This is a genomic window from Streptomyces sp. NPDC053069 (assembly GCF_044546895.1).
GTDB lineage: Bacteria > Actinomycetota > Actinomycetes > Streptomycetales > Streptomycetaceae > Streptomyces.
Map to the genome: position 1 here is coordinate 1 of NZ_JBITZN010000017.1, position 110,373 is coordinate 110,373.

Here is a 110,373-nt window from a genome sequence, read left to right on the forward strand (position 1 = left end):
TCCTGCACACCTACAACCACCACCGCTGCCACACCGCACTCGGCGGCCAACCGCCGATCAGCCGCGTCAACAACGCTTCAGGTCAATACATCTAGCGGCTGCGGCCGGGCTGCGGCCACGACGACGAAGGGCGCCCGGTGCACACCGGGCGCCCTTCCTCATGTGACGGGTGGCCCCGGTCTCATGTGACGGGTGGCCTCGGCCTGTGCCAAGTGGCCTCAGCCCCGCAGCTCCGTCAGGAACTCGATCAGCGCGGCGTTCACTTCCTCGGGCCGCTCCTGCTGCGTCCAGTGGCCGCAGCCCGGCAGCAGGATCGGCTCCCGGCGCAGATCCGGCATCAACTCCGGCAGCTTCGCGATGAGTTCGGGCGTGTCCGGGAAGGCCGGGACCAAGTCGCGGTCGCCATACATGTAGAGCGCAGGCGCAGTGACGACCGCGCCCTGCCAGGCCGCGGTCAGCTCCCAGTTGCGGTCCAGGTTGCGGTACCAGTTCAGGGCGCCGGTGAAGCCCTTGGCGTAGCTCTCGACGAGCTCGTCCAGGTCCTCCTCGGTGAGCCAGTCCGGCAGCACCTCCGGGTCGGTCATGTCCGCGAGCCAGCCCCGCTCCGGGTCGGCCACCAGGGCCTGGTCCGGGCGGCCGGCGCCGGGGGCGTCACCGGAAGCGGAGTAGAACAGCTTCCGCAGGGCGGTACGGGTGTCCGCGGCGAACTCGGCGTCGGCGACCCCGGGCCGGTTGAAGTAGTTCCAGTAGAACCGCCCGCCGAAGCGCTCCTGCATGGCGACGAGCGGCGGCCGCTCCCCGCGGAACGGCGGGGGCACGCTCAGCCCGGCGACCCCGCGCACCACGTCGGGCCGCAGCAGCGCGGTGTGCCAGGCCACCGGTGCGCCCCAGTCGTGGCCGACGACGAACGCCTCCTTCTCGCCCAGGGCGTGGATCAGCCCGATCACGTCCCCGACGAGATGGAGGATGCTGTACGCGTCCACGTCCTCGGGGTGATCACTACGGCCGTATCCGCGCTGGTCGGGCGCGACCACCCGGAACCCGGCGGCGGCCAGCGGACCGAACTGGTGACGCCAGGAGTGCCAGGACTCCGGGAAGCCGTGCAGCAGCACGACGAGCGGACCCTCACCCTGCTCCGCGATGTGCAGCCGGATACCGTTCACGTCGATCACACGGTGCTCAACCATGCGGCGAGCATACGCCTGCACCATACAAGAAATTGCTGGCGCAACGCGCAGCTCTCATCGAAGAAAATTCACTGCGAATCCCCGCGTGAGCGAATGCAGCGCCATCCGAAATACAGCACCCCGAGCGCTCCCATGCCCGAACCTGCCGCACACAGCGCGGTCGCCCACGCGGCCATGTCCTGAGTGATCCACAGCAGGCTCACCACAACCAGCGCCACGCGGCTGCACTTCCTTCGCCACCGGAGCCGCATTGGCGGCCTGCGCGCCGATTCCGCACATCACACCGGCCACGGTAAAGGCGATTGCAGCAGAAATCCCCGGCGAATTGCGCTCGAAACAAGGCCTCCTCAGCGAGGTCGACTTTGTGAACATCGGACCAATCTCGCACAACGGAGATCAGGGTTCCGTTTCCTGTCGGTTTTCCGTGACAATTCCGGCACAGGAATACGCCATTCCGGCACATATCGTCGCATCGTCGCCACCCCACGTCTCGCCGGACCCGGTGTCCGGCCGTCGTCACCAGGAGCACTTCATGCACACCGTGTCCGCACGCCGCCGGCGCTCACTGCTGACCGCCTCGGTACTGCTGAGCGCCGTCGGCGCCACCGCCCTCCTGCCGGCGGCATCCGCCTCGGCCGCCACCACCGCCCACGCCGCCGCTCCGTCCGCACGCTTCGCGGGCAAGGCGGTCGCCATCGGCCAGGACATGGTCGCCGTCCTGCGCAACGACCCCCGCGCCGGTGGCCCCGAGGCGTGGATCCGCGCCGTGCCGCCGCACTGGCAGCAGGGCGACGCCTACATGTACCGCGTCCTGACCGGGCTCGACCGAGGCCACCGCACGGCCCGCGAACGCGGCCTCGCCCTGCGCCTGGTGGGTGCCGACGGCTCCGCTCCCGCGCTGCGGGTGACCGACGCCGAGGGCGGCACCCGCACCTTCACGCTCCCGAAGGCCGGAACCCCTGACGCACGGGGCTGCACCCTCATCCAGGAGCAGTTCATCGGCGGTGGGACCGTCGCCGTCCTGAGCAACGGCCCCAAGGGACCGGAGGCGTTCTTCAAGGACGCCGGTGACGGCACGCGCGTCGGCGGTGTCGTCAACCGCGCGCACCCGGCGCTGCCGAAGAGCGCCGGCTTCGTCGCCCGCATCGTGGACCCCTACGGGCCCGCGCCCGAGCTCCTCACCAACATGGAGGGCGGCGGTCACCCCGCGAGCACGACGGACTTCCCGGCGCCCGGGTGCGTGAAGTGACGCCGTAGCCAAGGGGTTCCGGGCCTCAGGGTCCGGTGGACGGGACCGCGGCCGTCGCACGCGCCCCGGTCCCGTCCGCCCCAGGCCCTCACCCGCGCCGCCGCCCCCGCACCCCGAGGAGGGCGAGCGCTGCGAGCGCGACGACGACGGCACCGACCGCCAGGCCCCCGCCGCCCCCGATCCCGAACCCGAACCCGCCGCCGATCCCGGCCCCGGCCCCGGCCGTGCCGGAACGTCCGCTCCCGGAAGGTGACTTGGCGGCAGGCCGACCCGGCGCGTCCTTCGCCACCACCGCGCTGTCCGCCCCCTCGCTGCTGTACAGCAGCGTGCTCCCGTCGGCGGAGTACGTGACGCCTTCCCCCTGTCCCTGCAGCGGTACGTCGAGCTGGCCCGCGCGCTTGATCCGGCCGCCGTCCCAGTCGTAGTAGATCCCGCCCAGGTACCCGCGCACGGCAAGCTGCCGCCCGTCCGGGGAGAAGGCCGCGTCCGTGGCCCAGAGGTCGACGGGGGCGATCGGCCTGAAGATGTTCGCTCCGGAGGCGGTCAGGGTGGCCGGGCCCTCGTACAGGTGCCCGCCGTCCTCCTTCTTGTCGATGATGTAGACCCGCCCGGTCTTCGGGTGGACGATCAGCGACTCGGCGTCCCGCGGCCCGTTCGCGTACTTCACGACGTACTGCGTCGCGGTGACCGTCTGGTCCTTCAGCTCCTTCGGCTCGGACAGCCGGTAGATCCACACGTACGGCCACTTGCCGCCGAGGTTGTCACCGATGTCGCCCAGGTAGATCTCGTTGTGCGGCCCGATGGAAATGGCCTCGACGTCACGAGGGGAGCCGATGCCCCGGAGCGTGACGCGGGCGACGGTCCTGCCGGTCCGGCTGTCCACGGCGTACAGGTACGGCCCGTCGTCGCTGTCGTTGTGCGTCCAGTAGACACCGGGGTGGAGGTGCGAGGCGGCGAGCCCGCTGGACTCGGTGATCCGCGGGTCCTTGAGGGTGAACCCGTGGTCACCGTCCCCGTCGGCGGCGGAAGCGGGCAGCGCGCAGGCGCCGGCGAGCAGCACCCCGGCGAGAACGGCGAACGATCGACGCATGCCCCAAGCCTGCCATTCCCTCCGGGGGTCACGGGGCGGGTGCCCGCGGGGTCCGTCCTACGTGGTGGGCCTCACACCCCACTGGTGCGCGTGATCGTCCATCATGAGCGGATGCTCAGGTTCATGCCCGTAGGTGACTCCATGACGATCGGGAGCGCCGGCGAGCACACATGGCGTTACCGCCTGTGGCGCCATCTGCGTGACGCGTACGACGGCCCGTTCACCTTCGTCGGCCCGCGCGAGGAGCTCTACGACAAGGCGGCCGACGCCCCGGCGTCCCTCGCCTACGCCGATCCCGACTTCCCGTGCCGCCACCTGGCGGGCTGGGGCGAGGGCTGGCTGCACATGGCCCCGCTGATCGGCGAGGCGGTGCGCGCACACGGGGCGGACGTGCTGCTGGTCTCGCTGGGCCTGATCGACCTGGGCTTCTACACGAACGCCGAGCAGACGGCGGAGAACGTACGCGCCTTCATAGCGGGGGCCCGTGAGGCCGAGCCGCGCATCCGCATGGTCCTGCTGCCGGTCATCCCGAACATCCGCGCCGAGGTGGACGAGCCGTTCGCCGCGCAGGTGGACCTCTTCAACGACCTGCTGGCGAAGACGGTCGCCGACCTGGACGAGCCCCGCTCACCGATCCTGCTGGCCTCGCGGCCGGAGGGCTACGACATCCACACCGACACCTACGACGGCACGCATCCCAACGCGAGGGGGGAGCACCGGATCGCGGGGGCCTTCGCGGGGGCGATGTGGGAGGCGTGGGGGGTCGGACAGGCGTACGCGGCCGGAACAGGTTGACCGATTTCCGGCGTCTCCCGGTCACCGTGCGTATCGTTGAACCGCGCGGCTGCACTCGTCCGTGGGCAGCCGGGGAGGAGCGCGACCGTGACCATCCTTGAAGACAGGATCGAGATGGCCGACGCCGATGCCAACACCAAGCGTTTGGACGAGTGGTTCGAGCGGCTTGAGCGCATGCCCGTCCCCGAGGGATACAGGGTCGAGATCGTCGGGGGCAACGTCCATATGACGCCGCAGCGAGACACTCACTGGGTCATCATCCGCCGAATCGTGCGGGCGTTGGAGGACAGGTTCGGGATGCAGGTCAAAGCGTTCTCGGACGTCCGCATCGACTTCCCGGGCCACGAGAACGGCTTCTGCCCGGACGTCGCCCTGCTCAAGGACTCGGCGAAAAAGGACGACACGGGCCACTGGCGCTACCAGGACGTCGTGTTCGTCGCCGAGGTCATCTCCGAGGGCACAGCCGCCAACGACTACGGTCCGAAGAGGTTCGCCTACGCGGAGGCCGAGGTCCCCCTGTACGTCATCGCCGATCCCTACCAGGGACGGTGCCACGTCTACACCGATCCCAAGCGCGGCGACTACGACGAGCCGACGAAGGTGGACTTCGGTACCGACCTCGATCTCACCGGCACCGTGATCGACCTCGTCCTCAAGACCGACGACTTCCCCCGCGACTGAAGCGCCCCTTGCTTGGAGCGCACTTCAACCCGTTGGCTTGAGGACCATGGAGTACACGCAGCTAGGACGCACGGGACTCAAGGTCGGCCGACTCGTCCTCGGGACGATGAACTTCGGGCCGCAGACGGACGAAGCCGACAGCCACGCCATCATGGACGCGGCGCTGGACGCGGGCATCAACTTCTTCGACACCGCCAACGTGTACGGGTGGGGTGAGAACAAGGGCCGCACCGAGCGCATCATCGGCAACTGGTTCGCCAAGGGCGGCGACCGCCGCGACAAGGTCGTCCTCGCCACCAAGGTCTACGGCAACATGGCCCTCGACGCCCAGCCCGGCCGGCCCGCCTGGCCCAACCACGACAGGCTCTCCGCGCTGAACATCCGCCGGGCCGTGGACGCCAGCCTGAAGCGGCTGCAGACCGACCACATCGACCTCTACCAGTTCCACCACATCGACCGGAACACGCCGTTCGAGGAGATCTGGCAGGCGATCGACACCCTGGTCCAGCAGGGCAAGATCCTCTACGTCGGCTCCTCCAACTTCCCCGGCTACAAGATCGCCCAGGCCAACGAGGCCGCCGCCCGCCGAGGCTCGTACGGCCTCGTCAGCGAGCAGTGCCTGTACAACCTCGCCGAGCGGCGCGCCGAGATGGAGGTCATCCCGGCCGCGCAGGACTACGGCCTCGGGGTCATCCCGTGGTCGCCGCTGCACGGCGGTCTGCTCGGCGGAATCCTCAGGAAGGAGGTCGAGGGCGGTCGCCGTGCGTCCGGCCGGGCCGCCGACACCCTCAAGAACCCCGCCGCCCGCGCCCAGGTCCAGGCGTACGAGGATCTGGTCGACAAGCACGGCCTGCAGCCCGGCGAGGTGGCCCTGGCCTGGCTGCTGACCCGCCCGGGTGTGACGGGGCCCATCGTCGGCCCGCGTACGGCAGAACAGCTGGACTCGGCGATCAGGGCCTCGGAGCTGGAGCTGAGCGAGGAGCTGCTGGCCGGCCTGGACGAGATCTTCCCGGGTCCGGGCCCGTCCCCGGAGGCCTTCGCCTGGTAGCAGCGGAAGGGCAGCCGACCCAGGGCGCGGGGCAGTGTCGATGTGCGGCTACCGCCGCGCGGGCGCGACACGCCTCAGACGGCTCGCAGTCGCCGGACAACGCGCACTCCCCGCCCCTCGGGCAGCCGAGCCAACGGCTACTTGACGGCCGCCGCCAAGGCCACCACCACGAACATCAGCACAAGCACACCGGCCATGATCCGGTTCCGGGTTTTCGGGTCCACGTGACCGAGCCTAACCGGCCCCGCCCAGTGCCCAGCGGGCAACCGCCTCGTACCGCGGCTGCTCCCCCGCCACCCCGGACCTCGGCAGGTGGCTGCGGACCAGGACCAGCTCGTCCACGGTCCAGGTACGGCTGCCGAAGGTGCGCAGCGCCTCCACGTACGGCCGTACGTCCACCGAGTCCCGGCTCCGCGCCACCGTCAGGTGGGCCTTGTACCGCCGGTGCTCCCCCATCGGCACGCCCGCCTTCCGCGCCGCCGACTCCGCCCGGTCGGCCAGCAGCCGCAGCGCCTCCACCTCGCCGGAGGCGCCCGTCCACAGGGCCTTGCCGTGCCCGAACTGTCCGCCGCCGGAGAGCGCCAGGGCGAAGGGGGCCGTGCGGCGGGCCGCGCGGGCCAGGCGGTCCGACAGGTCCGGTACGAGATCGTCGGCGACCTCGCCGTAGAAGGCGAGGGTGAAGTGCCAGCCCGGGCGGTCCGTCCAGCGCAGCCGCTCCGCGCCGGGCAGCCTCTTCAACTGGGCGACCTCGACGGCCAGTTCATGGACGACACGCTCCGGAGGGAGCACCGCGGCGAAGAGTCTCATGTCTTCACCTTCGCAGACACGGGTCGGCATGATGAGCACATGACGATCACCATGCGCACCGGCGGGCCCGGCGACGCTCCCCTGATCCTCGGCATGCTCGACAGCGCGGTGGAGTGGCTGGTCTCACAGGGCCGTACCGGGCAGTGGGGCACCGAGCCGTGGTCGACGAACGAGCGAGCCGTGGAACTGGTGCACCAGATCACCTCCGCGGGCACGCCGTACCTGGCCGAGGTCGACGGGGTCCCGGCGGCCACGCTCACCCTCAGCCGGGCCCCCGGTCCGTATCTGGAGCCCGCCGACGAGCCCGAGCGGTACATCCACCTGTTCGTCACCGACCGCCGCTTCAAGGGCGTCGGCGCCGGTGCCGCGCTGCTCGCGCACGCGGCCGAGCAGACACGGCGGGCCGGGATATCGCTGCTGCGGGTGGACTGCTACGCGGGCGACGACGGCAAGCTGGTCGCGTACTACGAGAGCCAGGGTTTCACCCGGGTCGCCCCCTTCACCGTCGGCGAGGACAAGTGGCCGGGGATGCTGCTGGCCCGCAGGGTGCTGTAGCGGGGTCCCCTTGCCCGTGCCGCGGCGGCGGCACTCGCCCGGCGACGACCCGCACCCCTCCGGGTGCTACGCCGCCGTCGCCAGGTCCTCCCGCTCCTTCGGCACGAAGCGGAGCCGCGGATGGCCGCGGTGCCAGCGCAGCGTCACCCGCAGGCCGCCGATGCGGGCCAGGACCAGGCCGATCACCGAGGCCGCCGCGGCGGAGACGACGCCGCCGAGGGCGAAGCCGACCCTTGCGCCGTACGTGTCGGTGATCCAGCCGACGACCGGCGCTCCCAGCGGCGTGCCGCCCATGAAGACCATCATGAACAGGGCCATCACCCGGCCGCGCATGGCCGGGTCGGTGGCCATCTGGACCGCCGTGTTCGCCGTGACGTTGACCGTCAGACCGAAGGCCCCGATGGGGACCATGAGCAGTGCGAACAGCCAGTACGACGGTGCCAGCGCGGCCACCACCTCCAGCGTGCCGAAGGCCAGCGCGGCGGCGATCAGGATGCGCAGGCGGGCCGTGCCGCGCCGGGCGGCCAGCAGGGCGCCGCCCAGGGAGCCGACGGCCATCAGGGTGTTGAAGAGGCTGTAGGAGCCGGCGCCGGAGTGGAAGACGTCGTCCGCGTAGGCCGACAGCCACACCGGGAAGTTGAAGCCGAAGGTGCCGATGAAGCCGACCAGGACGATCGGCCAGACCAGCTCCGGCCGCCTGGCCACGTAGTGCAGGCCCTCGCGCAGCTGGCCCTTGCCCCGCGGCGCACGCTCGACCACGTGCAGTTCCCGGGCGCGCATCAGCAGCAGGCCGGTGAGGGGCGCGGCGAAGGACAGGCCGTTGGCGAGGAACGCCCAGCCGGTGCCCACCCCGGTGATCATGAGGCCGGCGACGGCGGGGCCCACCAGGCGGGCGGACTGGAAGTTCGCGGAGTTCAGGCTGACCGCGTTCTGCAGCTGCCCGGGGCCGACCATCTCGGCGACGAAGGACTGCCGGGCCGGGTTGTCGACGACCGTGGCGAGACCGACGGCGAAGGCGGCGACATAGACGTGCCAGACCTGGACGTGGCCGGAGAGGGTGAGGAAGGCGAGCGCGAGGCCGGTCACCGCCATCGACGACTGGGTGGCCAGCAGCGTGGGGCGCTTGGGCAGACGGTCCACCAGGACGCCGCCGTAGAGGCCGAAGAGCAGCATCGGCAGGAACTGCAGGGCCGTCGTGATGCCTACGGCCGCGGAGGAGCCGGTGAGGCTGAGGACGAGCCAGTCCTGGGCGATGCGCTGCATCCAGGTGCCGGTGTTGGAGACGACCTGGCCGATGAAGAAGAGGCGGTAGTTCCTGATCTTCAGCGAGCTGAACATCGAGGACTTGCGGGAGGTGGGGGTAGAAGTGGTTGGTGCGGGGGCGGAATCTTTTCCGGGTCCCGTACTCAAAAGGGTTCGCCTCCTTGCGATACGTCGTTACAGATGGGCGAGCTTCTCCAGCACGGGGGCGGCGGCGCGCAGGGCGGCCCACTCGTCCTCGTCGAGGCCCTCGACCAGGCCGGCCAGGAACGCGTTGCGCTTGCGGCGGCTCTCCTCAAGCATCGCCTCGGCCTGCTCGGTCTGGGTGACGACCTTCTGGCGCCGGTCCTCGGGGTGCGGCTCCAGCCGGACCAGCCCCTTGGCTTCGAGCAGCGCCACGATGCGGGTCATCGACGGCGGCTGGACGTGCTCCTTGCGGGCCAGCTCGCCCGGTGTGGCCGAGCCGCAGCGGGAGAGGGTGCCGAGCACCGACATCTCGGTGGGGCTCAGCGACTCGTCGACCCGCTGGTGCTTGAGCCGACGGGACAACCGCATCACGGCGGAGCGGAGGGAGTTCACGGCGGCTGCGTCGTCGCCATGGGAGAGGTCCGGCATGTTCCTTAGCGTAACTCATTACTCTCGCTAAAGACCACCGTGACGCGCGCGATACCGCGTGATACCCGCCACTGACTCCGACGATCACCCATATGAGTGAGTCGGTTCAGGAAAGTGACGCACCGGGTGGCCGGATATGGCGACCCTCGTACCCATGGGGACCAGTGTGCTCAGCCTGCGGATGGACCGGGAGCTGCTCGAAAGGCTCCGGCACCATGCGGCGAAAAGAGGAATGAGCGTGCAGGACTATGTGGTCCGCACGCTCATCCGGGACGACTTCGACGAGCGGTTCCAGGCCGCCGTCGAGGAGACCGAGAAGTTCTACGGGGTCACCTGACGCCGCAGAAGGCCATGGCTCAGGTCAGACCCAGGGCCGGCATCAGGTAGTAGAAGGCGAACACCGCCGAGACCACGTACATCGCGACCGGGATGTCCCGGAACCGGCCGGCGGCCAGGCGCAGCACCGTGAAGGTGATGAAGCCCATGCCGATGCCGTTGGTGATCGAGTAGGTGAACGGCATCATCAGCATCGTCACGAACGCCGGGATCGCGATGGTGTAGTCGGCCCAGTCGATCTCCTTGATCGAGTTCGACAGGATCAGGAAGCCGACCGCGACCAGCGCCGGAGTGGCCGCCTGGGACGGGACCATCGTGGCGATCGGGGTGAGGAACAGCGCGACGGCGAAGAGGCCGCCGGTGACGACGTTCGCGAGGCCCGTACGGGCGCCCTCGCCGACCCCGGCCGTGGACTCCACGAACGCGGTGGTGGCCGAGGAGGAGCTGGCACCGCCCGCCGCGACCGCGAGGCCGTCGACGAAGAGCACCTTGTTGATGCCCGGCATGTAGCCCTCGGCGTCGGTCAGCTTGGCCTCGTCGCTGACGCCCATGATCGTGCCCATCGCGTCGAAGAAGCACGACAGCAGGACCGTGAAGACGAACAGGATGCCGGTCAGCACTCCGACCTTGGAGAACCCGCCGAACAGGCTCACCTGGCCGACCAGGCCGAAGTCGGGGGTGGAGACCGGGTTGCCCGGCCACTTCGGGACCGTCAGACCCCAGGTGGGGATCGTGGTGACCGCGTTGAGGATCACCGCCAGGACGGTCATGCCGACGATCGAGATCAGGATCGCGCCCGGCGTCCTGCGGACGATCAGCGCGAAGGTCAGCAGCGCGCCCAGGATGAAGACCAGCACCGGCCAGCCGTGCAGATGACCGCCCGTGCCGAGCTGCAGCGGGACGGTGGTCTGGGCGGCGTCCGGCATACGGGTGACGAAGCCGGAGTCGACCAGGCCGATCAGCATGATGAACAGGCCGATGCCGATCGAGATGGCCTTGCGCAGGCCGAACGGCACGGCGTTCATCACGCGCTCGCGCAGCCCCGTGGCGACCAGCAGCATGACCACGATGCCCGCGAGGACGACCATGCCCATGGCGTCCGGCCAGGACATCCGGGGCGCCAGCTGGAGGGCGACGACCGAGTTCACGCCGAGGCCGGCGGCGAGCGCGATCGGGACGTTGCCGATGACGCCCATCAGCAGGGTGGTGAACGCGGCCGTGAGCGCGGTCGCCGTCACCAGCTGACCGTTGTCCAGGTGGTGGCCGTACATGTCCTTCGCGCTGCCGAGGATGATCGGGTTCAGCACGATGATGTACGCCATCGCGAAGAAGGTGGCGAAACCGCCGCGGATCTCGCGGGCGACGGAGCTGCCGCGCTCGGAGATCCGGAAGTAGCGGTCGAGGGCGCCGAAGGCGGGCGCGCCGCCCGGCTTCTCGGGGGTGGGCGCCTTGGCAGGTGCCGAGGTGGACATGCGAGACCTCATCTCCGACAGGGTTCCCCCGAGCCCCGTTGGAGTTTCATACGAGCAGAAGTGGTCAAAGGCAAACGGTTTCAGTATGAACGTATGACTGCGTTATCGCTATCTCCGCGCGTAGACAAGCCGGGGGCGAGCGGGGACGAGCGGGGACGAGCGGGGACGAGGCAGCGAAGGGGCGCCGCTTAAGCTGTGCGCATGGCCAAGTGGACCCCCAAGCACGAGGCGCCGGAGCCCCTGGAGGGGCCCGTGGTCGCCACCATCACCGGCGGCACGATCGTGTGGTTCGTGCTCTTCCTGGTCCAGCTGCCGTTCTACGGCTGGTTCGAGGACCACGGGCATCTGTGGTGGCTGTGGACCTGCCTGGCCGGGGGCGGTCTGGGGCTGATCGGCATCTGGTACGTGCGCAGGCGGGACGCGGCGATCAAGAGGGCGGCCGGGCCGAAGGCGACGCCGGCCGAGTAACCCCCAAAGCGGGCAGGGCGGCACATCCGCACGTACCGTCGATGTCATGAGCCACATAGACGCGGGCGCCGAACTCGACCCTGTGCACCCCGTGGCCCTGCCGAAGAGACCCGCGGCCGGACTGACCGGTGCCGAGGTCGCGGACCGCGTCCACCGCGGCCTCGTCAACGACGTTCCGGTCCGCAGCAGCCGGTCGCTGGGCGAGATCGTCCGGGGCAACGTCTTCACCCGGTTCAACGCGATCATCGGCGTGCTCTGGCTGATCATGCTGTTCGTCGCGCCGATCCAGGACAGTCTGTTCGGCTTCGTGATCCTCGCCAACACCGGCATCGGCATCGTCCAGGAGTGGCGGGCCAAGCAGACGCTCGACTCGCTCGCGGTGATCGGGGAGGCCCGGCCCACCGTACGCCGGGACGGCACAGCCACCGAGGTCGCCACCCACCAGATCGTGCTGGACGATCTGATCGAGATCGGGCCCGGGGACAAGGTCGTGGTCGACGGCGTGTGCGCGGAGGCCGACGGGCTGGAGATCGACGAGTCGCTGCTCACCGGCGAGGCCGACCCCGTCGTCAAACACCCCGGCGACCCCGTCCTGTCCGGCAGCTTCGTGGTCGCGGGCGGCGGCGCCTTCCAGGCCACCAGGGTGGGCCGCGAGGCCTACGCCGCCCAGCTCGCCGAGGAGGCCTCCCGCTTCACCCTGGTCCACTCCGAGCTGCGCACCGGCATCTCCACGATCCTCAAGTACGTCACCTGGATGATGGTCCCGGCCGCCGTCGGACTCGTCATCACCCAGCTCGTCGTCAAGAGCAATGGACTCAAGGACGCGGTGGCGCGGACCGTCGGCGGCATCGTCCCGATGGTCCCCGAGGGGCTGGTGCTGCTCACCTCCGTCGCCTTCGCGATCGGCGTCATCCGGCTCGGGCGCAAGCAGTGCCTGGTGCAGGAGCTGCCGGCGATCGAGGGACTGGCCCGAGTCGACACCGTCTGCCTGGACAAGACCGGCACGCTCACCGAGGGCGGCATGGACGTCACCGAGCTACGGCCGCTGGACGGGGCCGACGAGGAGTACGTACGCAAGGTGCTCGGCGCGCTCGGCGAGTCCGATCCGCGTCCCAACGCCTCCCTCCAGGCGATCATCGACGCCTACCCGGACAGCGAGGACTGGCGGTGCGTGGAGTCACTGCCCTTCTCCTCGGCCCGCAAGTACAGCGGGGCCGCGTTCAGCGAGGCCGACGGCGACACCAGCACCTGGCTGCTCGGCGCACCGGACGTCCTGCTCGCCGACGGCGACCCCGCGCTGGCGGCCACCGCGCGCCTGAACGAGCAGGGGCTGCGGGTGCTGCTGCTGGCGCGCGCCGGCCGTGACCTGGACGATCCCGAGCCGGCCCGCGGCGCCCGCCCCACCGCCCTGGTCGTCCTGGAACAGCGGCTGCGGCCCGACGCGGCCGACACGCTGCGCTACTTCGCGGACCAGGACGTCCGCGCCAAGGTCATCTCCGGGGACAACGCGGTGTCGGTCGGCGCGGTCGCCGCCAAGCTGGGGCTGGCGGGTACGGCGGTGGACGCGCGGCACCTGCCCGCCGACCGGCCCGGCATGGCCGAGGCGCTGGACGAGGGGACCGTCTTCGGGCGGGTCACCCCGCAGCAGAAGCGGGACATGGTGGGAGCGCTCCAGTCGCACGGGCGCACCGTCGCGATGACCGGCGACGGCGTGAACGACGTGCTCGCGCTGAAGGACGCCGACATCGGGGTCGCCATGGGCTCCGGCTCGGAGGCGACGCGGGCGGTCGCGCAGATCGTGCTGCTCGACAACAGCTTCGCGAGCCTGCCGTCGGTGGTGGGCGAGGGCCGCCGGGTGATCGGCAACATCACGCGCGTGGCGACGCTGTTCCTGGTGAAGACCGTCTACTCGGTGCTGCTGGCGGTCCTGGTGGTGTGCTGGCAGGTGGAGTATCCGTTCCTGCCCCGGCATCTGACCCTGCTGTCCACCCTCACCATCGGCGTCCCGGCGTTCTTCCTGGCCCTGGCGCCCAACAAGGAGCGGGCGAAACCGCATTTCGTACGGCAGGTGATGCGGTACTCGGTCCCGGCCGGCGTGGTGGCCGGGGTGGCGACCTTCGGGATGTATCTGATCGCCCGCCACTCCTACACCGGGCCGGGCCGGCTGGACGCCGAGACGAGTGCGGCCACCCTGACGCTGTTCCTCGTCTCGATGTGGATCCTGGCGATCGTCGCCCGTCCCTACACCTGGTGGCGGGTGACCCTGGTGGCCGCGATGGGCGTGGCGTTCCTGCTGGTCCTGGCCGTCCCGGGGCTGCAGGCCTTCTTCGCGCTGAAGCTGGTCGGCCTGGAGATGCCGTGGACCGCCGTCGGCATCGCGGTGGTGGCGGCGGCCGCCCTGGAGTTCCTGTGGAAGTGGGTCGACCGCCGGTTCCCGGACTGAGGGTCACTTCACGCCGACGTACACACCAGTGGCGCTGACCGACGGGGTGGTGGTGGTACCGGCGAAGCTGTAACGCCAGTAGCCGCTGTAGTTCGCGGTCGCGCTGGTCTTCAGGTTGCCGTACGCGTCCGTGTACACCGTCTTGACCGTGGTGTACGTGCTCGTGCCCGACTTGCGGAACTGGAGCTTGACCGGCTGGTTGGCGTAGCCGTGGTACAGGTTGTCGTCCCAGTCGGCGCGGGAGAGCTTGCCGGACGCCGTGAAGGTCTTGCCCTTGTAGACGGACGTCGAGCTCACGGTGGTCGTCAGCTTCGAGTAGCGCTGCACCAGGGTCGTGCCCAGGCCGCTCTGGTCCTTGTAGCCGACCTTGCTCATGTCGGGGTTCTGCTGGTCCTGGCCGTTGAAGGCGACGGCCTCGGCGGCGACGTTCCAGGTGCCTGCGTCCGCGATCTTCGGGTCGGCGTCGGTCGGGTAGATGTCGACCGTGCCCGTGCAGGTGGCCGTGGTGGACGAGGTGGGGGTGCAGCTCGCCTCGTTGTCGCCGTACAGCTCGGGGGACGAGTCGCTGTAGGTGCCGTGGTAGAGGAAGGCGTCCGTGACGAAGTCGCTCGCGGTGATGTCCACGTCCGAGCCGTGGGTCAGCGTGTACGAGTACGTCGCACTGACCTTGTTGGTGCTGCCGACCTTGATCGCCTTGGCGATCGTGACGTTCGAGAAGCTGACGTTCAGGGTGTACGGCGTGCCCGAGTCGGTGACGGCCTGCGCGGCCGGGACTGCGAGGGCGGTGAGGGCCAGGGCGCCGGAGACGGCGGCCACGGTGGCACGTATGCGCATGTGCGTTCCCCTGGAGGGAGAAGTGATCGGGGAGTCGGTTGACTCACGCGATCAGATCCTTGCCCCCCGGTGCTGGTTGTACGGCAAGAGCGCAATCCGGCCAGATTTTATGGCCGGATTGCGCTTCCATGACGAGATGTTTACTACAGCGAATTCCCGTGGCCGTGAATGGCGGTGTCAGTCGAACCAGCGGTCCCTGGCCAGCTCCTCCGTCCGGGACGGGTCCTCCAGCAGGGCCGCCACCTCGAAGCGCCGCGGCCACTGCCCCGCCGCCCAGGCCAGGCCCGCCGCGACGCCCTCCAGCGTGGCCGCGTGCAGCACCCCGTCGCCGGTGAGCCGCCAGTCGATCTCCACGCCGTCCACGACCAGTTCCCCGTGCTCGACGTACGTCCGCGGCGTCCGCGCCCCGAGCAGTACCCGCACCGGCTCCGGCACCTCGTGCTCGGTGCCCTCGGAGTGCACCTCGCCGGTGACGGACTCGCTCAGCCGCCGCACCTGGAACAGCTCCGCCAGCTCCGCGGCCAGCGCCGGCCGGACGGGCAGCAGCGGCACCCCGGAGGTGAAGGGCAGCAGGTCCGGCGAGTCGACCACGACGGCCTCGGTGGCGTCCACGACCTCCACACGCCCGTCGGTCACCGCCCGCAGCTCGTCCGGCAGGGTCACCTGCTCCGGATCCAGCTCCGCCAACGCCCCGTACAGGCCGTGCAGTTGGGCCGGCGTGACCGGCCGCTGCGGGTCGGCCAGCCGGTCCAGCAGCTCGGCGGCGCCGCCGGGCTCGTCCAGCAGGGCCGCCACGGACGTGCGCACGCCCAGCGCCCGCAGCACCTGCTCGTCCTCGAACCCGGTGGCGTCGGCCTCGTCGTACAGCCCGCGCAGCAGCGGATCCCCGCCGGCCGCGAGCAGACCGGCCGGGCGCCGGCCGTCCAGCACGGGGTGCCCGCGCAGCCACCACGCGGTGTACGGCCGTACGGTGTCGTGCGTGCCGTCGTGCAGCAGGATGCGGACCGGCTGGGTGAGGGCGTCCCGCAGCGGCGGCTGGGCGAGCAGCGCGAGGGCCTGAGGCCAGTGCGCGTCGTCCACCAGGTCCAGATCGCGCACGGCGACCAGCTCGGTGGCGACCGGGGGCACCGGGCTGTCCGGGAAACGGTCGAGGATGTCCTCGCACCACACGTCGACGGCGTCCAGCAGACCGGCGTCGTCGGGCTCGGCGAAGTCGCTCTCCCGGGGCTCCAGCTCATCCGGGTCGAGGACGACGTCGGTGGCGCGGACCAGTGCGAAGTTCGCGAGCACCCCACAGGCGGCCAGCGGCTGCTCGCCCCACTTCTCCGCCAGGTCATGGTCCACGGCGGCCAGTTCGCCCTCGCGGATCACCCGGGCGAACGGGCTGCCGGGCAGGACGAGTTCACCGGCGGGGGCGAGCTCCCCGTCCTCGTCGGGCAGCGCCAGCGCGCCCAGCCAGGGCTCGTCCCCGGGCTCCAGGCCCGCGTCGCGCACCAGTCCGAGCACGGTGTCGGCCAGCTCCTCGGCATCCGGAGCGTCCTCTTCCCAGCCTCCGATCCCGCCCTCGTCGTCCAGCGAGGCGGCGACGGCGGCCCGCACCTGCGGGGTGGTGAGCACCGCGCGTGCCGTGGCGGGCAGCGCGCCCAGCTTCTCCAGCAGCGGGTGCACGGCGTCCTCGTGGGCGACCTTCAGCCCGAGCCGCCCGAGGACGTCCGCGTCGATCCGGGCGCCGTCCGGGGTGGGCAGCAGCACCTGCCGGGGCCCGATCGTGGTCCTCCTGTCGGCAAGCGGCACAGGGAGCCCGGACAGCCGGTCGGGGTCGACCCCGGCGAGGCTGTCGTAGAGCCGCCACCACCAGTCGGGGTCCTTCTCCAGCCCGGCGAGCCGGTCGATGGCGTCGGCGAGCGGCAGCCGGGCGACGCCGAGGGTGCGCAGCTCCACCCGCCGCTCAAGACCGGCGGGCAGCAGCGTGGGCAGCACCTCGGCGAGCACCCGCACGGTGTCCGCCCCGCCGCCTTCCACGATCTCCGCGTCACGGGGCCGCAGCGCCTCCGGAAGCTCGTCGTCCTCCTCCTTCGCCCGAGCGGCGGGCGGCAGGAAGGCGGTCTGGGGCAGCCGCTCCAGGACGGCCTGCCGCAGCGCCCCGTCCAGCGCGCCCTTGCCGAGCGGCCCGGGCACGAGGTCGATGATCCCGTCCGTCACCGGGCGCCAGTCGGCGAGCAGTTCGGTGTAGACGTCGGCCGCGCGCTGCACCAGGAAGTCGGTGAGCGGGCCGGGCGCGGTGTGCCGGCGGGTGGTGTCGAGGGGGAAGGAGGCGATGAGCAGGCCGGGGACGCCGAGGGGTTCGTCGCTGGGGGTGGGCGCGTGCACGACGGCAGTCGTACGAGGACGCACCGGACGCCCGGCCGCGTCCTCGGGCACGGCCCAGGTCACCGACCAGTGGGGCCGCAGCCGCTCCTCCACGGGCCGGTCGGCGAGCAGGTCGGGGGTGAGCGGCCCATGGGCGGCAGCGGTACGCCACCGCGTGGCTCCCTCCCGCGAGTCCTCCACGACGGTGACGGCGCCCTCGGTACGACGCCTCAGCGTGCGCGGCTGATCGCCGTCGACCTCGATCACCACCTCCGCCAGCCCCGGCAGGGCGAGGAGCAGGGCATCGTCGACGGCGTTCAGCAGCCGCTCGGCGAGATCGAAGGCGGCCGCGTCCCGCAGCGGCAGGATCACGGCGGTGTCGTACGGCTCCGGAGCGGTGCCCTCGGCGGCGAAGGGCAGCCGGAGCAGCGGTACGTGGCCGTCACGGCGCCGGACTTCGTCGCCGAGCCCCGGACTGTGCCGGGCGATGTCACCGGCCAGCTCGCGCGCCTCGGCCAGGGACCAGCGGACCCCGCCGTGCCGTCCGACGATCGCGGGCTCGTCGGTCACCGACAGCACGGCCGCGAACCCGACCCCGAACCGGCCGACGGCACCGTGGGTGACCTCGGCGTCCCGCTTCGCCGAGGCGCGCAGCGTGGACAGCGACTCGACACCGGCCGCGTCCAGCGGGGCACCGGTGTTGGCGGCGACGAGGACCCCGTCCCGGAGCGTGAGCCGCAGCCGGCCGGGAGTGCGCGCCCGGGCGGCGGCGTCGGCGGCGTTCTGCGCCAGCTCGACCACGAGGCGGTCCCGGTAGCCGCCCAGGACCAGGTCCTCCTCGGCGTTGGCGTCCTCGCGGAAGCGGGCGGGGCTGGTCGCCCAGGCGTCGAGAACACCACGGCGCAGCCGGGCCGTCCCGAACGGGTCGGCCCCCTCGGCTGCCGGCCGCACGTACTTGCTGCTCACGTTCACCCTCTCCTCGTCGGCGTGAGCACGAAGGTACAGCGCGCGCGGGGCGGCCGGGGTCCGGGTGCGGTCAGCCGCCGAGTACGGGCAGGGCGAGGCCGCAGCCGACGGGCTGGGCGTGGGCGGGGTCGAGGGCGTTGCGGACGAGTTGCGCGGCGTTGGAGTCGTACACGATCGAGAGGTGCTCGGAGAGGTCCCGGGGGCAGATGTCCTGGATCGTGATGTTCTTGACGGTCGCGCCCGGTCCCGCGGTCAGGAACTGATGCGTGTAAGGGGTGACGACCTCGTCGAGCCTGGTGGCGATGACGGTGTAGTCGACCCCTGGCTGCGTGTCCCCGCCCCGGTCCAGCTCCGTGTTCACCTCGGAGCCGACCATCTGGTCCGAGTACGCCTGCCCGACGACGGCGGACACGGCCGGGTCGAGCCCCAGCCTGGTGGTCAGGGTGCCGAGGCCGGAGGCGGTCGTGCCGTGGTTGGACGGCGCCAGGCCGATGAGGCTGTGCACCTTGTTCCGTTCCGGGTGCGCGGAATCCGTGCCGCCGTCGAACCGCAGATACCAGCGGGGCGTCACACCGCCGCCCTGGGAATGCCCCACCAGGTCGACCTGGTGGGCGCCGGTGGCCCTCAGTACGCGGTCGACGTAGCCGGCGATCTCCCGGGCGGAGTCCGGAACGTGTGCGGTGGCCTTGATCCGAGAACCGGGCGGCGCACCGTAGTTGGGCGCGAAGACGCAGTAACCCAGCTGCTTCAGGTACGGGGACAGCACTCCCCAGTCGTCATAGGCGTTCGCGAAGGTCCCGTGCAGCAGGACGACCGGACGCGGATGCTCGTGCGAGGGCCTGCAGTTCCAGTCGTCGGCACCGGCCGGTGGCGCGTCCGGGTGGACCGTGCCCCCGACCAACGCCACCGGGGCGGAGAGGATGTTGCCCCGCGGTACCGGAGGCACGGGGGCGCCCGCCGCAACTCCCGTCCCCTGCCCCACGCCCAGCGCGAGGGCGAACCCCGCGCAGACCGCGGCCCACCTGCCGCGCCGCCGGTTCGACCGCCCCCGGGACACACTCCGATCCGCCATCGGACCACTCCTCGCCTCGGTGCCGGCCGAGCGCCGACGCGGCGATGATCAAGGAGCGGTGTCCCTGCGGGGCTCAACGACTGCGCGGCCCACCCCCTATGGAGCAGCCCCTTTCACCCAGCCGGCCCGTCCTGGCGGGACGATCGGCGGATCCGCTGCGAACGCAGCCGGCCAGCGGGAACGGCGTGGCTGAGCATGTCCGGGCGGCGGGGAGACGGCACCTACGAGTGACCCAGTTCCGCCGTTTCCTCGTCGCCCGTCTCCGGGACCGAACCCGAGTCGCGGGCGGGGCGCAGGGGGAAGGGGTCGACCCGCGTCTCGTCGATGACCGGCGGAGCCGGCTGCGGGGGCTTCGGCATGACCGCGGCCTCCGAGTGGCCGCCGCAGCCGTAGGCGAGGGAGACCACGCGGCCGTCCGCCGGGGAGAACTCGTTGGCGCAGACGCCGAAGGCCTGGCCGAGGGAGCCGCCGATGGGGGTCAGGAAGCCGCAGCTCATACAGGTGGCCGGGGCCGCCTGAGCCATCGCGGTCTTCGGGCCGTACGACTCCTCCCAGCGGTCGGCGGCGACGTGCAGGCCGTAGCGCGAGAGGACTCGGGCGCGGCGCATGCCCAGTTCCTCGGCCACCGCGGCGATCGAGCCCCGGGAGGGCGTCGTCGGCTGGACGGCGGGGGCACCCGGCGCGACGTCGGCGTCCTCGGCCTCCGCCAGCTCCGCCATCTCCTCGGACACCGCGGCGCTCGGCAGCGGCTCGTCCTCGCCCGTGTAACCCGGCTCCAGGCGCAGGTCGTCCTGGTCGGTGGGGAGCAGGTCGCCGGGGCCGAGGTCGCCGGGGCGCAGGCGCTCGCTCCACGGGACCCACTCGGGGGCGAGCAGGGCGTCGGGGCCGGGGAGGAGGACCACCTCGTCGAGGGTGACGATCTTGGCGCGGGAGGCCCGGGCCACGGTCACGGCCCAGCGCCAGCCGCGGTACCCCAGCTCCTTGCACTCGAAGAAGTGCGTGACCACGCGGTCGCCCTCGGACACCAGTCCGGCGTGCTCGCCGACCACGCCGGGCGCGGCGGCCTCCTCGGCGGCGCCGCGGGCGAGGTCGACGGCCTCGGCGCACAAGCGGTCGGGGGTGCGGCTTCGCGTGGTCGCTGCGCTCACAGGTATCGCTTCTCTCCTACGCCGTCTCGTCGAGTGCGGCTGCCTCCGGCGGGCCTGCCGACGGAGCGGACCGGGGGACCGCATCGACGTCTGCATCCGCGCGCTCGGGCGCACCTCTGCCATCCATTCTGCGTTATGGCTGAGATACGCACGCTACACCGAACAGGATTGGTCGCCGCCACGCGGCAGGTTTTCCACCCGGCCACCCCGGCCGCCGCGGCCGCTCCCGGCCGCTCGGCCCGTACCGTCGTGCCCGGAAGTCGCCGGATCAGCGGCCGGGTTGGCCGCCGTGCGCGCCGTACCGCACTATCCGCCGCCTTCTCGGGGCACTATGAAGCACGTGGCGACCGCGGACAGGCGTGGTGTTCGGGGTGGCGGCGCGAGCCGGGTCGGTGGCGCCGTCCGCTCTGTCGGGCGTGCCCTGCACTTCCCGGTCACCGGTGCCGCGCGGGGCATCCGCAAGGCCACGCACGCGCACGGCGCGGGCGAGTCGGGGCTGGGCAAGCTGATCGAGCTGCACGCGGTGAACGGCGCCGGCGATGTCATGGTCACCGTGGCGCTCGCCTCCACCGTGTTCTTCTCCGTGCCGACCGACGAGGCGCGGGGGCGGGTCGCGCTGTACCTCGCCATCACGATGGCGCCCTTCACCGTCCTCGCCCCGGTCATCGGGCCCCTGCTCGACCGGCTGCCGCACGGGCGGCGCGCCGCGATGGCCGGGGCCATGCTGGCCCGTGCACTGCTCGCGCTGGTCATCTCGGGGGCGGTGGCCAGCGGCAGCCTGGAGCTGTATCCCGCGGCGCTGGGCGTGCTGGTCGCGTCGAAGGCGTACGGGGTGGTGCGCAGCGCGGTCGTACCGCGGCTGCTGCCGCCCCGGTTCTCGCTGGTGAAGGCCAATTCGCGGGTCACCCTCGCCGGGCTGCTGGCCACCGGTGTCGCCGCGCCGGTCGCAGCCGGGCTGCACAGGGCCGGGGATCCCTGGCCGCTCTACGGAGCCTTCGTGATCTTCGTCGGGGGAACGTTCCTGTCGTTCTCGCTGCCGCCCACGGTGGACTCGGCCAAGGGCGAGGACGTGGCCCTGCTCGCCGCCGACGAGCAGCATCTGCACGGGCCGCAGCGCAGGAAGGAGCAGGTGAAACGGCCGGGGCTGCGGACCGTGGGCCCGGCCGTCACGCACGCGCTCGGCGCCAACGCCGCCCTGCGCTGTCTGTCCGGCTTCCTGATCTTCTTCCTCGCCTTCCTGCTGCGCGAGCATCCGCTGACCGGCGAGAGCGCGGCGGTCTCGCTGGGGATAGTCGGGGTGGCCGCCGGTGCGGGCAACGCGCTGGGCACGGCCGTCGGGGCCTGGCTGCGCTCACGCGCCCCGGAGATCATCATCGTGACCGTCGTCGCGGTGGTGCTGGGCACGGCGATCGTCTCCGGCCTGTTCTTCGGGGCGTTCCTGGTGGCCTGCCTCGCCGCCGTCGCAGGGTTCGCCCAGGCGCTGGGCAAGCTGGCCCTGGACGCGCTGATCCAGCGGGATGTGCCGGAGCTGGTGCGCACCTCGGCGTTCGCCCGCTCGGAGACGCTGCTGCAGGTGGCGTGGGTGTTCGGCGGCGCCGTCGGTATCGTGCTGCCGCTCAACGGGACCGTCGGCCTGCTGATCGGCGCGGCGTTCGTCGCCGTCGGCTGGCTGACCACGCTGAAGGGGCTGCTCGCCTCGGCCCGGCACGGCGGCCGCTCCCGCCCCCGTGTGGTCTGACCTCCCCCGACGTCCGCGGTATAACGAACCGGACACGATCTGGGGCCCGCAGCACCGGCTGGCGTAACGAACCGGGCACGCCGCACCCCGCGTGGGCGGAGGGCTTGGGGCGCCCGATAGCCTTCGGACATGACCACGCTGCCCCGCGGCGAAGCCGCTGATGTTCAACGCGCTGTGCGACGCCGCCGCGCCGTCGCCGTTGCCGGCGCGGTATCCGCCGGACTGCTCGCCCTGTCGGCCTGCGACAAGCCGTCGCCCGTCTCGACGGTCACCGTCGGCAAGGACTCGGTCAACTCCGAGGCCACCTGCTACAACGACGGCAAGGCGCTGGACGCCAAGTCGCTGGCGCAGTGCGTCAAGAACGTCGAGAAGGCCGAGTCGATCAAGGTCGACCAGGACGAGACGGTCCGCTTCGGCGTCGACCCGAAGATCGCGGACGCCGGCTGGGTCATTCTGGTCAACGGCCAGCAGTTCACCGACGTCAGCAAGAAGACCTACCGCACCATCCCGGGCAGCGCGTTCTTCAACCAGCAGTACGGCACCCAGGGCGACACCAACACGGTCACGATCCGGATGGGCGAGAAGTCCAACGTGGGCATGTGGTCGTTCAAGCTGAAGAAGGCCTGATCACGGCTTCCGTACGGGTCCTCGTGGCCACCGCGGTCCCGGTCGAGCGGGACGCGGTGGCACAGGCGTTTCCCGGGGCCATGACCGAGGTACGGCTCCCCGGCGCGCTGCTGTGCCGTACCGCCGCCGGCTGGGACCTGCTCGCCGCCGGGGTCGGTCCGGCCCTCGCCGCCGCGTCCACCGCCGGCGCCCTGACCGCCGCCGCCCTCGCGGGCACCCCGTACGACCTGGTCGTCTCGGCCGGGATCGGCGGCGGCTTCCCGCCCGGGGCGCCCGTCGGGTCGCTCGTCGTCGCCGACGCGATCACCGCGGCCGACCTGGGTGCCGAGACCGCCGACGGCTTCCTTCCGGTCACCGAGCTGGGCTTCGGGACGGTCACCCACCGCCCGCCGCACTCCGCCGTACGTGCCGTGTCCGAGGCGACCGGCGCCCCGACCGGCACCATCCTCACCGTCTCCACCGTCACCGGCACCGCCGCCCGCGCCGCCGCCCTGCGCGCCCGGCACCCCGGCGCGCTCGCCGAGGGCATGGAGGGGTTCGGGGTAGCGGAGGCGGCCGCCGCGCACGGGGTGCCGGTGCTGGAACTGCGCGCGGTCTCCAACCCGGTCGGCCCGCGCGACCGCGCCGCCTGGCGCATCGGCGACGCGCTCACCGCCCTCACCGAGGGTTTCGGGAAGTGCGCACCCGCATTGGAGAGTTGGAACCCACATGACGCACTCGACCGGTGAGCCGCTGCAGATCGCGTACTCGCCCTGCCCCAACGACACCTTCGTCTTCGACGCCCTCGCCCACGGCCGCGTCCCCGGCGCCCCCGCGCTGGACGTGACCTTCGCCGACATCGACCTCACCAACGGCATGGCCGAGCGCGGCGAGTTCGACGTACTCAAGGTGTCGTACGCCGTCCTGCCGTACGTCCTCGGCGCCTATGCGTTGCTGCCCTGCGGCGGTGCGCTGGGGCGGGGCTGCGGGCCGCTGGTGCTCACGCGGGAGCCGGACGTCGATCTGGCTGGCCGTACGATCGCGGTCCCGAGCGAGAAGTCGACCGCCTATCTCCTCTTCCGCCTGTGGGCGGCGGACACGCTGCCCGACGGCAGGGTCGGCGAGATCGTCGTCATGCCGTTCCACGAGATCATGCCGGCGGTGCGGGACGGCAAGGTGGACGCGGGACTGGTGATCCACGAAGCCCGTTTCACGTACCAGAACTACGGGCTGCACAAGCTCGCCGACATGGGCGAGCACTGGGAGCGGACCACCGGGCTGCCGATCCCGCTCGGTGCGATCATCGCCAGGCGCTCCCTGGGCGCCGGCACCCTCACGCGGCTCGCCGACTCCATCCGCGCCTCGGTCCGGGCCGCCTGGGACGACCCCGAGGCGTCCCGGCCGTACGTCATGGCCCACGCCCAGGAGATGGACCCGGCCGTGGCGGACCAGCACATCGGCCTGTACGTGAACGAGTTCACCGCCGACCTCGGCGAGGACGGCTACGCGGCGGTCCGCGGGCTGCTCACCCGCGCGGCGGCCGAGGGGCTGGTGCCCGCGCTCGGACCCCGGGCGCTGACCTTCCCCTGACCCAAGAGCGCCGCGGCGATGCGCGGCCTGCCCACACGCGCGGCGGCCGAGGGGCTGGTGCCGCCCCTCGGCCGCGATGCGGTTGCGTTCCCGTACGACGGGTTTTCCCCGGCGCCGGCTCAGACGTCCAGCTGGTCGGCGACCGCCCGCAGAAGGCCGGCGATCTTCTTGCCGGAGGCCTTGTCCGGATAGCGGCCCTTCTCCAGCATCGGCGTGATGTTTTCGAGGAGGGTCGTCAAATCCTGCACGATCGAGGCCAGCTCGTCCGGCTTCTTGCGCTGGGCGGCGGCGACCGACGGCGTCGGCTCCAGCACGGTCACCGACAGCGCCTGGTCACCGCGCTGACCGGCGACGACGCCGAACTCCACGCGCTGTCCCGGCTTGAGTGCATCGACTCCGGCGGGGAGAACCGAGGAATGGACGAAGACGTCACCGCCGTCGTCGCGGGAGAGAAAGCCGAAGCCCTTCTCGCTGTTGAACCATTTGACACGCCCGGTCGGCACCGTCTGTCCTCGTCCTCGTACTCGTTGGGAAAACTGCCACTGCTTCGAAAGTGCTCTTGATAGCAGTAGAGCGGGTCGACCATGACCCGCCGCTACCAAGGCTAATGGTCTCGGGGCGGGTGACAAGACGTCCCCCGGTTGTTCTCTCGCGCTGGGAACTACCCTGGTCCGGTGCGTGACAAAACCCAAACGAATTCCGCCGCGCCCGGTGACGGGCTGATCCGCGCCGGGGCGATCGTCTTCTTCATCGGCGCCGCGGCCACTCTGGTCACGGTGGCGCCGCTGTTCCTCGGCGCAAAGCCTTTCCCGACCTACATGTTCGGTCTGAGCATGCTCATGGCGGTCGGTTTCCTCGTCGCCGGCGCGGGCGTCCTGCGGTCGGTCGCCGCCGCCCGGCGTCAGGCGCGCGGCGCTTCTTCCTCCTCGACCGCGCTGCGGTAGCCGGTCAGCCACGGGGGGAAGACCGACAGGTCGTCGAGGACGACATCCGCCCCGGCGGCGAGCAACTCGTCGGCGGAGCAGGGCCCGGTCGCCACGCCGACCGCCACCGCTCCCGCCGTACGGGCCCCGCGCACGTCTCCGACATGGTCGCCGACGTACACGCCCGCGCCGTACGCGCGCAGCGCCTCCGCCTTCTGCTCCGCCCACAGGTCGCCCACGACCACGTCCGGCTCGATGCCGAGGTGGGACAGGTGCAGCTTGGCGTTGGGCTCGTACTTCGCCGTGACCACGAGCGTCCGGCCACCGGCCGCCCGGACCGCGGCCATCGCCTCCCGGGCACCGTCCAGGGCGGGTGTGGCGGCGATGGCGATCGACGGGTACATCTCCCGGTACAGGTCGGCCATGGCGCTGATCTGCTCCTCGGGGAACCAGTTGACCAGCTCCTCCACGAGCGGCGGGCCGAGCCGGGTCACCGCCAGATCGGCGTCGATGTACGTCCCGGTCCGCTCCGCCAGCGCCAGGTAGCACGCGCGGATGCCCGGCCGGGAGTCGATGAGGGTCATGTCGAGGTCGAAGCCGACGGTGAAAGTCATATGGGGCATTGTGTCAGCGGGTGCCTCCGGCATTTCGGCCGAGCGGGTCAGCGTCCCGAGTCCGGGTGATCTGCCGAGTGCAGATGCATCGTGGCTGGTCGCGGCCCCCGCGGCGGAGCCGCGTACCGTACACGGCCCCGCGCCCCTTGCGGGCACGCAGGCCTCAGCGCCGGGTGCGTTGGGAGCGCCAGACCAGGTACAGCGCCGACGCCACCGCAGCACCTCGCACCACCCACGGCCACGTCCCGGCGATCGCCTCGTTCATGTGGCCCCGCGCGATCGGCTCGCCCCAGCGCCCGTTGTCCCTCCCCCACAGCCACACCAGCCCGGCCGCGACCGCCGCGCCCGGCAGCACCATCACGGCCCACTTGGTCTCCGCGGGGGTCAGCCGCCGGGAGCCGTAGGCGATCGCCCAGCCCAGGATCAGGGCGAACCAGTTCCCGAGCACCGCTCCGGCGGCCAGCGCGGCGGCGGCCAGCAGCAGGAGGGGGTTGGTCCAGCCGGCCGCAGGGCGCGGGAGCAGGCGGCGGCGCGGGCCGGGCTCGGCCTCCGTGGCCTCCGGTGCCGGCGCCCCGGTGTCCGGGGCCGCCGATGCCGCCGTACCCTCCGTCGGTTTCGGTGGCCGTTCGAGCAGCTCCGGGATCTCCACGCCGCCGACGAACCCCGGCACCGGGTCGGTCTCGGCGGCCGGCCCGCCGACGCCGCCGGGGCCGCCGAAGGGGGTGCCGCCCACCCGCCACCAGTCGGGCCGTACGGCGCCGTCCCCCAGCTCGTGCGCGGGGGCGAGGTGCGGAGGTGACGGCGCGTCGCGCGGGGCGGAGGGCTCGGTTTCGGCCGGGCGCGGCCGGGGGACGGCCCGGCGCAGGCCCCTGCGCCGTTCCCGGTCCGCCGGCTCCGGCTTCCGCGCGCCCGGCGCCGGCTGTACGGGCACGGCCGCGGGCGGCTGCGCGCCCCGCCCGGCACCGAATCCACCGGATGCGCTCGATCCACCGGATGCAGCGGCCGTGCCGCCCGCCGCCTCGACGACCTCGTCCGGGGTGCCCAGGCGGTCCAGGATGCGGCGCACCGCGGCGGGGCTGTCGACGGTCGCGCCGGCCCGGTGCCGGTCGATCTCGTTGCGCAGTTCCGACACGATCCGCATCCGCGTGGACGACGGCAGCTGCCGCTGCTGAGCGATGTCTCCGACACGGCTCAGGTACTCGTAGACGACCTGGTCGCTCTCGATCCCCAACGGAACCCCTCCGGGGTGACGGCGATGAGACCCCGTGAGGACGGTAGCGCAGAGTCGCTGCGCGGAGCCCGCCCAACGGGGCCGGGGCGGCCCCCTCGACGACGGCAACCGCTACCGTGGGTCAGATGAGCCAAGCGGCCCACCCAGCCCCTCGGTCCCTCGCGGAGGCGCTCCGCGCGCGGGACGACGTGTCCCTGGCCGCGCTGCTGCGCAGCCGCCCCGACCTCATCACGCCCGTCCCGACGGACCTCACCCAGCTGGCCACCCGCGCCGGTACCCGCGCCTCGGTGCTGCGCGCGCTGGAGCGGCTGGACCGGTTCGCGCTGCAGACGGCGGAGGCGCTGGCCGTGGCCCCGGACCCGGCGTCGTACGACACGCTGCTGGGGCTGATGGCGGGGTACGGCGGGGACGACACGATCGCCGCCGCGCTGCCGCACGCCCTCGCCACCCTGCGCGAACAGGCGCTGGTGTGGGGCGACGACGAACGGCTGCGGCTGGTGCGGACCGCCCGCGAGCTGCTCGCGCCCTCCCCGCAGCACCCCTCCCCGACCGGGCTCGGGCCCACCGTGCAGGAGGCCACCTCGGGCATGTCGCCGGGCCGGATCCAGGAGATCGTGACGGCGGCCGGGCTGCCCTCGACGCACGACTCGGTGTCCGCCGTGGCCGCGCTCACCGCGCTGTTCGCCGACCGGAAGAAGATGGCCGAGCTGCTCGCCGGCGCCCCGGAGGCGGCCCGCGAGGTGCTGTCACGACTGGTGTGGGGGCCGCCGTACGGGCAGGTCACCCCGGATCCGGCCGCGCATCTGCGCTGGCTGCTCGACCGCGGGCTGCTGCTGCCGTCCGTGCCCGGCACGGTCGTACTGCCCCGCGAGGTGGCCCTGCATCTGCGGGAGGGCCGCGCCCACCGTGCGCCGGAGCCGCTGCCGCCCGCCGTGGAGCCGGCCGCGACCCACGGTCCGCAGGTGGTGGACGCGACGGCGGCCGGGCAGGCGTACACCGCTCTCGCCACCGTCGAGGAGCTGCTGAAGGACTGGGACGAGGGCGGCCCGGCCGTGCTGCGGGCCGGCGGGCTGAGCGTCCGTGATCTGAAGCGGACCGCCGTCGCCCTGGACGTGTCCGAGCCGGTCGCCGCGTTCTGGGTGGAGCTGGCGTACGCGGCGGGTCTGGTCGCCTCCGACGGCGAGGCCGACGAGCGGTACGCCGCCACGCCCGCCTACGACGAGTGGCTGGAGCGGCCCGCCGCCGAGCGCTGGGCCCGTCTCGCCGAGGTCTGGCTGGCGGCCACCAGGACGCCGGGGCTGGTCGGCGGCCGGGACGCGAAGGACCGCACGCTCGCCGCGCTCGGGCCGGGGCTGGACCGCTCGGCCGCGCCCGAGGTACGGCACCGGGTGCTGACCCTGCTGGCCGGTCTGCCGACGGGCGCGGCCCCGGACCCCGAGTCGGTGCTGGCCCGGCTGCGCTGGGAACGGCCGCTGCGCGGTCCCCAGCGGCCGGACGGCGAGGAGGACCTGCGCTCCCGGCTGGCCCGCTGGACCCTGTCCGAGGCCGAACTGCTGGGCATCACCGGGCGGGGCGCCCTGTCGGCACACGGCCGTGCTCTGCTGGGCACCCCGGCGACGACAGGCCCGCGTGGGGCGTCGGGCGCCCCGGGCCGGGCCGGCCCTGCGAGCTCCCGTCCGACCTCCGGCGCGGGAGGCCCCGCGGCCTCCGGTCCGGCCTCCGGAGCCGCCGTATCGTCCGACGTCCCCGGCTCCACCACCGCCGAATCGTCCGACGTCCCCGGCTCCTCCGCCGCCACGGCCGCCCGCGCGTCCGCCGGTACCCGCACCTCCGCCCGCCCGGCCACGCCGACCGGGTCCACCGGCCCCGGTGACAAGCTGCCCGTCCACCATCACCACCGGCCGACGGCAGCCCCCGCCCCGCTCTCCCCCGCCGAGCAGGCCGTGGCGACGGCCGCCGCGGCCCGCCTCCTGGCACCGCTCCTGCCCGAACCGCTGGACCACGTGCTGCTCCAGGCCGACCTGACGGCAGTGGCGCCCGGGCCGCTGCGGCGTCCGCTCGCCGACCTGCTGGGCGTGCTCGCGGACGTGGAGTCCAAGGGCGGGGCGACCGTGTACCGGTTCACGCCGGCCTCGGTACGGCGTGCCCTGGACGCCGGCCGTACCGCCGCCGATCTGCACGCCTTCCTCGCCGAGCACTCCCGCACCCCGGTCCCGCAGCCGCTCGCCTATCTGATCGACGACGTGGCCCGCAAACACGGCCACCTGCGGGTCGGCGCGGCCTCCGCGTACGTACGCTGCGACGACGACACCCTGCTGAACGAGATCCTGGCCGACCGGCGCGCCGCGGCACTGCGGCTGCGCCGCCTCGCCCCGACCGTGCTGGCTGCCCAGTCCGATCCGGCGACGCTGCTGGAGGGCCTGCGCGCGATGGGCTACGCACCGGCCGCCGAGTCCGCCGAGGGTGACGTCCTGATCGCCCGTGCCCACGCCCACCGCACCCCGCCGCGCACCGCCCCCGAGCCGGTCCCGGACGGTCCGCCGGCGCCCGACACCACACTCCTCGCGGCGGCGATCCGCGCGATCCGGGCGGGCGACCTGGCTGCCACCACCCCACGCAAGCCCACCGGAGCGGCGACCCCCCTGGCGGGCGGTGAACTGCCCCGTACGTCATCCGCCGAGACCCTCGCCACCATGCAGGCCGCCGTCCTGACGGGCGCCTCCCTGTGGATCGGCTACGTCAACGCCGAGGGCACCGCAAGCCAGCGCGTCATCGCCCCGGTCCGCGTCGAGGGCGGCTTCGTCACGGCGTACGACCACACGGCGGACGAGGTGCGCACCTATCCGCTGCACCGGATCACGGGGGTGGCGGAGCTGGCGGAGGACTGACCCTGATCATCGGCCCATAGGGCACACTGGACGTTTGGCCGTAGGGAAAGGGTGTACCGAGCGTGAATGGTCCACTGATCGTCCAGTCCGACAAGACCCTGCTCCTGGAAGTCGACCACGAGCGGGCCGACGACTGCCGTCGGGCCATCGCGCCGTTCGCCGAGCTGGAGCGGGCGCCCGAGCACATCCACACCTACCGGGTCACGCCGCTCGGGCTGTGGAACGCACGGGCCGCCGGGCATGACGCCGAGCAGGTCGTGGACGCGCTGGTGCAGTACAGCCGGTATCCGGTGCCGCACGCGCTGCTCGTGGACATCGCGGAGACGATGGACCGCTACGGGCGGCTCACGCTCAGCAAGCACCCCGCGCACGGGCTGGTGCTGACCACCACCGACCGGCCGGTGCTGGAGGAGGTGCTGAAGTCCAAGCGGATCACCCCGCTGGTCGGGGCGCGGATCGACCCGGACACGGTCGTGGTGCACCCCTCCGAGCGCGGGCAGATCAAGCAGATGCTGCTCAAGCTGGGCTGGCCGGCCGAGGACCTCGCCGGGTACGTCGACGGTGAGGCGCATCCGATCGAGCTGCTGGAGGACGGCTGGGCCCTGCGGCCGTACCAGCGGCAGGCCGTGGAGAACTTCTGGCACGGTGGCAGCGGGGTCGTGGTGCTGCCCTGCGGCGCCGGGAAGACACTGGTCGGGGCCGGGTCCATGGCGCAGGCCAAGTCGACCACGCTCATCCTCGTCACGAACACCGTCTCCGCCCGGCAGTGGAAGCACGAGCTGGTGAAGCGGACCTCGCTGACCGAGGACGAGATCGGTGAGTACAGCGGGACACGCAAGGAGATCCGGCCGGTCACCATCGCGACCTACCAGGTGCTGACGACCAAGCGGAAGGGTGTCTATCCGCACCTGGAGCTGTTCGACTCCCGGGACTGGGGGCTGATCGTCTACGACGAGGTGCATCTGCTGCCGGCTCCTGTCTTCAAGTTCACCGCCGATCTGCAGGCACGGCGGCGGCTGGGTCTGACGGCCACCCTCGTGCGTGAGGACGGCCGCGAGTCGGACGTGTTCTCTCTCATCGGGCCGAAGCGGTTCGACGCCCCCTGGAAGGAGATCGAGGCGCAGGGGTACATCGCGCCGGCCGACTGCGTCGAGGTGCGGGTGAACCTGACGGACTCCGAGCGGCTGGCCTATGCGACCGCCGAGACGGAGGAGAAGTACCGCTTCTGTGCCACCACCGACACCAAGCGGAAGGTGACGGAGGCGATCGTCCGCCGGTTCGCCGGCCGGCAGATCCTCGTCATCGGCCAGTACATCGACCAGCTGGACGAACTGGGCGAGCACTTGAACGCGCCCGTCATCAAGGGCGAGACCTCCAACGCCCAGCGCGAGAAGCTCTTCGACGCCTTCCGCGAGGGCGAGATCAGCGTGCTGGTCGTGTCGAAGGTCGCCAACTTCTCCATCGACCTGCCCGAGGCCACCGTCGCCATCCAGGTGTCCGGCACCTTCGGCTCCCGCCAGGAGGAGGCCCAGCGGCTCGGCCGGGTCCTGCGCCCGAAGGCCGACGGCCACCAGGCGCACTTCTACTCGGTCGTCGCCCGGGACACCATCGACCAGGACTTCGCCGCCCACCGCCAGCGTTTCCTGGCCGAGCAGGGCTACGCCTACCGGATCGTGGACGCGGACGAGATCCTGACCGAGGACAGCACCGGCTGAGCCGCCCGCAGCGCCGCCGCCGCGATCAGCGCCAGCCCCAGCAGTGGGTACGGCGAGGCCAGTGGCTGCTGCCACCAGGGCAGGTGCAGGTCGCGGTCGCCCTCGTGGGGGACCAGCCAGAGGGTGCGGGCCGTGAAGACCGTGGCGGTGGCCGCCGCGAGCCGGATGCGGCCCTCGGCGAGCAGGACCGCGAGGAGCGGGACGCACCACACCCAGTGGTGGGACCAGCTGATCGGTGAGATCAGCAGGGCCGTGACCGCGGCGAGCAGGACGCCGTGCCGTTCCTCGCCGGCGCGTGCCGCCAGGCACAGGCCCGCCGCCCCCACCGCCACCGCGGGCAGCACCCAGGCCAGGCCCGGTGCCGCGGTGCCGAGCGCTCTCGCGATCAGGCCCTGCAGGGACTGGTTGTCCACGAGCCACGCCTTGCCGACCCGGTCCGTCTCGTACAGCCGCCGGGTCCAGAAGCCGGCGCTCGCCGCCGGGAGCAGTGCGGCGCCGCACAGGACCGTGCCGGTGCAGGACGCGACCGCCGTCCACGCCTCCTTTCGGTGGCCTCTCAGGAACAGGTACAGCACGAAGACGGCCGGTGTGAGCTTGATGCCGGTCGCGACGCCGGCGGCCACGCCCTTGCCCCGGGCGCCCGCGGGCCGGGTGAGGTCCCACAGGACCAGGCCGGTGACGGTCAGGTTGATCTGCCCGAACAGGACCGTCTGGAAGACCGGTTCGAGCCACAGGGACAGGGCGGTGGCCGTGCAGAGCAGGGATGCGGAGACCTGTCGGCCGGCCAGCCGGGCCGAGAGGACCACCAGGGCCGCGAGCAGGAGCGCGTTGCCCGCGACGAAGGCCGCCTTCAGGGCCGGCACGGGAAGCCAGGTGGCCGGGACGAAGAGGAGTGCCGCGAAGGGCGGGTAGGTCGCGGGGAGCCGCCACCGGGTGGCGGTGAAGCCGTACAGATCGGTGCCGTGGACCACGGCCGCGCCCTCGGCCCGGTAGACGAGCAGGTCGGCCATGGGTGCGTGCTGCAGGACGCACAGGGCGACGAAGAGGGTCAGGGAGACGGACAGGAAGACGGCCGGCACAAGCGTCGGCATCCGTTTCCGCACCGTCCGTGGGAGCACGGACGCGACCCTATGCGGTTACTTGTGGCGTATGCCCGCTTCCTCGCCGTACTCGCCGAGGATGACCACGCCGAACGCGGCCTCGGCGAACACCTTGATGGCGCGCAGGGCGTTGCCGAGCAGGTGGTGATGCGGGCCGTCGACGGCTGTGGCACCGGTCGGCGGGCGGACAGGGACTGGATGGATGGTTGCTGCGCTCATGTCTTCATGGTCGCTCTCGCACGGCGTGATCGGCATCGGTCCACAGAGCCAATCTGCCCGTTCTTCGCGTACGCCCCTGGATGGAGCGCTCCCCCTACGCCGGGCGGTTTCGCCCCCTAGGGGTCCGCATCCGGAATCACGGCCCGGACCGGAGTGCGCCCGCGCGCACACCTCGCGGACCCCTCCCGCACCCGTTCCGGTCCGGGCGTCTCCGCCACGCTCCGGTCCACCTGGAAACGTTCCTCCGGCACACGCCACCGGCACCTGCTCAAGCGCGGGCAGCCGCCGGACAGGTTTCCGTCCAGCGCTCGAACAAACCCTGAACGGACCGGAAATGCAGACAATCCGACTACTCCCTTTCATCTTGTCGGACCGTCCCGCTCCCCGGCTAGCTGATGGCAGGCCGCCCTCGGGGGGCGGAGGGACAACCCGTAAGGAGAAGCACGTCATGAAGAAGGCCTACGAAGCACCGACGCTCGTCCGGCTCGGTTCCTTCCGCAAGGAGACCGGACTCCTGCAGCGGCACGGCAACGACCGGCTCATCCTGAGCAAGAACTGAACAGGGCGACGAGCGAAGGTCTCTGACCTGACGTCATGACTGATCTGCACACAAGTGCGGGGACGGGCCACGGCGACGCGCACTTCGCGGTCTTCGCCGACCGCGCGGACGCGGCCGCCGTGGCCCGCTCCTTCGCCCGCCCCGGCACCCGCAGCCTCGATCACCCCTCGGGCCGGCCCTGGCTCCTGGGCCACTGGCACGACCAGGAGATCGTCAGCGCCCGTGTCGGCCCCGCCGCCCTCGCCCTCGTCGGCTGCGTCCCCGTCGACGGCACGGAACTGGAACGGGTCGCCCGCTCCCTGCGCGACCTCGCCGCCCTGGACGCCTGGGCCCGTTCGCTGCCCGGCAGCTGCCACCTCGTCGCCGCCCTCGACGGACGGATCCGGGTGCAGGGCACGGCCTCCGGTCTCCGGCTGGTCTTCCACGCCCCGGTGCACGGCACCCGGGTGGCCGCGACCCGGGCGGACGTCCTGGCCGCCGCACTGGGCGAAGAACCGGCGCCGGAACGCCTGGCCGTACGACTGCTCTGGCCCGTACCGCACCCCCTGCTCGACGAACCGCTGTGGTCCCGGATCACCGCCGTCGCCCCGCACGAGGCGCTGGTCCTCGCGCCGGACGGACACGGCGCACGCCACACCCGCTGGTGGACGCCCCCGGAACCGGTCGTCCCGCTGCGCACGGGCGCCCCGCTGGTCCGCGAGGCCCTCGCCGACGCCGTCCGCGCCCGCACCCGGCACGGCGGCACGGTCAGCTGCGACCTGTCCGGCGGCCTCGACTCCACCTCCGTCTGCTTCCTCGCCGACCGCTCACCGGCCCGTGTCGTCGCCTCCACCTGGCCCGGACGCGACCCTGCCGACACCGACCTGCACTGGGCGAAGCGGGCCGCCGCCGCCCTGCCGGACGTCGAGCACGTCATCTGGGACGCCGAGGCCTCCCCCCTCGTCTACGACGGGCTGCTCGCCATCGACGACGTCCTGGACGAGCCCACCATCGGCGTCATGGACCGTGCGCGGGTCCTGCACCACCTGCCCGCCATGGCCGAGCGGGGCAGCCGGGTGCATCTGACGGGCATCGGCGGCGACCACATCGCCTGGTGCTCCGAGGCGTACTACCACCGGCTGGCGCGGCGCCGACCGCTGTTCGCGCTGCGGCAGCTGCGCGGCTTCAAGGCGCTGTGGCAGTGGCCGCTGGGCCCCATGCTGGGCGCCCTGGCCGACTCCCGGCCGTACGGCAGGTGGCTCGCGGACTCCGCGCACCACCTGCGCGAACCGCTGTCCCCGACGGTCACCACCAGCCTCGGCTGGGGCATGAGCCCGCGCCTGTTCGAGTGGGTGACCCCCGAGGCGGAGCAGCTGGCCCGTACGGCGCTGTCCACGGCCGCCCGGCAGACCCGGCCGCTGCACCCCGACCGGGGACTCCACGCCGACCTGGAACAGATCCGCAACTGCACCCGCATCATCCGGCAGTGGGACCACATGGCGGCCCGCTGCGGACTGCCCATGGCCTCGCCGTTCCTCGACGACCGGGTCATCGAGGCCGCCCTCGCCGTCCGTCCCGACGAACGCGTCTCGCCCTGGCGGTACAAGCCGCTCCTGACCACGGCCATGCGCGGCATCGTGCCCGAGGAGTGCCTGCGCCGGAGCAACAAGGCCACCGCGGCCATGGATGCGGCCGACGGGCTGCGCGAGCACCGCGGTGACCTCAGGGCGCTGTGGGACGACTCCCGGCTGGAACGGCTGGGGCTGGTGAACGGCGCGATGCTGCGCCGCCTCGCCGAGCGCCCCGCCACCAAGCAGCTGCGGGAGGCCGTCCTGTACTCGACCATCTCGGTCGAGGTGTGGCTGCGGGCGCTCGACCGGGCGCGGCACGACGTACCGAAGTGACCGACAGACGAAGGAGAGCCGTCATGGCATTGCGGTTCGGTGCCGACATCTGCACCGCGAAGACCGACTACGGCACCGTGCTCCTGGACCAGCGCTCGGGTGAGTACTGGGAGCTGAACCCCACCGCGACCCTGGTGGTCGACACGCTCATGGCGGGTGGTGACGAAGCGGCCGCGACGGCGGCGGTCATGGGGGCGTTCGACGTCGACCCCGACCGTGCACGGGCCGACGTCACCGCCCTGGTGGAGCAGCTGCGCGCCGACGGGCTGGCCGAATGACCACGCCCAGTGCCCTGGAGCGGCCGTACGGGGTACCCCTCGGCCGCCGGCTCGCCGCCCGCGCGGTCCTCGTACCCGCCGTCGTCCTCTCGCTGCTGCCACCACGCCGCATCCGCGCGGTCCTCGGCCTGCTGCGCCGCGGCGCAGCCCCCGCGACCGCGGCACAGGCCCTGCAGGCCCGCGACGCCGTGTGCGCGGTGAGCCTGCGCTGTGCCGGGCCCAAGGGCTGTCTGCCCCGCTCCCTCGGGGCCGCCCTGCTGTGCCGTCTCGGCGGCACCTGGCCGACCTGGTGCACGGGCGTCCGCGTCGTACCGCCGTTCACCGCGCACGCCTGGATCGAGGCCGACGGCCGGCCGGTGGGCGAGGACGCACCCGACGGGTACTTCGCCCGTCTGATGGCCGTCGGCCCGGTGCCCCGATGACGACGAGCGACACCGGCGCGGGGACCGGCGAGCGCACAGAGCACACCGAGCACACCGACCGGTCCACGCGTGCCGCGATCCGCGCCGTCTACCGGCTCACCGCGCGCCACCGCGGTGCGGTCGCCCTGGCCACCGCACTGACCCTCGTCGCGTCCGCGCTGGGGCTCGCCCAGCCGCTGCTGGCCAAGCGGGTGGTGGACGCGAGCGGCGGGCAGCAGCCCCTGTGGCCGCCGCTGCTGCTGCTCACCGCCCTGTTCGCCGCCGAGGCCGCCACCGGCTCCGCCGGCCGGTTCCTGCTGGAACGGACGGGCGAAGGCGTCGTACGGAGGCTGCGCCACACCCTGGTGGGGCGGCTGCTGCGGCTGGAGATGCGGGAGTACGACGAACAGCGCCGCGGTGACCTGATCGCCCGGGTGACCGCCGACTCCACCCTGCTGCGCGAGGTGGTCGCCCAGGCGCTGGTGGACCTGGTCACCGGGGCCGTGGTCGCCGTCGGCGCGCTGGCCCTGATGGCGTGGCTGGACCCGCTGCTGCTGGTGCTCGTCACGGCGACCGTGGCGACCGCGGCGGCCGTGGTCGCCCTGCTGCTCCGGGGCATCCGCACCGCTTCGGAGCACCTGCAGTCGTCCGTCGGCGCCCTGGCCGCCGACCTGGAACGCGCCCTGGGCGCGCTGTCGATGGTCCGGGTGTACCGCGCCGAGCAGCGGGAGGCGGCCCGCATCGGCGCCCGCGTCGACGAGGCCTGCGCCGCCGGGGTGCGTACCGCGAAGTACGCCGCGGTCATGAGCTCGGCCGTAGAACTCGCCGTCCAGGGCTCCTTCCTGCTGGTCCTCGTCGTCGGAGGCCTGCGCGCACACGGCCGCGGTCACTCCGTGGGCGACCTGGTCGCGTTCCTGCTGTATGCCTCCTACCTCGTCGTCCCCCTGTCCTCGGTGTTCCGCGCGGCCGGTCTGATCCAGCGCGGCATGGGCGCCCACCTGCGCATCGAACAGACCCTGCAGCTGCCCGTCGAGCCCGCCGGCCCGGCGGTCCTTCCCGTCCGGCGGGCACCCGCGCACGTACCGGCCCTCGAACTGGAGGACGTCCACTTCGCCTACCGCCCCGGGCGGCCCGTGCTGCGCGGGGTCTCCTTCACGGTGCCGCAGCGCCGGCAGGTCGCTCTGGTCGGACTCTCCGGGGCGGGCAAGAGCACCGTGTTCGCACTGATCGCCCGGTTCTACGAACCCGACGCGGGCCGGCTCCGCTTCCACGGGTGCCCCGCCGCGGACATCGGCCGTGACGCCAGCCGGGCCGGACTCGCGATCGTGGACCAGAGCAGCCATGTCGTGCGCGGCACGCTCCGCGACAACGTCGTCTACGGCCGCCCGGACGCCACGGAGGACGAGGTGCGCCGAGCCCTCAGGCTGGCCCGCCTTGAGCAGGTGGCCGAGCGGCTGCCCGGCGGACTGCACGGCGCCGTCGGGGAACACGGCACCACCCTGTCCGGCGGGGAGCGCCAGCGCGTCGCCCTGGCCCGCGCCCTGCTCACCCGCCCGACGCTGCTGCTCCTCGACGAACCCACCTCCCACCTCGACGCCCTCAACGAGGCCGCGCTCACCGCGGCCCTGAAGGACATCACCCGGGAGTGCGCGGTCCTCGTCATCGCGCACCGGCTCTCCACCGTTCAGCACGCGGACCGGATCGTCGTCCTGGACGGGGGCCGGGTCACCGCCTGCGGGCGTCATGAGGAACTGCTCACCGCCAGTCCGGTGTACCGGCGGCTGGCGGCGGCGCAGATGGTCCGGCCGGCGGGTGCGGCCGGAAACAATTCATTGGCCCGGCCCTGAGTGCCTCCCTTAGAATCTCCGCTCTTGCCCGCCTCCCTTCATGGAGTGCCGCCGCCCGGACGGAAACCGGGCGGCTCAGTCATGCCCCAGTCATGAACGAGCAGATCCGGAGGCACCCCCTTGTCCGCGTCCGCCCACGACCCGCTCGACGACCCCCTCGCCCGAGAGCGCTCGCACCTCGCCGCGTCCCGTTCCGCCCTGCGTGCCATGCGCGAGGACGTCGAGGCGCTGGACATCCGCGACGTCACCGCGAACTGGGTCAACGCCGAAGTGCTGTCCCGCCAGATCGACGAGCGGATCAAGGCGCTGGCCGACCTGAGCGACACCCCGCTGTTCTTCGGCCGGCTGAACTATCTGCACGCACCGGGCGCGGAGCAGGCCGAAGGCGCCGAGGGCGAGCAGTTCTACATCGGGCGGCGGCACGTCCACGACGCCGACGGCGACCCCATGGTCATCGACTGGCGTGCCCCGGTCTCGCAGCCGTTCTACCGGGCGTCCAGGAACGACCCGATGGACGTCGGGCTGCGCCGCCGCTTCGGCTACACCGGCGGCGACCTGACCGCGTACGAGGACGAGCACCTCTCCGACCCGGCTGAGCCGTCGGGGGGCGCCACCACCAGCAAGCTGCTCCAGCAGGAGATCGAACGGCCGCGCGTCGGCCCCATGCGGGACATCGTCGCCACCATCCAGCCCGAGCAGGACGAGATCGTCCGCTCCGGTCTGTCCGGCACGGTCTGCGTCCAGGGCGGCCCCGGCACCGGGAAGACCGCCGTCGGCCTGCACCGGGTCGCCTATCTCCTCTACGCCCACCGGGAGCGCCTCGCCCGCACCGGCACCCTGGTCATCGGCCCGAACCGCTCCTTCCTGCACTACATCGAGCAGGTCCTCCCCGCCCTGGGCGAGCTGGAGGTGCAACAGGCCACCGTGGACGACCTGGTCGCGCATGTGGAGGTGCGCGGCACGGACGAGGCGGCCGCGGCCGTGGTCAAGGGCGACGCCCGGATGGCCGAGGTGCTGCGCCGGGCCCTGTACTCCCACGTGGCCCTGCCCACGGAGCCTGTGGTCGTGGTGCGCGGCTCGCGGCGCTGGCGGGTGCCGGCGTACGAGCTGGAGGACATCGTCCGGGAGTTGCTGCAGCGGGACATCCGGTACGGCGCCGCGCGCGAGGCGTTGCCGCAGCGGATCGCGCATGCGGTGCTGGTGCAGATGGAGCGGTCCGGGGAGGCGCCGGACGACCGGGTGCAGGACGCCGTCGCCCGCAACAGCGCGGTGAAGGCGGCCGTGAAGGAGATCTGGCCGGCCGTGGACCCGGCGAAACTGGTCCTGCGGCTGCTGACCGACGCGGAGTTCCTCGCCGAGCACGCCGCCGGGGTGCTGGACGAGGACGAGCAGAAGACGATCCTGTGGGCCAGGCCGGTGCGCAGTGCGAAGTCGGCCAAGTGGTCGTCGGCGGACGCGGTGCTGATCGACGAGGCGGCGGACCTGATCCAGCGCACGCACTCGCTCGGCCACGTGGTCCTCGACGAGGCGCAGGACCTCTCCCCCATGCAGTACCGGGCCGTCGGCCGCCGCTGCACCACGGGCAGCGCCACGGTGCTGGGCGACCTGGCGCAGGGTACGACCCCGTGGGCGACCCGCAGCTGGGACGAAGCCCTCGCCCACCTCGGCAAGAAGGAGGGCGTCATCGAAGAGCTGACGGCGGGCTTCCGCGTCCCCACGGACGTCATCGCCTACGCCTCCCGCCTCCTCCCGCACATCGCACCGGGCCTCACCCCGGTCGCGTCGGTCCGCGAGAACCCGGGCTTCTTCGAGGTCCGCACCACCACGGAGACATCCGAAGTGGTCGCCGCCTGCGAGGAGTTGCTGAGCAACGAGGGCTCGACGGGCCTGATCGCCGCCGACGCCCGGATCCCGGTGCTGGCCGAGGCGCTGACGGCGGCGGGGATCCCGTACCTCGCGCCCGGCGAGGAGACCACCCGCGACACCCGCCTCACCCTGGTCCCGGCATCCCTCACCAAGGGCCTGGAGTACGACTACGTGGTCCTCGACGAGCCCCAGGCGGTGGTGGACGGCGAGCCGGACGAACGCACCGGCCTGCGACGCCTGTACGTGGCGCTGACGCGTGCGGTGTCAGGTCTGATCGTGACGCACTCGGCCCCGGTACCGCCTCAGTTGGCCTGACGGCCTAAGGTGCTCTGCGGCTCCGTCACGTCCCCACGGAAAGGCCCCCGTTGAGCACTCCACCGCCTCCGCAGCCCGCGTACCAGCAGAACCCGTACCAGCAAGCCCCGCACCAGCAAAGCCCGTACCAGCAGAACCCGTACGAGCAGAGCCCCTACCAGCAGAACCCGTACCAGCAGCACCCCGCTGCCTACCAGCAAGCCCCCGGCGCGTACCCGCCCGCTCCGGGTATCGGGTGCGAGGTGTGCGGCGCGTCGCCCGCGGCGCCGGTGACGGTCCGCGGCCACCAGGGCATGCTGGTGGTCATGCGGCAGCTGCGGCGGCAGGGCACCTTCTGCCACACCTGCGCGCTCGCCGTCTTCCGGAAGATGCAGTCGGACACGCTGGCGCAGGGGTGGTGGGGTCCGATGTCGTTGTTCATCACGCCCATCACGCTGCTGATCAACCTCTTCGCCCTGGCCAAGATCCGGAAGCTCCCCGCACCGGTCGCCCCCCAGGGCCCCGGACTGGACCCGGGCCGCCCGGTGTTCGGACGCCCGATGGGAATGGTGGGTCTCGTCCCGCTCATCGGCTTCGCATCGCTGGTGCTGCTCGTACTCATCGGGATGGCGGCCGGCTGACGCCGGCGCCGGTCAGGCGGCGTCGGCCGCGTCCAGCACCCGCCGCCACTCGGCCACGGCCTTTGGCGAAACCGGCCCCTCCCACCCGGAGGGCCGCGCCGCCCCACCGATGTGGAAGGCGTGGACACCGGCACCCCGCAGCCGCGGCACGTGCTCCAGGCGCAGGCCGCCGCCCACCAGGAGCTGCTGCTCGTACCCCGGCTCGCCCCGCCGCTCCGCCTCGGCGAGCAGCGTCGGCAGGCCCTCGTCCACGCCGTCGGCGGCGCCCGCGGTGAGGTAGGTGTCGAGGCCGGGCAGGTCGGCGAGCTGCTTGCGCAGGGCGTCGCGGTCGGCGGCCCGGTCGATCGCCCGGTGGAAGGTCCACGCGCAGCCGTCCAGCGCGCGGACCACCCGCTCGACGGCCGCCAGGTCGACCGCGCCGTCCGCGTCGAGGAAACCGAGGACGAACTGGTCGGCGCCGGCCTCGCGCAGCTCGCCGGCCACCCGGACCAGGCGGTCCACGTCACCGGCCGCGAACCCGTCCGCGAGGCGGAGCATGACGCGCAGGTCGATGTCGACGGCGGCCCGGATCCGGGCGACGGTGGCGGGCGCGGGGCTGAGCCCGTCGGCCGCCATGTCGGTGACCAGCTCCAGGCGGTCCGCGCCTCCGGCCTGGGCGGCGACCGCGTCCTCGACGTCGAGCGCGATCACCTCCAGGACTGCACGCTTGCTCATGGCACCCCATTCATCGGCGGCTACAGGTCTAGTCCAATTCAAGACTACGCCGGTTCCGTACCCGCCCGGGCCACCGCTCACCCGAAGATGTTCAGCTCCCCCTCCGCCGCGCCCACCAGCTCGTACGCCGCCCCGTTCACCGGCCGCCCCGCGTACAGCCGTACGAGTGTGGCCGCGTCGCCGATGTACCGCGCGGGCGGCCCCGCCGCCACCGCCGCCCCGAGCCGCAGCGGTTCGTCCACGTCGTCGAGGTCGGCGTGCAGCGGCAGGTGCTCCTTCTCCCGGGTGATCCGGGCCAGCAGGATCAGCGCGTCCGGCAGTCCGGCCCCCGCGTACGCCCCCGGCTCACCGAAGACGTCCCGGACGTCACCGGCGTGCACCCACTCCCCCAGCGCGATCCTGTCCAGCACCCCGCCCGCCTTGGCGATCACCGGTCCGGCCTCGGTCATCCCGCGCTCCAGCTCGTCCACCACCTGCGCGTTGGTCCACTCCGCGCGCTCGGCGATGTCCCGGTCGTTGGACTCGGGCGAGAACACGCCCTTCTCGAACCGGCTCTCCACCACCCGCATCAGCGCCGCCGAACAGTGCGCCAGCACATCCCGCACCGACCACCCCGGACACGCGGCGGTCGGCAGCGCGAAGTCCGCGTCCGGCCGCGAACGCAGCAGCGGTATCAGGGCGTCCCGCTCGGCAACGAGCAGCCGGCCGGGGAGTTCGGGGTCCCGTACTTCCTGTAGATCAGTCATGGGGCCACGCTAGGTGCACCGGACCACGCGGCGGGAGAATGTCGGCATGGCCGATCTCGACGATCTGCGTTCCCGCTGGCTGCACGCCCTGCTCGCGGTACGGGACGACGACTCCTGCGCACCGGACCCGTACCGGTACGCCGATGCCCTGCTGCGCCGCTGGCAGGAGCCCCAGCGCCGGTACCACACCGTCGAGCATCTGGCGGCGGTGCTCGACCGCATCGACGTGCTCGAAAAATATGCGGACGACCCGAACGTCGTACGCCTGGCCGCCTGGTTCCACGACGCCGTCTATCTGCCCGAGCGGTCGACGAACGAGGAACGCTCCGCCCGCCTCGCCGAACGCGCCCTGCCCGAGGCCGGCGTCCCGCAGCACAGGGCCGCGGAGGTGGCGCGGCTGGTCCGGCTCACCGTCACGCACGACCCGGCCGACGACGACCGCGACGGCCAGGTGCTCTGTGACGCCGACCTCGCGATCCTGGCCGCGCCTCCGTCGGCGTACGCCGCCTACACCGCCGAGATTCGCGAGGAGTACCACTTCGTGCCGAACGACGCCTTCCGGCAGGGACGTACGGCGGTTCTCCGCCAGCTCCTCGATCTGCCGAGGCTGTTCCGCACCCCGTACGGCCGCGAGCACTGGGAGGCCACCGCCCGCTACAACCTCTCCGGCGAGCTGGAAATGCTGTCGACCTGAGGCAAGGCGCCCCCTAGGGTTCGCCCCATGCGACCGATAAACGGGGATGATGTGATCGAGGCCGTGGCGGGCTGCACGGCGGCTCTGCGCCAGGCGGTCGACCGGGACTGGGGTGCCGTACGGGCCGGGCGGCTGGAGTGGGACTGCCATGCCACCGCGGTCCATGTCGCCGACGATCTGATCGCCTACGCCGCCAACCTGGCCGGACGCGCGCAGGACGACTACGTCCCCTTCGAGTTGACCCTGGACGAGGGCACGGACAACGCGGGTCTGCTGCACGTGATCGAAACGACCGGCGCGCTGCTCGCCGCCGCCGTCCGCACCGCCCCGCCCGGTGTCCGCGCCTTCCACCCCTACCCCTTCCGCAGCGCCGACGCGCAGGGCTTCGCGGCGATGGGCATCGCCGAGGCGCTGCTGCACACGCACGACATGGCCGAGGGGCTGGGGATCGGCTACGAGCCGCCGGCCGACCTCGTCGCATCCCTCCTGGCCTGCCTCTTCCCGCACGTCCAGCCCGGCCCCGCGCCCTGGCCGACCCTGCTGTGGGCCACCGGTCGCGGTGAGCTGCCCGGCCGCGCCCCGGTCACCGAGTGGCGCTGGAACAACAACCTCGTCATCCCGGCCGAGCGCGTCACCCTGGTCGGCGTCCGCCCGGCCGCCGCCGATGATCTGCGGCTCGGCGGCGACGGTGGCTTCACCTGGCTCGACGGCGGGCCGTACGAGGGCACCCGGGAGGCCGCCTCCTTCCTGCTGAAGGCGTACGAAGCCGGCGTCCACCGCCCGGAGTTCGGGGTCTTCGCACTGGTCCGGCACGAGGACGGCCGCGCGGTCGGCGGCATCGGCTTCCACGGCATCCCGGACGAGGACGGCCGGGTGGAGATCGGCTACGACCTCGTCGAGGGCGCCCGCGGCCAGGGATACGCGACGGAGGCGCTGCGCACCCTGGCCGACTGGGCGCTGGCCCGTGCGGACGTCGGCTCTCTCTTCGCGACCGTCGAGCGGGGCAACACCGCCTCGCAGGCCGTGGTCGGCCGGGCCGGGTTCGTCCGGGTGAGCGAGGAGGGCGACACGGGCGAGGAGCTGGCCTACGAACTGCGCCGCTGAACGAGCCCCTTCGACCGTCTACGGACTGCGCCGCTGAACGAGCCCCTTGCGCCGGCGCAGGCCCGAGTCCGTCAGCAGCCGCACCACCTCGCGGCTGCTGACCTCCACCGCTCCGGCGGCCACCGCGTCCGCGTACCGGTGCGACGGAAGGTCGTAGTGATCGCGCTCGAAGGCCCGCCGGGGAACGCCCAACCGCTCGGCGAACAGATGCAGTTCGTCGTACGACACATCGCTGACCAGGTGCGACCACATGCGGCCGTGTCCGGGCCAGGCGGGCGGGTCGATGTACAGCGTCACGACGAGGTCATTCCGCCCGTCGCCGTACCCAGCGAGCCCACGGCCGCGACCTTCACGCCCGCCTTGGTGCACACCCAGTGCGGGTCGGGGCCCAGCTCGGGCTCCACGTCCAGCGCGTGCGGGTCGCCGGAACCGCACACCGGGCACAGCGGCCAGCGGCCGTACCGCTCCAGCAGCGCGTCCTGGACGTCCTGCGCGACCAGCCCGGCGACATAGGCGGCGCCGTCCGGCCACTGCTCGACCCACCAGCGCCGCTCCGCGACGGAGTCCTCGACCAGCGACACCACGTCCGCCTCCGCCACCTGGCCCGCGACGAGGTCGGCGAGCACCAGGGCGCGCGCGGCATGCAGGGCCTGCTCAAGAGGACTGGGTTCCATACAACTCATTGTGCGCACTCTTGACCAAGACGCCGAACCGAAAATATCTTTCATTCGTGACCCAGGACGTGAAGGAAATTTTCGGCAGTCCGGGCGGTTCCCTCGCCGCCAAGGTGCGCACCCTCGCCCCTTCCATGACCCGGTCCATGCAGCGCGTGGCGGAGGCCGTCGCGAGCGACCCGGCCGGCTGCGCCGCCCTCACGGTCACCGGCCTCGCCGAACTCACCGGAACCAGCGAGGCCACCGTCGTACGCACCGCCCGCCTGCTCGGCTACCCCGGCTACCGGGATCTGCGCCTCGCCCTCGCCGGGCTCGCCGCACAGCAGCAGTCCGGGCGCGCGCCCGCGATCACGACCGACATCGCGGTGGACGACCCCATCGCCGACGTCGTCGCCAAGCTCGCCTACGAGGAGCAGCAGACCCTCGCCGACACGGCCGCCGGCCTCGACACCGCCCAGCTGGACGCCGCCGTCGGCGCGCTGGCCGGCGCCCGGCGTACCGATGTGTACGGCATAGGGGCGTCCGGGCTCGTCGCCCAGGACCTCACCCAGAAGCTGCTCCGCATAGGCCTCATAGCCCACGCCCACAGCGATCCGCACCTCGCGGTGACCAACGCGGTGCAGCTCCGCTCGGGCGACGTGGCGATCGCCATCACCCACTCCGGCTCGACGGGGGACGTCATCGAGCCGCTGCGGGTCGCGTTCGAGCACGGGGCCACGACCGTGGCCATCACCGGCCGGCCCGACTCGCCGGTCACCCAGTACGCCGACCACGTACTGACCACGTCCACCTCACGGGAGAGCGAGCTGCGACCGGCCGCGATGTCCTCGCGGACGAGTCAACTGCTCGTGGTGGACTGCTTGTTCGTGGGAGTGGCCCAGCGGACCTACGAGACGGCGGCACCCGCTCTGGCCGCGTCGTACGAGGCGCTGGCTCATCGGCATCGCACCAGCCCCAGGTGAATCACCTCGGCATCGCCTCGGGGTGAGCAACAGCACGCACAACGGCACCCAGACCTGAGAGAGCCACCCCCCATGACCTCCTCTGACCTGCGTCGTCACTTGGCCTCCCTGACCACCGAAGCCTTCCGGCCGGAGCTGGCCGACATCGATCGTCTGCCCACCCTCGACATCGCCCGTCTGATGAACGGTGAGGACGCGGGCGTACCCGCTGCCGTCGCCGCCCAGCTGCCCCGCATCGCCGCCGCCATCGACGCCCTCGCGGAACGGATGGCGCGCGGCGGGCGGCTGGTCTACGCCGGCGCGGGCACCGCCGGCCGGCTCGGTGTACTGGACGCCTCCGAGTGCCCGCCCACCTTCAACACCGATCCCGCCCAGGTCGTCGGCCTGATCGCGGGCGGCCCGGAGGCGATGGTCACCTCCGTCGAGGGCGCGGAGGACTCGCCCGAGCTGGCCCGCCAGGACCTGGACGCACTGAAGCTCACCCCTGACGACACGGTCGTCGGTATCTCCGCCTCCGGCCGCACCCCCTATGCGATCGGTGCCGTCGAGCACGCCCGCGCCCTGGGCGCGCTGACCATCGGCCTGGCCTGCAACGAGCACAGCGCGCTCGCGGCGGCGGCCGAGCACGGCATCGAGGTCGTGGTCGGCCCCGAACTGGTCACCGGCTCGACCCGGCTGAAGGCCGGCACGGCGCAGAAGCTCGTCCTCAACATGCTGTCCACGATCACGATGATCCGGCTCGGCAAGACCTACGGGAACCTGATGGTCGACGTCCGCGCGTCGAACGACAAACTCCGGGCCCGCTCCCGCCGGATCGTCTCCCTGGCCACGGGCGCGCCGGACGACGAGATCGAGCGGGCCCTCACCGAGTCCGGCGGCGAGGTGAAAAACGCGATCCTGGCGCTGCTCGCCGGCGTCGACGGCCCCACGGCCGCCCGCCTTCTGGAGGAGTCCGGCGGCCATCTGCGTGCCGCGCTGGCGCACACGGCCCGCTGACCCGCACGCTCGGGGCGTGCGCAACGACCCCGTCTCCACCGCGACCGCCATCCTGACCCGGGTCGGCGGCCCGGCCAACGTCACCTCCGTGGCCCACTGCATGACCCGCCTACGGCTGACCCTCGCCGACCCGGCGGCGGCGGACGAGGCGCAGCTGCGCGCCCTGCCCGGTGTCCTCGGGGTGGTGTCCGACGGCCCCACCTGCCAGATCGTGCTCGGCCCCGGACTGGTCGACGAGGTCACCGGTGAGGTGGAGGCACGGATCACCGCCGCACGGCCGGGGGACGGCCGGGCACGGTTGCCGGAGAAGGAGAAAGAGGAGGCCAAGGAGGGGGAGAAGGAGGGAGAGAAGGAAGGGGCGGCGGCGGACCGCGGGGCTCGGTTGAAGGAGGAGCTGCGGCGGCGGAACGCCACCCCGTTCAAGACCGCCCTGCGCCGCGTCGCGAACGTCTTCGTGCCGCTGATCCCCGCCCTGATCGGCTGCGGAGTCCTCGCCGGGCTGGACGGTCTGCTGGTGAATGCCGGCTGGCTGCCCGGCCTGACCCCCGCACTGTCCGCCATCGCCTCCGCCTTCCTGGCGCTGATCGCCGTGTTCGTCGGCCACCACACGGCCAGGGAGTTCGGCGGCACCCCGGTGCTCGGCGCCGCGGTCGCCGCCGTCGTCGTGTATCCGGGCGTGGCGAAGGTGACGGCGTTCGGGACACATCTGGCGCCCGGACAGGGCGGGGTGCTCGGCGCGCTCGCGGCGGCGCTGCTGGCGACGCGGGTGGAGAAGTGGTGCCGGGGCAGGGTCCCCGGAGCCCTGGACGTACTGCTCACCCCCACGGTCACCGTGCTCGTCCCCGGGCTGGTGACGCTGTACGGCCTGATGTACGCGGCCGGCGCGGTGGCGACGGCGATCGGCACGGCGGCGAACTGGCTCCTCGCGACCGCCGGAGCCGCGGCCGGACTCGTCCTGGGCGGCCTCTTCCTCCCGCTGGTGATGCTGGGCCTGCACCAGGCCCTCATCCCCATCCACACCACCCTCATCGAACAGCGGGGCTACACCGTCCTGCTCCCCCTGCTGGCCATGGCGGGCGCGGGCCAGGTGGGCGCGGCGCTCGCGGTGTACGTCCGTCTGCGCCACGACGTCGCCCTGCGCACGACGATCCGCTCCGCGCTCCCGGCCGGGCTGCTGGGCGTCGGCGAGCCCCTGATCTACGGCGTCTCGCTCCCCCTCGGCCGGCCGTTCCTGACGGCCTGCGCGGGCGGCGCGGCGGGCGGGGCGTTCGTCGGCTTCTTCGCGATGCTCGGCACCCAGGTGGGAGCGACGGCGATCGGACCGTCGGGCTGGGCCCTGTTCCCGCTGCTGACGGGGAGCCGGGGCCCGGCGGTCGCGGCGGCGATCTACGCGGGCGGACTTCTGACCGGATACGCGGTCGGCTTCACGGCGACGTACCTCTTCGGCTTCCCGCGCCGGCGCAGGTCTGCCCATGGGGCGGTCCCCTTCTCGGCCGTGGGGCGCTACCGTCGAGCTGCCGGCACCGGTCGGCGTCACACTGGACACGGGAATCCGAAGGACTGCGCGGACCGACCATGAACCACGCCCAGCTCGCCGCTCTCGGACGGGCCCTCCGGTTGCTCGGGGAGCACGGGGAGACGGTGACCGCCGACACTCCGGATGCCCGGTTGCACGAGATCAAGGCCGATCTGCGCAGGGCGCTCGATCTGCTGGACGAGAGTGTCGCCTCCAGCGCGCCGAGCACCCGGTGCGCCGAGCATCCGCAAGGACCCGTCGACGAGAGCGCGCCCGATCTGTGTCTGCTCTGCGAGACCCGGCGGCGCGCCGCTCGGCGGTCGGAGTTCCAGGGCCGGCCGGGGCCGGCGCAGCCGGTGCCCACCGCGCCGTCCCGCTACGGCGTGCGCGCCGACCGGCCCCAGCCGCAGCAGCGCTGGCTGCCGGAGGCGTGGAACGGGCAGGAGTGGCAGCTGTGCGGGACACCGCGCAGGGACCGGCGCGACGCCGAGGCGTACCTCGCCGCGCAGCGGCGCGGATCGCGGCCCGCGATGGCCTACCGGCTCGTGCACGAGTTCACCGACTATGAGGTGCTGCGGGTGTGGGGCACCCCCGTGCATGTCGACATCGAGCCCATGGGCAACCTGTAGACGTCAGGCCGGCAAGGGCAACGGCGGGAAGTCATACCCCTCCCACAGGGCCCTGCTGCGCTCCTCCGGGTACGGCGCCACCGTCGGCTCCGCGTCCAGGATCTGCACCAGGCGGGACCGGGGGTCGTACTCCGGCCAGCCGGGATCGCCGGTCCGGGCGAACGACGTCCAGGCACCTCTCATGAACGCTGACAGCCGCTCCGCCTCCGGTGTGGGCCGCCCGCCGGGGAAGAAGCGGCCGTCGGGGTCCGCGCCGTACGTGCCGAAGAGCAGCGGGACGTCCAGGGCGTGGCAGGCACCCAGCAGGCCGTCGCTGCCGGGGGCGGGCCAGGTCAGTTCACAGACGTGGGCGCGGCCGCCGCCCGTGTGCTGGGCCTCCGCGAGGCGCAGACTCGGCAGCGCGAACAGCCAGTCGGTCTGGACGCGCTCGTAGAGCTGCTCCGGGGTGGCGTCGGGGAAGGCCGATCGGTAGGCGCTCTCGCCCGCCTCGCCGCCCGGTGCGTACAACCGCAGGGTCGCTCTCGCGAGGTCGTCCGTGATCTTGCCGAGTCGGCCGGACATGACCAGGAACAGGCGGTACTCGTCGCGGTTGTGACCGACGAGCAGCTCCACCTCCCGCGCGGCGCCGGAGGCGAGCGCCTGCCAGGGGGTGCGGGGGAGGATGTCGCCGTCGACGACCGGGGCGAAGGGAACGGTGGTGGGGGCCGCCTGGCCCCACCGGGTGGCGTGCCGGGGCATCTGCGGGCCCAGCGCCGCACCCGCTTCGACGAGCTGCTGCGGGTCCACCGCCGCCAGGTCGGCCGCCGTGGGCTCACGGCCCGCCTCCGCCGCCAGGGCGGCCGCGATGTCGCGGGCCAGATCGGCGGAGAAGAACGTACCGGGCACGCTCTGGGCCACCGCGCGGCGGAACAGGCCCCGGGCACGGGGCATCGCCAGCAGTGAGGCGATGGAGCCGGCGCCCGCCGACTCGCCGAAGACCGTCACCCGGTCGGGATCGCCGCCGAACGCGGCGATGTTCTCCTGCACCCATTGCAGGGCCGCCACCTGGTCCAGCAGGCCGCGGTTGGCGGGTGCGCCGTCCCAGAGGGCGAAACCCTCCATGCCCAGGCGGTAGTTGAAGGTGACGACCACGACGTCGCCTTCGCGGGCCAGGTGCTGCGCGTCGTAGCCGGGCTGGCCGGCGTGGCCCGTTCTGAACGCGCCGCCGTGGATCCACACCATCACCGGGCGGGCGGCGGACGGGTCCGGGCCCGGGGTCCAGACGTTGACCGTGAGCCATCCCTCGTCCTGCGCGGCGAGCCGGTCCGTACGGCCCAGGATGCCGGACTCCTGCGGGGGCGGCGGGCCGAACGCGTACGCCTCCCGGGTGCCGTCCCAGGGGCGGGGCGGGCGCGGGGCCTGGAAGCGGGCCGCGCCGACGGGGGGTTCGGCGAACGGTATGCCCCGGAACACCGACAGGCCCTGCTCCGTGAGGCCGCGCACCGCGCCGGAGGCGGTGCGCACCACGGGGCCGTCGGTGTCCGGGGCGCCGGTCTCCCGGGCCCGCGACTCGCTCGTCGTCATACTCGCTCCTCACTGGTCGTCAGAGGAACGTACGGCGGCGGCCACAAGTGCCCCACCGGCGCGAGGACTTCGAGGGAGGAATTCGGGAGACGGATTCGGGAGACGGATTCGGGAGGGAATTCAGCTGAGCGTCTTCAGCGAGGCCGCGTCGTAGGGCTTCAGCTCGTCGAAACGGTCGGAGAGCACCTTGGCCGCCCACTCCGGGTCCTGCAGCAGCGCGCGGCCCACGGCGACCATGTCGAACTCGTCGGCCTCCAGACGGTCGAGGAGGTTGTCGATGCCCTTGACCGGGGAGCCCTCGCCCTGGAAGGCGTTGATGAAGTCGCCGTCGAGGCCGACCGAGCCGACGGAGATGACCTGCTTGCCGGTGAGCTTCTTCGTCCAGCCGGCCAGGTTCAGGTCCGAGCCGTCGAACTCCGGCAGCCAGTAGCGGCGGGTGGAGGCGTGGAAGACGTCGACGCCGGCCGCGGCGAGCGGGGTCAGGATGGCCTCCAGCTCCTCGGGGGTCTCGGCGAGCCGGGCGGTGTAGTCCTGCTGCTTCCACTGCGAGTAGCGGAAGAGGATCGGGAACTCCGTGGAGACCGCCTCGCGGACCGCCGCCACGATCTCCGCGGAGAACTTCGTACGGGCCACCGGGTCCCCGCCGTAGGCGTCGGTGCGCCGGTTCGTGCCCTCCCACAGGAACTGGTCGAGGAGGTAGCCGTGGGCGCCGTGGATCTCCACGCCGTCGAAGCCGATGCGCTCGGCGTCGGCGGCGGCCTCGGCGAACGCGCCGATCACGGCGTCCAGGTCCTTCTGGGTCATCGCCTTGCCCGTGGGCTCGGCACCCGCGGTGACCAGGCCGGAGGGGCCGACGGCCGGGGCGTCCGGGAAGGGGGCGTCGCCCTGCTTGCGGACCATGCCGATGTGCCACAGCTGCGGCACGATGGTGCCGCCCGCCGCGTGTACGTCCTCGGCGACCCTGGCCCAGCCCGCGAGCTGCTCCTCGCCGTGGAACCGGGGCACGCGGTCGCTCTGCCCGGCCGACTCGTGGCCGACGTACGTCCCCTCGGTGACGATCAGCCCGACACCGGCGGCAGCGCGGCGGGCGTAGTAGGAGCGCACGTCCTCGCCGGGGATGCCGCCCGGGGAGAACATACGGGTCATCGGCGCCATCACGATCCGGTTCGGAACGGTGAGACCGTTGAGCGCGATCGGGCGGGACAGGACCTGGGCCGCGCGGGAGGCGGGAGTCGTGACGGTCACGGGAGGGGCTCCTCAGAAGCAGGGCTTACCGACTGGTATGTGCATGCGCATTGTTGCACCGACTGAAGCAACGCCATAGGACCCATCCCACATTCCCCGACGGCACCCCAAAGTATGTCCACATCAAGTATCTTGACGTCGAGATTGATTGGACGGCAGGACAGCGGGACTGCAGGAACGGGGGCTGGACATGCGCCGGGGCAGGCGGGAAAAGGGCAGCGGGGACGGGCTGATCGCGCAGCTGCGGCAGCCACCGGGCGGGCGGGACGCGCGGATCATGCTGCTCGCGCAGTGCGTGGACCGGACCGGTACGGGTGTGTGGGCCGCGGCGTCCGTGCTCTACTTCACCTTCGTGAGCGGGCTGGACGCCGGCCGGCTCGGACTGCTGCTGGGCGTGGGCGCAGTCGCCGGGATCGCCGGGTCACCGCTCGCCGGACGGGCTGCCGAGCGGCTGCCCGTACGTCACCTCCTGATCGGCTGCCATCTGCTGCGCCTGGGCACGATGGTCCTGCTGCTGGTCGCCGACGACCTCGTCACCCTGCTGCCCGTGGTCGCGCTCACCAGCCTGGGAGAGCGAGCGGCCAAGACGCTGGAGATGCTCTTCGCCACCCGGGCCGCGGGTGAGCGGCGGACCACCTACCAGGCACTGTTCCGCAGCGTGGCCAACGCCGGTTACGCCGTCGGCGCGGGCATCGCCGCGCTCGGCCTCGGCGTGGGCACCCCGAACGCCTACCGCGCGCTGATCCTGGCCAACGCGCTCTCCTACGTCCTGGCCGCCGCGCTGGTCTGGCAGACCCGGGAACCGGCAGGCCACGGCCTGGTCGTGGCACACAGCAACAACAGCACCAGCACCTCTGAGGCACCGGGGCCCTCCACTCCCACCCCCTGGCGTGACCCCGGCTACCTGTTCTTCGTCCTGCTCGACATCCCGATGAACCTGGACGACTCCGTTCTCAACGTCGGGCTGCCGCTGTGGCTGGTGCACCACACCAGCGCGCCGCACGCGGTCGTCCCCGCGTTCCTGGTGGTCAACACCGTGCTGGTCGTGGTCCTGCAGCTGCGGGTCTCGGCATGGGCCGAGGGCCCGCGCAGGGCGGCTGCCGCAGTGGGCTGGTACGGCGTGACGCTGCTCGCCTGCTGCCTCGTACTGGCGACCGCCACCGGTGGCGCGGCATGGTCGGCCTCACTCGCCATGCTCGCGGCCGCGCTGCTGGTCACCCTGGCCGAACTGCTGCGCTCGGTGAGTTCCTGGGAGCTGGCGGTCGTCCTGGCGCCGCCGCGTGCCCGGGCTTCCTATCTGGGCGTGGCCGGGATGGCGCAGTCGGTGCAGAAGTCGGTGGGGCCCCTGCTGCTGACCGGCGCGGTGATGACGGCCGGTCCGGTGGGCTGGCTGGCGCTCGGTGCGGCCGTCACCGGGCTGAGCGTGGTGCAACGGCAGGCCGGCCTGCGGCGGATGGCGGCTCTCGCCGCGCCGGCGAGCGACTCCCGGACACGCCCGAGGGCGGCACTCCCTGCCACTGACAGGGAGTGCCGCCCTCGGTAAGGACGTTGATCAACCGGAGGCCGGAGCCCCGGGGTCGATCAGAAGTCCATGTCACCGCCCGGCATGCCGCCGCCGGCCGGCGCGGCGGCCTTCTCCGGCTTGTCGGCGATGACGGCCTCGGTGGTGAGGAACAGCGCGGCGATGGAGGCGGCGTTCTGCAGCGCGGAACGGGTCACCTTCGCCGGGTCGATGATGCCCTCGGCGACCAGGTCGACGTACTCACCGGTCGCGGCGTTCAGGCCGTGGCCCGGGGTCAGGTTGCGCACCTTCTCCACCACGACGCCGCCCTCGAGGCCGGCGTTGACGGCGATCTGCTTCAGCGGGGCCTCCAGCGCGATGCGCACGGCGTTGGCGCCGGTCGCCTCGTCACCGTCGAGCTCCAGCTTCTCGAAGACCTGGGAGGCCTGCAGCAGGGCCACGCCACCACCGGCGACGATGCCCTCCTCGACGGCGGCCTTGGCGTTGCGGACGGCGTCCTCGATGCGGTGCTTGCGCTCCTTGAGCTCCACCTCGGTGGCGGCACCGGCCTTGATGACCGCGACGCCGCCGGCGAGCTTCGCCAGGCGCTCCTGCAGCTTCTCGCGGTCGTAGTCCGAGTCGCTGTTCTCGATCTCGGCGCGGATCTGGTTGACGCGGCCGTTGACCTGCTCGGAGGAGCCGGCACCGTCGACGATGGTGGTCTCGTCCTTGGTGATGACGACCTTGCGGGCGCGGCCCAGGAGGTCCAGGGTCGCGTTCTCCAGCTTGAGGCCGACCTCCTCGGAGATGACCTCGCCGCCCGTGAGGATGGCGATGTCGCCGAGCATGGCCTTGCGGCGGTCGCCGAAGCCCGGGGCCTTGACGGCGACGGACTTGAAGGTGCCGCGGATCTTGTTGACGACCAGGGTCGACAGGGCCTCGCCCTCGACGTCCTCGGCGATGATCAGCAGCGGCTTGCCCGACTGCATGACCTTCTCCAGGAGCGGGAGCAGGTCCTTGACCGAGGAGATCTTGGAGTTGGCGATGAGGATGTACGGGTCCTCCAGCACCGCCTCCATGCGCTCCATGTCGGTCGCGAAGTAGGCGGAGATGTAGCCCTTGTCGAAGCGCATGCCCTCGGTGAGCTCCAGCTCCAGACCGAAGGTGTTGCTCTCCTCGACGGTGATGACGCCTTCCTTGCCGACCTTGTCCATGGCCTCGGCGATCAGCTCGCCGATCTGGGTGTCGGCGGCGGAGATGGACGCGGTGGAGGCGATCTGCTCCTTGGTCTCGACGTCCTTCGCCTGCTCCAGCAGGGCGGCGGAGACGGCCTCGACGGCCTTCTCGATACCGCGCTTCAGGGCCATCGGGTTGGCACCGGCGGCGACGTTGCGCAGACCCTCCTTGACCAGGGCCTGGGCGAGCACGGTCGCGGTGGTCGTACCGTCACCGGCGACGTCGTCCGTCTTCTTGGCGACTTCCTTGACCAGCTCGGCGCCGATCTTCTCGTACGGGTCCTCGAGCTCGATCTCCTTGGCGATGGAGACACCATCGTTGGTGATCGTGGGGGCGCCCCACTTCTTCTCGAGGACGACGTTGCGGCCCTTGGGGCCGAGCGTCACCTTGACGGCGTCCGCGAGCTGGTTCATGCCGCGCTCGAGGCCGCGCCGCGCCTCCTCGTCGAACGCGATGATCTTGGCCATGTGAAGTGGTCCCTCCAGGACTGGGGGTGATTCCTTCGGACCGCGCCCGCGCCCGCGACGGACGGCTCGCCGACCACGTGGTTCCTTGCCCCACTTGGCCTGCGGGCCTCACCGACCCGGTCCTTCACTGTCACTCTCACCTTCAGAGTGCTAACGCCAATGATTAGCACTCGGCATGGTCGAGTGCAAGCGGCTCAGCGGGATCAGCCTGGGGCGAACGGGGGCACCCCGGACACGGCGAAGGGCCCGCACCCTGTCCGAGGTGCGGGCCCTTCGTGCGAAAAACGTTCAGGCGGTGACGCGAACCATGTCGGCCTGCGGGCCCTTCTGGCCCTGCGAGATCTCGAACTCGACCCGCTGGCCCTCTTCCAGGGTGCGGTAGCCGTCCATCTGAATCGCGCTGTAGTGGACGAAGACGTCCGCACCACCGTCGACCGCGATGAAGCCGTACCCCTTCTCCGCGTTGAACCACTTGACGGTGCCCTGAGCCATGCCTAACTCCCCTATTACTGGCCCTTGCACAGATCCACACTTCGCGGACCCGGGTCAGACCTCACCCCCCATTGGTCGGGGGCGTGCGCCGGAACGCGTCGACCGCGGCTGAATGTATCTGCCCAACTGCCCTCTGCAACAGGTCAATCGGACGAGAATTCCGGACGCGAACGGTCCGGAATGTGGTGAGAATTCACCAGACTTCGGGGCAAGTCGGGCCCCGTAAAGGTTACAAATGCCGCATAAAACCCCCGCACTTTGGCTACTTCTTGCGGGGTCTGCGGCATGAAATCCAGGGCTTTCGACCCGGGGGCCGCGGCCAGGTTCCCCAACTGTACCGCGCTCAATCACGCAGAATTGCCCCCTCCGCTTCTCTCACGGAGGGGGCAATTCCATGAACAATGGGTAACTGAGGTTACCCAAGGTAACGATCAGCCGCCGGCGACCGCCGGAATGATGGAGACACCGGCGCCGTCCGGGGTGGCGGTCTGAAGGCCCTGCTCGAAGCGGACGTCGTCGTCGTTGACGTAGACGTTGACGAAACGGCGCAGCTTGCCCTGGTCGTCCAGGACGCGCGCGGCGATCCCGGTGTGGTTCTTCTCCAGGTCCTCGATGACCTCGGCGAGGGTCGCACCCTCGGCGGCGACCTCGGCCCGGCCGCCGGTGTAGGTGCGCAGGATGGTGGGGATGCGAACGGTCACGCTCATGCGAGGCCAGCCTCTCGGAAGGAGTCCAGGGTCGGGCGGATGGTGGCGGTGACGCCGGTCCCGGCCACCGCGTCGAGGGTCTTCAGGCCGTCGCCGGTGTTGAGGACGACCGTGGTCTTCGCCGGGTCCAGGACGCCGTCCTTGAGCAGCTTGCGGGTGACGCCGACGGTCACCCCGCCCGCCGTCTCCGCGAAGATGCCCTCGGTGCGGGCCAGCAGCTTGATCGCGTCGACGACTTCCTCGTCCGTGACGTCCTCCACGGCACCGCCGGTGCGCCGGGCGATGTCCAGGACGTAGGGGCCGTCGGCCGGGTTGCCGATCGCGAGGGACTTGGCGATGGTGTTCGGCTTCTGGGGCCGTACGACGTCGTGGCCGGCCTTGAAGGCCGTCGACACCGGGGAGCAGCCCTCGGCCTGCGCGCCGAAGATCTTGTACGGCTTGTCCTCGACCAGGCCGAGCTTGATCAGCTCCTGCAGACCCTTGTCGATCTTCGTGAGCTGAGAGCCGGAGGCGATCGGGACCACGATCTGGTCGGGCAGCCGCCAGCCCAGCTGCTCGCAGATCTCGTACGCGAGGGTCTTGGAGCCCTCCGCGTAGTAGGGCCGCAGGTTGACGTTGACGAAGCCCCAGCCCTCGCCGGCCGGGTCGCCGATCAGCTCGGAGCAGAAGCGGTTCACGTCGTCGTAGTTGCCCTCGATGCCGACCAGCTCGCCGCCGTAGACCGCGGCCATGACGACCTTGCCCTGCTCCAGGTCGTGCGGGATGAACACACAGGAGCGGAAGCCGGCCCGGGCGGCGGCGGCGCCGACGGCACCGGCCAGGTTGCCGGTGGAGGAGCAGCTCAAGGTCGTGAAGCCGAAGGCGCGGGCGGCCTCCAGGGCCTGGGCGACCACGCGGTCCTTGAAGGAGTGCGTCGGGTTGCCGGAGTCGTCCTTGATGAACAGGCCGCCGCTGACACCGAGTTCACGGGCGAGGTTGTCGGCCTTGACGAGGTGGGTCCAGCCCGGGTTCAGGTTCGGCTTGTCGGCCACGTCGGCCGGGACGGGCAGCAGCGGCGCGTAGCGCCAGATGTTCGCGGGACCCGCCTCGATACGGCGGCGCAGCTCTTCGGTGTCGTAGCCGGAGAAGTCGTAGGCGATCTCCAGCGGGCCGAAACACTCCTCGCAGGCGAACACCGGGCCGAGCGGGACGCGGTGACCGCACTCGCGACAGCTCAGGGCCGCGGCGGGACCGAGGTCGACGGTGGAACTGCTGGTGCTTGCAACTGTCTGCACAGCCATGGAGGCGAGGCCCTTTCTCCTCATCTTCCTCACGACGCATCTCGCCGTGAGACGGATTTGGCACCTTCCCTAGCCGGGAGCCTCGCCACGTCAACGTGACAAGAACCGACTGGAGGGTTGCCGGGGCTTCAACGGGCCGTGTCCCTCTGCCCCTCTGGATGAGCGGTATGCGGTTGTGGACGCCCCTGACCCCCGACATGCGATGGTCACCGGCGTTGTTCAAGACTGTAACCGACGGCCAGGACAGTTGAGATAGTCGTCCGAACCGCGAGATGGATCACACGGTTCACCCGTGTGGTCACGAACAGTGAGGAGTCGCAGACCGTGCTGGAAGAAGTCGAGCGCTGGCTGGCCACCCGCTCCTGGTCCGTGACCGATCGCCCTCTCCACCGGATCCTGTCCGCCAAACAGCGCACCGGCCAGACCATCAGCGTGGTGCTGCCCGCGCTCAACGAGGAGGAGACGGTCGGTGACATCGTCGCGGTCATCCGTCACGACCTCGTGGAGCAGGTGCCGCTCGTCGACGAGATCGTCGTCGTCGACTCCGGCTCCACCGACCGCACCTCACAGGTCGCGGCCGCCGCGGGCGCCCGGGTCGTTCACCGCGACGAGATCCTGCCCCGCATCCCCGCCGTCCCCGGAAAGGGTGAAGTGCTCTGGCGCTCCCTGCTGGTGACCGGTGGGGACATCCTCTGTTTCATCGACGCCGACCTGAGGGAGTTCTCCTCCGACTTCGTCTCCGGAATCGTCGGCCCGCTGCTCACCGAGCCGGACGTGGACCTGGTCAAGGGCATGTACGACCGTCCGCTCGGTACCGCCGGCGGGCAGGGCGGCCGGGTCACCGAGCTGATGGCCCGCCCGCTGCTGAACATGCACTGGCCGCAGCTGTCCGGTTTCGTGCAGCCGCTCGGCGGGGAGTACGCGGCCCGCCGCTCCCTGCTGGAGCAGCTGCCGTTCCCCGTCGGCTACGGCGTGGAGCTGGGCATGCTGGTCGACGCGCTGCACCTGGTCGGGCTCGACGCGCTGGCGCAGGTGGACGTCGGTGTGCGCAAGCACCGGCACCAGGACGGACAGGCGCTGGGCCGGATGGCCGCGGCGATCTACCGCACGGCCCAGCTCCGGCTGGCCCGGGGGCATCTGATCCGGCCGTCGCTGACCCAGTTCGAGCGGGGAGAGGACGGGTTCGAGCCGCGCACCTACTCGGTGGACACCGAGGAACGGCCGCCGATGGCGGAGATCGCGGAGTACGCCGAACGCAAGGTGGCCTGAGGCCGGGTCCGGTCTGCGTCCGGATCCGGTCGGAGTTCGTATACGGCTGCAGCACGGGGCGTAGCCGTACGTTTGAGCGTTTCCAGGCCGGGCTAGGTTGAGGACCATGGCTGCCACGCAGGGTGCTGAGGTGCTGGTCGCGTCCAATCGCGGCCCGGTTTCGTACACGGTGGACGGGAACGGCTCGCTGCACGCCAGGCGGGGCGGCGGCGGGCTGGTCTCGGGACTGTCGGCCATCGGGTCCGACGCGGGCTCGGTGTGGGTGTGCGCCGCGCTCGGCGACGGCGACCGGGAGGCCGTACGGCGTGCGGACGGCGGGCTGCTGCCGGCCGAGGACACCGGCGGGCAACGGGTGCGGATGCTCGACATCGACGCGGCCGTGCACGCGGACGCCTACAACGGCATCGCCAACTCGGTGCTCTGGTTCGTCCACCACATGCTGTACCAGACCCCGCTGGAGCCGGTCTTCGACACGGAGTTCCGGCGGCAGTGGGCGTCGTACGAGGTCTACAACCGGGCGTTCGCCGAGGCGCTGGCCCAGGAGGCGGCCGAGGGGGCGGCGGTGCTGGTGCAGGACTACCACCTGTGCCTGGTGCCCGGGATACTCCGTGAGCTCCGCCCCGACCTGCGGATCGGCCACTTCTCGCACACGCCGTGGGCGCCGCCGGAGTACTTCGCGCTGCTTCCGGACGACATCCGCGAGCAGTTGCTCGCCGGCATGCTCGGGGCGGACCGGGTGGCGTTCCTGACGCGGCGCTGGGCGGACGCGTTCCGGGACTGCGCGCAGGCGGTCCTGGGATCCGGGAGGTCCGCGGAGGCGCGGATCGGGGTGCACGGACTGGGAGCGGACGGGGACTTCCTGCGGCGGCGCGCGCACGAGCCGGACGTCGCGGAGCGGATGGCGGCGCTGCGGGAGGAGATCGGCGAGGGCCGCAGGACCATCGTCCGGGTCGACCGCACCGAGCTGTCGAAGAACATCGTGCGGGGTCTGCTGGCGTACCGGCAGCTGCTGGAGGACCACCCCGAGTGGCGTGAGCGGGTGGTGCACCTCGCGTTCGCGTATCCGTCGCGACAGGACCTCGCCGTGTACCGCGACTACACCGCCGCGGTGCGGCGGGTGGCCGAGGAGATCAACTCGGCCTACGGCACACCGGGCTGGACCCCGGTCGTGCTGCACGTCAAGGACGACTTCGCGCGCTCCCTGGCCGCCTACCGGCTCGCCGACGTGGCCCTGGTCAACCCCATCCGGGACGGTATGAACCTGGTCGCCAAGGAGATCCCGGTCGTCTCCGACGAGGGCTGTGCGCTGGTGCTGTCCCGGGAGGCCGGGGCGTACGAGGAACTGCGTGCCGACGCGCTCGTGGTGAACCCCTACGACGTGCTGCAGACCGCGCGGGTCCTGCACGAGGCGCTGTCCCTGCCGGACGCGGAGCGGGCGGAGCGATCGAAGCGGCTCGCTGCCGCCGCCACCGCGCTGCCGCCCGCTCAGTGGTTCCTTCAGCAGCTGCGGGCGCTCCAGGAGCTTCAGTCCAGCTGAGCCGCCAGCGTCCGCAGCAGACGGACGACGCCGGCCGGGCCGTCCACGACCAGGTCCGCCCGTTCCGCCAGTTCGGTGACCTCCGTGCTGCCGCTGCAGACCAGGAGGCCGGGGACGCCATCGGAGCGGAGTTCCTCGACGGCCGCGAAGGCCGGGAGGTCACCGAGGTCGTCGCCGGCGTAGAGGACCGACTCGGCGCCGGTCCTGCGGACGTACTCGCCGAGCGCCACGCCCTTGTCCATGCCCGGCGGGCGCAGTTCCAGGACCATCCGGCCGGGTTCGACGATCAGGCCGTGGCGGGCGGCGAGGTCGGTGAGGGGCCCGCGCAGGGCCTCGAACGCGGCCTGCGGATCGTCGGCGCGGCGGGTGTGCACCGCGACCGCCCGGCCCTTCTCCTCGACCCATGTGCCGTGCCAGGCTCCGTTGCGGTCCAGCACGCCCGGCAGTTCGGCGCGGGCCGCCGCGACGCCGGGGTGCGGTGCGGGGGCGGTGACGGTACCGGTGACCGCGTCCCAGCGTTCGGCGCCGTAGTGGCCGAGGACGGTCAGGTGCTCCAGGCCGGGGACGCCGGCGAAGCCGCCGTACCGGACCGCGACCCCGGCCGGGCGGCCGGTGATCACGGCGATGGAGGCGACCTTCGGGGCGAGCGCGGCGAGGGCGGGTACGGCCTCGGGGTGGGCGCGGGCCTGTTCGGGGTCGGCGACGATGGGGGCGAGGGTGCCGTCGAAGTCGAGGCCGACGATCGCTGCGGCGGGCTTCGCCAGGAAGGCAGCGAGTCCGTCCCGGCCGGGCTGGGTCCGCGGGGTCGGCAGAGGGTCCATACGTCGACACTATCCAGCGCGGGCCGTGCTCACGCCTGGGGCCTCCACCCGGCTCGGCCGGCCGGGCGGGCTGTCCGGCTTGCGTCGGCTTCAGCGCTCCGTGCGGCGCGCCTGCCTCACCCGTCGCAGACGGTTCACCGTCACCGGGTCCAGCGCCAGTGCTCTCTCGTCGTCCAGCAAGGCGTTCAGCAACTGGTAGTAGCGGACCGGGGACAGGCCCAGTTCCTCGCGTATGGCCCGCTCCTTCGCGCCGGGGCCGGAAAAGCCGCGGCGCTCCAGCGCGAGGATGGATTGTTCGCGGTGGCCGAGTTCCATGCCCGCCACCGTAGCGCCGGGCTGGGACAACCGGCTCAGCTCGCGTCTCCGCTGTCGGCCGCGGTCGCCGTCGCCTGGAGCCGGGACAGGACAGCGGAGGGGCTGCCGCCGGGGGCGACGGCCTGGCCGATGTTCTGCTTCACGGCCGCGCTGACCGCCGCCCAGGAGGTCTTGCCGACGGGATACAGCTCGGAGGTGGGCAGCTGCTCCAGGAAGGGGTGCAGGGCCTGGTCGGCCGGGGAGTCCGACTCGCTCATGGTGTTGGAGGCCGAGCCGGTGACCGGGAGCAGGCCGTAGTCACGGGAGAACGTGAGGACGTTCTTCTCGCTGTAGACGAAGTTGAGGAAGTCGCCTGTCTGCTCGGCGTGCCCGTTCTGCTTGAAGGCCATCATCCAGTCGGTGACGCCCATGGATGCCCTGGCCCTGCCGGTGCGGCCCGGCATCGGCACCATGCCGAACTTCACGCCCTTCTTCTCGGCCTGCTGGATCAGCGTGGGGTGCCCGTTGAGCATGCCGACCTGGCCGTCGGCGAAGGCGGCGAAGGCGTCCGCGCGGTTGAGCTTGCCCGGTGCGACGGGGCCGGTCAGACCCTTGCCGACCAGCTCGTCCTTGAGCCAGGTGAAGGTGTTGACGTTCGGCGCCGAGTTGATGGTGTAGGTGCCGATGTCGTCGGTGTAGCCGGTGCCGCCGTTGCCTCCGCTGAGCAGCCACTGCATGGTCTCGGCCTGGGCCTCCTCGGGGCCGAGCGGCAGCGCGACGGGGTACTTCACGCCCTTGGCCTTGAGCGCCCTGGCGTCGGCGGCCAGCTCGTCCCAGGTGGTGGGCGGGGTGATGCCGGCCTTGGTGAAGAGGGTCTTGTTGTAGAAGAGCACGCGGGTGGAGCCGGCGAAGGGGATGCCGTACTGCGTGTGGTTCCACTGGCCGGCGTCGGAGAGCTGGGAGAGGAAGTCCGCCTGGGTGCGGATGGAGAGCAGCTCGGAGGCCGGGTAGAGCTTGCCGGCGGCCGCGTAGTCGGCGTAGGCGCCGATCTGGGCCAGGTCGGGGGCGTGGCCCGCGGCGACCATGTCCTTGACCTTGGCGTCGACGTCGTTCCAGGAGTACACGCTGACGTCGATCTTCACGCCGGGGTGCTTGGACTCGTACTCCTTGACCAGGGTGTCCCAGTACTTCTTTGAGCTGTTGGCGGCGGAGTCGCCGTAGTCGGCGGCGACCAGTCTCAAGGTGACGTCGGAGGAGCCCGTGCTCCCGCAGCCGCCGAGAACCGCCGTCATGCCCAGTGCGGACACCACCGCGATCGTTCCTGCCGTACGCCGACGCACTGTCAAAGCCCCAACCTGCTGTCTGACCGTTCAATATATGGACACATAAGGTCTACACCACGTAAGTGGACTAGACCTCTTGCGGGTGCGAGGTTCACACTAGGGCCCGTGGTGAGACATGTCATCGCCCTGGACGTGGGCGGTACCGGGATGAAGGCGGCCCTCGTCGGCGACGACGGCGAACTGCTCCACCGCGCCCGCCGCCCCACCGGACGCGAACGCGGACCGGACGCGGTGGTCGCGGCAATCCTCGACTTCGCCGCGGAGCTGCACACCCACGGCGTGGAGCGCTACGGGGAGGCCGCCGCCGCTGCCGGCATCGCGGTCCCCGGCATCGTCGACGAGGAGCAGGGCATCGCCGCGTACGCGGCCAACCTCGGCTGGCGGGACGTACCCCTGCGCGCGCTGCTCACGCAGCGGCTCGGCATCCCCGTCGCCCTCGGCCACGACGTGCGCACCGGCGGCCTCGCCGAGGGCCGGATCGGCGCGGGCCGGGGCGCCGACCGGTTCCTGTTCGTGCCGCTCGGCACCGGGATCGCGGGCGCCATCGGCATCGCCGGCCGGGTGGAGGCGGGCGCGCACGGCTTCGCCGGCGAGATCGGGCACGTGGTCGTACGACCCGGCGGGATTCCCTGCCCCTGCGGGCAGCGCGGCTGCCTGGAGCGGTACGCCTCCGCGTCCGCCGTCGGCGAGGCCTGGGCGGCGGCCTGCGGGGACCCGGACGCGGACGCCGCCGACTGCGCCAGGGCCGTCGCGTCCGGTGACCCGAACGCCGTCCGGGTCTGGCAGGAGGCGATCGACGCGCTCGCCGACGGCCTGGTCACCGCGCTCACCCTGCTGGACCCGCGCACCCTGATCATCGGTGGCGGTCTCGCCGAGGCGGGGGAAGTGTTGTTCCCACCGCTGCGGGACGCCGTCCGGCGGCGGGTCACCTTCCAGAAACTGCCGGCCATCGTGCCCGCCGCCCTCGGCGACACCGCCGGCTGCCTGGGCGCGGGCCTCCTCGCCCGCGACCTGCTCGACTCCACCGACCTCGACCCCGACTCCACCGACCCCTCGGAGGTAACCGCCTGATGGCTCCCAGCTTGGTTCTCGCAGGTGCTCGGGTGGTGCTGCCCGGCGGAGTGGTGGACGACGGGCGCGTTGCCGTCGGGGGTACGAAGATCACGGCGGCCGCTCCCGAGGACGCCGAGGTACTCGACGTGAGCGGCCACTGGGTGGTCCCCGGCTTCGTCGACATCCACAACCACGGCGGCGGCGGGGCCTCCTTCTCCGGTACGGCCGACGACGTACTGAAAGCCATCCGTACGCACCGTCTGCACGGCACCACCACCCTCGTCGCCTCGACCGTCACCGACGAGATGGACCTGCTGGTGACGCAGGCCGGGCTGCTGAGCGAGCTGGCCGAGCAGGGGGAGATCGCCGGCATCCACTTCGAGGGGCCGTTCATCTCGCCGTGCCGCAAGGGCGCGCACTCCGAGGAGCTGCTGCGCGACCCGGAGCCGGCCGAGGTGCGCAAGCTGATCGACGCGGCGCGCGGCAGGGCGACGATGGTCACCCTCGCCACCGAGCTGCCGGGCGGCATCGACTCCGTACGGCTGCTCGCCGAGCACGGCGTCATCGCGGCGATCGGGCACACGGACGCGACGTACGAGCAGACGGTCGAGGCCATCGACGCGGGCGCCACGGTCGCCACCCACCTGTTCAACGCGATGCCGGCCCTGAACCACCGCGCCCCCGGTCCGATCGCCGCCCTGCTGGAGGACGAGCGTGTCACGGTCGAGCTGATCAACGACGGCGTGCACCTCCACCCCGCCGCGCTGGAGCTGGCCTTCCACCACGCGGGCGCCTCCCGCGTCGCCTTCATCACGGACGCGATGGACGCGGCCGGCATCGGCGACGGCCGCTACATGCTCGGGCCGCTGGAGGTCGAGGTCAGCGAGGGGGTGGCACGGCTGGTGGAGGGCGGCTCGATCGCGGGCTCCACGCTGACCCAGGACCGGGCGTTCAAGCGGGCGGTGACCGTCGACAAGCTGTCGGTGCAGGACGCGGTGACGGCGCTGTCGGTGAACCCCGCCCGCCTCCTCGGCCTCTTCGACCGCATCGGCTCCCTGGAGCCCGGCAAGGACGCGGACCTGGTCCTGCTGGACGCGGACTTCGACGTGCGGGGCGTGATGCGCCGGGGAGAGTGGGTGGTCGCTCCCCAACTGGCCTGATCTGCCCTTCTTTTCCTCCGACAGCGGCCGACTCCTGACTGGGCCGACCGCCGTCTGTTTGGCATGATCGGGCCCCGGAAACCGATGACGGGCGCGATGACAGGCGCAAGGGACTTCGAGGGAGGCCGGACCGGGTGATCCTCACGGTCACGCTGAACACCGCTCTCGACCTCACCTATCGCGTGCGGTCACTACGGCCGCACGCCTCGCACCGGGTCTCGGAGGTCATCGAACGGCCCGGCGGCAAGGGCGTGAACGTGGCCCGTGTGCTGGCCGCGCTCGGCCACGAGGTGACGGTCACGGGCTTCGCGGGCGGCGGGACCGGCCGGGCGATACGCGACCGGCTCACCGACGTACCCCGGCTGACGGACGCACTGGTCCCGGTCGCCGGTGCGACCCGGCGCACGATCGCGATCGTGGACGAACTCGCGGGTGACACGACCCAGCTGAACGAGCCCGGCCCGCACATCGCACCGACCGAGTGGGGCACGTTCCTGGACCGCTACGAGGAACTGCTGCCGTCCGTCTCGGCAGTGGCCCTGTGCGGCAGCCTGCCCCCTGGCGTCCCGGTGGGGGCGTACGCGAACCTGGTCCGGTCGGCCCGCGCCCACGGCGTTTTCGTGCTGCTGGACACCAGCGGCGAACCCCTGCGCCGCGGAGTGGCGGCCCGCCCCGACCTCATCAAGCCCAACGCCGACGAACTGGCCGAACTCACCGGCTCCCACGAACCGTTGCGCGCCACCCAGGACGCCCGCCGCCGCGGCGCCCAGGCGGTCGTCGCCTCCCTCGGCGCCCAGGGCCTCCTGGCCGTCACCCCCGAGGGCCGCTGGCGCGCCACCCCGCCGGCCCGCATCCCCGGCAACCCGACCGGCGCGGGCGACTCGGCGGTCGCCGGCCTGCTGTCCGGGCTGGTGGAACAACTCCCCTGGCCGGACCGCCTGTCCCGGGCGGTCGCACTGTCGGCAGCGACGGTACGGGCCCCGGCCGCCGGGGAGTTCGATCCGGCGGTGTACGAGGAGCTGCGGGGGCGGGTGACGGTGACCGGGGTGGTCAGCGCGGCGTGATTCCCCCCTCTTCCGAGCGGGTGTACAGGAGGGCCGGGCCGTCAGGGCTGACGCCCCGGCGGCCATGTCCTGGGGGCGCCGTACCGTGGCTCAGCCGCCAGAGTTGACCCAGCCGTTGACCAGCCACATCTGGTCGATGAGGGCGTCGCACTGGTTGCCCTGCTCGCACGAGAGCTTGATGGTGTTCGTGCCCTTGTTGAGCTGGATCCAGTTGTAGGTCTTCGTCCAGCCGTTCTCATAGTCGCCCTCGGCGGCGTGCGTCCAGTTCTTCAGGTCGACGGGCCTCTCGGAAGCCGTGCCGTTGACCGTGAGGGTGGCGGTGCCGTCCTTGCCGGGGACGCTGTAACCGACGTACACGCTGTACTTGCCGGACTTGGGGATGCCGTTGACGGTCCAGGTGACCGAGGCTCCGACCTGGTTGAAGCCCGTCACGTAGCTGCCACCCTTGGCCTGCGCCCCCTTGGTAGTCGACGCTGTCGTCACACCGGGCCCGAGCTGCAGCGCGCTCGCGTCCGTCTTCGGCAGCTCCCCCGGCGCCAAAGAGCTGCTGCTCGACGGGCTGGGCGAGTGGCTCTGGGACTGGGTCGGGGTCGTGTTCGCCTGGTTGGCGTTCTTCTTGTCGTCGTTGCCGTCGAGCATCGCCACGCCGATGCCGACCACCACCGCCGCGACCACCGCGATCGCGCCGATCAGCAGGCCCTTGGTGTTGGGGCCGCGGCGGGCCGGGGCGGGCTGGGCCGGGGGGCGGGAGGGCGGGGCACCGCCGGGGAGGGTTTCCGGGGCCTGGTAGTGGGTGTTCGGCTGGCCGTAGGCGGCCTGTTGCGGTACCTGGCCGTACGACGGCTGCTGCTGGCCGTACTGGCGCTCGCCGACCGTACGCACCCTGCTGACCGAGTTCGGGTAGCCGTAACCGCCGGACGGCGGCTGGGCTCCTCTGGCCTGGCCGTCGGCGTACAGATAGCCGAACGGGTCGTCGTCCTCGGGCGTGCTCGGGCCGTTTTCGCCGGGCGTCATCCCTTGGTCTCCTCAGCGGGTGCGGGCGGATGCGATACGGGTATGGAACAGCGAGCCTACCCGCTCCGGCTGGCCCAAACGGGTGACTCGAATCGCATCAGGTCCCTGACCTGGGGATCACCCGGCGCGTCGGTGTTGTTTGGGACGAGATCGTTTCTCTACGTACATACGCTCGTCGGCTGACTTCAACACTTCGTCCGCAGTCATGCCGCAGTGCGCCCAGCCGATGCCGAAGCTCGCGCCCACCCGGACGGCCCGTCCCTCGGCCCGGATCGGCTGGATGATCTCGTTGCGCAGCCGTACGGCGAGGTCCTGGGCGTCGGCCCGGCCGAGGCCGTCGGCGAGGATCACGAACTCGTCGCCGCCCAGGCGGGCCACCGTGTCGCCGTCGCGGACCCCACGCGTCAACCTGCGTGCGACTTCGATGAGGACCGCGTCGCCCGCGTTGTGACCGAAGCGGTCGTTGATCGACTTGAAGCCGTCCAGGTCGCAGAAGAGGACCGCGAGGCCCTTGGTGCCGTCGTCGCGGCCGTCCTCCGGGGCGACCGTGTGGACGTGGTGGTCGAAGGTGTCGTACGCCTCCGTGCCCGGCCGGTAGTCGAAGCCGTGGGCCACGGACGCGTCGAAGGCCGGGTGGCCGTAGGCCGCGTCCAGGGACTCCAGGTCGCCGGTGTGGGCCGGGCGCCGGCACAGCCGGGCCGACAGGCGCGAGCGCAGCTCCGCGGAGTTCGGCAGGCCGGTCAGGGAGTCATGGGAGGCGCGGTGGGCGAGCTGCAGCTCGCGGCGCTTGCGTTCCTCTATGTCCTCGACGTGGGTGAGCAGGAAACGGGGCCCGTCGGCGGCGTCCGCGACGACCGAGTTGCGCAGCGAGACCCATACGTAGCTGCCGTCGCGGCGGCCCAGGCGGAGTTCCGCGCGGCCGCCCTCCGCCGAGGTGCGCAGCAGGGTGCCGATGTCCTCGGGGTGCACCAGGTCGGAGAAGGAGTAGCGGCGCATCGCGGAGGCGGGGCGGCCCAGGAGGCGGCACAGGGCGTCGTTGCTGCGCAGGATGCGGCCGTGCTGGTCGCCGCCCATCTCGGCGATGGCCATGCCGGAGGGGGCGTACTCGAAGGCCTGCCGGAAGGATTCCTCGCTGGCGCGCAGGGCCTGCTGCTCGCGTTCCAGGCGGACCAGGGCGCGCTGCATGTTGGCACGTAGACGCGCGTTGCTGATCGCGATGGCGGCCTGGAAGGCGTACATCTGCAGGGCCTCGCGGCCCCAGGCGCCGGGGTGGCGGCCGTTGCGCGGCCGGTCGACGGAGATCACCCCGAGCAGCTCGCCGCGGGAGCCGCCCTGCACGCCCGGTGTGTACATGGGGGCGAAGAGGCGGTCGGCGGGGTGCCACTCGTCCTCGAAGCGGGGCGCCGGGCCGTCGGTGTACCACTGGGGGACGTCGTCGTCGTCGAGGACCCAGCCCTCGGTGTGCGGTATGAAGACCAGGTCGCCCCAGCGCTCGCCCATGTTCAGCCGCCGCTCCCAGGACTCGCGGGAGCCGACCCGGCCGGTGATCAGGGCCTCGGCGGCGGAGTTGCCGGAGAACGCGGCAACGACGAGGTCGCCGTCGGGGCGCACGAGGTTGACGCACGCCATCTCGTATCCGAGGGCGTGCACGGCGCCGTCGGAGACGGTCTGCAGTGTGTCCGCCAGGCTGCGTGCCGTGTTCATGTCGGCCATGACCTGGTGCAGCTGTCGCAGGGACGCAAGACGGACGTACGGCTCCGACTCGGTCTCCATGCTCGCCCTCCCCCCGAGACCTCGCAGCGAATCAAGGGTTGTCTTCGGCGCTTCTCAACGGTGCCGCTTACGGTGCTCTTCCAGTTTCCCCGCCACTGAATCACAGCGCGCTGCCCACTCGGTACACAGGGTCAACAATTCCTGCCTCTTGTGACTCAAGTCACAGGAGAACATGAACAATTGAGTGGAGTTTCTGCACTTTCCCCTGCGTTTACCGAACGCAGGCTTTGCGGGCCTGTTCGCAGGATGCACACAGCGGTCGTCCGTTGGTCCTAGGTCCCGGTTCGGGCCGAGGCCCGATGTGGCCCGCGCAGGGCGGAGACTAGCGTTTCCGGCGTGCTGAAGACTCCCTCCCACACCGCCGCCGCAGCTTCCGGGCATGCTGAGGGGGTGAGCAACGACGAGTTCCGGGCCGCGATGTCCCGACTGGCCGCCGGGGTCGTCCTGGTGACCGCGCAGGAGCCGCCGCTGGACCCGGACGACCCGGACGCGCCCGGCATGGAGGACGTCGGCATGACCGCCACCGCCTTCATGTCCGTCTCCCTCGACCCGCCGCTGGTCCTGGTCAGCCTGCGCGAGGGCTCCCGCATGGACGACCTGCTCGACGAGCAGCCCCTGTGGGCGGTGTCGGTGCTCGCCGAGAGCCAGCGGCACATCGCGGGCCGCTTCGCCATGAAGGGCCGCATCAGCGACCGGCTGCTCTTCGAGGACATCGCCTACGTCCGCGGCGAGGCCACCGGCGCCCCGCTGGTCGGCGGCGCGCTGGCCACGCTGGAGTGCCGCACCGAGCAGCGGGTGACGGCCGGCGACCACACCCTCGTCATCGGCCGCGTCCTGACCGCGCAGGTACCGAGCGCGGAAGGGGGCCCGCTGCTGTACTTCCGCGGCCGGTACCGGCATGTGGGCTGAGCCCCGATATTGCGTGGCCGGGGCGTGAAACGCGTGCCTACGGTGTCCCGATGACACCTCGTCTGGAAGAAGTCACCCCCGCGAACTTCGACGCCGCGATCGGCATCCGGATCCGCCCCGACCAGGAACACGCGGTCCAGCCGGTCGTACGGTCCCTCGCCGAGGCGTACGTCCATCCCGCCGGCGTGGCCTGGCCCCGGCTCATCGTCGACGACGACCGCCCCGTCGGCTTTCTGATGGCCTTCCTCGACATCGACTGGTACGGCGACGGCAGTGTGCGCCGCTCGGGGCTGTGGCGCCTCAACATCGCGGCGGACGCCCAGGGACGCGGATACGGCCGGTTCGCCGTCGACGCCGTGGCCGAGCTGATCCGCGGCCGGGGCGGCAGGCAGCTCCACGCCAGCTGGCACCCCGGCCCGGACGGCCCCGAGGACTTCTACCTGCGCCTGGGCTTCCACAAGAACGGGGAGACGAGCGAGGAGCAGACGGTAGGGGTGCTGGATCTGTAGGCGCCCCCCTGAACCGGCCTACACCGGCTCGACCGTCAGCTCCGCCAACCGGTCCGGGTTCGTCACGATGTCGACGGACGCGATCCGGTCGGCGACGAAGGCGAACGTCAGGGCGCGCTCCAGGCGACCGTCGATGTACACGGCCAACCCCGTGACCCCGTCGACCAGCGCGGGACGCGCCACGCGGGCCAGATGGGCGAAGCTCTTCGCGCCGGAGGCAACCCCGGCCGCCCCGATGGTCGTAGCGGCGTCGCTGCGGGCCAGCACGTCCGGGTCGAGCACCGCCAGCAAGCCGTCGAAGTCACCGTCCCGCGCGGCCGCCAGGAAGGCGTCGACCACCTCCCGCTGCCGGGCCAGGTCGGCCTCCGGCGCCTGTGCGCCCCGCACCCGGCGCCGCGCCCGGCTGGCCAGCTGCCGCGCGGCGGCCGGAGTGCGCCCGAGGATGCCGGCGACCTCCTCGAACGGCACCCCGAACAAATCGTGCAGCACGAACGCGAGCCGCTCGGCCGGCGCGAGCGTGTCGAGGACGACGAGCAGCGCCGCCCCGACCGAGTCCGCGAGCACCGCGTCCTGCGCCGGGTCCGGTTCGGTGCAGGCTCCCGGACGCCAGGTGTCCAGGGACTCCTCACCGCGGGAGCGGCGGGAGCGGAGCATGTCGAGGCAGACCCGGCCGACGACGGTCGTCAGCCAGCCCCCGAGGTTGCTCACCTCGCCGGTGTCGGACCGGCTCAGCCGGAACCACGTCTCCTGCACCGCGTCCTCGGCCTCGGCGGCCGAGCCCAGCATCCGGTAGGCGACGGCCCGCAGATGCCCCCGGTACGCCTCGAACCGCTCGGCGAGAAGATCGTCGTCGTCGCGGTGCTGCCCGTTGTCGCTCATCGTGTGCCCGGCCTCTCCGTCACCCTCGGTGGTCCTCTGCCCCACTGACGAACGCCGCGCCGGAGATGTGACGGGCACACCCGTCCTCGGGCCTCATGCCCAGTCGCGGCCCGAGCGGCCCCGCTTGGTCTGCGAGCGCTGCTTCTTCTCCTGCAGCCGGCGCTCGTTGATGCCGCGCGGGATCCGGGTCGGCCGGCGCGGCTTGGGCGGGGGCGCGCTGGCCTCCGCGAGGAGGGAGGCGAGGCGTACGGCGGCGGCCTCGCGGTTGCGCCACTGGGAGCGGTGCTCGGAGGCCCGTACGGACACCACTCCGTCGACGAGCCGGTCCGCGAGCCGCTGCAGCGCCCGCTCCTTCCACACCGTGGGAAGCGCTTCGGTGCGCGCCAGGTCGAAACGCAGCTCGACCTGCGAGTCAGTGGTGTTGACGTGCTGTCCGCCGGGCCCGGACGACCTGGAGAAACGCCACATCAGCTCGGCCTCGGGGAGCGAGACGGAGCCACGGATGACGTAGGGACCAGACATGCGTTCCATGTTCCCGGTCGCGCCCGCCTCACGTCACCTGGATTTCCGACTCGGTAAAAAAGGTAAAGGGATCCGGAACCGACGGGACCCCTCTCGACGTTCTCCCGGGTGACGGTAGCTTCATTGGCACGTTCATCGGCACAGATACACAGATATCCAAGGGAAGGGACTCCCAACATGGCTGTAAGCCTGTCCAAGGGTGGCAACGTCTCGCTCACCAAGGAGGCTCCGGGCCTGACCGCCGTCACCGTGGGCCTCGGCTGGGACGTCCGCACCACCACCGGCACGGACTTCGACCTGGACGCCTCGGCCATCGCGGTGAACGGCCAGGGGAAGGTCTACTCGGACGCGCACTTCGTGTTCTTCAACAACAAGCAGACCCCGGACAACACCATCGTCCACACCGGCGACAACCGCACGGGTGAGGGCGCGGGCGACGACGAGGCGATCAACGTCAACCTGGCCGCGCTCCCGGCCGACATCGACAAGGTCGTCTTCCCGGTCTCCATCTACGACGCCGAGAACCGCGGCCAGAACTTCGGCCAGGTCCGCAACGCCTACATCCGTATCGTCAACCAGGCCGGCGGCGCCGAGATCGCCCGCTACGACCTGTCCGAGGACGCCGCCACCGAGACGGCCATGATCTTCGGCGAGCTGTACCGCAACGGCGCGGAGTGGAAGTTCCGCGCGGTGGGCCAGGGTTACGCCTCGGGCCTGGTCGGCATCGCCCAGGACTTCGGTGTGAACGTCTGAGCAGGCCTGCCCCGGCAGCGAACCCTCGGAGCCCCCGGCCGTCCGGCCGGGGGCTCCGACGCATGCGATGCCTTGATCATCCGGACGTCTCGTGGAAAGGCGACGTCTGACAGAATCGGCGCTCATGGGTCTGCTCGGGGGGCGACCCGGCACTTTCGCCGGGCGTGCGGACCGAACTGGATATGGCGTCCTCATGGACGGACACCGGTGACCGGCTCGGCCACCGTGGTGACCGCGCCGTGAGCCCGGCACCCGTCACCCCCGGTCTTGTCCGATCACTTCGGATCGATTTCGGGATGATGAGAGCGATACGTGAATCCAGGCCGCTGTGGGTGGCCGGTGCAGTGCTGATGGCCGTCGTCGCGGCCGGTGGATGCAGCAACTCCTCGGGCCAGGACCACGGCGATTCGGCGAAGAAGCCCGCGCCGCAGGGCTTTTCGGGGCCGGAGCCGTCGATTCCGCCGCTCGTCCCGGCGGCGGGCGGCGATCCCTCCGAGCCGGTCGACTTCAAGGGCGGCGGTGCGGTCGTGCGGCCGGACGGTTCGATGTCCCTGCCCCTGGACGCGTATGTCCCGGTGAAGGACGAGCGGACGATCGCCCAGGCCGAGAACGTCCTCGCGCAGCAGTGCATGCGTGACATGGGGCTGAAGCTCCCCCAGGCACTCATGCTGGCCAACGGAACCCGGCCGGCTGCCCCTTATGTGCTCTACGGCGTGATGGACATGAAGGCTGTCAAGGCCCACGGGTACCGGGAGCCGTCCCCGGAACCGCAGACGGCGAGCGGACGACGGGCCGACGCCGAGATCACTCCGGCAGTGGAGCGCGCCTATTTCGGCGACCCGAAAAACGGCAGGCCCGGATGCGAGGGGAAGGCGCGCGAGAAACTCGGCGGCAAGAACCCGGAGACGCTGTTCATGCTGGTCCAGCAGCTGAGGTCGCAGGCCCTGAGCGCCACCTTCCACGACAGCCGGGTCATGGCCACGGTCGCCAAGTGGAGTGCCTGCATGAAGGAATCCGGCTACCGCTACGACAGCCCGCTCGCCCCTGCGCACGACCGGAGGCTCCTCGGCAAGGGACTGCCTGTCCCCAAGGGGGCGACCTTGCCGCCGCCCTCCCCTGCCGAGATCGCGGCCGCCGTCACGGACATCGAATGCAAGCGGAAGGCACGGTACGTGCAGACCGCTGCTCTGGTTTCCGCCGCATATCAGCGAGAGATCATCGAGCAGCGAGCCGAACAATTGCAGGACGCGCGGCGTACGCAGAAGCTGAAAGTCGCAGCTGCCGAGGAAATCATCAAGAACGGCGCCTGAAGGGCCCTTGCCGACGCAGTGACACCAGGACAGGGCCTGTCGAGTGGATCGGCAGGCCCTGTGGTGCGTCAATTACTTCCAACGCTGGTTGGCGTTGCCGTAGTCGTGGTCGTTGGCGTAGATGCCGCCGTGTCCCTCGTCGTCCAGGATCCAGCCGGTCTGGACGTTCTGGAGCTTCCAGCCGGTGTTGGTCGGGATCTCCCTCCACCGCTGCCAGTTGTTCGTCTGGTCACGGTAAGGGTTGCACGGCTCGGTGTACACCTGCCGCCAGTACCCCGTCATGCACCTGCCCGGGCCAGGGGTTTCATTCGTGCCCGCCGTCTCATTCCAGCTGCCGTCGCTGTTCTGAATGTCCCACCACTGCGGTTCCCATCCGGTACCGCCCATGCCCCCCTTGACCTGGCCCTGGTAGTCCCCCCAGCCGTGGGTCAGAAAGAGATGGGACTTGGCGTTCTGCCACATCACCCAGTCGTCCGCGGACGCCGAGCCGGACGTGGCGACGAGCAGGGCGGGAACTGCCGCGGCGGCTATGAGCGCCTTGGCCATTTTCTTCTTCATACGGATCCCCTCCGTTGTGGCGAGAGGCGGGCGGGCCGGGATTTCGGGCATGCCGCGGCGTCTCGTCGATCCATGATGGGTGGTCAGATGATCAAGCCGGCCGACCATAACAGACATTGGTGTCATGCCCACGCCTGGAGAGCCCGGGCGCGGCGGACCTTGCGCGGAAGGCTCTGATCCGAATTCCTGCCACTCGACGGGCCCCCACGGTGCGCAGGGTGTGCCACCGACAGCCCCAAGCACGCGTGGCGAACCGGGAGTTGAGCCCCTGCACCCTGTCCGCATAGCGGATTCCGCAGCACGTCCTTCGGATACGAACATGTAAAGTCTTGTCGCCGCCCTGTCAAACAGGGCCTCCTTGGTGCCACTCTCTCTCCTCGCCGCCGCAACTCTGTGCATCCCCTGTGCCCCACCTGTGTCTCCGGCCCCACGGAGACCAGCGACGAAGGAGATCGAGTGAGACAGCAGCCCCACGCTTCCCGCACCTCCCGCAAGACCGCCGTGCGCGCCGCCGCCCTGGTCGGCTCGGCCGCGATGGTCGTCCTCGCGCTGCAGAACGGTGCCGCCACCGCCGCCCCCACGCCCACCCCCGGTGCCGCCGCCCTCCCGCTCGGCGCTCCGGCCCGCGCCGCCGCCCTGGAGTCGGCCCAGCAGCACGCCGGCGCGGCGGCCCGCGAGCTCGGCCTCGGCAGCAAGGAGAAGCTGGTCGTCCGGGACGTGGTCAAGGACGCGGACGGTACCGTCCACACCCGTTACGAGCGCACGTACGCCGGACTCCCCGTCCTCGGCGGCGACCTGGTCACCCACGTGACGAAGAACGGCTCGCTCAAGGGCGTCGACAAGGCGACCCGGGCCCGGATATCCGTGCCGACCACCACCGCGGCCGTCTCCCCAGCGAGTGCGAAGAAGACCGCCCTCAAGGCCGCAGGCACCGCCGGGGCCACCGCCTCCACCGCCCGCAAGGTCGTCTGGGCGGCCGGTGCCAAGCCCGTCCTCGCCTACGAGTCCGTCGTCAAGGGCGTCCAGCACGACGGCACCCCGAGCGAGGTGCACATCGTCACCGACGCGCAGACCGGCAAGAAGCTCTACTCCTACGAGGGCATCGACACCGGCACGGGCACCAGCCAGTACAGCGGCACCGTCACGATCGGCACCACCCCCTCCGCCTCCGGCGGCTACGACCTCGTCGACGGCGGCCGCGGCGGCCACAAGACGTACGACCTCCAGGGCGGCACCTCCGGCACCGGCACCCTCTTCCACGACGCCGACGACGTCTGGGGCGACGGCACCGTGACCAACCGGCAGACCGCCGCCGTCGACGCCGCCTACGGCGCCGCCGTCACCTGGGACTTCTACAAGAGCGCGTTCAACCGCAACGGCATCGCGGGCGACGGCAAGGCCGCCTACTCACGCGTCCACTACGGCAACGCCTACGTCAACGCGTTCTGGGACGACAACTGCTTCTGCATGACGTACGGCGACGGCGCGAACAACACCGACCCGCTGACCTCGCTCGACGTGGCCGGTCACGAGATGAGCCACGGCCTGACCGCGGCCACCGCGAAGCTCAACTACAGCCGTGAGTCCGGCGGTCTGAACGAGGCCACCTCGGACATCCTCGGCACCTCGGTGGAGTTCTTCGCGAACAACGCCGCCGACCCCGGTGACTACCTCATCGGCGAGAAGATCGACATCAACGGCGACGGCACCCCGCTGCGCTACATGGACAAGCCCAGCAAGGACGGCCGCTCCGCCGACTACTGGTCGAAGTCGGTCGGCCGCCTCGACGTGCACTACTCGTCCGGTGTCGCCAACCACTTCTTCTACCTGCTGTCCGAGGGCAGCGGCGCGAAGACGATCAACGGGGTTTCCTACAACTCCCCGACCTACAACGGCTCCACGGTCACCGGCATCGGCCGGGCCAAGGCCGACCAGATCTGGTACAAGGCCCTCAGCACGTACTTCACGTCGACCACGAACTACGCGGGCGCCCGCACCGGCACCCTGCAGGCCGCGGCCGACCTGTACGGCTCGGGCAGCGCGGAGTACAACGCGGTGGCGGCGGCCTGGACCGCCGTCAACGTCAAGTAGCCGTAACGGTACGGCAGTACGGTGGCCGGATCGCCCGTCACGGGCGGTCCGGCTTGCGGTCGCCGTACAACCAGTCCTTCCAGATCTCCCGGAAGTCCTTGTGCGGGGCCTTCTTCTCGACGTACGCGGTGAAGTCGGCGGTGCTCGCGTTGCCGTACCGGCGGGCGGCGACCCAGCCCTGGATGATGTCGTAGAACGTGTCGTCGCCGACCTTCTGCCGGATCTTCTGCAGGACCATCGCGCCGCGCTGGTAGACGGGGCTGTCGGAGATGTGGGCGGCGCTCGACGGTCTGGCGGGCGGGTAGGCCCAGACGGCCTCGTTGTCGCCGTCGTAGAGGTCCGTGAAGGTCTGCTGGGCGCTCTTGCCGCCGTGGTCCTCCTCGTACAGCCACTCCGCGTAGGTGGCGAAGCCCTCGTTGAGCCACATGTCCTGCCAGGACTTCGGGGTGACCGCGTCGCCGTACCACTGGTGGGCGAGTTCATGCACGAGCGTGCTGGTTTCGAGGTGGTCGGCGGGTATGACGGGCCGGTTCTGGGTCTCCAGGGCGTAGTCGGCGGAGCCCGGCCGGTCGACGATCGCGCCGGCGGAGGAGAAGGGGTACGGCCCGAAGTTGATCTCCTCCCACTTGATGATGCCGGGCAGCTGCGCGAGCACCTTCTCGCTCGCCTCCGCCTGGGCGGGGTCGACGGCGGTGATGATCGGCAGCCCGTGCGGGCCGGTGGTGCGGGTGACGTCGAAGTGGCCGACGGCGACGGTGGCGAGGTAGCTCGCCATGGGCTGGGCGGTGTGCCAGTGGTAGGCGGTACGGCCGTCCTTGGTGGCCTGGTCCGTCAACTCGCCGTTGGAGACGGCCTGGAGGCCCTTGGGGACGGTGACGGTGATGTCGTAGGACGCCTTGTCGGAGGGGTGGTCGTTGCCGGGGAACCAGGCCATGGAGCCGACGGGTTCGCCGAGGCCGAGGGCGCCGTCGGCGGTGGGCAGCCAGCCCTCCTTGGAGCCGTCGGGGTCGGTGAGTGTGCGCGGCGTGCCCGAGTAGCGGACGACCGTGCGGAAGGTCTCGCCCTTGCCCAGGTCGTCGTGCGGGCGGACGGTGAGCTCCTGGCCGGCGCGGTTGAAGCGGGCCTTCCTGCCCTCGACGGTGACCGAGTCGACGTCCAGCCCGGCGAGGTCGAGGTCGAAGGCGGACAGGTCCTGGGTGGCGCGGGCGGTGATGACCGCCGTACCGGTGAGACGGCGGGTGGCGGGGGTGTAGTCGAGGGTGAGGTCATAGTGCCCGACGTCGTAGCCGCCGTTGCCGGCCTTCGGGAAGTACGGGTCGCGCACGCCGGAGCCGCCCGGGGTTCCGTGCACACCGCCGTTGCACGCGGTGCCGGTGAGGGCGAGGACGAGCAGGGCCGCGACGGCCGGGGCAGGGCGCACGGATCTGGACATGTCAGTGATCTTATGCGCCGGGCCCGGTACGCAGGCATGACACCATCTCTCCCGTGCTCGACATCGGCTACGCCCTCTCCAACCGGTTCCCCGACCCCCCGCAGACCGACTACCGCCGCGCGGACGTCCGCGCGCTGCGGCACGACCTGTTCTGCGGGGACGTCTATCTCGCGGACACGACCACGGACCGGGAACTGTCCACAGCCTGGGGATGGGTGCCCGTGCTGGACTTCGCGTGGGCGCTGTGCGACATCGCGGAACGGCTGGACCGGGATCCGATGGGCTCCCGCGCCGCCCGGCCGCAGCGGGCGGAGCTGGACTTCACCGAGTCCACCGACCGGATGCTCTTCGAGCGCCGCTTCGGCTGGGTGGACATCACCGCCGACTGGGTGCCGGCCGAGGAGTCCCCGCTGTCCTTCTCCCACACCGAACTGCGCCGCGAGGCCCGCGACTTCCTGCACGACCTGATCGCGGACCTCACCGACCTCCATGAGGACCTGTCGGAAAACCCGGCGATCTGGACACTCCAGGCCCGCTTTCCCCGCGTGCCGTAGAGCCCCGGCAGGGCCCGGGCCGCTACTCCACCCGGATCCCCAGCTCCGCCGCCAGCACCGGGGCCAGATCCAGCAGCTGCCCGGTGCTGATCACCGCTCCCGACAGCCGGTCCAGGCCCCGCACGATCTCCAGCGGGGCGGCCCCGCGCAGGTCCACGTCCTGCAGCGTCGCACCGCCGAAGTCGGCCTCTCTCAGCGCGCAGTCGACGAACTCCACCCGCTCCAGGCTCGCGCCCGCGAAGTCCGGCTCGACCAGCATGCAGGACTCGAAGACGACGTCCTTGAGGCGGGCCTCGCGCAGGTTCAAGTAGTCGATCTTGCCGCCGCGCACCACGACCCGTTCCAGGACGGCGCCGTGCAGCTGCGTGCCGCCCAGCCGGGCGTCGATCAGCTCCACGTCCCGCAACGTGGACTCGGCCAGATGCGTGCCCACCCCGCGCAGTCCCGTCAGGACCGAGTCCAGCACTCTGGCCCGGCCCAGCGCCGTGCCGTCCACCGCGCAGCCCGTCAGCGCGCAGTCCATGAACCGGGCGCCCACCCCGTCCTGCCCGGTGAGGTCCGCGTGCCGGAACTCCAGCCCGTCATAGTCCCCGTCGGCCCGCAACTCCCCGTCCGCCCAGGGCTCCAGGGGCGGCAGCCGCAGCTCCGGCCGTCGCGCACGCTTCACCCCTGCCCGGCCCGCCGCACGGCCGCCCGTCACTCTCCTCGCCATGCCCCCATGCTGCACCCCGCCACTGACAATCCGACCGACCTGCGAAAACCCCTCCGATGTCACAGTCCGGCGCGCCCCGGCCGTCGTAGTCACCGAAGCATCGACGTCACGAAGTCACCGACCAGGTGAACCGATCCGAGGGAGGGACTGTCCCATGCAGGCCATCACCGTCGTCGGCGGCGGTTTCGCCGGACTCACCGCCGCGATCACCGCCGCCGAGGCGGGCGCCGGGGTCACCCTGTACGAGGCCCACCACACACTGGGCGGCCGGGCCCGCACCGCCGAAGGGCCGTACCGCACCAACGAGGGCCCGCACGCCCTCTACAACGGCGGCCCGCACTGGAGCTGGCTCAGGCAGCGCGACCTGATCGGCCCGCTCGCCCCGATCCCGCCGCTGGAGGCGGCCCGGCTGCGGCTGCGCCACCACGGCGTCCTGCGCCGCACCCCGCCCTTCGGGATGCTCAAGCTGCTGCGCCCCGGCGTCCGCCAGGCACCCGTCGACGCCGACTTCCTGAGCTGGGCGACCGAGGTCGCCGGCGAGGAGGGCGCCCGCGCCGCGGCCCACTACGCGGCAGTCGCCCTCTTCCACCACGACCCGGGCGCCCTGTCCGCCGCGTTCGTGCAGGAGCGCCTGCGCCGGGCCACCAAGCTGCCGCCGGAGGCGCACTACCCGGTCGGCGGCTGGGCTTCCGTCATCGACCGGATGGCCGCGCGGGCCCGGAAACTGGGCGTGCGGATCGAGACGCTCGCCCGCGTCGACGAACTGCCCGCCGGCACCCCCGTGGTCGTCGCCACCTCCCTGCCGGCCGCCCGCCGGCTGCTCGGCGACGACGCGCTGACCTGGCCCAGCGGCCGCACCGTCCTGCTCGACCTCGCCCTGCGGACCCGGCGCGGTGACCCCTTCGTCCTCTCGGACCTCGACGCGACCGGCTGGCTCGAACGGTGCACGGCACCGGACCGGTCCCTCGCGCCCGCCGGGGAGCAGCTGATCCAGGGGCAGATCCCGATCGCCCCGGGCGAGTCCCGCGCCGCCGGTCTCGCCCGTGCCGAGGAACTGCTCGATCTGGGCTTCCCGGGCTGGCGGGAGCGGCTGACCTGGCGGCGCGAGGCGGTGGCGGACGGCCGTACGGGAGCCGTGGACCCGCCGGGGAGCAGCTGGCGGGACCGGCCCGCCGTGGACCGCGGCGACGGCGTCTACCTCGCGGGCGACCAGGTCGCGGCACCCGGTGTGCTGTCGGAGGTGTCCTTCAACAGCGCGGTCACGGCGGTGTCCCTGGTCCTCGGCCGGTCCGGACAGTCGTCAGTGGTCTGAGCCCAGCGCCGTCAGCGCCCCGTCCGTGAGCCGGTACACCGTCCACTCGTCCTGCGGACGCGCACCGAGCGCCTCGTAGAAACCGATCGCGGGCCGGTTCCAGTCGAGCACCGACCACTCCAGACGCCCGTACCCGCGCTGCACACAGATGCGCGCCAGCTCCGTCAGCAGCGCCCGCCCGTGCCCGGCGCCGCGCGCACTCGGCCGGACGTAGAGGTCCTCCAGATGGATCCCGTGCACCCCGCGCCAGGTGGAGAAGTTCAGAAACCACAGCGCGAACCCCACGGCCTCCCCGGTGGCGTCGTCCACCGCCATGTGCGCGAACGCCGCCGGCCGCTCCCCGAACAGGGCGTCCCGCAACTGCTCCGCGCTCGCCCGCGCCTCCTGTGGTGCCTTCTCGTACTCGGCCAGCTCACGGATCAGGGCATGGATGACGGGGATGTCGGCGGGTATCGCGGTACGAATCATGCGGCGAGGCTAGCCCGTGAGCCGACGGGCGATCTCCAGCCGGCGTTCCTCCAGCGGCCGGCCGCCCGCCACGTCCCACAGGGCGTTCTGCAGCAGCCGGCCCAGCGTCCAGGCACGGGCCCGCTCCCGGTCCAGGCCCACAGCTCGAAGCCGGGGTCACCCGCGAGCGGCTTGGGGTCGAGCTCGACGAAGGCCCGGCCCGACGCGCCGTTGTATCTGTCCTGCGCTTCCGCCAGATCACCGGGGATGTCAATCACGGACCGGACGATACAGACGTGCGTGAATCGGTTCATGCGAAATATCCGGGGCTCCGGCGGCGTGCGGGCGTACCTCCGCAGCGCCCCCGGCACGTACGTGTGGCTGGCGATCCTGTTCGTCACGACCGTCGCCCTGCACCGCATGTCACCGGAGTTCGAGCAGCACTTCCTGCGGCAGCGGTCGACCAATATCCATGAGCTGTCCCGCAACCCGGTCCGGGTGCTGGTGGCCAGCGCGATGTGGATCGACAGCGGCCACTGGATCCCGTACGCCGTGCTGTACACGGTGTTCCACGCACCGGCCGAGCGCTGGCTGGGCACCGCCCGCTGGCTCTCGGTGTGCGCGCTGGCGCACGTGCTGGCCACACTGATCAGCGAGGGCGCCCTGCTGATGGCGATCCGGGACGGCATCGCCCCGCACTCGGCGGTCAACACCCTGGATGTCGGCGTGAGTTACGCGCTCGCCGGGGTCATGGGCGTGCTCACCTACCGGATCGCGACACCCTGGCGGTACGCGTACCTGCTGGTGGTACCGGCCCTGTTCGGGCTGTCGCTGGCCGTGGGACGGTCCTTCACCGAACTCGGCCACTTCGTCTCCGTACTGATCGGACTGGCCTGCTATCCGCTGACGAGGGGCCGCGGAAAAGCATGGAATCCGAAGGAGACACTGGCCGCGCTCAGGGGTTAACGTCCCCGCCATGAGCAGCTCGGCAAGCAGTGTCGTCAACGGCGGGATTTCCTTCTGGTACGCGGACGACGGCCTTCCCGCGGTCCGGGAGCCGCTGACCGGCGACGCGTCCGCCGACGTCGTCATCGTCGGCGGCGGCTACACCGGCCTGTGGACGGCGTACTACCTGAAGAAGGCCGCCCCCTTCCTCCGCATCACCGTCCTGGAGCAGAAGTTCTGCGGCTACGGCGCCTCCGGCCGCAACGGCGGCTGGCTCTACAACGGCATCGCCGGCCGCGACCGGTACGCCAGGCTGCACGGCCGTGACGCCGCGGTACGGCTGCAGAAGGCGATGAACGACACCGTGGCCGAGGTCGTCGCGGTCGCCGGGGCCGAGGGCATCGAGGCGGACGTACACCGGGGCGGTGTTCTCGAAGTCGCCACCACACCCGCCCAGTTGGCCCGCCTGAAGGCCTTCCACGAGCACGAGCTGTCGTACGGCGAGAAGGACCGCGAGCTGTACGGCGCCCGGGAGACGGCCGAGCGGATCCGCATCGCGGACGCGGTCGGCTCCACCTGGACCCCGCACGGCGCCCGGCTGCACCCGGTGAAGCTGGTGAAGGGCCTGGCGGCCGTGGTGGACGCCCTGGGCGTCACCGTCCACGAGTCCACCCCGGTGACGGAGATCCGCCCCAAGCACGCCGTCACCCCGTACGGCACGGTCCGCGCCCCGTACATCCTGCGCTGCACCGAGGGCTTCACGGCGTCACTGAAGGGCCAGAAACGCACCTGGCTCCCCATGAACTCCTCCATGATCGCCACCGAGCCGCTGACCGAGGACCAGTGGGCGGCGATCGGCTGGGACGGCCGCGAAACCCTCGGCGACATGGCCCACGCCTACATGTACGCACAGCGCACCGCCGACGGCCGGATCGCGCTGGGCGGACGCGGGGCGCCCTACCGCTTCGGGTCGAGGACGGACAACGACGGCCGTACGCAGCCGGCGACCATCGAGGCCCTGCACGAGATCCTGACCCGCTTCTTCCCCTCCCTGGCCGGCGTGCGCGTGGAACACGCCTGGTCGGGCGTCCTCGGCGTGCCGCGCGACTGGTGTGCCACGGTGACACTCGACCGCTCCACCGGCCTCGGCTGGGCCGGCGGCTACGTCGGCTCCGGCGTCGCCACCGCCAACCTGGCCGCCCGCACCCTGCGCGACCTCGTCCAGCAGGACTCCGGCCAGGCCGGCCGCACCGAGCTGACGGACCTGCCCTGGGTGAACCACAAGGTCCGCAAGTGGGAACCGGAACCCTTCCGCTGGCTGGGCGTCCACGGCATGTACGCCACCTACCGCACCGCCGACCAGCACGAACGCCTCCACCCGGGGACGGCGTCCTCGCGCCTGGCAAAGGTGGCGGACCGGGTGGCCGGCAGACACTGACCGAACACGACAAACGGCCCCGGACGAGAAGTCCGGGGCCGCTGTGCATCCGGAGCCCCCTGTCGGATTCGAACCGACGACCTTCGCTTTACAAGAGCGGCGCTCTGACCAGCTGAGCTAAGGAGGCCTGCGCATGCGCGCCCGTGCAGTGTACCCACGTCCGGGCCCGCTCCTGTCGAAAATTTCCGCGAAGTTCACCGGGGCCCGGGTACTGACAGAACGAGTGAACGCCAGGTACCGTCCTGAGCCAGTTCACGCAGTTCACCTGGGTGGACTACACCAACCACCTTCCTACAACGGATCGTCCGGCACGTTCCTGCCGGTAGAAGGGGGCCCATTCACCATGGCCACTGTCACGTTCGACAAGGCGACCCGGATCTACCCGGGTTCCACCAAGCCCGCCGTCGACGCGCTCGACATCGCGATCGAGGACGGCGAGTTCCTCGTCCTGGTCGGCCCGTCGGGCTGCGGAAAGTCCACCTCGCTGCGGATGCTCGCGGGCCTGGAGGACGTCAACGGCGGCGCCATCCGCATCGGTGACCGCGACGTCACGCACCTGCCGCCCAAGGACCGGGACATCGCCATGGTGTTCCAGAACTACGCCCTGTACCCGCACATGACGGTCGCCGACAACATGGGCTTCGCGCTCAAGATCGCCGGCGTCAACAAGGCGGAGATCCGGCAGAAGGTCGAGGAGGCCGCGAAGATCCTCGACCTCACCGAGTACCTGGACCGCAAGCCCAAGGCGCTCTCCGGCGGTCAGCGGCAGCGTGTCGCCATGGGCCGCGCGATCGTGCGTGAGCCGCAGGTCTTCCTCATGGACGAGCCGCTGTCCAACCTGGACGCCAAGCTCCGTGTGAGCACCCGTACGCAGATCGCCAGCCTGCAGCGCCGGCTCGGCATCACCACCGTCTACGTCACCCACGACCAGGTCGAGGCCATGACGATGGGCGACCGGGTGGCCGTGCTCAAGGACGGTCTGCTGCAGCAGGTCGACTCGCCGCGGAACATGTACGACAAGCCCGCGAACCTCTTCGTCGCCGGCTTCATCGGCTCCCCGGCCATGAACCTGGTCGAGGTCCCGATCGCCGACGGCGGCGTGAAGTTCGGCAACAGTGTCGTTCCCGTCAACCGGGAGGCGCTGACGGCCGCCTCGGACAAGGGTGACCGCACGGTGACCGTCGGTGTCCGGCCCGAGCACTTCGACGTGGTCGAGCTGGGCGGCTCCGTCGCCGCCTCGCTGTCCAAGGACGCCGCGGACGCGCCGGCCGGTCTCGCGGTCTCCGTGAACGTCGTCGAGGAGCTGGGCGCCGACGGCTACGTCTACGGCACCGCCGAGGTCGGTGGCGAGCTGAAGGACCTGGTGGTCCGCGTCAATGGCCGTCAGGTGCCGGAGAAGGGCTCCACCCTGCACGTGGTGCCGCGGCCGGGCGAGATCCACGTGTTCTCCACGTCCACGGGTGAGCGCCTCTCCGACTGAGCAGCGCGTTTGCACCCAGGTTGACGAAAGGGGCCCTGCGGAGTGCCGCAGGGCCCCTTTCGTGTGAGACACACCCCCGGATATATCCCGGCACAGCGATCATTTCGGGCGTGGCGCGTCAACCCCCTACCCAGAAAAAAGCGGCATCCCATCCCCCAAAGGGGTGACTAAATGTCGCCAAATCATTACCCCGCGCTACCCTCACACGCGTGAAGCACTCCACCACTCCACAGACGCGACGCGGCCATCGGGGCGGCCCTGCCCGCCGGATCGGCCGCACTCTCGCCCTCGTCCTGCCCGTCGTCCTGGTGCTCTCCGGGACCCTCGCGGTCACCCGGGTCAACTGGACGGGGAGCCCCTCCAGCTCGGCGCTGGCCGCCTCGGACGTCTCGTCGGCGGCGCTCTCCGCCAAGACGGCCTCCCGCGCCCCGCAGGACGTGCTCCGCGACCGGCTGATCACCGAGCTGCAGAAGAAGGACCCGGGGGTCGTCCTGACCCACCTCCAGCAGGCCGTCAACGGCCACCCCTCGCTGGCCAAGCACTGCACCGCCATCGCCCGCTCCCTCGGCCAGGCCGCGGCGCGCATGTACGGCGTTCCGCGCGCGCAGTCCTACGCCCGCCCGGTGTGCGACACGTCGTTCGCCTCCGGCGTCCTCGCCGCACGCGGCTGACGGCTCCTCACGGAACGCGCCGCTCCTGGCCGGCCGGGGCGGGGCGCCACGTACAGTGCGGTCATGACCGATCCGAACGCCGCGTCGCGCCCCACTCAAGCCGTGGTCCTGGCCGGTGGCCAGGGCTCCCGGCTGCGTCCCTACACCGACGACCGGCCCAAGCCGATGGTCGAGATCCCCGGCACGGGCACTCCGATCATCGGCCACCAGCTGACCTGGCTCGCCGAGGAAGGCGTGACCGACGTGGTGGTCTCCTGCGGCCACCTCGCGGACGTCCTGCAGAAATGGCTGGACTCCGCCGACCTGCCCGTCTCCGTCACCACCGTGGTGGAGACCGAGCCCCTCGGCCGTGGCGGCGGCCTCAAGTACGCCGCCGCGCATCTTCCCCGCCCCGACCGGCCCTGGTACGCCACGAACGGCGACATCTGGACCCGCTTCTCCCTGCGGGACATGGCCGACTTCCACACCGAGCGGGATGCCGTCGCGACCCTGGCCCTGGCCCGGCCGCGGATCCCCTGGGGGGCGGTGAAGACGGACGGGTTCGGGCACATCACCGACTTCATCGAGGCTCCGCCGTCGACGTTCGAGATCAACGCGGGTGTGTATGTCTTCTCGCCCGAGTTCGCGGAGTTGCTGCCCGAGCGGGGGGATCACGAGCGGACCACGTTCCCCGGGCTGGCCCGGGAGCGGAGGCTTTTCGGGTTCCCGATTCCGCAGGGGGCGTACTGGCGGGCCATCGACACGGCGAAGGATCTGACGGAGGCGGCCAAGGAGCTGGCGGCTCTGGGGCGGTAGTGCATCGAAAGGGCCCCGTACCTCTTCCGGTACGGGGCCCTCTCCTGTGTCGTTGCCGTCAGCCCAGCAGGCCGCCCACCAGGCCCTCCTGGCCGCCGGACGAGTTGCCGCCGGAACTGCTCGAACCGCCCGATGACGAGCTGCCCCCGGTCGATGTGCCACCGGTGCCGGTGGGGCCGGCCGTGGTGCTGGGGGCGCCGCCGGTCGGGGCGGACTGGCGGGGCGGGGTCTGGCCCGTGGTGCCCTGGGTCTGGCTGGGGGCCGCGGTCGTACCGCCGGCGGCCCTGGTCGCGCCCGGAGTCGACACCGCGCCGGACGGACTCGCGCCGACCGTGGCGCCGCCCGTGGGCGAGCTGGAGGCCGACGGTGTCTTCCTGGTCCGGCTGCCGGTGTCCTGGGGGAGCGGGGAGCCGGGGAGGTTGTTGCGGGGGGCCTCGCCGGGGCCGGGCACGACCACGCGGCTGGAGTCGCGTACGGCGCCGCCGAGCAGGGAGCCGACCAGCAGGGTGAGACCGACCGTGACGACGGTGATCAGTGCGCCGCGGCGCAGGACGTACTGGCGCAGGTCCCAGATGTCGGCGCGGGGGCCGAGGCGGCGCCAGGCGCTGGCCGCGATGCGGCCGTCCACGGAGTAGACCGGGGCGCCGGCGATGATCAGCGGGGACCAGGCGGCGAGGTAGATGATGTCGGGGGTGTCGTAGGCGGGGACCGTCTTCCAGCTGACGGTGACGATCAGCGCGGCGGAGAGCAGGGCGCCGAGCACCGCGGCCACGCGCTGCCAGCAGCCCAGGACGGTCAGCACACCGACGACCACCTGGAGGAAGGCGATGACCAGGCCGGAGCCGACCGGGTGGTGCAGGGCGAACTGGCGCAGGGGTTCGGCCACGTCCCAGGGGTGCAGGGTGTTGAGCCACTTGACCATCGAGCCGCGCTTGCCGCCGTCGAAGTAGACGGGGTCGCACAGCTTGCCCATACCGGCGTAGATGGAGATGAAACCCAGGAAGATGCGCAGCGGGAGCAGGACCACGCCGAGGTTCATCCGGCGGCCGGGGTAGTAGGCGTGCCGGGAGGGGTCGTCCCCGTGGCGCCTGGCGGGGCGGGGGGCGTCCTGCTCGGACGCGTCGTCGTAGTGGTCGTGGTCGTCGTAGTCGTCGTGGTCGCCGTAGTCGTCGTAGTCGTCGGCGCCATGGCCGTCGTACGGTTCGAGGTCGGCGTCCGGGTGGGGCGGGTCGTCGTAGGCGCCGCTCACCGTGCGCATGTGCGGCAGCAGGCGGGTGCCGTCGGCGTCGGGGGCGGTGCGCTGGTGGCCGACGACGGGGGTCTCGACGGTCTGGTCCAGCTCGTCGTAGGTGTCGGCGTAGCCGGTCTGGACGCGCGGGATGACCTGGGTGGCTCCGGCTTCGGGCTCGTCGGCGTGGCGGACGCTGCTGCCCCGCACGGCCTGGAGGAGCCGGTGGGCGCCGGTGTCGTCGGGGGCGGACTTGCCGCTCCACACGACGGGGCGGCGTCGGCCGGTGGCGCCGGCCCGGCCCGCGGTACCCACGACGGGCATGCGGGGGGTGTCCTGGGCGGCACTCAGGAGCCGGGCGATCCGCGGGGATTGGGCGCGCCTCGCCGATGCGCCCAGCTGCACGCGGAAGCTGACGTGATTGACGATGACCTGCGCCGGATCGCTCGGCACCTTCACCATGCTCAGCGCGGGAGCGTCGTCGTACCCCGACGAGCGGTCCCCCGTGGGTGTGCGGGGTGTTCTGGTGTCCACACGCATCTAACCGAGTGACGTGGTGTTAGGACACTGCTTTGACCGGGCGGATGTGTCCGGACCCCGTCAAAGCCGCCTCGAACGCCATATGGGCGCCGAAATTCCCCCGCAGGGGTGAAGTTGCGGACGGTTGTTCAGCTCCGCCTGCTGGCCGCCTCGTACAGGACGATGCCGGCCGCGACACCCGCGTTCAGCGACTCCGCGCCACCCGGCATCGGAATGCGCACGCGGAAGTCGCAGGTTTCCCCGACGAGGCGGGACAGGCCCTTGCCCTCACTGCCGACGACGATGACGACGGGGCCCTCCAGGGCCTCCAGGTCACCGAGTTCCACCTCGCCGTCCGCCGCCAGGCCGACGACCGTGACGCCGGCCTTCTTGTAGGCCTCCAGCGTCCGGGTGAGGTTGGTGGCGCGGGCGACCGGGGTGCGGGCGGCGGTGCCGGCGGAGGTCTTCCAGGCGCCGGCGGTCATGCCGGCCGAGCGGCGCTCGGGCACGACCACGCCGTGGCCGCCGAAGGCGGAGACGGAGCGGACGACCGCGCCGAGGTTGCGCGGGTCGGTGACCCCGTCCAGCGCGACGACCAGCGGGTCCTCGCCCTCGTCGGCGGCGGCGTCGAGCAGGTCCTCGGGGTGCGCGTACTCGTACGGCGGGACCTGCAGGACCAGGCCCTGGTGGTTGAGGCCGTTCGTCATGCGGTCCAGCTCGGGGCGCGGGGCCTCCATCAGGTTGATGCCGCCGCGCTCGGCGGCGAGCTGGAGGGCCTCGCGGACGCGCTCGTCGTTGTCGATGAACTGCTGGACGTAGAGGGTCGAGGCGGGCACGCCCTCGCGGAGTGCCTCGACGACCGGGTTACGGCCGACGACCAGCTCGGAGGTCGACTTGCCGCCTCGGCCCCGGGCCATGGGACGGCGCGCGGCCTGCTTGGCCTTGGCGGTGGCGATGCGGTTCTTCTTGTGGCCCTTGCGCATCTCGGCGGGCGGGGTCGGTCCCCTGCCCTCCAGGCCCTTGCGCCGCTGGCCGCCGGAGCCGACCTGCGCGCCCTTCTTGCCGGACATGCGGCGGTTGTTCGCGGCCATGACCTACCTGTTCTCTCCGAAAAAGTGTGCGTACGTCTATGCAGTGTGCCGCCCGGGGGGCCGGGCGGCACAATCGATCAAGAGCCGGTGCTCAGCGCGGACCCAGGGTCCAGCGCGGGCCCTGCGGGCTGTCCTCGATGACCAGGCCCGCCTGGCTCAGCTGGTCGCGGATGGCGTCGGCCGTCGTCCAGTCCTTGCGGGCGCGGGCGGACTCACGCTGGTCGAGGACCAGACGGACGAGGCTGTCGACCACGCCGTGCAGGTCTTCGCCCTGGTCGGAATCTCCCGCCCACTGCGCATCGAGCGGGTCCATGCCGAGGACGCCGAGCATGGCCCGCACCTCGGCGAGCCGGGCGACGGCGGCTTCCTTGTCGTCGGCGGCCAGCGCGCTGTTGCCCTGCCGGACCGTGGTGTGCACGACGGCGAGGGCCTGCGGGACGCCCAGGTCGTCGTCCATCGCCTCGGCGAAGGCGGGCGGGACCTCGGCGGCCGGTTCGACGGTCTTGCCGGCCAGCTCGGTGACCCGCTGCACGAAGCCCTCGATCCGGGCGAACGCCGACTCGGCCTCGCGCAGCGACTCCTCGCTGTACTCGATCATCGAGCGGTAGTGCGGGGTGCCCAGGTAGTAGCGCAGCACGATGGGCCGCCACTGCTTGACCATCTCGGACACGAGCACGCTGTTGCCGAGCGACTTGGACATCTTGTCGCCGGCCATGGTGACCCAGGCGTTGTGCACCCAGTACCGGGCGAAGTCGTCGCCGTAGGCCTTGGCCTGGGCGATCTCGTTCTCGTGGTGCGGGAAGATCAGGTCCAGGCCGCCGCCGTGGATGTCGAAGGCGCTGCCGAGGTACTTGTGCGCCATCGCCGAGCACTCCAGGTGCCAGCCGGGCCGGCCCTCCCCCCACGGGGTGGGCCAGGTCGGCTCGCCCGGCTTGGCCGCCTTCCACATCGCGAAGTCCCGCGAGTCCCGCTTGCCGGTCTCGCCCTCGGCGGAGGGCTGCAGCAGGTTGTCCAGCTCCTGCCGGGACAGCTGGAGGTAGGACGGGAAGGACCGTACGTCGAAGTAGACGTTGCCGTCGGCGGCGTAGGCGTGCCCGCGCTCGATGAGGCGCTGCATCATCTCGACCATCTCGGTGATGTGGCCGGTGGCGCGCGGCTCGTACGTCGGCGGCAGGCAGCCGAGAGCGGTGTAGCCCTCGTTGAAGGCGCGCTCGTTGTCGTACCCGATCGACCACCAGGGCCGGCCCTGCTCGTGGGCCTTGGTGATGATCTTGTCGTCGATGTCGGTGACGTTCCTGATGAACGTCACGTCATAGCCGCGGTACGCGAACCACCGGCGCATGATGTCGAAGTTGAGCCCCGAGCGGATGTGCCCGATGTGCGGTGCCGCCTGCACGGTGGCGCCACACAGGTAGATCGAGACGCAACCCGGCTTGAGCGGGGTGAAGTCACGGATCTGCCGGGCGCTGGTGTCGTACAGGCGAATAGTCACCACTCCAGAGTAGTGGGCGCGAGAGGGTGCCTCACGCCCCTTCCCCGCAATGCCGGGCTTCAGAGCCTCCCGACGACCTTCCGGGGCGTGATGCGTACGACCACTCGCTGGGCGTCGTTGACCGAGTCGGGGTTGAAGTCGGCGTACTTCCGGCCCGTGTACTTCTCGCTCAGTTCGTCGATGAGTTCCGGGGCGCCGTCGGTCGTCGTCTCGGCGGTGCCGCGGATCTCGGCGTACTCGTAGGGCTGGTCCGGGTCCATGACGACGACCGTCACGCGGTTGTCGCGGTCCAGGTTCTTCTTCTTGCGGCGGTCGACCGTGGTGGAGAAGAGGAGATCGTCGCCGTCCCGCTTCACCCAGACCGGTGACAGCTGCGGGCTGCCGTCGGGCTGGAGGGTGCCGACGACGATGAACACCTTGCGGTCGAGCAGGGACTTCAGACGGTCGGACAGTACGGCGGACATGGGCACCCTCCGGAGTCCAGGGATCACTGGTGGTCGTGTGGGTACCCTCGCACGCCCTCAGCTCACCCGCACGACGAGCGCAGTCGCCACCGCCATCAGGCCCTCCTCGCGGCCCGGGAAGCCGAGGCCGTCGGTCGTCGCGCCGGAGACGGAGACGGGCGCGCCGGCCGCTTCGGAGAGGATCTTCTGGGCCTCGTCGCGCCGCTTGCCGATCTTCGGGCGGGGGCCGACCACCTGGACGGCGATGTTGCCGATGGTGAAGCCGGCCTCGCGGACGATCCGGGCCGCCTCGGTGAGGAGGGTGGTCCCGGAGGCTCCCGACCACTCGGGGCGGCCGGTGCCGAAGTGCTGTCCGAGGTCACCGAGCCCGGCGGCGGAGAAGAGGGCGTTGCAGGCCGCGTGGGCGACGACGTCGGCGTCGGAGTGCCCGGCCAGGCCCGGCCCCTCGCCCTCCCACTTCAGGCCCGCGCACCACAGCTCGCGGCCCTCCTCGAAGGCGTGGATGTCGGTGCCGATGCCGACCTGGGGGAGGATCAGCGGCTGCTCAGAAGCCATCGTTGAGCCTCCTGCGGGCGAGGACCGCCTCGGCGAGGACCAGGTCGAGGGGACGGGTGACCTTGAAGGCCTCCTCGTGACCGGGGACGGCGACGACGGTCAGGCCCAGCTGCTCGACCATGCTCGCGTCGTCGGTGACGCCCGCGGTGACGGTCTCGTGGGCGCGGATCAGGGTCGCGCGGTCGAAGCCCTGCGGCGTCTGGACGGCGCGGAGGCGGGCCCGCTCGGGGGTGGCGACGACCGGTTCCGGGTCCCCGGCGACGGCCGCGGGCTCGACCTCCTTGACGGTGTCGGCGAGCGGGAGCGCGGGGACGACGGCGGGGGCGCCGTCCCGGACTGCCTCGATGACCGCGTCGACCGTGTCGACCGGGACCAGCGGGCGGGCCGCGTCGTGGACGAGGACGATGCCGTATTCGGGCGGCAGGGCGTCCAGGCCGAGCTTGACCGATTCCTGGCGGGACTCGCCGCCGGGCACGACCAGGAAGTCGGTTCGCTCGGGCAGCGCGTGTGCGTCGAGGAGTGATTTGACCTCGGCGGCGCCGTCCGGCGGGGCCACGACGATCACCAGGGAGACATGGCGGGACGCGGCGAGCGCGCGGGCCGCGTGGATGAGCATGGGTGTGCCGTTGAGCGCGCGCAGCGCCTTGGGGGCGCCCGGACCGAGGCGTACGCCCCGGCCGGCGGCGGGAATCACGGCGGCTACGGGGGTCGGCGCGGGCGAAGGGCGCGATTCGTCAGACATCGGTTCCTGTCAGGTTTGTGTGCTCGACCTAGGTGGGTATGGCCTGGAGGAGTGCCGGGCGCGACGCCTTGACCGGACCCTTTCCGTGACCCTGGTCGAGCCATCTGCCCGGGCCCGGCACATCAAGTATCGGGGGGCTTGCTTCTCGGGGGCTTTCCGAAGAACACGGAAGACCAGCGAAGAGCGGGGCTTTTCCGGATACGGCGCCATTGGGTACGAACATGCCGCAGCGCCCGGCGACAGGATCAGTGTCATCGGGCACCGCGGCATTTACTGTGCTGAGCGTGGCGGGAGCGAAGGATCGCTGCCGTGGCGCGTCAGGAGGCGAGCACCTCGTCGAGCAGGGCTTCGGCCTTGTCCTCGTTCGTGTTCTCCGCGAGCGCCAGCTCGCTCACCAGGATCTGGCGTGCCTTGGCGAGCATGCGCTTCTCACCGGCGGACAGTCCGCGCTCGCGCTCACGACGCCACAGGTCACGCACGACTTCCGCGACCTTGATGACATCGCCGGAGGCGAGCTTCTCCAGGTTTGCCTTGTAGCGACGCGACCAGTTCGTGGGCTCCTCGGCGTACGGCGCGCGCAGCACCTCGAAGACCCGGTCCAGCCCGTCCTGACCGACCACATCACGCACGCCGACGAACTCCGCATTGTCCGCTGGCACACGTACCGTCAGGTCACCCTGGGCGACCTTCAGCACCAAGTAGGTCTTGTCCACGCCTTTGATCTGGCGAGTTTCGATGGCCTCGATCAGCGCGGCCCCGTGATGGGGATAGACCACGGTGTCGCCAACCTTGAACGTCATGTGACAGGTACCCCTTCCGTGGCTATCCAGGGTAACACGGATACGGCGTCTTCTGAATGGCGTTTTCGCAGGTCAGGGCATATCTCGGGGCTTGACAACTGCGACAGGAACGTGCTGCGAGGGGCCTGCGGAACGAGGAATTCGCAGGTCGGAGGGGCTCTTCGGGCGGGGAGAAACGCGTACGTTACACACTTCCGGAGCCGTCTCCAAGTGGACGAACGTCCCGTTTTGTCCGGTTCCAAGCGTACGACTTCCGCTACTCCGTTCGGTGGCCCCTGACGGATCCGAGCCGATTCCGGAATTGATCAACGGCCGCGGGACGGGGTGGCGCGTGATCAATATCCGGGGCCGTCGCGCATTCCTTCACGGAAATTTTGCGAGCGGTTATGTGAATGGCGGACGAGCGCCCGGCAAAGTGACTGGAGGGTCACGTGTGATCGGAGTGACGCGGGGTTCGCGGTACCTCCAGCCGGAGGGAAGCAGGGTGGTCGGGGAGGGTCGGGTGCGGGCGTCCGGGAACGGCTCGGTAACCTAAGCCCGCTGACAGACACTTAGGGTGGCTTTATAAGGGAGCCGCCCGCGCGTTCAAGGAGTTGCCGCCGCCGTGAGCAGCAGCCTTCGACGCGGCGCCCTCGCCGCCTCCGCCATCGTCTTCTCGATCGCCTCGCTCGCCGCCTGCGGCGCCGGCAACAACTCACAGACCCTGGAAGTCAAGCCGGACAACGCGGCGACCAGCGTCGGCGACATCAAGATCCAGAACGCCCTGGTCATCACCCAGCCCGACCTGAAGTCGACGGGCCCGGCCGTGATCTCCGCGACCCTGTTCAACATGGGCAAGGACCCGCAGACCCTGCAGTCCATCGCGGTCCCGGGCAGCAGCGCGACCGTGAAGCTGACCCCCGCCAAGGGCCAGAGCCTGACGATTCCGGCGCACGGTTCCCTGACCCTCGGTGGCAAGGACAACGCCTCCGCCGAGATCCCCAGCGGTCGCGAGGCGGTCCAGGACGGCAACGCGCAGAAGATCACCTTCACCTTCAGCACGACCGGTGACGTGAGCCTGCGCGCCTTCGTGGTGCCGGCCACCAGCTACTTCGACAAGTGGGGCCCGAGCCAGATCCCGTCCGGACCGGCGACGAACTCCCCCGCGCCGGGCGCCTCCGCCGGCGGCAAGCCGCACAAGGGCGGCAAGGCGAGCCCGTCGTCCTCCCCGAGCAACACGGCGAGCAGCACCGCGAGCGGCACCGCCAGCACCGGCGCCACCCCGAGCGACTCCGCCTCCCAGTCGGCGGCCGGCCGCTGAGCACCGGGACACGAATGAAGGGCGGCACCCCTGCCGGGGGCGCCGCCCTTCGTCGTCACCGCGTACGGGAAGGCCGTACGGTCTACGGCTCGAACTTGTAGCCAAGACCGCGCACCGTCACCAGGTACCGGGGCGCGCCCGGATCCGGTTCGATCTTGGCGCGCAGGCGCTTGACGTGGACGTCGAGGGTCTTGGTGTCGCCCACGTAGTCGGCGCCCCAGACACGGTCGATGAGCTGCATGCGGGTCAGCACGCGGCCGGCGTTGCGCAGCAGCATCTCCAGCAGGTCGAACTCCTTGAGGGGGAGGTCGACCTTGGAGCCGGCGACCGTCACCACGTGGCGGTCGACGTCCATGCGGACCGGGCCCGCCTCCAGCGCGGCCGGGGTGACCTCCTCCGGCTCGCCGCGGCGGCGCAGCACGGCCCGGATACGGGCCACCAGCTCGCGCGAGGAGAAGGGCTTGGTGACGTAGTCGTCGGCTCCTATCTCCAGACCGACCACCTTGTCGATCTCGCTGTCCTTGGCCGTCACCATGATCACGGGGACGTTGGAGCGGCCGCGCAGCTGACGGCACACCTCCGTACCGGGCAGACCCGGCAGCATCAGGTCGAGGAGGACGAGGTCGGCGCCGTTGCGCTCGAACTCGTCGAGTCCGTCGGGGCCGGTGGCCGCCACGGCGACCTCGAAGCCCTCCTTGCGGAGCATGTACGACAGGGCGTCGGAGAAGGACTCCTCGTCCTCGACGACGAGCACTCGGGTCACGGAAGGACCTCCGGGGCAGGAAGCGGTTCGTACGGGGATGACTCGGGGGCGCCGCCGTCCTCGTCTTCTTCGTCGAGGTCGGGGTGCTGTTGCGCGCGGTCGCGGGCCGCGCCCGCCTCCGGCAGCCTGAGGGTGAACGTGGAGCCCTGGCCTTCGGCGCTCCAGACCGTGACCTCCCCGCCGTGCGAGGCGACCACGTGCTTGACGATCGCGAGGCCGAGACCGGTGCCTCCGGTCTGCCGGGAGCGGGCCGGGTCGACGCGGTAGAAGCGCTCGAAGATGCGCTCCTTGTCCTTGTCGGAGATGCCGATGCCCTGGTCCGTCACGGCCAGCTCGATCAGGTCGCCGCCGGGAGCGTTGACCCGGCGGGCGGCTATGCCGACCCGGGTGCGGGCCGGGGAGTAGTTCACGGCGTTCTCGACCAGGTTGCCGAGGGCGGCGGCCAGCTGGCCCCGGTTGCCCCAGACGGCCAGGTCCTCCATGCCTCCGGCGGCCATGGTGATCTGCTTGGTGCCTGCCTGGTGGCGGCAGCGGTCGATGGCCTCGGCGACCAGCTCGTCCACGCGGACGGGCTCGGCATCCTCCAGCGGGTCGTCGTTCTGCACCCGGGAGAGGTCGATCAGCTCCTGGACCAGATTGGTCAGCCGGGTCGCCTCGATCTGCATACGGCCCGCGAAGCGCTGTACGGCCTCGGGGTCGTCGGAGGCGTCCATGACCGCCTCGGAGAGGAGGGAGAGCGCGCCGACGGGCGTCTTCAGCTCATGGCTCACATTGGCCACGAAGTCGCGCCGTACGGCCTCGATACGTCTGGCCTCGGTCAGGTCCTCGACCAGCAGCAGGACCAGGCGGGAGCCGAGCGGGGCCACGCGCGCGGAGACCGCGAGGGCCTCGCCGCGTCCGGTGCCGCGCCGGGGCAGGTCCAGCTCGACCTGCCGTATCTCGCCGTCACGTCTGGTGTCCCGGGCCATCTGGAGCATCGGCTCGACGGAGAGTTTGCCGCCCCGGACCAGCCCGAGGGCGTAGGCGGCGGAGCTGGCCTTGACGACGGCGTCGGCCTCGTCGAGGACGACGGCCGAGGAGCGGAGCACGGACAGTACGGTGTCCACGCCGGGCGGGAGTACGGGATCGGTGTGCAAGGAAGTCCTGGTCGGTCGCTTCTGGTCGCGTTCGCTCCAGCGGAACGCCAGCATGGCGATGACGCCGGTGAGCACCCCGGCGATCGCTGCCGCTGCGGCGACCGCCGCGTTCACGTCCATGCCTCCAGGTTAAGCAGGGGGTACGACATGACCCCAGCCGTCGAGGGACGACCTCGGACACTCGTCGCCCAGAGTTCACCTTGGAGCCAGGATTGGTTCATTTGGGGTGGCGGAAACGGACGCGTGCGGGACAGAACGTGGGAGCGTGGGGACCAAGCACACCTATGAGAGGGAGCCCTGATGCGGGACGCGTACCACGAGGAACTTGACTCGATCGGCGACGGTCTGGTGGAGATGACCCGGCTGGTCGGGTCGGCGATCGGGCGCGCCACGACCGCCATCCTGGACGCCGACCTGAAGCTGGCCGAGAGCGTGATCGAGGCCGACCAGAAGGTCGACGAGCTCCAGCACGACCTGGAGGCGCGGGCCATAGCCCTGCTCGCCCGGCAGCAGCCGGTGGCGACCGACCTCCGTATCGTCGTCACCTCCCTGCGGATGTCCGCCGACCTGGAGCGCTCCGGCGACCTGGCCCAGCACGTGGCGAAGCTGGCGCGCCTGCGCTTCCCCGCGCGGGCCGTCCCCCAGGACCTGCACGCGACGATCCTGGAGATGGGCCAGCTCGCGCAGCGCCTGATGGCGAAGGCGGCCGAGGTGATCATCACCAAGGACATCGACCTCGCGCTGCAGCTGGAGCAGGACGACGACGAGATGGACCTGCTGCACCGCACGCTGTTCCAGCACCTGATCGACGAGCGCTGGAAGCACGGCATCGAGACCGCCGTCGACGTCACCCTGCTGGGCCGCTACTACGAACGGTACGCCGACCACGCGGTGGCCGTCGCCAAGCGCGTCGTCTATCTGGTCACGGGCGAGCACGCGGACGAACTCCAGCAGGACATCCAGCCGGTGACGGGCGTCGAGGGCGCGTGATCCGGGGCAGGGCCGCCGGGCCCTGCGGGGCTGTGGGGGCTTGCGGGGCTATGGGGGCTTGCGCTGAGACGGGCCTGGGCCGCAACCGGTGGCGGGACCGAATGCGGGGTCGGCCGCGGGGTCGGCTCCGGGGGCGCTGGGGCGCCTCCGTGCGCCGTTGATGCGCCGGGGGATACGGGCATGAAATGGACGAGGGCACCCCTGCCCCAGCGTCTAGGAGGGACCCATGGCCGAATCCCCCAGCACCACGCCCGACCCCACGCAGGAGCGCGAGACCGACCAGCCCGCCCCCGTCACGAGCCTTCCGCTGATCGGCGCATGCGGGTGCGGATCGGGCTGCGGGTGCGGGTGCCAGTCGGGCGCGCCGTGCCAGTGCGGCTGACGGACTGCAGAACGTCGTAGGGCCGGTGTGAACGCGATTCGCACCGGCCCTGCCCGTGTGTCATCGGCCGGCGGATCCGGCGCCTTCGAAGCGGAGCCTGCCGGCCAGGACCTCGCGGGCCACTTGGCTGATCGTGCGGCCGTCGGCGTACGCGCGGGCCCGCAGCCGGTCCAGGGCCTGCTCCGGGTCCAGGTCCAGCTGCACCATCACCATGCCGACCGCCTGGTGGACCTCCGTGTGGTCGGCCTCGGAGGCCGCCAGCCACGACGCCACCTCGTTCTCCGTGTCCTCCTCGGCGCCGTCGAGGCCGGCCGTCTGAAGGCTCATGAGCGCGTAGGCGACCGCGTCCCGCACCCACAGCGCGGTCCGCATGTCCGGCTCCGCCAGCCCGCCGACGGATTCGCTGTAGAGGTCGAGGGTGCCGATCGCGGCGCCGCTGACACCGAGCGGCAGCGAGAAGACCGCGCGCACGCCGAGTGCCACCGCCTCGTGCGCGAAGATCGGCCAGCGGAGGGCGTCGGGTCCGCCGGTGAGGTCGGCCGCGACGACCGGGGCGCCCCGGTCGAGAGCGCTCTGACAGGGTCCGTCCCCCACGGTGTACTGCAGCTCGGCGAGCCGGGCGGCGACCCGGTCACTGGCGCACCAGGTGATGTGTACGCCCTTGCCGCCGGAGATCGACACCGAGGACCCGCCGATCGGCAGCAGCCGTACGCACGCCGTGCACAGCGCGCCCGGCACCTGCTGAGGGTCGTCGGTGCACCGCGCGGCGGCGGCGAGCGTCTCGGTGACCCGCAACCGTTCCTTCCCGTACGCCGGCACCCCGCCACCGGCTGGTCCCTTCGACCGCTCGGGCGACATGGTCATCATCTCCACGTCCCGGGTGCCCAGCTTGGGACGATTGACGTACCGCTCTTTTGACGCACCGGTCCTCGAAGGACGGAACTCCGACACCGACGTACGGTCATCAGCGCTGGAGATCGGGCGCCGGCTCGATGACGTCGGCCCAGACACGATCGCTCCACGGGTTGCCCTCGACATCGAGGCGTGCTGCGACGACATCGTCGAGAAAGTGCGCCTGGGCGCTGCCTGCCGTCTCGTGGGGCCGCCAGAGTGAGTCGCACTCATGCACAGCAAGAAGCGCGTCCCATCCGCCTTGAAGCGGTACGGGTGGAGCCAGTCCTGTCCGCAGCCTGGACACACCAGGTCGCGCGCCACTCTCGACTCCCAGATGCTGGGTCTTGTCGGGGATCTTGGTGAGCTGGGATTTCCCTGCTCGGGGAGGGTGGGCTCGTGCGCCTGATGGTCGTCGTTGGTCGTCCTTGGCCACTGTTGAGCGGTGTCGGACGGCCCAGTCATGGGTCAGCCATGGGTCACATGAGCGGTGTCAGCCCGCCGAGGCGACCCGGCATTGCCCATCGCCATCGCCGCCTTGACGAACCACTGGCCGCCCAAACGGAACGACGTTGAAGTGCGCCCTAATATGTGCAGGTCACAGGAGGGGGAGCATGGTTGAAGTGAGGCACACGTGCCCGCATTGTGGACACGGCGTAGGTCGGCTGATGCGCGTCAACGGCGAAGGTGTTTCCAACTGCTCGCGTTGCCACAAGAGTGACTGGTCCCGCCGGTTCGATCCCCAGCAGGCGCAGCAGGAGGCTCGGGAAACACGCCGCGCAGAGATGAAGGCGCGTCTCTCCGACTGGTTTTCACGCAACAACCCGTCCACCCAGGACGAGATCCCCGAACGCAACGCACAATCCATCCAGGTCAAGATCCCCGAACGCATCACGCCGCCCCCGCCGCTTCGCCCGAAGGTGGAACGGGAGCGGCCTGTCGGGCATGTCCGTAACGGGAAGCTCCTCGAATCCAACACCGCCCAGAGCGCGAACAACAGGGTGAGGAAGCGCCTCTTGGCCTATGGAGTCTTGGCGGTAGGGGCTGTGGCTTGCTTCGCCATCGGCGCGGGGGGCGCTGACGGTGACCAGGTCCAGGCCGCGTCCGCCAAGCCCACAGCGTCGCCCAGCGCGACTGCATCTCCCTCGGTCGAATCCTCCGTGTCTCCGTCGCCTTCACTGAATCCGGCTCCGACGAAGCCGGTGAGCGACTACCAGCACTGGAACCTTGCAAAGGCTGTGGCGGACGCCCGCAAGCACCACGTCGGGCCGGTGACTTACACAGACCTGAGCGACCTGAACCGTAGTCCGTCTCACCTCGGCAACTGGAAGGTGTGCTCGCAATGGCCCGATGCTGGTGCCGAGAGCACCGGGACTGTCACGTTCTCGGTTCTGAAAACGAACGAGGCGTGCGCATCGCCGCCGCGCCCCCACTCTCATCACGACACGTCCTCGCAGGGCAGTACGGACCCCAGCTCGGGCGGAAGTACATCGACGGCTGACAGCTCGCCCGCATCGGGCAGCTCCACCACGACGCAGTTGTGCGACATCCGATCCAACGCCGGTAACTGCTATCACGCCGGCGAGTTCTGCCGGAGCATCGACATGGGGGAGACGACCACGGACGCGGCAGGGCGTGAGATCACCTGCGACTATGAGGCTGGCGCTAATCGGTGGCACTACTGACAACCCGATGACCGGTCACGGCTTGGTGCCTGCCAGGTTCGCGTGTCCGGCTACCGTGACTGCCCGGTGTTCCCGTGGTCTCCCGCTCGATCGGGCACGCGTGGGGCACGGCTACCTTCTGATCCGTAGCTCTACAGAGATCGGTCAATGGGGGTTATAGGGTCATCGTTCGGCCCTTCGTAGTCGTCACTGGCCATGGTCGGCTTCTGAGGTTGCTGTACTTCTCCGCTGTACAGCTCTGGCGGCTCGTATGAGCGAGGTTGTTTCGGCTGATCAGTGTGTCGGGGTGGGTGTCCCCCAGGACCTGCTCGTCTTGGGCGAGGGTGGTCTCGTACAGGGGATGGCTCACTGCAGGGCCCCCGCCGCCCGGTAGGCGTGCCGGACTCCAGGCCGCTTGCCGTGTGGATCTACTCCAACGTGCGCGCCGCCCTCAGCGCGGCCGTGGATGACGGGCACCTTCCCCGGAACCCGTGCGCCGCCCGCTCGGTCCGGCCACCGGCCGTAGACGACAGGCGCGTCGTGCCCTGGACGCCGGAACGGGTCTTCGCCGTCCGGGCCGGAATGCCCGAGCGCGTGGGCGAGATCCGCCCTCGTGACCTACCGATCGCACTCATCGGTACGGCCGGCGGCACACTCGCCCTCTGGGCCAACGCCCCCGCCGGGATCGCCATCCCCACGGCTCTGCTGATCGTCCTCGACATCCGCATCCGCCGCTGGCGCCGACGCACCTGACGTCCCGATCATGCACCTGACGGCCCACAGACGGCCCCAGGGCATCGAAAAGCCCCCCACCCGCAGCGAAACCGCAGGTGAGGGGCTTGATCGTTCGGGCTTACTTCTTCTTGCCCTGGTTCTTGACCGCCTCGATCGCCGCCGCGGCCGCCTCGGGGTCGAGGTAGGTGCCGCCGGGGGTGATCGGCTTGAAGTCGGCGTCCAGTTCGTAGGAGAGCGGGATGCCGGTCGGGATGTTCAGGCCCGCGATGTCGGCGTCGGAGATGCCGTCCAGGTGCTTGACCAGGGCGCGGAGCGAGTTGCCGTGGGCCGCGACCAGGACCGTGCGGCCGGCCAGGAGGTCGGGGACGATGCCGTCGTACCAGTACGGGAGCATGCGCTGGACGACGTCCTTCAGGCACTCCGTCCGCGGGCGGAGCTCCGGCGGGATGGTCGCGTAGCGGGCGTCGTTCGCCTGGGAGAACTCGGAGTCGTCCGCGAGCGGCGGGGGCGGGGTGTCGTACGAGCGGCGCCAGAGCATGAACTGCTCCTCGCCGAACTCGGCCAGCGTCGCCGCCTTGTCCTTGCCCTGGAGCGCGCCGTAGTGCCGCTCGTTCAGGCGCCAGCTGCGGTGGACCGGGATCCAGTGGCGGTCCGCGGCCTCAAGGGCCAGCTGAGCCGTGCGGATCGCGCGCTTCTGCAGGGACGTGTGGACCACGTCGGGGAGGAGGTCGGCGTCCTTCAGGAGCTCGCCACCGCGGACTGCCTCCTTCTCGCCCTTCTCATTCAGGTTGACGTCCACCCAGCCGGTGAACAGGTTCTTCGCGTTCCACTCGCTCTCGCCGTGGCGGAGGAGGATCAGCTTGTACGGTGCGTCGGCCATGGCAAAGAGCGTAATCCACGGGTTCGCCGCCCTGCCCGGCCCGGTCAGTGGGTGGACGGTTGACGGCATCTGTTAATCGAGTGGCCCCCGAGGGCCGCCGTCTGTAAGTTGTGCTTGCCACGTGAGCCACTTACCAATGGGGGTCTTGTCATGTCCGCCACGCGTCTCAGACGTGCCGCCCGGGAGACCGTCTCCGGACTCCCTCGTGAGTTCTGGTGGCTGTGGACCAGCACCCTCGTCAACCGGCTCGGCGCGTTCGTGGCCACCTTCATGGCCCTCTATCTCACCCTCGACCGCGGATATTCGGCCTCCTACGCCGGTCTCGTCGCCTCGCTGCACGGGCTGGGCGGGGTCGTCTCCTCGCTGGGCGGAGGGGTCATGGCCGACCGGCTGGGACGGCGGCCCACACTGCTCATCGCCCAGTCGGCCACCGCCGCCTCCGTCGCGCTGCTCGGCTTCATGAGCGACCCCGTCACCATCGCCGCCGTCGCCTTCCTCGTCGGCATGGCCTCCAACGCCTCCCGGCCGGCCGTGCAGGCGATGATGGCCGACATCGTGCGACCCGAGGACCGGGTGCGGGCCTTCTCGCTCAACTACTGGGCCATCAACCTCGGCTTCGCCGTCTCCTCCACGGCCGCGGGGTTCATCGCCGAGTTCAGTTATCGCGCCGGCTTCCTGATCGAGGCCGGGATGACGGCGGTCTGCGCTCTCGTCGTCTTCCTCAAGCTGCCCGAGTCGCGGCCCACGGCCACGGCCAGGCAGGCCGGCTCCGACGTCGGCCTCGGCACCGTGCTGCGCGACGGGCGGTACATGGCCGTCGTCGGGCTGTCCTTCCTGGTCGCGCTGGTCTTCCAGCAGGGGTCCGTGGGGCTGCCGGTGGCCATGGGGCGGGCCGGGTTCTCGCCCGCGGACTACGGCCTCGCCATCGCCGTCAACGGCATCCTGATCGTCGCCCTGCAGATCCCGGTCACCCGCTTCATCGAGCACCGCGACCCGCGCACCCTGCTGGTGGTCTCCTCGGTGCTCGCCGGGTACGGCTTCGGGCTCACCGCCTTCGCCGGTTCCGTCGGCGTCTTCGCGCTCACCGTCTGCGTGTGGACCCTCGCCGAGATCGTCAACGCCCCGACCCAGACCGGGCTCGTGGTCCGGCTGTCCCCGGTGCACGGGCGCGGCCGCTACCAGGGCGTCTACACCCTGTCCTGGTCCGTCGCCGCCCTGGTCGCACCGCTGATGTCCGGCGCGGTCATCGACCGGCTGGGACCGGAGTGGCTGTGGGGGATGTGTGCGGTGGTGGGGACGGTCGCGGGCGCCGGATACGGCGTGCTCATGCGCGGACTGCCGGCCGAGACGCCGGTTCCGGCTCCGCCGCCGTCCGCTTCCGTCCAGGTCACCGAAGTGTGAGCCGTGCGGGGCGACCGCTCGCGTCGGCCCGGGCCGAAAGCCGGCCCGTGCCCCGCACCGCGAGCATCGCGGTGCGGGGCGTGGGCGCGGAAGGAAGGTACGGCCCGCCGTCAGTGGCCGAACTGCCGGTCGAAGATACCCCCGACCTTGCCGAATTCAGGCATGTCCTGGTCCATGCCGGACATGCCCTGGTCGGCATCGGACGTGGCCGGCGCGCTGCTCCCGGACTCGACCCCGACGTTACCCATGTCGTCGTTGTCGTCGGCCATGGCCTGGGCCGCGCCTCCGAGCAGAACGGTCCCGGCGAGAGCGATGGCGCCGAGTGCGGCACGTACACGCATAAGCATCTCCTTCGATCGGTGTGTGATCGTCAGAGGTATGCCGCCGGCCCCCGCGCAAGAAGCGTTGACGTGCACACAAGCACCCGAATAGGGGCCCGTCAGGACAGGGTGCGGCCCGTCCAGCCCGAGCCGACGCGGACCCGGCCGCCGAAGCCGCCGTGGCCGGTGCCCGGGTTGAGCCAGGTCACGCCGTCCGAGTCGACCGAGAGGAGGTCGGCCCGGCCGTCGCCGTTCAGATCGCCAGCACCGAGCACCTGGCGGTAGCTCTTGCCCCAGTCGCGGAAGACCAGCACGCGGTCGGCGAGCCTGCCGGTGCCGGTGCCGTTGTAGCGCCACAGCTCGCCGGAGCCGTCGAGGGCCAGCACGTCCCCGTGTCCGTCGCCGTCGAGGTCCCCGGCGCCGATCACCCGGGTGTACCCCTTCCAGGCGGACCGGATCTTGACGCGTGCGGCGAATCCGGCGCTGCCGCCTCCGGCGTACAGGTAGATGTCACCCGTCGCGGCGGAGCGGGCCAGCAGGTCGGCGCGGCCGTCGCCGGTCAGGTCACCGGGGGTGGTGAGGACGTCGTAGCCGCGCCAGTCGCTGCTGGTCCTCTTGTACGGGGACGCCGGCGCGGGCAGTCGGCCCGCCGGGGTCTCGTACATACGGGCCTCGCCCGTGGGCAGCACGGCGAGGACGTCGTTGAGGCGGTCCCCGTTCAGGTCGCCGAAGCCGGTGAACCGGGTGCCGGCGGGCCAGCCGGTGGTGACGGCGCCGCTGTGCACGGAGCCCGCGGCGAGGTGGCCCGCGGCGTCGCCGTCGTACCGGGTCAGGGTGGTGCCGCTCAGGCCGAGCACGTCGGCGCGGCGGTCGTCGCCGTAGTCGCGGGCGCGGGGCAGCGGGCGGGTGGTGCCGGAGACGGCGTGCAGCGGGCCGCCGAGGGCGGAGCTGTCGTACCAGAGCGCGGTGGGGCGGGTGCCCGCGACCGCGAGGGCGCCGCCGACGGTCCGGTTGCCGGTGGTGGTGGCCAGCGTCTTCGGCGCCGCCCAGCCGCCGCGGGTGCGGAAGCCGGCGACGAAGCGGTACGAGCCGTTGCCGAGGGACACGCTCCAGGCGGCGTGCACGGTGCCGTCGGAGGCGATGCCGGAGCTGACGGCCGAGCCCAGGGGGTGGCGGTCGTCGGCCTGCTCGACGGCGCCCCACACGCCGGTGCGGGCGGAGCGGGTGGTGGAGATCACCGCCTTGGCCGCGGCACCGACGACGGTGATGTCGCCGTTCGAGGCGGTCAGCGGGCGGGGCAGCGCACGGGGGGCGTACCAGCCGGTGAGCCCGGTCTGCTCGGGGGCGCTCCATGCGTCACCGGGGGCGGCCTTGCGGGCGAAGCGGACGGGGCCGTCGACGCTCGCCCACAGGAGGGTGAGACCGCCGGCCGGGTCGGCGTCGAGGCGGAGCGCCCCGGGCTGGGTACCGGCCAGGGGGGTCAGCTCCTCGGCGGTGCCCCACGCGGTCGCGCCGGCCTTGCGCTCCATGATCCGGGAGGAGTACGAGGGCCCGTCCGGGCCGGTGGCGCTGTCGCCGTCGCGGGGGCGGTCGTCGAGGTTCCATGCGACGGCCGCGTTGCCCGCCTTGTCGGTGGCGGCGTCGAGTCCGGTCAGGAAGTACCTTCCGTCCTCGACGTCGCTCGTGACGGTGTCCAGCACGGTGGGCTCGGACCAGGCGTCGCCGGGGGCCGTCCGCTCGGTCGTGTGCAGCTCGTAACCGCCCGTGATCCGGACGGCCCAGACCGCGCCGAGACGGCCGGTGGCGCTGCCGAAGACCACGGGGTACTCGGACCAGGCGGAGAGGGTGGCGACGGTGGTCGGGTCGGACCAGCGGGTGGCGCCGGGCGCCAGGGTGGCGGCCTTCAGCAGGCTCTTGCCCTCCGGGAGGCGTTCGCTCCAGTAGGTGATGAAGGAGCCGTCGGCCTGCGGGGCGAGGGTGCTGTCGCCGTAGGCGGCGGTGGACAGGGTCTGGGGCGCGGCCCAGGTGGTGGTGCCCGCGGGGCGGACCTCGACGGTGACCCGGCGGATCTCCGCGGTCTGCGTGGGGTCCTGCGGCTGGTCGCGCAGGGCGACGAGGGCGCCGTCGGCGCGTGCCTGCAGTCCCCGGAGGGTGTGCTGGGCGTCGGCGGCGAGCTCGGTGGAGGCGCCCCAGACGCCGGGCTGTACGGGATCGGTGGCCACCGTGGCCGTCCCCGCCGTCGTCCCAGCCGCGGTGGTCGCCGTCGCCGCCTCGGCGGACAGCGCGGGCAGGGCCCCCGCCAGGCTTCCGCTCAGTACGAGCGCGAAAGCCCCTCTGAAGACATACGAGTTCACGATCCGGTCCCCCAGGCGCCAGTCTTGGTAAGAAAAGTGCATGGATCTTATATGACCGGAGCGACCGAGCCCCCTGCCGGGACTTCTCCGCCGGCAGGGGGCTCGGTGCGCTGATCCGAGGGATCAGAGGGCGGCGTTGAAGCCGACCTGGTGGGACTGGCCGAGGGCACCCAGCGCCTCGCCCTTGACGGCGTCGAGCTGGGACAGCACGCCGGCGCTGCTCAGGGTGGTGGAGTCGAGGGTGAGGCTGGCCTCGGGGCTCAGGCCGCCGGCGACGGTGTCGAGGTCGGCGTCGGAGATCTCAAGGGTCTGAACCTGGTGAGCGGAGTTCATGGGGAAACTGCCCTTCGCATGGGTGGTCCACAGGGGAAGCGGCCCCGCTGGGGACAGACGGTGGGCCGCGGCCGCAGGCGTGCGCCGTCCTATTCAGGACACCGTGGCGCGATCCCGGCGGCGCGAGCGATCAAATCACGGAGCGCTCCGGGCATCCAGCCAACCGACGTCCGGCCCGGGCCAGTTGGCCGCGCCGGGTGACCGAACCGTGCGGGCACGGTCACGCTTTCGGGGCAGCTTCTCCACACACCGGGGCACACGGGCGGCCCACAGCTCTTGCCGGCGCCGCACCGACCGGGACAACTCCGTACCAACGGAACCCACCGTTCCGGCAGTTGCGTACGCGCTGTGCAGATTGGGCGAGGTCTCTCGGGGGGCCGGCGGGCGAGCCGTCCGAGTGCACTGGGCGCGTATGGCGCGCGTCACAGGCGGCCGTGTCACATCTCCCCGGATCGTTCCGTCAGAGAGGTGTAGCCACCAGGCGCGGAACACCTGAGACCACACGGGAGCAGATCATGGACGCTCGTCTGAACCTCTTCGAGAACCCTGTCTCCGGCAGGTTCTTCAAGTACATCAACTCGGCGGGCAAGGCGGTTTCGGACTCCGGCCTGCCGGCCGCGACGCAGGAGCTGGTGAAGATCCGGGCCAGCCAGATCAACGGCTGCGCGATGTGTCTCGACATGCACACCAAGGACGCGGCCGCCGCCGGGGAGACGGCGCAGCGGCTGCACCTGATCGCGGCCTGGCGGGAGGCCAAGGTGTTCAGCGACGCCGAGCGGGCCGCGCTGGAGCTGACGGAGCAGGGCACCCGGATCGCCGACACGGCCGGCGGCGTCCCGGACGAGGTCTGGGCGAACGCCGCCAAGCACTACGACGAGGACCAGCTCGCCGCCCTCGTCGCACTGATCGCCCTCATCAACGCCTACAACCGCGTCAACGTCCTCGTCCAGCAGCCCGCCGGCGACTACGTGCCCGGCATGTTCGGCTGAGGGCCGGCGGCCGGCCGGGTCACGGGTGCATGCGTGCGCCCTTCAGTACCTTGTCCACCCCGTTCCTCGGGCCGTACACCGCCAGCCCCACCAGGTCGAGCCCGGCCGTCGGTACGGCCCGGACCGCCGCGCGGTTGTCACGGTCGTTGCCGGTGGCGAACAGGTCCGAGGTGAAGACGGCGCGGGGCAGGGCGCGGCCCAGTGCCCTGCCGTGCGCCGCCTTCAGGGTCTCCTTCGCGCCTTCGAGGACCAGCACCGGCTGGCGGAACATGGGCAGGTACGACACCCCGTCCCCGTCCTCGTACGGCTCGCCGACCACCTCGGGCACCTGGCTGCCGAGGCCGCTGACCAGGAACGCGGTGACGTTCAGGCGCTGCCAGGGCTCCAGGTCCTCGCGCAGCAGGACGGCGATCTTCGTGTCGAAACGGATGGGTTCAGCGCTCATGGAATGAGACTGCCGGGCGTCGTACGGCGTCGTCTTGTACGTTCTTTGCGTGGCGGCCCGGCAGAACGGCACCCGGCAGGAGGTCAGCGCGTGGCGCCCCCGCGTCCCGGGCGTGACGGAGGTCTTCCACGCCCGCTTCACCGAGTACGCCTACCCGATGCACGTCCATGACGCCTGGACGCTGCTCATCGTGGACGACGGGGCCGTGCGCTACGACCTCGACCGGCACGAGCACGGCACCCCGCACGACACCGTCAGCCTGCTCCCGCCGCACGTACCGCACAACGGCTCGCCGGCCACGCCCGACGGCTTCCGCAAGCGGGTCGTCTACCTCGACAGCAGCCTTCTCGGCGACGATCTCATCGGACGCGCCGTCGACACGCCCGACCTGCGGGATCCCGTGCTGCGCCGGCGCGTCGGGCAGCTGCACTCCGCCCTCGCCCGGCCCGGTGACGAACTGGAGGCGGAGAGCAGGCTGACCCTCGTCGGGGAGCGACTGCGCGACCATCTGTACCGGAGGGCCGCCTCGGCGCACCGTCCGCATCCCGTTCTCGCCCGTTCGCTGCGGGAGCTGCTCGACGCCCGTGTCGTCGACGGTGTCCCGCTGGCGGAGGCCGCCCGTCTGCTGCACGCCCATCCCGCCCATCTGGTGCGGGCGTTCAGCGGTGCGTACGGCATCGCCCCGCACCAGTACCTGATGTCGCGGCGGGTCGGGCGGGCCCGGCGGCTGCTGCTGGACGGGCTGGCACCGGGCGAGGTGGCCTCGGTGACCGGGTTCTACGACCAGGCTCATCTCACCCGGCACTTCAGGAAGCTGGTCGGGGTGCCACCGGGGCGCTATCGGCGCGGCCCGCGCTGAGCGTCGTCCGGCCGCTGCCGCCCTCCTTCGGGTGGATCGGCGGAAGACCTCCGTCCGGAGATCACTCCTGGTTAACCTCCCCCCATGGATGACACACAAGAAGCACAGGAACCACAGACTCCTCGCGATTCATCCACCAAGACCCGCTCTGTGCCGCTCAGACGCCTCTCGACCGCCCTCGCGGGTGCCGCGGCCCTGGTCGCCCTCGGCGTCGGCGTGGCTCTGGCGGCGCCCTCGGACGACGACCCCCGTCCCGAGCCGGACGTCACGAGCTCCCTGCCGCCGGACACCGTCTCCGGGGGCACGTCCGTCGGGGCCGGCTCGGGCTCGGGCGGCGCGGACAGCACCGGCGGCGACACCGCGGGCTCGGGCAGCACCGGCGGCGCCACCGACGGAGGCGGCACCGGCGGCACCGATCCGAGCCCGAGCGGCCCCACGCCCTCGGGCGACCCCTCCACGCCGCCCGACCTGAACGAGCTCAACCGGCGCATCACGGAACTGGACAAGAAGGTCGACCAGCTGCCGACCAAGAAGGAACTGGCCGACGCCCTGCGGGCCTTCGCCGACGAACTCGACCACCGCGGCGGGAACGGCAAGCCGGAGCCGGACCCGTCCTGAGCCTTTGAAACGCCCCGCGGTCAGTCGGCGGGGCGTTCGATCAGGTGCTTGAACGCGTCGAGGTTGCGCGTGGACTCGCCGCGGGACACGCGCCAGGCGTACTCCTTGCGGATCGAGGAGGCGAACCCCAGCTCCAAAAGGGTGTTGAAGGCCCCGTCGGCCGCTTCCAGGACCTGCCCGAGGAGACGGTCGATCTCGTCGGGGGTGACGGAGGCGAGGGGCAGGCGGGCGGTGACATAGATGTCACCGAGGCGGTCGACGGCGTAACTGACGCCGTACAGCTTGAGGTTGCGCTCAAGGAGCCAGCGGTGGACGCCCGCCTCGTTCTCGTCGGGGTGCCGGATGACGAAGGCATTCAGGGAGAGGGAGTGGCGGCCCACGAGGAAGGAGACCGTCGTGGAGAGCTTGCGGGTGCCGGGGAGCTTGACCACGTAGGTTCCGGGTTCGGGGCTCTCCCACTCCAGTTCGGCGTCCTTCAGGACAGCTTCCAGGACCTGCCCGACCGCCTTCTCGCCATCACCCATGGTGGGAGCGTACGCGACGGCGGTGGGACTGGGTCGCGGCCGTGTAGACGTCGGCGGTCGCGGCGGCCGCGGTGTCCCAGCCGAAGGACTGGGCGTGGCGCGCGGCGGCCTCCCCCATGCTCGCCGCGAGGGACGGCTCGTCGGCGAAGCGGCCCAGCACGCGCGCGTAGTCGGCCGGGTTGTGGCCGTCCACGAGGAAGCCGGTGCGGCCGTCGCGCACGGCCACCGGCAGCCCGCCCACCGACGCCGCGAGCACCGGCGTACCGGCCGCCTGCGCCTCTATGGCGACCAGCCCGAAGGACTCGCTGTAGGACGGCATGACCAGCACGGACGCGGCCCGGAACCAGTCCGCGAGCTGCTCCTGGCCGACCGGCGGGCGGAACCGTACGACGTCCGCGATGCCGAGCCGGGCGGCGAGCTTCTGCAGGCCCTCCGGCTTGGCGAGCCCGCTGCCGCTCGGGCCGCCGACGACCGGGACGAGGATGCGGGAGCGGAGCTCCGGGCGCTCGTCCAGCAGCACCGCCACCGCGCGCAGCAGCACGTCCGGGGCCTTCAGGGGCTGTATGCGGCCGGCGAAGAGCGGGATCAGGGCGTCCTTGGGCAGGCCGAGGCGGGCGCGGGCCGCGGCGCGGCCGTCGGCCGGGCGGAAGCGGTCGAGGTTGACGCCCGGATGGACGACGGCGACCTTCGCGGCGTCGGCGGCGTAGTGCCGTACCAGCTCGTCGGCCTCCTCCGCGGTGTTGGCGATGAGCCGGTCGGCGGCGGCCACGATCTGCGTCTCGCCGATGACCCGGGCAGCCGGCTCGGGGGTGTCGCCGTCGGCCAGGTTGGCGTTCTTGACCTTGGCCATCGTGTGCATGGCGTGCACCAGCGGCACGCCCCAGCGCTGGGCGGCGAGCCAGCCGACGTGACCGGAGAGCCAGTAGTGGGAGTGGACCAGGTCGTAGTGGCCGGGGCGG

108 protein-coding genes, 1 tRNA gene, 1 pseudogene and 1 riboswitch (1 of these 111 only partly in view) are annotated in these 110,373 nt (G+C 71.6%); of the genes and pseudogenes, 54 read left to right on the forward strand and 56 right to left on the reverse strand.

Features of this window, described 5'->3' with window-relative positions; all coding sequences use genetic code 11:
- Positions 1-218: 218 nt before the first annotated feature.
- Together ACIGXP_RS31905 and ACIGXP_RS31910 are read right to left on the reverse strand one after the other, a co-directional pair.
- Positions 219-1,187: an alpha/beta fold hydrolase gene (locus ACIGXP_RS31905; RefSeq protein WP_399774285.1), complete on the reverse strand. Its 969-nt coding sequence runs from the start codon at positions 1,185-1,187 to the stop codon at positions 219-221.
- A 68-nt stretch (positions 1,188-1,255) separates the two neighbouring features.
- Positions 1,256-1,405 carry a hypothetical protein gene (locus ACIGXP_RS31910; protein ID WP_399774287.1) on the reverse strand — a complete coding sequence of 50 codons (150 nt, stop codon included), beginning with the start codon at positions 1,403-1,405 and terminating at the stop codon, positions 1,256-1,258.
- Between the two features lie 314 nt (positions 1,406-1,719).
- On the opposite strand from ACIGXP_RS31910, the gene ACIGXP_RS31915 reads away from it, so the two are divergent.
- Entirely contained in the window at positions 1,720-2,436 is a 717-nt protein-coding gene (locus ACIGXP_RS31915) for a hypothetical protein (protein ID WP_399774290.1), read from the forward strand.
- 88 nt (positions 2,437-2,524) lie between these two features.
- On the opposite strand, the gene ACIGXP_RS31920 is transcribed toward ACIGXP_RS31915, so the two are convergent.
- Positions 2,525-3,526: a WD40 repeat domain-containing protein gene (locus ACIGXP_RS31920; RefSeq protein ID WP_399774293.1), complete on the reverse strand. Its 1,002-nt coding sequence runs from the start codon at positions 3,524-3,526 to the stop codon at positions 2,525-2,527.
- A 111-nt stretch (positions 3,527-3,637) separates the two neighbouring features.
- On the opposite strand from ACIGXP_RS31920, the gene ACIGXP_RS31925 reads away from it, so the two are divergent.
- The 3 genes from ACIGXP_RS31925 (at position 3,638) to ACIGXP_RS31935 (ending at position 6,050) form a co-directional block, all read left to right on the forward strand.
- A complete protein-coding gene (locus ACIGXP_RS31925) occupies positions 3,638-4,321 on the forward strand; it encodes a GDSL-type esterase/lipase family protein (RefSeq protein WP_399774296.1) in 684 nt (227 codons plus the stop codon).
- An 87-nt stretch (positions 4,322-4,408) separates the two neighbouring features.
- The gene (locus ACIGXP_RS31930) at positions 4,409-5,002 is read left to right on the forward strand and encodes a Uma2 family endonuclease (protein ID WP_399774300.1); all 594 of its coding nucleotides are present in this window, start codon (positions 4,409-4,411) and stop codon (positions 5,000-5,002) included.
- Between the two features lie 46 nt (positions 5,003-5,048).
- Positions 5,049-6,050: an aldo/keto reductase gene (locus tag ACIGXP_RS31935; RefSeq protein ID WP_363213791.1), complete on the forward strand. Its 1,002-nt coding sequence runs from the start codon at positions 5,049-5,051 to the stop codon at positions 6,048-6,050.
- Between the two features lie 234 nt (positions 6,051-6,284).
- On the opposite strand, the gene thpR is transcribed toward ACIGXP_RS31935, so the two are convergent.
- Positions 6,285-6,857, reverse strand: a complete 573-nt coding sequence (gene thpR, locus ACIGXP_RS31940) for an RNA 2',3'-cyclic phosphodiesterase (RefSeq protein WP_363213790.1) — start codon at positions 6,855-6,857, stop codon at positions 6,285-6,287.
- A 39-nt stretch (positions 6,858-6,896) separates the two neighbouring features.
- Between thpR and ACIGXP_RS31945 the strand changes: the two genes are divergently transcribed.
- Positions 6,897-7,412 (forward strand): GNAT family N-acetyltransferase, encoded by a 516-nt coding sequence (locus ACIGXP_RS31945; RefSeq protein WP_363213789.1) that lies wholly within the window; start codon positions 6,897-6,899, stop codon positions 7,410-7,412.
- Between the two features lie 66 nt (positions 7,413-7,478).
- Here the strand turns inward: ACIGXP_RS31945 and ACIGXP_RS31950 are convergent, their stop codons facing one another.
- Entirely contained in the window at positions 7,479-8,822 is a 1,344-nt protein-coding gene (locus ACIGXP_RS31950) for an MFS transporter (protein ID WP_399774305.1), read from the reverse strand.
- 27 nt (positions 8,823-8,849) lie between these two features.
- On the reverse strand, positions 8,850-9,287 hold the full coding sequence (locus ACIGXP_RS31955; RefSeq protein WP_399774308.1) for a MarR family winged helix-turn-helix transcriptional regulator: 438 nt from the start codon (positions 9,285-9,287) through the stop codon (positions 8,850-8,852).
- A gap of 154 nt (positions 9,288-9,441) precedes the next feature.
- Between ACIGXP_RS31955 and ACIGXP_RS31960 the strand changes: the two genes are divergently transcribed.
- On the forward strand, positions 9,442-9,624 hold the full coding sequence (locus ACIGXP_RS31960; RefSeq protein WP_363213785.1) for a ribbon-helix-helix protein, CopG family: 183 nt from the start codon (positions 9,442-9,444) through the stop codon (positions 9,622-9,624).
- Between the two features lie 19 nt (positions 9,625-9,643).
- Here the strand turns inward: ACIGXP_RS31960 and ACIGXP_RS31965 are convergent, their stop codons facing one another.
- Positions 9,644-11,095 carry an NCS2 family permease gene (locus ACIGXP_RS31965; protein WP_363213784.1) on the reverse strand — a complete coding sequence of 484 codons (1,452 nt, stop codon included), beginning with the start codon at positions 11,093-11,095 and terminating at the stop codon, positions 9,644-9,646.
- A 201-nt stretch (positions 11,096-11,296) separates the two neighbouring features.
- Here ACIGXP_RS31965 and ACIGXP_RS31970 point away from each other — a divergent pair, with 201 nt between their 5' ends.
- Together ACIGXP_RS31970 and ACIGXP_RS31975 are read left to right on the forward strand one after the other, a co-directional pair.
- Entirely contained in the window at positions 11,297-11,563 is a 267-nt protein-coding gene (locus tag ACIGXP_RS31970; protein ID WP_399774312.1) for a DUF2530 domain-containing protein, read from the forward strand.
- A gap of 46 nt (positions 11,564-11,609) precedes the next feature.
- The gene (locus tag ACIGXP_RS31975; protein ID WP_399774315.1) at positions 11,610-14,006 is read left to right on the forward strand and encodes an HAD-IC family P-type ATPase; all 2,397 of its coding nucleotides are present in this window, start codon (positions 11,610-11,612) and stop codon (positions 14,004-14,006) included.
- A gap of 3 nt (positions 14,007-14,009) precedes the next feature.
- On the opposite strand, the gene ACIGXP_RS31980 is transcribed toward ACIGXP_RS31975, so the two are convergent.
- The 4 genes from ACIGXP_RS31980 to ACIGXP_RS31995 form a co-directional block, all read right to left on the reverse strand.
- Entirely contained in the window at positions 14,010-14,840 is an 831-nt protein-coding gene (locus ACIGXP_RS31980) for a hypothetical protein (protein WP_363213781.1), read from the reverse strand.
- Positions 14,841-15,017: 177 nt separating this feature from the next.
- Entirely contained in the window at positions 15,018-18,155 is a 3,138-nt protein-coding gene (locus ACIGXP_RS31985) for a sacsin N-terminal ATP-binding-like domain-containing protein (RefSeq protein ID WP_399774318.1), read from the reverse strand.
- A gap of 70 nt (positions 18,156-18,225) precedes the next feature.
- The gene (locus ACIGXP_RS31990; protein ID WP_399774321.1) at positions 18,226-19,227 is read right to left on the reverse strand and encodes an esterase/lipase family protein; all 1,002 of its coding nucleotides are present in this window, start codon (positions 19,225-19,227) and stop codon (positions 18,226-18,228) included.
- 221 nt (positions 19,228-19,448) lie between these two features.
- Positions 19,449-20,375: a DUF3027 domain-containing protein gene (locus ACIGXP_RS31995; protein ID WP_363213778.1), complete on the reverse strand. Its 927-nt coding sequence runs from the start codon at positions 20,373-20,375 to the stop codon at positions 19,449-19,451.
- Between the two features lie 331 nt (positions 20,376-20,706).
- Between ACIGXP_RS31995 and ACIGXP_RS32000 the strand changes: the two genes are divergently transcribed.
- From ACIGXP_RS32000 to ACIGXP_RS32015, 4 genes are all read left to right on the forward strand, one after another.
- Positions 20,707-22,113 (forward strand): MFS transporter, encoded by a 1,407-nt coding sequence (locus tag ACIGXP_RS32000; RefSeq protein WP_363213777.1) that lies wholly within the window; start codon positions 20,707-20,709, stop codon positions 22,111-22,113.
- A gap of 129 nt (positions 22,114-22,242) precedes the next feature.
- On the forward strand, positions 22,243-22,740 hold the full coding sequence (locus ACIGXP_RS32005) for a DUF2771 domain-containing protein (RefSeq protein WP_363213776.1): 498 nt from the start codon (positions 22,243-22,245) through the stop codon (positions 22,738-22,740).
- Positions 22,713-23,468 (forward strand): futalosine hydrolase, encoded by a 756-nt coding sequence (locus ACIGXP_RS32010; RefSeq protein ID WP_363213775.1) that lies wholly within the window; start codon positions 22,713-22,715, stop codon positions 23,466-23,468. Before ACIGXP_RS32005 ends, ACIGXP_RS32010 begins: the two co-directional genes overlap by 28 nt.
- Complete coding sequence (locus tag ACIGXP_RS32015) at positions 23,449-24,309, forward strand: 1,4-dihydroxy-6-naphthoate synthase (protein WP_399774325.1); 861 nt, start codon at positions 23,449-23,451, stop codon at positions 24,307-24,309. The genes ACIGXP_RS32010 and ACIGXP_RS32015 overlap by 20 nt, the downstream gene beginning before the upstream one ends.
- 119 nt (positions 24,310-24,428) lie before the next feature.
- On the opposite strand, the gene ACIGXP_RS32020 is transcribed toward ACIGXP_RS32015, so the two are convergent.
- Positions 24,429-24,812 carry a cold-shock protein gene (locus ACIGXP_RS32020; protein WP_055708594.1) on the reverse strand — a complete coding sequence of 128 codons (384 nt, stop codon included), beginning with the start codon at positions 24,810-24,812 and terminating at the stop codon, positions 24,429-24,431.
- Positions 24,813-24,983: 171 nt separating this feature from the next.
- Here ACIGXP_RS32020 and ACIGXP_RS32025 point away from each other — a divergent pair, with 171 nt between their 5' ends.
- Entirely contained in the window at positions 24,984-25,253 is a 270-nt protein-coding gene (locus tag ACIGXP_RS32025) for a hypothetical protein (RefSeq protein WP_363213773.1), read from the forward strand.
- On the opposite strand, the gene ACIGXP_RS32030 is transcribed toward ACIGXP_RS32025, so the two are convergent.
- Both ACIGXP_RS32030 and ACIGXP_RS32035 read right to left on the reverse strand, forming a co-directional pair.
- Positions 25,211-25,846, reverse strand: coding sequence for an HAD family hydrolase (locus ACIGXP_RS32030; protein WP_363213772.1), 636 nt, complete (start codon positions 25,844-25,846; stop codon positions 25,211-25,213). The genes ACIGXP_RS32025 and ACIGXP_RS32030 overlap by 43 nt on opposite strands.
- Before the next feature lie 163 nt (positions 25,847-26,009).
- Positions 26,010-27,077 carry a hypothetical protein gene (locus ACIGXP_RS32035; protein ID WP_399774330.1) on the reverse strand — a complete coding sequence of 356 codons (1,068 nt, stop codon included), beginning with the start codon at positions 27,075-27,077 and terminating at the stop codon, positions 26,010-26,012.
- A gap of 125 nt (positions 27,078-27,202) precedes the next feature.
- Between ACIGXP_RS32035 and ACIGXP_RS32040 the strand changes: the two genes are divergently transcribed.
- Positions 27,203-29,965 carry a helicase-associated domain-containing protein gene (locus ACIGXP_RS32040; RefSeq protein WP_399774332.1) on the forward strand — a complete coding sequence of 921 codons (2,763 nt, stop codon included), beginning with the start codon at positions 27,203-27,205 and terminating at the stop codon, positions 29,963-29,965.
- Between the two features lie 62 nt (positions 29,966-30,027).
- Entirely contained in the window at positions 30,028-31,680 is a 1,653-nt protein-coding gene (locus tag ACIGXP_RS32045) for a DNA repair helicase XPB (protein WP_363213769.1), read from the forward strand.
- On the opposite strand, the gene ACIGXP_RS32050 is transcribed toward ACIGXP_RS32045, so the two are convergent.
- On the reverse strand, positions 31,629-32,771 hold the full coding sequence (locus ACIGXP_RS32050) for a glycosyltransferase 87 family protein (protein ID WP_399774334.1): 1,143 nt from the start codon (positions 32,769-32,771) through the stop codon (positions 31,629-31,631). The genes ACIGXP_RS32045 and ACIGXP_RS32050 overlap by 52 nt on opposite strands.
- Before the next feature lie 45 nt (positions 32,772-32,816).
- Entirely contained in the window at positions 32,817-32,999 is a 183-nt protein-coding gene (locus tag ACIGXP_RS32055; RefSeq protein ID WP_363213767.1) for a hypothetical protein, read from the reverse strand.
- A gap of 448 nt (positions 33,000-33,447) precedes the next feature.
- On the opposite strand from ACIGXP_RS32055, the gene ACIGXP_RS32060 reads away from it, so the two are divergent.
- The 7 genes from ACIGXP_RS32060 (at position 33,448) to ACIGXP_RS32090 (ending at position 40,768) form a co-directional block, all read left to right on the forward strand.
- A complete protein-coding gene (locus tag ACIGXP_RS32060; RefSeq protein ID WP_228624525.1) occupies positions 33,448-33,558 on the forward strand; it encodes a keywimysin-related RiPP in 111 nt (36 codons plus the stop codon).
- 35 nt (positions 33,559-33,593) lie between these two features.
- Entirely contained in the window at positions 33,594-35,441 is a 1,848-nt protein-coding gene (locus tag ACIGXP_RS32065) for a lasso peptide isopeptide bond-forming cyclase (protein ID WP_399774339.1), read from the forward strand.
- Between the two features lie 23 nt (positions 35,442-35,464).
- Positions 35,465-35,719 (forward strand): lasso peptide biosynthesis PqqD family chaperone, encoded by a 255-nt coding sequence (locus ACIGXP_RS32070; RefSeq protein WP_399774341.1) that lies wholly within the window; start codon positions 35,465-35,467, stop codon positions 35,717-35,719.
- Complete coding sequence (locus ACIGXP_RS32075; RefSeq protein WP_363213764.1) at positions 35,716-36,141, forward strand: lasso peptide biosynthesis B2 protein; 426 nt, start codon at positions 35,716-35,718, stop codon at positions 36,139-36,141. The genes ACIGXP_RS32070 and ACIGXP_RS32075 overlap by 4 nt, the downstream gene beginning before the upstream one ends.
- Positions 36,138-37,967 (forward strand): ABC transporter ATP-binding protein, encoded by a 1,830-nt coding sequence (locus ACIGXP_RS32080; RefSeq protein WP_399774345.1) that lies wholly within the window; start codon positions 36,138-36,140, stop codon positions 37,965-37,967. Before ACIGXP_RS32075 ends, ACIGXP_RS32080 begins: the two co-directional genes overlap by 4 nt.
- A 120-nt stretch (positions 37,968-38,087) precedes the next feature.
- Entirely contained in the window at positions 38,088-40,148 is a 2,061-nt protein-coding gene (locus ACIGXP_RS32085) for a HelD family protein (protein WP_399774348.1), read from the forward strand.
- Between the two features lie 50 nt (positions 40,149-40,198).
- The gene (locus ACIGXP_RS32090; RefSeq protein ID WP_363213762.1) at positions 40,199-40,768 is read left to right on the forward strand and encodes a hypothetical protein; all 570 of its coding nucleotides are present in this window, start codon (positions 40,199-40,201) and stop codon (positions 40,766-40,768) included.
- A 12-nt stretch (positions 40,769-40,780) separates the two neighbouring features.
- Here the strand turns inward: ACIGXP_RS32090 and ACIGXP_RS32095 are convergent, their stop codons facing one another.
- Entirely contained in the window at positions 40,781-41,482 is a 702-nt protein-coding gene (locus tag ACIGXP_RS32095; RefSeq protein ID WP_363213761.1) for a copper homeostasis protein CutC, read from the reverse strand.
- 77 nt (positions 41,483-41,559) lie between these two features.
- Positions 41,560-42,228, reverse strand: a complete 669-nt coding sequence (locus tag ACIGXP_RS32100; RefSeq protein WP_399774351.1) for a maleylpyruvate isomerase family mycothiol-dependent enzyme — start codon at positions 42,226-42,228, stop codon at positions 41,560-41,562.
- A 46-nt stretch (positions 42,229-42,274) separates the two neighbouring features.
- On the opposite strand from ACIGXP_RS32100, the gene ACIGXP_RS32105 reads away from it, so the two are divergent.
- Both ACIGXP_RS32105 and ACIGXP_RS32110 read left to right on the forward strand, forming a co-directional pair.
- Complete coding sequence (locus ACIGXP_RS32105) at positions 42,275-42,922, forward strand: hypothetical protein (RefSeq protein WP_399774354.1); 648 nt, start codon at positions 42,275-42,277, stop codon at positions 42,920-42,922.
- Between the two features lie 27 nt (positions 42,923-42,949).
- Complete coding sequence (locus ACIGXP_RS32110) at positions 42,950-44,026, forward strand: GNAT family N-acetyltransferase (RefSeq protein ID WP_399774358.1); 1,077 nt, start codon at positions 42,950-42,952, stop codon at positions 44,024-44,026.
- Between the two features lie 18 nt (positions 44,027-44,044).
- On the opposite strand, the gene ACIGXP_RS32115 is transcribed toward ACIGXP_RS32110, so the two are convergent.
- Positions 44,045-44,323 carry a DUF4031 domain-containing protein gene (locus tag ACIGXP_RS32115; RefSeq protein WP_363213757.1) on the reverse strand — a complete coding sequence of 93 codons (279 nt, stop codon included), beginning with the start codon at positions 44,321-44,323 and terminating at the stop codon, positions 44,045-44,047.
- Positions 44,320-44,700: a hypothetical protein gene (locus tag ACIGXP_RS32120; protein WP_399774362.1), complete on the reverse strand. Its 381-nt coding sequence runs from the start codon at positions 44,698-44,700 to the stop codon at positions 44,320-44,322. Before ACIGXP_RS32120 ends, ACIGXP_RS32115 begins: the two co-directional genes overlap by 4 nt.
- A 56-nt stretch (positions 44,701-44,756) precedes the next feature.
- Between ACIGXP_RS32120 and ACIGXP_RS32125 the strand changes: the two genes are divergently transcribed.
- The 4 genes from ACIGXP_RS32125 to ACIGXP_RS32140 all read left to right on the forward strand — a co-directional run bounded on the left by ACIGXP_RS32125 (position 44,757) and on the right by ACIGXP_RS32140 (position 48,803).
- Entirely contained in the window at positions 44,757-45,662 is a 906-nt protein-coding gene (locus tag ACIGXP_RS32125) for a MurR/RpiR family transcriptional regulator (protein WP_363213755.1), read from the forward strand.
- Between the two features lie 72 nt (positions 45,663-45,734).
- Positions 45,735-46,658 (forward strand): N-acetylmuramic acid 6-phosphate etherase, encoded by a 924-nt coding sequence (gene murQ, locus ACIGXP_RS32130; protein ID WP_399774365.1) that lies wholly within the window; start codon positions 45,735-45,737, stop codon positions 46,656-46,658.
- A 16-nt stretch (positions 46,659-46,674) separates the two neighbouring features.
- A complete protein-coding gene (locus ACIGXP_RS32135) occupies positions 46,675-48,237 on the forward strand; it encodes a PTS transporter subunit EIIC (protein WP_399774368.1) in 1,563 nt (520 codons plus the stop codon).
- Complete coding sequence (locus ACIGXP_RS32140) at positions 48,234-48,803, forward strand: hypothetical protein (RefSeq protein WP_363213752.1); 570 nt, start codon at positions 48,234-48,236, stop codon at positions 48,801-48,803. The genes ACIGXP_RS32135 and ACIGXP_RS32140 overlap by 4 nt, the downstream gene beginning before the upstream one ends.
- A gap of 3 nt (positions 48,804-48,806) precedes the next feature.
- On the opposite strand, the gene ACIGXP_RS32145 is transcribed toward ACIGXP_RS32140, so the two are convergent.
- Positions 48,807-50,366, reverse strand: coding sequence for a carboxylesterase/lipase family protein (locus ACIGXP_RS32145; RefSeq protein WP_399774371.1), 1,560 nt, complete (start codon positions 50,364-50,366; stop codon positions 48,807-48,809).
- Between the two features lie 120 nt (positions 50,367-50,486).
- Positions 50,487-51,611, reverse strand: coding sequence for an NADH:flavin oxidoreductase (locus ACIGXP_RS32150; protein WP_399774374.1), 1,125 nt, complete (start codon positions 51,609-51,611; stop codon positions 50,487-50,489).
- A 190-nt stretch (positions 51,612-51,801) separates the two neighbouring features.
- Between ACIGXP_RS32150 and ACIGXP_RS32155 the strand changes: the two genes are divergently transcribed.
- Positions 51,802-53,154 (forward strand): MFS transporter, encoded by a 1,353-nt coding sequence (locus ACIGXP_RS32155; protein ID WP_399774376.1) that lies wholly within the window; start codon positions 51,802-51,804, stop codon positions 53,152-53,154.
- A gap of 38 nt (positions 53,155-53,192) precedes the next feature.
- Here the strand turns inward: ACIGXP_RS32155 and groL are convergent, their stop codons facing one another.
- From groL to thrC, 4 genes are all read right to left on the reverse strand, one after another.
- Complete coding sequence (gene groL / locus ACIGXP_RS32160; RefSeq protein ID WP_363213748.1) at positions 53,193-54,815, reverse strand: chaperonin GroEL; 1,623 nt, start codon at positions 54,813-54,815, stop codon at positions 53,193-53,195.
- Between the two features lie 288 nt (positions 54,816-55,103).
- Positions 55,104-55,307, reverse strand: a complete 204-nt coding sequence (locus ACIGXP_RS32165; protein ID WP_004986573.1) for a cold-shock protein — start codon at positions 55,305-55,307, stop codon at positions 55,104-55,106.
- A 431-nt stretch (positions 55,308-55,738) separates the two neighbouring features.
- Positions 55,739-56,014 (reverse strand): MoaD/ThiS family protein, encoded by a 276-nt coding sequence (locus tag ACIGXP_RS32170; protein WP_363213747.1) that lies wholly within the window; start codon positions 56,012-56,014, stop codon positions 55,739-55,741.
- Positions 56,011-57,294, reverse strand: coding sequence for a threonine synthase (gene thrC / locus ACIGXP_RS32175; protein WP_399774380.1), 1,284 nt, complete (start codon positions 57,292-57,294; stop codon positions 56,011-56,013). The genes ACIGXP_RS32170 and thrC overlap by 4 nt, the downstream gene beginning before the upstream one ends.
- A 17-nt stretch (positions 57,295-57,311) precedes the next feature.
- A riboswitch (SAM riboswitch) is annotated at positions 57,312-57,459 on the reverse strand.
- Positions 57,460-57,618: 159 nt separating this feature from the next.
- Here thrC and ACIGXP_RS32180 point away from each other — a divergent pair.
- A complete protein-coding gene (locus tag ACIGXP_RS32180) occupies positions 57,619-58,563 on the forward strand; it encodes a glucosyl-3-phosphoglycerate synthase (RefSeq protein ID WP_363213825.1) in 945 nt (314 codons plus the stop codon).
- Between the two features lie 130 nt (positions 58,564-58,693).
- Positions 58,694-60,100 (forward strand): trehalose-6-phosphate synthase, encoded by a 1,407-nt coding sequence (locus tag ACIGXP_RS32185; RefSeq protein ID WP_399774607.1) that lies wholly within the window; start codon positions 58,694-58,696, stop codon positions 60,098-60,100.
- Here ACIGXP_RS32185 and otsB read toward each other — a convergent pair.
- From otsB to ACIGXP_RS32200, 3 genes are all read right to left on the reverse strand, one after another.
- Positions 60,088-60,921, reverse strand: a complete 834-nt coding sequence (otsB, locus tag ACIGXP_RS32190; protein WP_399774383.1) for a trehalose-phosphatase — start codon at positions 60,919-60,921, stop codon at positions 60,088-60,090. The genes ACIGXP_RS32185 and otsB overlap by 13 nt on opposite strands.
- 90 nt (positions 60,922-61,011) lie before the next feature.
- Positions 61,012-61,236 carry a DUF3263 domain-containing protein gene (locus ACIGXP_RS32195; protein WP_399774386.1) on the reverse strand — a complete coding sequence of 75 codons (225 nt, stop codon included), beginning with the start codon at positions 61,234-61,236 and terminating at the stop codon, positions 61,012-61,014.
- 35 nt (positions 61,237-61,271) lie between these two features.
- Complete coding sequence (locus tag ACIGXP_RS32200) at positions 61,272-62,525, reverse strand: extracellular solute-binding protein (RefSeq protein ID WP_363213742.1); 1,254 nt, start codon at positions 62,523-62,525, stop codon at positions 61,272-61,274.
- A 141-nt stretch (positions 62,526-62,666) separates the two neighbouring features.
- Here ACIGXP_RS32200 and ACIGXP_RS32205 point away from each other — a divergent pair, with 141 nt between their 5' ends.
- From ACIGXP_RS32205 to ACIGXP_RS32215, 3 genes are all read left to right on the forward strand, one after another.
- Positions 62,667-63,629: an ROK family protein gene (locus ACIGXP_RS32205; protein WP_399774609.1), complete on the forward strand. Its 963-nt coding sequence runs from the start codon at positions 62,667-62,669 to the stop codon at positions 63,627-63,629.
- A complete protein-coding gene (gene nagA, locus ACIGXP_RS32210) occupies positions 63,629-64,771 on the forward strand; it encodes an N-acetylglucosamine-6-phosphate deacetylase (RefSeq protein ID WP_399774390.1) in 1,143 nt (380 codons plus the stop codon). Before ACIGXP_RS32205 ends, nagA begins: the two co-directional genes overlap by 1 nt.
- A gap of 134 nt (positions 64,772-64,905) precedes the next feature.
- Positions 64,906-65,835, forward strand: a complete 930-nt coding sequence (locus tag ACIGXP_RS32215) for a 1-phosphofructokinase family hexose kinase (protein ID WP_399774393.1) — start codon at positions 64,906-64,908, stop codon at positions 65,833-65,835.
- A 90-nt stretch (positions 65,836-65,925) separates the two neighbouring features.
- Here ACIGXP_RS32215 and ACIGXP_RS32220 read toward each other — a convergent pair whose 3' ends face one another.
- Together ACIGXP_RS32220 and cdgB are read right to left on the reverse strand one after the other, a co-directional pair.
- The gene (locus ACIGXP_RS32220) at positions 65,926-66,849 is read right to left on the reverse strand and encodes a CBM35 domain-containing protein (protein ID WP_399774396.1); all 924 of its coding nucleotides are present in this window, start codon (positions 66,847-66,849) and stop codon (positions 65,926-65,928) included.
- A gap of 117 nt (positions 66,850-66,966) precedes the next feature.
- Complete coding sequence (gene cdgB, locus ACIGXP_RS32225; RefSeq protein ID WP_399774399.1) at positions 66,967-68,622, reverse strand: diguanylate cyclase CdgB; 1,656 nt, start codon at positions 68,620-68,622, stop codon at positions 66,967-66,969.
- A gap of 336 nt (positions 68,623-68,958) precedes the next feature.
- On the opposite strand from cdgB, the gene ACIGXP_RS32230 reads away from it, so the two are divergent.
- Positions 68,959-69,531 carry a flavin reductase family protein gene (locus ACIGXP_RS32230; protein WP_363213733.1) on the forward strand — a complete coding sequence of 191 codons (573 nt, stop codon included), beginning with the start codon at positions 68,959-68,961 and terminating at the stop codon, positions 69,529-69,531.
- 50 nt (positions 69,532-69,581) lie between these two features.
- On the forward strand, positions 69,582-70,040 hold the full coding sequence (locus ACIGXP_RS32235; protein ID WP_399774403.1) for a GNAT family N-acetyltransferase: 459 nt from the start codon (positions 69,582-69,584) through the stop codon (positions 70,038-70,040).
- Between the two features lie 18 nt (positions 70,041-70,058).
- Here the strand turns inward: ACIGXP_RS32235 and ACIGXP_RS32240 are convergent, their stop codons facing one another.
- A complete protein-coding gene (locus tag ACIGXP_RS32240; protein WP_399774406.1) occupies positions 70,059-70,919 on the reverse strand; it encodes a sigma-70 family RNA polymerase sigma factor in 861 nt (286 codons plus the stop codon).
- A gap of 93 nt (positions 70,920-71,012) precedes the next feature.
- Positions 71,013-71,450 carry an alternative ribosome rescue aminoacyl-tRNA hydrolase ArfB gene (gene arfB / locus ACIGXP_RS32245; RefSeq protein WP_399774409.1) on the reverse strand — a complete coding sequence of 146 codons (438 nt, stop codon included), beginning with the start codon at positions 71,448-71,450 and terminating at the stop codon, positions 71,013-71,015.
- 168 nt (positions 71,451-71,618) lie between these two features.
- On the opposite strand from arfB, the gene ACIGXP_RS32250 reads away from it, so the two are divergent.
- Together ACIGXP_RS32250 and ACIGXP_RS32255 are read left to right on the forward strand one after the other, a co-directional pair.
- The gene (locus ACIGXP_RS32250) at positions 71,619-72,194 is read left to right on the forward strand and encodes a TerD family protein (protein ID WP_363213729.1); all 576 of its coding nucleotides are present in this window, start codon (positions 71,619-71,621) and stop codon (positions 72,192-72,194) included.
- Between the two features lie 350 nt (positions 72,195-72,544).
- On the forward strand, positions 72,545-73,504 hold the full coding sequence (locus tag ACIGXP_RS32255; RefSeq protein WP_399774412.1) for a hypothetical protein: 960 nt from the start codon (positions 72,545-72,547) through the stop codon (positions 73,502-73,504).
- Positions 73,505-73,576: 72 nt separating this feature from the next.
- On the opposite strand, the gene ACIGXP_RS32260 is transcribed toward ACIGXP_RS32255, so the two are convergent.
- Positions 73,577-74,062, reverse strand: a complete 486-nt coding sequence (locus tag ACIGXP_RS32260) for a hypothetical protein (protein ID WP_399774415.1) — start codon at positions 74,060-74,062, stop codon at positions 73,577-73,579.
- Between the two features lie 534 nt (positions 74,063-74,596).
- Between ACIGXP_RS32260 and ACIGXP_RS32265 the strand changes: the two genes are divergently transcribed.
- On the forward strand, positions 74,597-76,153 hold the full coding sequence (locus tag ACIGXP_RS32265) for a M4 family metallopeptidase (RefSeq protein ID WP_399774611.1): 1,557 nt from the start codon (positions 74,597-74,599) through the stop codon (positions 76,151-76,153).
- Between the two features lie 37 nt (positions 76,154-76,190).
- On the opposite strand, the gene ACIGXP_RS32270 is transcribed toward ACIGXP_RS32265, so the two are convergent.
- A complete protein-coding gene (locus ACIGXP_RS32270; RefSeq protein WP_363213725.1) occupies positions 76,191-77,585 on the reverse strand; it encodes a M1 family metallopeptidase in 1,395 nt (464 codons plus the stop codon).
- Positions 77,586-77,638: 53 nt separating this feature from the next.
- Here ACIGXP_RS32270 and ACIGXP_RS32275 point away from each other — a divergent pair, with 53 nt between their 5' ends.
- Positions 77,639-78,139 (forward strand): hypothetical protein, encoded by a 501-nt coding sequence (locus ACIGXP_RS32275; RefSeq protein ID WP_399774419.1) that lies wholly within the window; start codon positions 77,639-77,641, stop codon positions 78,137-78,139.
- Between the two features lie 22 nt (positions 78,140-78,161).
- Here the strand turns inward: ACIGXP_RS32275 and ACIGXP_RS32280 are convergent, their stop codons facing one another.
- Positions 78,162-78,851, reverse strand: a complete 690-nt coding sequence (locus ACIGXP_RS32280; RefSeq protein ID WP_399774421.1) for a pentapeptide repeat-containing protein — start codon at positions 78,849-78,851, stop codon at positions 78,162-78,164.
- 154 nt (positions 78,852-79,005) lie between these two features.
- Here ACIGXP_RS32280 and ACIGXP_RS32285 point away from each other — a divergent pair, with 154 nt between their 5' ends.
- Complete coding sequence (locus ACIGXP_RS32285; protein WP_399774424.1) at positions 79,006-80,163, forward strand: NAD(P)-binding protein; 1,158 nt, start codon at positions 79,006-79,008, stop codon at positions 80,161-80,163.
- Here the strand turns inward: ACIGXP_RS32285 and ACIGXP_RS32290 are convergent.
- Together ACIGXP_RS32290 and ACIGXP_RS32295 are read right to left on the reverse strand one after the other, a co-directional pair.
- A complete protein-coding gene (locus ACIGXP_RS32290) occupies positions 80,152-80,631 on the reverse strand; it encodes a GNAT family N-acetyltransferase (protein WP_363213721.1) in 480 nt (159 codons plus the stop codon). The genes ACIGXP_RS32285 and ACIGXP_RS32290 overlap by 12 nt on opposite strands.
- Positions 80,632-80,640: 9 nt before the next feature.
- Positions 80,641-80,772 carry a hypothetical protein gene (locus tag ACIGXP_RS32295; RefSeq protein ID WP_399774428.1) on the reverse strand — a complete coding sequence of 44 codons (132 nt, stop codon included), beginning with the start codon at positions 80,770-80,772 and terminating at the stop codon, positions 80,641-80,643.
- 150 nt (positions 80,773-80,922) lie between these two features.
- Here ACIGXP_RS32295 and ACIGXP_RS32300 point away from each other — a divergent pair, with 150 nt between their 5' ends.
- Together ACIGXP_RS32300 and ACIGXP_RS32305 are read left to right on the forward strand one after the other, a co-directional pair.
- Complete coding sequence (locus ACIGXP_RS32300; protein ID WP_363213720.1) at positions 80,923-81,576, forward strand: rhomboid-like protein; 654 nt, start codon at positions 80,923-80,925, stop codon at positions 81,574-81,576.
- A gap of 10 nt (positions 81,577-81,586) precedes the next feature.
- Complete coding sequence (locus tag ACIGXP_RS32305) at positions 81,587-82,993, forward strand: NAD(P)/FAD-dependent oxidoreductase (RefSeq protein ID WP_399774432.1); 1,407 nt, start codon at positions 81,587-81,589, stop codon at positions 82,991-82,993.
- A gap of 53 nt (positions 82,994-83,046) precedes the next feature.
- On the opposite strand, the gene ACIGXP_RS32310 is transcribed toward ACIGXP_RS32305, so the two are convergent.
- A tRNA-Thr gene (locus ACIGXP_RS32310) sits at positions 83,047-83,120 on the reverse strand.
- A 216-nt stretch (positions 83,121-83,336) separates the two neighbouring features.
- On the opposite strand from ACIGXP_RS32310, the gene ACIGXP_RS32315 reads away from it, so the two are divergent.
- The 3 genes from ACIGXP_RS32315 (at position 83,337) to ACIGXP_RS32325 (ending at position 85,939) form a co-directional block, all read left to right on the forward strand.
- Entirely contained in the window at positions 83,337-84,473 is a 1,137-nt protein-coding gene (locus ACIGXP_RS32315; protein WP_363213718.1) for a sn-glycerol-3-phosphate ABC transporter ATP-binding protein UgpC, read from the forward strand.
- Between the two features lie 209 nt (positions 84,474-84,682).
- The gene (locus ACIGXP_RS32320; protein ID WP_399774435.1) at positions 84,683-85,144 is read left to right on the forward strand and encodes a hypothetical protein; all 462 of its coding nucleotides are present in this window, start codon (positions 84,683-84,685) and stop codon (positions 85,142-85,144) included.
- A gap of 63 nt (positions 85,145-85,207) precedes the next feature.
- On the forward strand, positions 85,208-85,939 hold the full coding sequence (locus tag ACIGXP_RS32325) for an NDP-sugar synthase (RefSeq protein WP_399774438.1): 732 nt from the start codon (positions 85,208-85,210) through the stop codon (positions 85,937-85,939).
- A gap of 58 nt (positions 85,940-85,997) precedes the next feature.
- Here the strand turns inward: ACIGXP_RS32325 and ACIGXP_RS32330 are convergent, their stop codons facing one another.
- From ACIGXP_RS32330 to ACIGXP_RS32360, 7 genes are all read right to left on the reverse strand, one after another.
- Complete coding sequence (locus tag ACIGXP_RS32330; protein WP_399774440.1) at positions 85,998-87,707, reverse strand: DoxX family membrane protein; 1,710 nt, start codon at positions 87,705-87,707, stop codon at positions 85,998-86,000.
- A 128-nt stretch (positions 87,708-87,835) separates the two neighbouring features.
- Positions 87,836-88,777 (reverse strand): 23S rRNA (guanosine(2251)-2'-O)-methyltransferase RlmB, encoded by a 942-nt coding sequence (gene rlmB / locus ACIGXP_RS32335; RefSeq protein ID WP_363213714.1) that lies wholly within the window; start codon positions 88,775-88,777, stop codon positions 87,836-87,838.
- Between the two features lie 91 nt (positions 88,778-88,868).
- Positions 88,869-90,269, reverse strand: a complete 1,401-nt coding sequence (gene cysS, locus ACIGXP_RS32340; protein ID WP_363213713.1) for a cysteine--tRNA ligase — start codon at positions 90,267-90,269, stop codon at positions 88,869-88,871.
- Positions 90,270-90,328: 59 nt separating this feature from the next.
- Complete coding sequence (locus tag ACIGXP_RS32345) at positions 90,329-90,733, reverse strand: PPOX class F420-dependent oxidoreductase (protein ID WP_363213712.1); 405 nt, start codon at positions 90,731-90,733, stop codon at positions 90,329-90,331.
- Positions 90,734-90,790: 57 nt separating this feature from the next.
- A complete protein-coding gene (gene ispF, locus ACIGXP_RS32350; RefSeq protein ID WP_399774444.1) occupies positions 90,791-91,288 on the reverse strand; it encodes a 2-C-methyl-D-erythritol 2,4-cyclodiphosphate synthase in 498 nt (165 codons plus the stop codon).
- Positions 91,278-92,030 carry a 2-C-methyl-D-erythritol 4-phosphate cytidylyltransferase gene (gene ispD, locus ACIGXP_RS32355; RefSeq protein WP_399774447.1) on the reverse strand — a complete coding sequence of 251 codons (753 nt, stop codon included), beginning with the start codon at positions 92,028-92,030 and terminating at the stop codon, positions 91,278-91,280. The genes ispF and ispD overlap by 11 nt, the downstream gene beginning before the upstream one ends.
- A 317-nt stretch (positions 92,031-92,347) precedes the next feature.
- Positions 92,348-92,830, reverse strand: coding sequence for a CarD family transcriptional regulator (locus tag ACIGXP_RS32360; RefSeq protein WP_003953493.1), 483 nt, complete (start codon positions 92,828-92,830; stop codon positions 92,348-92,350).
- 604 nt (positions 92,831-93,434) lie between these two features.
- Here ACIGXP_RS32360 and ACIGXP_RS32365 point away from each other — a divergent pair.
- Positions 93,435-94,130 (forward strand): DUF461 domain-containing protein, encoded by a 696-nt coding sequence (locus ACIGXP_RS32365; protein ID WP_399774450.1) that lies wholly within the window; start codon positions 93,435-93,437, stop codon positions 94,128-94,130.
- An 82-nt stretch (positions 94,131-94,212) separates the two neighbouring features.
- Here the strand turns inward: ACIGXP_RS32365 and ACIGXP_RS32370 are convergent, their stop codons facing one another.
- Together ACIGXP_RS32370 and ACIGXP_RS32375 are read right to left on the reverse strand one after the other, a co-directional pair.
- Positions 94,213-94,893, reverse strand: coding sequence for a response regulator transcription factor (locus ACIGXP_RS32370; RefSeq protein WP_030342036.1), 681 nt, complete (start codon positions 94,891-94,893; stop codon positions 94,213-94,215).
- Entirely contained in the window at positions 94,890-96,149 is a 1,260-nt protein-coding gene (locus ACIGXP_RS32375) for an ATP-binding protein (protein WP_363213708.1), read from the reverse strand. The genes ACIGXP_RS32370 and ACIGXP_RS32375 overlap by 4 nt, the downstream gene beginning before the upstream one ends.
- A 180-nt stretch (positions 96,150-96,329) precedes the next feature.
- On the opposite strand from ACIGXP_RS32375, the gene phoU reads away from it, so the two are divergent.
- Positions 96,330-97,019, forward strand: a complete 690-nt coding sequence (phoU, locus tag ACIGXP_RS32380) for a phosphate signaling complex protein PhoU (protein WP_351239677.1) — start codon at positions 96,330-96,332, stop codon at positions 97,017-97,019.
- 442 nt (positions 97,020-97,461) lie between these two features.
- On the opposite strand, the gene ACIGXP_RS32385 is transcribed toward phoU, so the two are convergent.
- Entirely contained in the window at positions 97,462-98,352 is an 891-nt protein-coding gene (locus ACIGXP_RS32385; RefSeq protein ID WP_399774454.1) for a GAF and ANTAR domain-containing protein, read from the reverse strand.
- Between the two features lie 608 nt (positions 98,353-98,960).
- Here ACIGXP_RS32385 and ACIGXP_RS32390 point away from each other — a divergent pair.
- Entirely contained in the window at positions 98,961-99,977 is a 1,017-nt protein-coding gene (locus tag ACIGXP_RS32390; protein WP_399774457.1) for a hypothetical protein, read from the forward strand.
- Positions 99,978-100,382: 405 nt separating this feature from the next.
- A pseudogene (locus ACIGXP_RS32395) lies at positions 100,383-100,550 on the forward strand (site-specific integrase); the annotation flags it as partial.
- 259 nt (positions 100,551-100,809) lie between these two features.
- Here the strand turns inward: ACIGXP_RS32395 and ACIGXP_RS32400 are convergent.
- On the reverse strand, positions 100,810-101,571 hold the full coding sequence (locus tag ACIGXP_RS32400) for a phosphoglyceromutase (protein WP_363213704.1): 762 nt from the start codon (positions 101,569-101,571) through the stop codon (positions 100,810-100,812).
- A gap of 150 nt (positions 101,572-101,721) precedes the next feature.
- Here ACIGXP_RS32400 and ACIGXP_RS32405 point away from each other — a divergent pair, with 150 nt between their 5' ends.
- Entirely contained in the window at positions 101,722-102,972 is a 1,251-nt protein-coding gene (locus tag ACIGXP_RS32405) for an MDR family MFS transporter (protein ID WP_399774461.1), read from the forward strand.
- Positions 102,973-103,082: 110 nt separating this feature from the next.
- On the opposite strand, the gene ACIGXP_RS32410 is transcribed toward ACIGXP_RS32405, so the two are convergent.
- The 3 genes from ACIGXP_RS32410 to ACIGXP_RS32420 all read right to left on the reverse strand — a co-directional run bounded on the left by ACIGXP_RS32410 (position 103,083) and on the right by ACIGXP_RS32420 (position 105,979).
- Entirely contained in the window at positions 103,083-103,313 is a 231-nt protein-coding gene (locus tag ACIGXP_RS32410; protein WP_363213702.1) for a hypothetical protein, read from the reverse strand.
- Positions 103,314-103,411: 98 nt separating this feature from the next.
- Positions 103,412-105,646, reverse strand: coding sequence for an FG-GAP repeat domain-containing protein (locus tag ACIGXP_RS32415; protein WP_399774464.1), 2,235 nt, complete (start codon positions 105,644-105,646; stop codon positions 103,412-103,414).
- A 123-nt stretch (positions 105,647-105,769) separates the two neighbouring features.
- Positions 105,770-105,979, reverse strand: coding sequence for a hypothetical protein (locus ACIGXP_RS32420; RefSeq protein WP_399774467.1), 210 nt, complete (start codon positions 105,977-105,979; stop codon positions 105,770-105,772).
- Between the two features lie 515 nt (positions 105,980-106,494).
- Here ACIGXP_RS32420 and ACIGXP_RS32425 point away from each other — a divergent pair.
- A complete protein-coding gene (locus tag ACIGXP_RS32425; RefSeq protein ID WP_363213699.1) occupies positions 106,495-106,968 on the forward strand; it encodes a carboxymuconolactone decarboxylase family protein in 474 nt (157 codons plus the stop codon).
- 19 nt (positions 106,969-106,987) lie between these two features.
- Here the strand turns inward: ACIGXP_RS32425 and ACIGXP_RS32430 are convergent, their stop codons facing one another.
- Positions 106,988-107,413 carry a DUF2000 family protein gene (locus tag ACIGXP_RS32430; protein ID WP_399774470.1) on the reverse strand — a complete coding sequence of 142 codons (426 nt, stop codon included), beginning with the start codon at positions 107,411-107,413 and terminating at the stop codon, positions 106,988-106,990.
- A gap of 49 nt (positions 107,414-107,462) precedes the next feature.
- Between ACIGXP_RS32430 and ACIGXP_RS32435 the strand changes: the two genes are divergently transcribed.
- On the forward strand, positions 107,463-108,272 hold the full coding sequence (locus ACIGXP_RS32435) for an AraC family transcriptional regulator (RefSeq protein WP_363213697.1): 810 nt from the start codon (positions 107,463-107,465) through the stop codon (positions 108,270-108,272).
- A gap of 150 nt (positions 108,273-108,422) precedes the next feature.
- Positions 108,423-108,890, forward strand: coding sequence for a hypothetical protein (locus tag ACIGXP_RS32440; RefSeq protein ID WP_399774473.1), 468 nt, complete (start codon positions 108,423-108,425; stop codon positions 108,888-108,890).
- 20 nt (positions 108,891-108,910) lie between these two features.
- Here the strand turns inward: ACIGXP_RS32440 and ACIGXP_RS32445 are convergent, their stop codons facing one another.
- The gene (locus ACIGXP_RS32445) at positions 108,911-109,414 is read right to left on the reverse strand and encodes a YbjN domain-containing protein (protein ID WP_363213695.1); all 504 of its coding nucleotides are present in this window, start codon (positions 109,412-109,414) and stop codon (positions 108,911-108,913) included.
- Positions 109,407-110,373, reverse strand: the 3' portion of a protein-coding gene (gene mshA / locus ACIGXP_RS32450; RefSeq protein WP_399774476.1) for a D-inositol-3-phosphate glycosyltransferase. Its footprint extends 371 nt past the window's final position; 967 of the gene's 1,338 nt are visible here — the last part of the coding sequence; its start codon lies off the right edge, out of view; the stop codon is at positions 109,407-109,409. Before mshA ends, ACIGXP_RS32445 begins: the two co-directional genes overlap by 8 nt.

What these genes read in the sequence shown, in the direction of transcription:
- ACIGXP_RS32100 (WP_399774351.1), bottom strand. Translation starts at nt 42,228, where the DNA reads ATGACTGATCTACAGGAAGTACGGGACCCCGAACTCCCCGGCCGGCTG.
- ACIGXP_RS32155 (WP_399774376.1), top strand. Translation starts at nt 51,802, where the DNA reads ATGCGCCGGGGCAGGCGGGAAAAGGGCAGCGGGGACGGGCTGATCGCG.
- ACIGXP_RS31960 (WP_363213785.1), top strand. Translation starts at nt 9,442, where the DNA reads ATGGGGACCAGTGTGCTCAGCCTGCGGATGGACCGGGAGCTGCTCGAA.
- ACIGXP_RS32300 (WP_363213720.1), top strand. Translation starts at nt 80,923, where the DNA reads ATGCGAAATATCCGGGGCTCCGGCGGCGTGCGGGCGTACCTCCGCAGC.
- thpR (WP_363213790.1), bottom strand. Translation starts at nt 6,857, where the DNA reads ATGAGACTCTTCGCCGCGGTGCTCCCTCCGGAGCGTGTCGTCCATGAA.
- ACIGXP_RS32000 (WP_363213777.1), top strand. Translation starts at nt 20,707, where the DNA reads ATGAAGCACGTGGCGACCGCGGACAGGCGTGGTGTTCGGGGTGGCGGC.
- ACIGXP_RS32235 (WP_399774403.1), top strand. Translation starts at nt 69,582, where the DNA reads ATGACACCTCGTCTGGAAGAAGTCACCCCCGCGAACTTCGACGCCGCG.
- ACIGXP_RS32120 (WP_399774362.1), bottom strand. Translation starts at nt 44,700, where the DNA reads ATGGAACCCAGTCCTCTTGAGCAGGCCCTGCATGCCGCGCGCGCCCTG.
- ACIGXP_RS31990 (WP_399774321.1), bottom strand. Translation starts at nt 19,227, where the DNA reads ATGGCGGATCGGAGTGTGTCCCGGGGGCGGTCGAACCGGCGGCGCGGC.
- ACIGXP_RS32005 (WP_363213776.1), top strand. Translation starts at nt 22,243, where the DNA reads ATGACCACGCTGCCCCGCGGCGAAGCCGCTGATGTTCAACGCGCTGTG.
- ACIGXP_RS32040 (WP_399774332.1), top strand. Translation starts at nt 27,203, where the DNA reads ATGAGCCAAGCGGCCCACCCAGCCCCTCGGTCCCTCGCGGAGGCGCTC.
- thrC (WP_399774380.1), bottom strand. Translation starts at nt 57,294, where the DNA reads ATGGCTGTGCAGACAGTTGCAAGCACCAGCAGTTCCACCGTCGACCTC.
- ACIGXP_RS32410 (WP_363213702.1), bottom strand. Translation starts at nt 103,313, where the DNA reads ATGCGTGTACGTGCCGCACTCGGCGCCATCGCTCTCGCCGGGACCGTT.
- phoU (WP_351239677.1), top strand. Translation starts at nt 96,330, where the DNA reads ATGCGGGACGCGTACCACGAGGAACTTGACTCGATCGGCGACGGTCTG.
- ACIGXP_RS32325 (WP_399774438.1), top strand. Translation starts at nt 85,208, where the DNA reads ATGACCGATCCGAACGCCGCGTCGCGCCCCACTCAAGCCGTGGTCCTG.
- ACIGXP_RS32240 (WP_399774406.1), bottom strand. Translation starts at nt 70,919, where the DNA reads ATGAGCGACAACGGGCAGCACCGCGACGACGACGATCTTCTCGCCGAG.
- cdgB (WP_399774399.1), bottom strand. Translation starts at nt 68,622, where the DNA reads ATGGAGACCGAGTCGGAGCCGTACGTCCGTCTTGCGTCCCTGCGACAG.
- ACIGXP_RS32140 (WP_363213752.1), top strand. Translation starts at nt 48,234, where the DNA reads ATGAACCACGCCCAGCTCGCCGCTCTCGGACGGGCCCTCCGGTTGCTC.
- ACIGXP_RS32065 (WP_399774339.1), top strand. Translation starts at nt 33,594, where the DNA reads ATGACTGATCTGCACACAAGTGCGGGGACGGGCCACGGCGACGCGCAC.
- rlmB (WP_363213714.1), bottom strand. Translation starts at nt 88,777, where the DNA reads ATGGCCGCGAACAACCGCCGCATGTCCGGCAAGAAGGGCGCGCAGGTC.
- ACIGXP_RS32345 (WP_363213712.1), bottom strand. Translation starts at nt 90,733, where the DNA reads ATGTCCGCCGTACTGTCCGACCGTCTGAAGTCCCTGCTCGACCGCAAG.
- ACIGXP_RS31980 (WP_363213781.1), bottom strand. Translation starts at nt 14,840, where the DNA reads ATGCGCATACGTGCCACCGTGGCCGCCGTCTCCGGCGCCCTGGCCCTC.
- ACIGXP_RS32030 (WP_363213772.1), bottom strand. Translation starts at nt 25,846, where the DNA reads ATGACTTTCACCGTCGGCTTCGACCTCGACATGACCCTCATCGACTCC.
- ACIGXP_RS32015 (WP_399774325.1), top strand. Translation starts at nt 23,449, where the DNA reads ATGACGCACTCGACCGGTGAGCCGCTGCAGATCGCGTACTCGCCCTGC.
- ACIGXP_RS32250 (WP_363213729.1), top strand. Translation starts at nt 71,619, where the DNA reads ATGGCTGTAAGCCTGTCCAAGGGTGGCAACGTCTCGCTCACCAAGGAG.
- ACIGXP_RS32260 (WP_399774415.1), bottom strand. Translation starts at nt 74,062, where the DNA reads ATGAAGAAGAAAATGGCCAAGGCGCTCATAGCCGCCGCGGCAGTTCCC.
- ispF (WP_399774444.1), bottom strand. Translation starts at nt 91,288, where the DNA reads ATGGCTTCTGAGCAGCCGCTGATCCTCCCCCAGGTCGGCATCGGCACC.
- otsB (WP_399774383.1), bottom strand. Translation starts at nt 60,921, where the DNA reads ATGGACCCTCTGCCGACCCCGCGGACCCAGCCCGGCCGGGACGGACTC.
- ACIGXP_RS32055 (WP_363213767.1), bottom strand. Translation starts at nt 32,999, where the DNA reads ATGAGCGCAGCAACCATCCATCCAGTCCCTGTCCGCCCGCCGACCGGT.
- ACIGXP_RS32360 (WP_003953493.1), bottom strand. Translation starts at nt 92,830, where the DNA reads ATGACGTTCAAGGTTGGCGACACCGTGGTCTATCCCCATCACGGGGCC.
- ACIGXP_RS32080 (WP_399774345.1), top strand. Translation starts at nt 36,138, where the DNA reads ATGACGACGAGCGACACCGGCGCGGGGACCGGCGAGCGCACAGAGCAC.
- arfB (WP_399774409.1), bottom strand. Translation starts at nt 71,450, where the DNA reads ATGGAACGCATGTCTGGTCCCTACGTCATCCGTGGCTCCGTCTCGCTC.
- ACIGXP_RS31925 (WP_399774296.1), top strand. Translation starts at nt 3,638, where the DNA reads ATGCTCAGGTTCATGCCCGTAGGTGACTCCATGACGATCGGGAGCGCC.
- ACIGXP_RS32265 (WP_399774611.1), top strand. Translation starts at nt 74,597, where the DNA reads ATGGTCGTCCTCGCGCTGCAGAACGGTGCCGCCACCGCCGCCCCCACG.
- ACIGXP_RS32390 (WP_399774457.1), top strand. Translation starts at nt 98,961, where the DNA reads ATGCGCGTCAACGGCGAAGGTGTTTCCAACTGCTCGCGTTGCCACAAG.
- ACIGXP_RS32220 (WP_399774396.1), bottom strand. Translation starts at nt 66,849, where the DNA reads ATGACGCCCGGCGAAAACGGCCCGAGCACGCCCGAGGACGACGACCCG.
- ACIGXP_RS31945 (WP_363213789.1), top strand. Translation starts at nt 6,897, where the DNA reads ATGACGATCACCATGCGCACCGGCGGGCCCGGCGACGCTCCCCTGATC.
- ACIGXP_RS32305 (WP_399774432.1), top strand. Translation starts at nt 81,587, where the DNA reads ATGAGCAGCTCGGCAAGCAGTGTCGTCAACGGCGGGATTTCCTTCTGG.
- ACIGXP_RS32105 (WP_399774354.1), top strand. Translation starts at nt 42,275, where the DNA reads ATGGCCGATCTCGACGATCTGCGTTCCCGCTGGCTGCACGCCCTGCTC.
- ACIGXP_RS32255 (WP_399774412.1), top strand. Translation starts at nt 72,545, where the DNA reads ATGGCCGTCGTCGCGGCCGGTGGATGCAGCAACTCCTCGGGCCAGGAC.
- ACIGXP_RS31965 (WP_363213784.1), bottom strand. Translation starts at nt 11,095, where the DNA reads ATGTCCACCTCGGCACCTGCCAAGGCGCCCACCCCCGAGAAGCCGGGC.
- ACIGXP_RS31970 (WP_399774312.1), top strand. Translation starts at nt 11,297, where the DNA reads ATGGCCAAGTGGACCCCCAAGCACGAGGCGCCGGAGCCCCTGGAGGGG.
- ACIGXP_RS32375 (WP_363213708.1), bottom strand. Translation starts at nt 96,149, where the DNA reads ATGGACGTGAACGCGGCGGTCGCCGCAGCGGCAGCGATCGCCGGGGTG.
- ACIGXP_RS32430 (WP_399774470.1), bottom strand. Translation starts at nt 107,413, where the DNA reads ATGAGCGCTGAACCCATCCGTTTCGACACGAAGATCGCCGTCCTGCTG.
- ACIGXP_RS32195 (WP_399774386.1), bottom strand. Translation starts at nt 61,236, where the DNA reads ATGGAACTCGGCCACCGCGAACAATCCATCCTCGCGCTGGAGCGCCGC.
- ACIGXP_RS31920 (WP_399774293.1), bottom strand. Translation starts at nt 3,526, where the DNA reads ATGCGTCGATCGTTCGCCGTTCTCGCCGGGGTGCTGCTCGCCGGCGCC.
- ACIGXP_RS32280 (WP_399774421.1), bottom strand. Translation starts at nt 78,851, where the DNA reads ATGGCGAGGAGAGTGACGGGCGGCCGTGCGGCGGGCCGGGCAGGGGTG.
- ACIGXP_RS31975 (WP_399774315.1), top strand. Translation starts at nt 11,610, where the DNA reads ATGAGCCACATAGACGCGGGCGCCGAACTCGACCCTGTGCACCCCGTG.
- ACIGXP_RS32285 (WP_399774424.1), top strand. Translation starts at nt 79,006, where the DNA reads ATGCAGGCCATCACCGTCGTCGGCGGCGGTTTCGCCGGACTCACCGCC.
- ACIGXP_RS31905 (WP_399774285.1), bottom strand. Translation starts at nt 1,187, where the DNA reads ATGGTTGAGCACCGTGTGATCGACGTGAACGGTATCCGGCTGCACATC.
- ACIGXP_RS32165 (WP_004986573.1), bottom strand. Translation starts at nt 55,307, where the DNA reads ATGGCTCAGGGCACCGTCAAGTGGTTCAACGCGGAGAAGGGGTACGGC.
- ACIGXP_RS32145 (WP_399774371.1), bottom strand. Translation starts at nt 50,366, where the DNA reads ATGACGACGAGCGAGTCGCGGGCCCGGGAGACCGGCGCCCCGGACACC.
- ACIGXP_RS32400 (WP_363213704.1), bottom strand. Translation starts at nt 101,571, where the DNA reads ATGGCCGACGCACCGTACAAGCTGATCCTCCTCCGCCACGGCGAGAGC.
- ACIGXP_RS32420 (WP_399774467.1), bottom strand. Translation starts at nt 105,979, where the DNA reads ATGAACTCCGCTCACCAGGTTCAGACCCTTGAGATCTCCGACGCCGAC.
- ACIGXP_RS32075 (WP_363213764.1), top strand. Translation starts at nt 35,716, where the DNA reads ATGACCACGCCCAGTGCCCTGGAGCGGCCGTACGGGGTACCCCTCGGC.
- ispD (WP_399774447.1), bottom strand. Translation starts at nt 92,030, where the DNA reads ATGTCTGACGAATCGCGCCCTTCGCCCGCGCCGACCCCCGTAGCCGCC.
- ACIGXP_RS32425 (WP_363213699.1), top strand. Translation starts at nt 106,495, where the DNA reads ATGGACGCTCGTCTGAACCTCTTCGAGAACCCTGTCTCCGGCAGGTTC.
- murQ (WP_399774365.1), top strand. Translation starts at nt 45,735, where the DNA reads ATGACCTCCTCTGACCTGCGTCGTCACTTGGCCTCCCTGACCACCGAA.
- ACIGXP_RS32170 (WP_363213747.1), bottom strand. Translation starts at nt 56,014, where the DNA reads ATGAGCGTGACCGTTCGCATCCCCACCATCCTGCGCACCTACACCGGC.
- ACIGXP_RS32060 (WP_228624525.1), top strand. Translation starts at nt 33,448, where the DNA reads ATGAAGAAGGCCTACGAAGCACCGACGCTCGTCCGGCTCGGTTCCTTC.
- ACIGXP_RS32315 (WP_363213718.1), top strand. Translation starts at nt 83,337, where the DNA reads ATGGCCACTGTCACGTTCGACAAGGCGACCCGGATCTACCCGGGTTCC.
- ACIGXP_RS32110 (WP_399774358.1), top strand. Translation starts at nt 42,950, where the DNA reads ATGCGACCGATAAACGGGGATGATGTGATCGAGGCCGTGGCGGGCTGC.
- ACIGXP_RS32270 (WP_363213725.1), bottom strand. Translation starts at nt 77,585, where the DNA reads ATGTCCAGATCCGTGCGCCCTGCCCCGGCCGTCGCGGCCCTGCTCGTC.
- ACIGXP_RS32050 (WP_399774334.1), bottom strand. Translation starts at nt 32,771, where the DNA reads ATGCCGACGCTTGTGCCGGCCGTCTTCCTGTCCGTCTCCCTGACCCTC.
- ACIGXP_RS32445 (WP_363213695.1), bottom strand. Translation starts at nt 109,414, where the DNA reads ATGGGTGATGGCGAGAAGGCGGTCGGGCAGGTCCTGGAAGCTGTCCTG.
- ACIGXP_RS32070 (WP_399774341.1), top strand. Translation starts at nt 35,465, where the DNA reads ATGGCATTGCGGTTCGGTGCCGACATCTGCACCGCGAAGACCGACTAC.
- ACIGXP_RS31915 (WP_399774290.1), top strand. Translation starts at nt 1,720, where the DNA reads ATGCACACCGTGTCCGCACGCCGCCGGCGCTCACTGCTGACCGCCTCG.
- groL (WP_363213748.1), bottom strand. Translation starts at nt 54,815, where the DNA reads ATGGCCAAGATCATCGCGTTCGACGAGGAGGCGCGGCGCGGCCTCGAG.
- ACIGXP_RS32095 (WP_363213761.1), bottom strand. Translation starts at nt 41,482, where the DNA reads ATGAGCAAGCGTGCAGTCCTGGAGGTGATCGCGCTCGACGTCGAGGAC.
- ACIGXP_RS32330 (WP_399774440.1), bottom strand. Translation starts at nt 87,707, where the DNA reads ATGCGTGTGGACACCAGAACACCCCGCACACCCACGGGGGACCGCTCG.
- ACIGXP_RS32405 (WP_399774461.1), top strand. Translation starts at nt 101,722, where the DNA reads ATGTCCGCCACGCGTCTCAGACGTGCCGCCCGGGAGACCGTCTCCGGA.
- ACIGXP_RS32290 (WP_363213721.1), bottom strand. Translation starts at nt 80,631, where the DNA reads ATGATTCGTACCGCGATACCCGCCGACATCCCCGTCATCCATGCCCTG.
- ACIGXP_RS31935 (WP_363213791.1), top strand. Translation starts at nt 5,049, where the DNA reads ATGGAGTACACGCAGCTAGGACGCACGGGACTCAAGGTCGGCCGACTC.
- ACIGXP_RS31955 (WP_399774308.1), bottom strand. Translation starts at nt 9,287, where the DNA reads ATGCCGGACCTCTCCCATGGCGACGACGCAGCCGCCGTGAACTCCCTC.
- nagA (WP_399774390.1), top strand. Translation starts at nt 63,629, where the DNA reads ATGGCTCCCAGCTTGGTTCTCGCAGGTGCTCGGGTGGTGCTGCCCGGC.